Source organism: Algoriella xinjiangensis, assembly GCF_900115015.1.
GTDB classification, from domain to species: domain Bacteria; phylum Bacteroidota; class Bacteroidia; order Flavobacteriales; family Weeksellaceae; genus Empedobacter; species Empedobacter xinjiangensis.
The window spans coordinates 1-115,343 of record NZ_FOUZ01000012.1 but is presented as its reverse complement, the minus strand read 5'-3'; the positions used below and the strand labels follow the sequence as shown (position 1 = coordinate 115,343).

The 115,343-nt window shown below is 30.0% G+C and carries 109 protein-coding genes and 3 tRNA genes (1 of these 112 running past the window's edge); 71 read left to right on the top strand and 41 right to left on the bottom strand.

Annotated features, from left to right (window positions below):
* The 3 genes from BM072_RS12275 to BM072_RS12265 form a co-directional block, all read left to right on the top strand.
* Window positions 1-950 carry the 3' portion of a Na+/H+ antiporter NhaC family protein gene (locus BM072_RS12275; protein ID WP_092908971.1) on the top strand. The gene continues 367 nt to the left of window position 1, outside the view, so the window shows 950 of its 1,317 coding nt (coding positions 368-1,317); the start codon falls outside the window, past its left edge; it ends in the stop codon at window positions 948-950.
* Between the two features lie 64 nt (window positions 951-1,014).
* Window positions 1,015-2,208, top strand: a complete 1,194-nt coding sequence (gene mnmA / locus BM072_RS12270; protein ID WP_092908970.1) for a tRNA 2-thiouridine(34) synthase MnmA — start codon at window positions 1,015-1,017, stop codon at window positions 2,206-2,208.
* A gap of 83 nt (window positions 2,209-2,291) precedes the next feature.
* Window positions 2,292-2,777 carry a GNAT family N-acetyltransferase gene (locus tag BM072_RS12265; RefSeq protein ID WP_092908969.1) on the top strand — a complete coding sequence of 162 codons (486 nt, stop codon included), beginning with the start codon at window positions 2,292-2,294 and terminating at the stop codon, window positions 2,775-2,777.
* Window positions 2,778-2,780: 3 nt separating this feature from the next.
* On the opposite strand, the gene BM072_RS12260 is transcribed toward BM072_RS12265, so the two are convergent.
* On the bottom strand, window positions 2,781-3,503 hold the full coding sequence (locus tag BM072_RS12260; RefSeq protein WP_092908968.1) for a YqjF family protein: 723 nt from the start codon (window positions 3,501-3,503) through the stop codon (window positions 2,781-2,783).
* A 90-nt stretch (window positions 3,504-3,593) separates the two neighbouring features.
* Here BM072_RS12260 and BM072_RS12255 point away from each other — a divergent pair, with 90 nt between their 5' ends.
* The gene (locus tag BM072_RS12255) at window positions 3,594-4,628 is read left to right on the top strand and encodes an alpha/beta hydrolase (protein WP_092908967.1); all 1,035 of its coding nucleotides are present in this window, start codon (window positions 3,594-3,596) and stop codon (window positions 4,626-4,628) included.
* A gap of 5 nt (window positions 4,629-4,633) precedes the next feature.
* On the opposite strand, the gene BM072_RS12250 is transcribed toward BM072_RS12255, so the two are convergent.
* On the bottom strand, window positions 4,634-5,125 hold the full coding sequence (locus BM072_RS12250; RefSeq protein WP_092908966.1) for a metallophosphoesterase family protein: 492 nt from the start codon (window positions 5,123-5,125) through the stop codon (window positions 4,634-4,636).
* 34 nt (window positions 5,126-5,159) lie between these two features.
* Here BM072_RS12250 and truA point away from each other — a divergent pair, with 34 nt between their 5' ends.
* The 4 genes from truA to BM072_RS12230 all read left to right on the top strand — a co-directional run bounded on the left by truA (window position 5,160) and on the right by BM072_RS12230 (window position 9,239).
* The gene (truA, locus tag BM072_RS12245) at window positions 5,160-5,915 is read left to right on the top strand and encodes a tRNA pseudouridine(38-40) synthase TruA (protein ID WP_092908965.1); all 756 of its coding nucleotides are present in this window, start codon (window positions 5,160-5,162) and stop codon (window positions 5,913-5,915) included.
* On the top strand, window positions 5,902-7,662 hold the full coding sequence (locus tag BM072_RS12240) for an ABC transporter ATP-binding protein (RefSeq protein ID WP_245752166.1): 1,761 nt from the start codon (window positions 5,902-5,904) through the stop codon (window positions 7,660-7,662). The genes truA and BM072_RS12240 overlap by 14 nt, the downstream gene beginning before the upstream one ends.
* Window positions 7,663-7,739: 77 nt before the next feature.
* Window positions 7,740-8,156, top strand: a complete 417-nt coding sequence (locus tag BM072_RS12235; protein WP_092908963.1) for a hypothetical protein — start codon at window positions 7,740-7,742, stop codon at window positions 8,154-8,156.
* A gap of 132 nt (window positions 8,157-8,288) precedes the next feature.
* Entirely contained in the window at window positions 8,289-9,239 is a 951-nt protein-coding gene (locus BM072_RS12230; protein ID WP_092908962.1) for a LysR substrate-binding domain-containing protein, read from the top strand.
* Between the two features lie 61 nt (window positions 9,240-9,300).
* Here BM072_RS12230 and BM072_RS12225 read toward each other — a convergent pair whose 3' ends face one another.
* Window positions 9,301-10,419 carry a calcium:cation antiporter gene (locus BM072_RS12225; RefSeq protein ID WP_092908961.1) on the bottom strand — a complete coding sequence of 373 codons (1,119 nt, stop codon included), beginning with the start codon at window positions 10,417-10,419 and terminating at the stop codon, window positions 9,301-9,303.
* A 166-nt stretch (window positions 10,420-10,585) separates the two neighbouring features.
* Here BM072_RS12225 and BM072_RS12220 point away from each other — a divergent pair, with 166 nt between their 5' ends.
* Window positions 10,586-10,903, top strand: a complete 318-nt coding sequence (locus BM072_RS12220; protein WP_092908960.1) for a DUF3817 domain-containing protein — start codon at window positions 10,586-10,588, stop codon at window positions 10,901-10,903.
* Window positions 10,904-10,939: 36 nt separating this feature from the next.
* Here BM072_RS12220 and BM072_RS12215 read toward each other — a convergent pair whose 3' ends face one another.
* Together BM072_RS12215 and BM072_RS12210 are read right to left on the bottom strand one after the other, a co-directional pair.
* Window positions 10,940-11,242 carry a hypothetical protein gene (locus BM072_RS12215; protein ID WP_092908959.1) on the bottom strand — a complete coding sequence of 101 codons (303 nt, stop codon included), beginning with the start codon at window positions 11,240-11,242 and terminating at the stop codon, window positions 10,940-10,942.
* 19 nt (window positions 11,243-11,261) lie between these two features.
* Window positions 11,262-11,681, bottom strand: a complete 420-nt coding sequence (locus BM072_RS12210; RefSeq protein ID WP_092908958.1) for a transposase — start codon at window positions 11,679-11,681, stop codon at window positions 11,262-11,264.
* A gap of 161 nt (window positions 11,682-11,842) precedes the next feature.
* On the opposite strand from BM072_RS12210, the gene fabV reads away from it, so the two are divergent.
* The 5 genes from fabV (at window position 11,843) to msrB (BM072_RS12185) (ending at window position 17,939) form a co-directional block, all read left to right on the top strand.
* On the top strand, window positions 11,843-13,042 hold the full coding sequence (fabV, locus tag BM072_RS12205; protein WP_092908957.1) for an enoyl-ACP reductase FabV: 1,200 nt from the start codon (window positions 11,843-11,845) through the stop codon (window positions 13,040-13,042).
* Between the two features lie 310 nt (window positions 13,043-13,352).
* Window positions 13,353-14,792 carry an amino acid permease gene (locus tag BM072_RS12200; RefSeq protein WP_092908956.1) on the top strand — a complete coding sequence of 480 codons (1,440 nt, stop codon included), beginning with the start codon at window positions 13,353-13,355 and terminating at the stop codon, window positions 14,790-14,792.
* A 134-nt stretch (window positions 14,793-14,926) separates the two neighbouring features.
* On the top strand, window positions 14,927-15,949 hold the full coding sequence (locus BM072_RS12195; RefSeq protein WP_092908955.1) for a hypothetical protein: 1,023 nt from the start codon (window positions 14,927-14,929) through the stop codon (window positions 15,947-15,949).
* A 24-nt stretch (window positions 15,950-15,973) separates the two neighbouring features.
* Window positions 15,974-16,714: a GLPGLI family protein gene (locus BM072_RS12190; RefSeq protein WP_177190316.1), complete on the top strand. Its 741-nt coding sequence runs from the start codon at window positions 15,974-15,976 to the stop codon at window positions 16,712-16,714.
* Between the two features lie 136 nt (window positions 16,715-16,850).
* A complete protein-coding gene (gene msrB / locus BM072_RS12185) occupies window positions 16,851-17,939 on the top strand; it encodes a peptide-methionine (R)-S-oxide reductase MsrB (protein WP_092908953.1) in 1,089 nt (362 codons plus the stop codon).
* A 58-nt stretch (window positions 17,940-17,997) separates the two neighbouring features.
* Here msrB (BM072_RS12185) and BM072_RS12180 read toward each other — a convergent pair whose 3' ends face one another.
* Both BM072_RS12180 and BM072_RS12175 read right to left on the bottom strand, forming a co-directional pair.
* Window positions 17,998-19,173, bottom strand: a complete 1,176-nt coding sequence (locus BM072_RS12180) for an FAD-dependent oxidoreductase (protein ID WP_092908952.1) — start codon at window positions 19,171-19,173, stop codon at window positions 17,998-18,000.
* Between the two features lie 29 nt (window positions 19,174-19,202).
* Window positions 19,203-19,961: a helix-turn-helix domain-containing protein gene (locus BM072_RS12175; protein WP_092908951.1), complete on the bottom strand. Its 759-nt coding sequence runs from the start codon at window positions 19,959-19,961 to the stop codon at window positions 19,203-19,205.
* Window positions 19,962-20,169: 208 nt separating this feature from the next.
* Here BM072_RS12175 and BM072_RS12170 point away from each other — a divergent pair, with 208 nt between their 5' ends.
* Window positions 20,170-21,972, top strand: a complete 1,803-nt coding sequence (locus BM072_RS12170) for an ABC transporter ATP-binding protein (protein ID WP_092908950.1) — start codon at window positions 20,170-20,172, stop codon at window positions 21,970-21,972.
* 1,028 nt (window positions 21,973-23,000) lie between these two features.
* On the opposite strand, the gene BM072_RS15640 is transcribed toward BM072_RS12170, so the two are convergent.
* From BM072_RS15640 to BM072_RS12160, 3 genes are all read right to left on the bottom strand, one after another.
* On the bottom strand, window positions 23,001-23,207 hold the full coding sequence (locus BM072_RS15640) for an IS1/IS1595 family N-terminal zinc-binding domain-containing protein (protein ID WP_420866286.1): 207 nt from the start codon (window positions 23,205-23,207) through the stop codon (window positions 23,001-23,003).
* Window positions 23,208-23,310: 103 nt separating this feature from the next.
* On the bottom strand, window positions 23,311-23,748 hold the full coding sequence (locus BM072_RS12165) for a hypothetical protein (RefSeq protein ID WP_092908949.1): 438 nt from the start codon (window positions 23,746-23,748) through the stop codon (window positions 23,311-23,313).
* A gap of 640 nt (window positions 23,749-24,388) precedes the next feature.
* Window positions 24,389-24,473, bottom strand: a tRNA-Ser gene (locus tag BM072_RS12160).
* A 335-nt stretch (window positions 24,474-24,808) separates the two neighbouring features.
* On the opposite strand from BM072_RS12160, the gene BM072_RS12155 reads away from it, so the two are divergent.
* The 3 genes from BM072_RS12155 to BM072_RS12145 all read left to right on the top strand — a co-directional run bounded on the left by BM072_RS12155 (window position 24,809) and on the right by BM072_RS12145 (window position 28,969).
* Window positions 24,809-26,248 carry a glyceraldehyde-3-phosphate dehydrogenase gene (locus tag BM072_RS12155; RefSeq protein WP_092908948.1) on the top strand — a complete coding sequence of 480 codons (1,440 nt, stop codon included), beginning with the start codon at window positions 24,809-24,811 and terminating at the stop codon, window positions 26,246-26,248.
* A gap of 183 nt (window positions 26,249-26,431) precedes the next feature.
* The gene (locus BM072_RS12150; RefSeq protein ID WP_092908947.1) at window positions 26,432-28,690 is read left to right on the top strand and encodes a T9SS type A sorting domain-containing protein; all 2,259 of its coding nucleotides are present in this window, start codon (window positions 26,432-26,434) and stop codon (window positions 28,688-28,690) included.
* Between the two features lie 24 nt (window positions 28,691-28,714).
* The gene (locus BM072_RS12145; protein ID WP_092908946.1) at window positions 28,715-28,969 is read left to right on the top strand and encodes a hypothetical protein; all 255 of its coding nucleotides are present in this window, start codon (window positions 28,715-28,717) and stop codon (window positions 28,967-28,969) included.
* A 51-nt stretch (window positions 28,970-29,020) separates the two neighbouring features.
* On the opposite strand, the gene BM072_RS12140 is transcribed toward BM072_RS12145, so the two are convergent.
* Window positions 29,021-30,058, bottom strand: a complete 1,038-nt coding sequence (locus tag BM072_RS12140) for a hypothetical protein (protein ID WP_092908945.1) — start codon at window positions 30,056-30,058, stop codon at window positions 29,021-29,023.
* A 110-nt stretch (window positions 30,059-30,168) separates the two neighbouring features.
* On the opposite strand from BM072_RS12140, the gene BM072_RS12135 reads away from it, so the two are divergent.
* Window positions 30,169-31,677 (top strand): carbon-nitrogen hydrolase family protein, encoded by a 1,509-nt coding sequence (locus BM072_RS12135; RefSeq protein WP_092908944.1) that lies wholly within the window; start codon window positions 30,169-30,171, stop codon window positions 31,675-31,677.
* Between the two features lie 187 nt (window positions 31,678-31,864).
* Here the strand turns inward: BM072_RS12135 and BM072_RS12130 are convergent, their stop codons facing one another.
* Window positions 31,865-33,127: a DUF3748 domain-containing protein gene (locus tag BM072_RS12130; protein ID WP_092908943.1), complete on the bottom strand. Its 1,263-nt coding sequence runs from the start codon at window positions 33,125-33,127 to the stop codon at window positions 31,865-31,867.
* Window positions 33,128-33,399: 272 nt separating this feature from the next.
* On the opposite strand from BM072_RS12130, the gene BM072_RS12125 reads away from it, so the two are divergent.
* Window positions 33,400-34,776 (top strand): hypothetical protein, encoded by a 1,377-nt coding sequence (locus BM072_RS12125; RefSeq protein ID WP_092908942.1) that lies wholly within the window; start codon window positions 33,400-33,402, stop codon window positions 34,774-34,776.
* 11 nt (window positions 34,777-34,787) lie between these two features.
* Complete coding sequence (locus BM072_RS12120) at window positions 34,788-35,300, top strand: hypothetical protein (RefSeq protein WP_092908941.1); 513 nt, start codon at window positions 34,788-34,790, stop codon at window positions 35,298-35,300.
* A 70-nt stretch (window positions 35,301-35,370) separates the two neighbouring features.
* On the opposite strand, the gene BM072_RS12115 is transcribed toward BM072_RS12120, so the two are convergent.
* Window positions 35,371-35,455: transfer RNA gene (locus tag BM072_RS12115), tRNA-Ser, on the bottom strand.
* Between the two features lie 180 nt (window positions 35,456-35,635).
* Between BM072_RS12115 and BM072_RS12110 the strand changes: the two genes are divergently transcribed.
* Window positions 35,636-36,802 carry an MFS transporter gene (locus tag BM072_RS12110; RefSeq protein WP_092908940.1) on the top strand — a complete coding sequence of 389 codons (1,167 nt, stop codon included), beginning with the start codon at window positions 35,636-35,638 and terminating at the stop codon, window positions 36,800-36,802.
* Between the two features lie 73 nt (window positions 36,803-36,875).
* The gene (locus BM072_RS12105) at window positions 36,876-37,223 is read left to right on the top strand and encodes a hypothetical protein (RefSeq protein WP_092908939.1); all 348 of its coding nucleotides are present in this window, start codon (window positions 36,876-36,878) and stop codon (window positions 37,221-37,223) included.
* A gap of 55 nt (window positions 37,224-37,278) precedes the next feature.
* On the opposite strand, the gene lysA is transcribed toward BM072_RS12105, so the two are convergent.
* A complete protein-coding gene (lysA, locus tag BM072_RS12100; RefSeq protein WP_092908938.1) occupies window positions 37,279-38,490 on the bottom strand; it encodes a diaminopimelate decarboxylase in 1,212 nt (403 codons plus the stop codon).
* 163 nt (window positions 38,491-38,653) lie between these two features.
* Window positions 38,654-39,787: an MBL fold metallo-hydrolase gene (locus BM072_RS12095; protein WP_092908937.1), complete on the bottom strand. Its 1,134-nt coding sequence runs from the start codon at window positions 39,785-39,787 to the stop codon at window positions 38,654-38,656.
* A gap of 372 nt (window positions 39,788-40,159) precedes the next feature.
* Here BM072_RS12095 and BM072_RS12090 point away from each other — a divergent pair, with 372 nt between their 5' ends.
* The 10 genes from BM072_RS12090 (at window position 40,160) to BM072_RS12045 (ending at window position 47,502) form a co-directional block, all read left to right on the top strand.
* Window positions 40,160-40,708 carry a YeeE/YedE family protein gene (locus BM072_RS12090; protein WP_092908936.1) on the top strand — a complete coding sequence of 183 codons (549 nt, stop codon included), beginning with the start codon at window positions 40,160-40,162 and terminating at the stop codon, window positions 40,706-40,708.
* A gap of 2 nt (window positions 40,709-40,710) precedes the next feature.
* Window positions 40,711-41,124 carry a DUF6691 family protein gene (locus BM072_RS12085; protein WP_092908935.1) on the top strand — a complete coding sequence of 138 codons (414 nt, stop codon included), beginning with the start codon at window positions 40,711-40,713 and terminating at the stop codon, window positions 41,122-41,124.
* Between the two features lie 3 nt (window positions 41,125-41,127).
* Complete coding sequence (locus tag BM072_RS12080) at window positions 41,128-41,757, top strand: Crp/Fnr family transcriptional regulator (RefSeq protein WP_092908934.1); 630 nt, start codon at window positions 41,128-41,130, stop codon at window positions 41,755-41,757.
* A gap of 127 nt (window positions 41,758-41,884) precedes the next feature.
* Window positions 41,885-42,523 carry a hypothetical protein gene (locus BM072_RS12075; protein WP_092908933.1) on the top strand — a complete coding sequence of 213 codons (639 nt, stop codon included), beginning with the start codon at window positions 41,885-41,887 and terminating at the stop codon, window positions 42,521-42,523.
* 142 nt (window positions 42,524-42,665) lie between these two features.
* The gene (locus BM072_RS12070; RefSeq protein WP_092908932.1) at window positions 42,666-43,583 is read left to right on the top strand and encodes a YeiH family protein; all 918 of its coding nucleotides are present in this window, start codon (window positions 42,666-42,668) and stop codon (window positions 43,581-43,583) included.
* 96 nt (window positions 43,584-43,679) lie between these two features.
* Window positions 43,680-45,074, top strand: a complete 1,395-nt coding sequence (locus tag BM072_RS12065) for an MBL fold metallo-hydrolase (protein WP_092908931.1) — start codon at window positions 43,680-43,682, stop codon at window positions 45,072-45,074.
* A gap of 30 nt (window positions 45,075-45,104) precedes the next feature.
* Window positions 45,105-45,374, top strand: coding sequence for a rhodanese-like domain-containing protein (locus BM072_RS12060; protein WP_221405176.1), 270 nt, complete (start codon window positions 45,105-45,107; stop codon window positions 45,372-45,374).
* 179 nt (window positions 45,375-45,553) lie between these two features.
* On the top strand, window positions 45,554-46,348 hold the full coding sequence (locus tag BM072_RS12055; protein WP_092908929.1) for a sulfite exporter TauE/SafE family protein: 795 nt from the start codon (window positions 45,554-45,556) through the stop codon (window positions 46,346-46,348).
* Window positions 46,349-46,350: 2 nt separating this feature from the next.
* Window positions 46,351-46,662: a thioredoxin family protein gene (locus BM072_RS12050; protein WP_092908928.1), complete on the top strand. Its 312-nt coding sequence runs from the start codon at window positions 46,351-46,353 to the stop codon at window positions 46,660-46,662.
* A 69-nt stretch (window positions 46,663-46,731) separates the two neighbouring features.
* Entirely contained in the window at window positions 46,732-47,502 is a 771-nt protein-coding gene (locus BM072_RS12045; RefSeq protein ID WP_092908927.1) for a CDGSH iron-sulfur domain-containing protein, read from the top strand.
* Window positions 47,503-47,575: 73 nt separating this feature from the next.
* Here the strand turns inward: BM072_RS12045 and BM072_RS12040 are convergent, their stop codons facing one another.
* The 4 genes from BM072_RS12040 to BM072_RS12020 all read right to left on the bottom strand — a co-directional run bounded on the left by BM072_RS12040 (window position 47,576) and on the right by BM072_RS12020 (window position 51,277).
* The gene (locus BM072_RS12040; protein ID WP_092908926.1) at window positions 47,576-48,529 is read right to left on the bottom strand and encodes a hypothetical protein; all 954 of its coding nucleotides are present in this window, start codon (window positions 48,527-48,529) and stop codon (window positions 47,576-47,578) included.
* 5 nt (window positions 48,530-48,534) lie between these two features.
* A complete protein-coding gene (locus tag BM072_RS12035) occupies window positions 48,535-49,578 on the bottom strand; it encodes a cytochrome-c peroxidase (protein ID WP_092908925.1) in 1,044 nt (347 codons plus the stop codon).
* A gap of 28 nt (window positions 49,579-49,606) precedes the next feature.
* Window positions 49,607-50,449 (bottom strand): MbnP family protein, encoded by an 843-nt coding sequence (locus BM072_RS12030; RefSeq protein WP_092908924.1) that lies wholly within the window; start codon window positions 50,447-50,449, stop codon window positions 49,607-49,609.
* Window positions 50,450-50,956: 507 nt separating this feature from the next.
* Window positions 50,957-51,277, bottom strand: coding sequence for a hypothetical protein (locus BM072_RS12020; RefSeq protein ID WP_092908922.1), 321 nt, complete (start codon window positions 51,275-51,277; stop codon window positions 50,957-50,959).
* A gap of 489 nt (window positions 51,278-51,766) precedes the next feature.
* Here BM072_RS12020 and BM072_RS12015 point away from each other — a divergent pair, with 489 nt between their 5' ends.
* From BM072_RS12015 to BM072_RS12005, 3 genes are all read left to right on the top strand, one after another.
* Window positions 51,767-52,135, top strand: coding sequence for a GreA/GreB family elongation factor (locus BM072_RS12015; RefSeq protein ID WP_092908921.1), 369 nt, complete (start codon window positions 51,767-51,769; stop codon window positions 52,133-52,135).
* Window positions 52,136-52,463: 328 nt separating this feature from the next.
* Complete coding sequence (locus BM072_RS12010; RefSeq protein ID WP_092908920.1) at window positions 52,464-55,142, top strand: M36 family metallopeptidase; 2,679 nt, start codon at window positions 52,464-52,466, stop codon at window positions 55,140-55,142.
* 14 nt (window positions 55,143-55,156) lie between these two features.
* The gene (locus BM072_RS12005; RefSeq protein ID WP_092908919.1) at window positions 55,157-57,463 is read left to right on the top strand and encodes a GEVED domain-containing protein; all 2,307 of its coding nucleotides are present in this window, start codon (window positions 55,157-55,159) and stop codon (window positions 57,461-57,463) included.
* A 106-nt stretch (window positions 57,464-57,569) separates the two neighbouring features.
* Here BM072_RS12005 and BM072_RS12000 read toward each other — a convergent pair whose 3' ends face one another.
* Together BM072_RS12000 and BM072_RS11995 are read right to left on the bottom strand one after the other, a co-directional pair.
* Window positions 57,570-58,133, bottom strand: a complete 564-nt coding sequence (locus BM072_RS12000) for a DUF4256 domain-containing protein (protein ID WP_092908918.1) — start codon at window positions 58,131-58,133, stop codon at window positions 57,570-57,572.
* A 242-nt stretch (window positions 58,134-58,375) separates the two neighbouring features.
* Complete coding sequence (locus BM072_RS11995) at window positions 58,376-59,011, bottom strand: hypothetical protein (RefSeq protein WP_092908917.1); 636 nt, start codon at window positions 59,009-59,011, stop codon at window positions 58,376-58,378.
* A 709-nt stretch (window positions 59,012-59,720) separates the two neighbouring features.
* On the opposite strand from BM072_RS11995, the gene BM072_RS11990 reads away from it, so the two are divergent.
* The 4 genes from BM072_RS11990 to BM072_RS11975 all read left to right on the top strand — a co-directional run bounded on the left by BM072_RS11990 (window position 59,721) and on the right by BM072_RS11975 (window position 63,929).
* Window positions 59,721-60,293, top strand: a complete 573-nt coding sequence (locus BM072_RS11990; RefSeq protein WP_092908916.1) for a helix-turn-helix domain-containing protein — start codon at window positions 59,721-59,723, stop codon at window positions 60,291-60,293.
* A gap of 11 nt (window positions 60,294-60,304) precedes the next feature.
* A complete protein-coding gene (locus BM072_RS11985; protein WP_092908915.1) occupies window positions 60,305-61,129 on the top strand; it encodes a DUF3347 domain-containing protein in 825 nt (274 codons plus the stop codon).
* A gap of 77 nt (window positions 61,130-61,206) precedes the next feature.
* Window positions 61,207-61,644 (top strand): hypothetical protein, encoded by a 438-nt coding sequence (locus BM072_RS11980; protein ID WP_092908914.1) that lies wholly within the window; start codon window positions 61,207-61,209, stop codon window positions 61,642-61,644.
* Window positions 61,645-61,667: 23 nt separating this feature from the next.
* Window positions 61,668-63,929, top strand: a complete 2,262-nt coding sequence (locus tag BM072_RS11975; RefSeq protein WP_092908913.1) for a multicopper oxidase domain-containing protein — start codon at window positions 61,668-61,670, stop codon at window positions 63,927-63,929.
* 56 nt (window positions 63,930-63,985) lie between these two features.
* On the opposite strand, the gene BM072_RS11970 is transcribed toward BM072_RS11975, so the two are convergent.
* The 5 genes from BM072_RS11970 to BM072_RS11950 form a co-directional block, all read right to left on the bottom strand.
* Window positions 63,986-64,273 carry a hypothetical protein gene (locus BM072_RS11970; protein WP_245752164.1) on the bottom strand — a complete coding sequence of 96 codons (288 nt, stop codon included), beginning with the start codon at window positions 64,271-64,273 and terminating at the stop codon, window positions 63,986-63,988.
* An 83-nt stretch (window positions 64,274-64,356) separates the two neighbouring features.
* Window positions 64,357-65,397, bottom strand: a complete 1,041-nt coding sequence (locus BM072_RS11965; RefSeq protein ID WP_092908912.1) for a T9SS type A sorting domain-containing protein — start codon at window positions 65,395-65,397, stop codon at window positions 64,357-64,359.
* Window positions 65,398-65,512: 115 nt separating this feature from the next.
* Window positions 65,513-66,085, bottom strand: a complete 573-nt coding sequence (locus tag BM072_RS11960; RefSeq protein ID WP_245752163.1) for a TlpA family protein disulfide reductase — start codon at window positions 66,083-66,085, stop codon at window positions 65,513-65,515.
* Window positions 66,086-66,090: 5 nt separating this feature from the next.
* Window positions 66,091-67,062, bottom strand: a complete 972-nt coding sequence (locus BM072_RS11955) for a TQO small subunit DoxD (RefSeq protein ID WP_245752161.1) — start codon at window positions 67,060-67,062, stop codon at window positions 66,091-66,093.
* 70 nt (window positions 67,063-67,132) lie between these two features.
* Window positions 67,133-67,501, bottom strand: coding sequence for a hypothetical protein (locus tag BM072_RS11950; RefSeq protein WP_092908910.1), 369 nt, complete (start codon window positions 67,499-67,501; stop codon window positions 67,133-67,135).
* 85 nt (window positions 67,502-67,586) lie between these two features.
* Between BM072_RS11950 and BM072_RS11945 the strand changes: the two genes are divergently transcribed.
* The 3 genes from BM072_RS11945 to BM072_RS11935 are packed head-to-tail and all read left to right on the top strand — an operon-like array spanning window position 67,587 to window position 70,235.
* Entirely contained in the window at window positions 67,587-68,591 is a 1,005-nt protein-coding gene (locus BM072_RS11945) for a FecCD family ABC transporter permease (RefSeq protein ID WP_092908909.1), read from the top strand.
* The gene (locus BM072_RS11940; RefSeq protein ID WP_092908908.1) at window positions 68,588-69,577 is read left to right on the top strand and encodes an ABC transporter ATP-binding protein; all 990 of its coding nucleotides are present in this window, start codon (window positions 68,588-68,590) and stop codon (window positions 69,575-69,577) included. Before BM072_RS11945 ends, BM072_RS11940 begins: the two co-directional genes overlap by 4 nt.
* Window positions 69,546-70,235 (top strand): SDR family NAD(P)-dependent oxidoreductase, encoded by a 690-nt coding sequence (locus BM072_RS11935; RefSeq protein ID WP_092908907.1) that lies wholly within the window; start codon window positions 69,546-69,548, stop codon window positions 70,233-70,235. The genes BM072_RS11940 and BM072_RS11935 overlap by 32 nt, the downstream gene beginning before the upstream one ends.
* A 226-nt stretch (window positions 70,236-70,461) precedes the next feature.
* Here the strand turns inward: BM072_RS11935 and BM072_RS11930 are convergent, their stop codons facing one another.
* From BM072_RS11930 to aroB, 8 genes are all read right to left on the bottom strand, one after another.
* Entirely contained in the window at window positions 70,462-71,184 is a 723-nt protein-coding gene (locus tag BM072_RS11930; RefSeq protein ID WP_092908906.1) for a hypothetical protein, read from the bottom strand.
* Window positions 71,181-71,972, bottom strand: a complete 792-nt coding sequence (locus tag BM072_RS11925) for a DUF4097 family beta strand repeat-containing protein (protein WP_092908905.1) — start codon at window positions 71,970-71,972, stop codon at window positions 71,181-71,183. Before BM072_RS11925 ends, BM072_RS11930 begins: the two co-directional genes overlap by 4 nt.
* 10 nt (window positions 71,973-71,982) lie before the next feature.
* Window positions 71,983-72,810 carry a hypothetical protein gene (locus tag BM072_RS11920; protein ID WP_092908904.1) on the bottom strand — a complete coding sequence of 276 codons (828 nt, stop codon included), beginning with the start codon at window positions 72,808-72,810 and terminating at the stop codon, window positions 71,983-71,985.
* Entirely contained in the window at window positions 72,803-73,366 is a 564-nt protein-coding gene (locus tag BM072_RS11915) for an RNA polymerase sigma factor (protein ID WP_177190315.1), read from the bottom strand. Before BM072_RS11915 ends, BM072_RS11920 begins: the two co-directional genes overlap by 8 nt.
* 106 nt (window positions 73,367-73,472) lie before the next feature.
* Window positions 73,473-74,807 carry an MATE family efflux transporter gene (locus tag BM072_RS11910; protein WP_420836350.1) on the bottom strand — a complete coding sequence of 445 codons (1,335 nt, stop codon included), beginning with the start codon at window positions 74,805-74,807 and terminating at the stop codon, window positions 73,473-73,475.
* A 10-nt stretch (window positions 74,808-74,817) separates the two neighbouring features.
* Complete coding sequence (locus BM072_RS15415) at window positions 74,818-75,204, bottom strand: hypothetical protein (RefSeq protein WP_125113201.1); 387 nt, start codon at window positions 75,202-75,204, stop codon at window positions 74,818-74,820.
* A 56-nt stretch (window positions 75,205-75,260) separates the two neighbouring features.
* The gene (gene msrB, locus BM072_RS11905) at window positions 75,261-75,797 is read right to left on the bottom strand and encodes a peptide-methionine (R)-S-oxide reductase MsrB (protein WP_092908902.1); all 537 of its coding nucleotides are present in this window, start codon (window positions 75,795-75,797) and stop codon (window positions 75,261-75,263) included.
* On the bottom strand, window positions 75,785-76,837 hold the full coding sequence (gene aroB / locus BM072_RS11900; RefSeq protein ID WP_092908901.1) for a 3-dehydroquinate synthase: 1,053 nt from the start codon (window positions 76,835-76,837) through the stop codon (window positions 75,785-75,787). The genes msrB (BM072_RS11905) and aroB overlap by 13 nt, the downstream gene beginning before the upstream one ends.
* A 161-nt stretch (window positions 76,838-76,998) precedes the next feature.
* Between aroB and BM072_RS11895 the strand changes: the two genes are divergently transcribed.
* From BM072_RS11895 to BM072_RS11865, 7 genes are all read left to right on the top strand, one after another.
* Window positions 76,999-78,153 carry a GlmU family protein gene (locus BM072_RS11895; protein ID WP_092908900.1) on the top strand — a complete coding sequence of 385 codons (1,155 nt, stop codon included), beginning with the start codon at window positions 76,999-77,001 and terminating at the stop codon, window positions 78,151-78,153.
* Window positions 78,154-78,282: 129 nt separating this feature from the next.
* Window positions 78,283-79,317, top strand: coding sequence for a PLP-dependent cysteine synthase family protein (locus tag BM072_RS11890; protein ID WP_092908899.1), 1,035 nt, complete (start codon window positions 78,283-78,285; stop codon window positions 79,315-79,317).
* Window positions 79,318-79,423: 106 nt separating this feature from the next.
* Window positions 79,424-80,683 carry an aminotransferase class I/II-fold pyridoxal phosphate-dependent enzyme gene (locus BM072_RS11885; protein ID WP_092908898.1) on the top strand — a complete coding sequence of 420 codons (1,260 nt, stop codon included), beginning with the start codon at window positions 79,424-79,426 and terminating at the stop codon, window positions 80,681-80,683.
* A 158-nt stretch (window positions 80,684-80,841) separates the two neighbouring features.
* Window positions 80,842-81,912 carry a 3-phosphoserine/phosphohydroxythreonine transaminase gene (serC, locus tag BM072_RS11880; RefSeq protein ID WP_092908897.1) on the top strand — a complete coding sequence of 357 codons (1,071 nt, stop codon included), beginning with the start codon at window positions 80,842-80,844 and terminating at the stop codon, window positions 81,910-81,912.
* Window positions 81,913-81,992: 80 nt separating this feature from the next.
* Window positions 81,993-82,943, top strand: a complete 951-nt coding sequence (locus BM072_RS11875; RefSeq protein WP_092908896.1) for a D-2-hydroxyacid dehydrogenase — start codon at window positions 81,993-81,995, stop codon at window positions 82,941-82,943.
* Between the two features lie 33 nt (window positions 82,944-82,976).
* On the top strand, window positions 82,977-84,224 hold the full coding sequence (locus BM072_RS11870; RefSeq protein ID WP_092908895.1) for a DUF1015 domain-containing protein: 1,248 nt from the start codon (window positions 82,977-82,979) through the stop codon (window positions 84,222-84,224).
* 3 nt (window positions 84,225-84,227) lie between these two features.
* Window positions 84,228-84,887 (top strand): YggS family pyridoxal phosphate-dependent enzyme, encoded by a 660-nt coding sequence (locus BM072_RS11865; RefSeq protein ID WP_092908894.1) that lies wholly within the window; start codon window positions 84,228-84,230, stop codon window positions 84,885-84,887.
* 75 nt (window positions 84,888-84,962) lie between these two features.
* Here the strand turns inward: BM072_RS11865 and BM072_RS11860 are convergent, their stop codons facing one another.
* Window positions 84,963-87,356: a TonB-dependent receptor gene (locus tag BM072_RS11860; protein WP_092908893.1), complete on the bottom strand. Its 2,394-nt coding sequence runs from the start codon at window positions 87,354-87,356 to the stop codon at window positions 84,963-84,965.
* A 78-nt stretch (window positions 87,357-87,434) separates the two neighbouring features.
* Between BM072_RS11860 and BM072_RS11855 the strand changes: the two genes are divergently transcribed.
* The 4 genes from BM072_RS11855 (at window position 87,435) to BM072_RS11840 (ending at window position 90,781) form a co-directional block, all read left to right on the top strand.
* Window positions 87,435-88,004, top strand: coding sequence for a GNAT family N-acetyltransferase (locus BM072_RS11855; protein ID WP_092908892.1), 570 nt, complete (start codon window positions 87,435-87,437; stop codon window positions 88,002-88,004).
* Window positions 88,005-88,096: 92 nt separating this feature from the next.
* On the top strand, window positions 88,097-89,134 hold the full coding sequence (locus tag BM072_RS11850) for an o-succinylbenzoate synthase (protein WP_092908891.1): 1,038 nt from the start codon (window positions 88,097-88,099) through the stop codon (window positions 89,132-89,134).
* Complete coding sequence (locus BM072_RS11845; RefSeq protein ID WP_092908890.1) at window positions 89,131-89,745, top strand: DUF1684 domain-containing protein; 615 nt, start codon at window positions 89,131-89,133, stop codon at window positions 89,743-89,745. The genes BM072_RS11850 and BM072_RS11845 overlap by 4 nt, the downstream gene beginning before the upstream one ends.
* Window position 89,746: 1 nt before the next feature.
* Window positions 89,747-90,781 carry an AMP-binding protein gene (locus tag BM072_RS11840; protein WP_092908889.1) on the top strand — a complete coding sequence of 345 codons (1,035 nt, stop codon included), beginning with the start codon at window positions 89,747-89,749 and terminating at the stop codon, window positions 90,779-90,781.
* 31 nt (window positions 90,782-90,812) lie between these two features.
* Here the strand turns inward: BM072_RS11840 and BM072_RS11835 are convergent, their stop codons facing one another.
* Window positions 90,813-91,616 (bottom strand): T9SS type A sorting domain-containing protein, encoded by an 804-nt coding sequence (locus BM072_RS11835; RefSeq protein ID WP_092908888.1) that lies wholly within the window; start codon window positions 91,614-91,616, stop codon window positions 90,813-90,815.
* A 179-nt stretch (window positions 91,617-91,795) separates the two neighbouring features.
* Here BM072_RS11835 and BM072_RS11830 point away from each other — a divergent pair, with 179 nt between their 5' ends.
* Both BM072_RS11830 and BM072_RS11825 read left to right on the top strand, forming a co-directional pair.
* On the top strand, window positions 91,796-92,668 hold the full coding sequence (locus BM072_RS11830; RefSeq protein WP_125113204.1) for a tetratricopeptide repeat protein: 873 nt from the start codon (window positions 91,796-91,798) through the stop codon (window positions 92,666-92,668).
* A 30-nt stretch (window positions 92,669-92,698) separates the two neighbouring features.
* A complete protein-coding gene (locus BM072_RS11825; protein ID WP_092908886.1) occupies window positions 92,699-93,079 on the top strand; it encodes a hypothetical protein in 381 nt (126 codons plus the stop codon).
* A 70-nt stretch (window positions 93,080-93,149) separates the two neighbouring features.
* On the opposite strand, the gene BM072_RS11820 is transcribed toward BM072_RS11825, so the two are convergent.
* Window positions 93,150-93,488, bottom strand: a complete 339-nt coding sequence (locus tag BM072_RS11820; RefSeq protein ID WP_092908885.1) for a hypothetical protein — start codon at window positions 93,486-93,488, stop codon at window positions 93,150-93,152.
* Window positions 93,489-93,608: 120 nt separating this feature from the next.
* A complete protein-coding gene (locus BM072_RS11815; RefSeq protein ID WP_092908884.1) occupies window positions 93,609-94,364 on the bottom strand; it encodes a tetratricopeptide repeat protein in 756 nt (251 codons plus the stop codon).
* Between the two features lie 75 nt (window positions 94,365-94,439).
* Between BM072_RS11815 and mce the strand changes: the two genes are divergently transcribed.
* From mce to BM072_RS11775, 8 genes are all read left to right on the top strand, one after another.
* Entirely contained in the window at window positions 94,440-94,838 is a 399-nt protein-coding gene (mce, locus tag BM072_RS11810; protein WP_092908883.1) for a methylmalonyl-CoA epimerase, read from the top strand.
* A gap of 89 nt (window positions 94,839-94,927) precedes the next feature.
* Window positions 94,928-95,001: transfer RNA gene (locus BM072_RS11805), tRNA-Ile, on the top strand.
* A 78-nt stretch (window positions 95,002-95,079) separates the two neighbouring features.
* Window positions 95,080-95,931 carry a hypothetical protein gene (locus BM072_RS11800; RefSeq protein ID WP_092908882.1) on the top strand — a complete coding sequence of 284 codons (852 nt, stop codon included), beginning with the start codon at window positions 95,080-95,082 and terminating at the stop codon, window positions 95,929-95,931.
* A gap of 157 nt (window positions 95,932-96,088) precedes the next feature.
* A complete protein-coding gene (locus BM072_RS11795) occupies window positions 96,089-96,319 on the top strand; it encodes a helix-turn-helix domain-containing protein (protein ID WP_092908881.1) in 231 nt (76 codons plus the stop codon).
* Window positions 96,309-97,613 carry a DUF3987 domain-containing protein gene (locus BM072_RS11790; protein ID WP_092908880.1) on the top strand — a complete coding sequence of 435 codons (1,305 nt, stop codon included), beginning with the start codon at window positions 96,309-96,311 and terminating at the stop codon, window positions 97,611-97,613. The genes BM072_RS11795 and BM072_RS11790 overlap by 11 nt, the downstream gene beginning before the upstream one ends.
* 100 nt (window positions 97,614-97,713) lie before the next feature.
* Complete coding sequence (locus tag BM072_RS11785) at window positions 97,714-98,922, top strand: site-specific integrase (protein ID WP_092908879.1); 1,209 nt, start codon at window positions 97,714-97,716, stop codon at window positions 98,920-98,922.
* Window positions 98,923-98,994: 72 nt separating this feature from the next.
* Window positions 98,995-99,867 (top strand): ATP-binding protein, encoded by an 873-nt coding sequence (locus BM072_RS11780; protein WP_092908878.1) that lies wholly within the window; start codon window positions 98,995-98,997, stop codon window positions 99,865-99,867.
* Complete coding sequence (locus BM072_RS11775; protein WP_092908877.1) at window positions 99,845-100,900, top strand: DUF3871 family protein; 1,056 nt, start codon at window positions 99,845-99,847, stop codon at window positions 100,898-100,900. Before BM072_RS11780 ends, BM072_RS11775 begins: the two co-directional genes overlap by 23 nt.
* Window positions 100,901-100,937: 37 nt before the next feature.
* On the opposite strand, the gene BM072_RS11770 is transcribed toward BM072_RS11775, so the two are convergent.
* Both BM072_RS11770 and BM072_RS11765 read right to left on the bottom strand, forming a co-directional pair.
* The gene (locus tag BM072_RS11770; RefSeq protein WP_092908876.1) at window positions 100,938-102,188 is read right to left on the bottom strand and encodes an McrC family protein; all 1,251 of its coding nucleotides are present in this window, start codon (window positions 102,186-102,188) and stop codon (window positions 100,938-100,940) included.
* Window positions 102,163-105,168 carry an McrB family protein gene (locus BM072_RS11765; RefSeq protein WP_092908875.1) on the bottom strand — a complete coding sequence of 1,002 codons (3,006 nt, stop codon included), beginning with the start codon at window positions 105,166-105,168 and terminating at the stop codon, window positions 102,163-102,165. Before BM072_RS11765 ends, BM072_RS11770 begins: the two co-directional genes overlap by 26 nt.
* A 111-nt stretch (window positions 105,169-105,279) precedes the next feature.
* On the opposite strand from BM072_RS11765, the gene BM072_RS11760 reads away from it, so the two are divergent.
* The 4 genes from BM072_RS11760 (at window position 105,280) to BM072_RS11745 (ending at window position 111,941) form a co-directional block, all read left to right on the top strand.
* Window positions 105,280-106,737 carry a type I restriction-modification system subunit M gene (locus BM072_RS11760; protein ID WP_092908874.1) on the top strand — a complete coding sequence of 486 codons (1,458 nt, stop codon included), beginning with the start codon at window positions 105,280-105,282 and terminating at the stop codon, window positions 106,735-106,737.
* Between the two features lies 1 nt (window position 106,738).
* Entirely contained in the window at window positions 106,739-107,908 is a 1,170-nt protein-coding gene (locus BM072_RS11755) for a restriction endonuclease subunit S (protein WP_092908873.1), read from the top strand.
* 60 nt (window positions 107,909-107,968) lie between these two features.
* Window positions 107,969-111,313 (top strand): DEAD/DEAH box helicase family protein, encoded by a 3,345-nt coding sequence (locus BM072_RS11750; protein ID WP_092908872.1) that lies wholly within the window; start codon window positions 107,969-107,971, stop codon window positions 111,311-111,313.
* Window positions 111,314-111,557: 244 nt separating this feature from the next.
* Window positions 111,558-111,941: a hypothetical protein gene (locus tag BM072_RS11745; protein WP_092908871.1), complete on the top strand. Its 384-nt coding sequence runs from the start codon at window positions 111,558-111,560 to the stop codon at window positions 111,939-111,941.
* 131 nt (window positions 111,942-112,072) lie between these two features.
* Here BM072_RS11745 and BM072_RS11740 read toward each other — a convergent pair whose 3' ends face one another.
* Complete coding sequence (locus tag BM072_RS11740; RefSeq protein ID WP_092908870.1) at window positions 112,073-112,297, bottom strand: helix-turn-helix domain-containing protein; 225 nt, start codon at window positions 112,295-112,297, stop codon at window positions 112,073-112,075.
* Between the two features lie 151 nt (window positions 112,298-112,448).
* Between BM072_RS11740 and BM072_RS11735 the strand changes: the two genes are divergently transcribed.
* From BM072_RS11735 to BM072_RS11720, 3 genes are all read left to right on the top strand, one after another.
* Window positions 112,449-112,721 carry a hypothetical protein gene (locus BM072_RS11735; RefSeq protein ID WP_092908869.1) on the top strand — a complete coding sequence of 91 codons (273 nt, stop codon included), beginning with the start codon at window positions 112,449-112,451 and terminating at the stop codon, window positions 112,719-112,721.
* Between the two features lie 1,231 nt (window positions 112,722-113,952).
* Entirely contained in the window at window positions 113,953-114,681 is a 729-nt protein-coding gene (locus BM072_RS11725; RefSeq protein WP_092908867.1) for a hypothetical protein, read from the top strand.
* Window positions 114,682-114,795: 114 nt separating this feature from the next.
* Window positions 114,796-115,095: a helix-turn-helix domain-containing protein gene (locus BM072_RS11720; protein WP_092908866.1), complete on the top strand. Its 300-nt coding sequence runs from the start codon at window positions 114,796-114,798 to the stop codon at window positions 115,093-115,095.
* The last annotated feature ends 248 nt before the right edge of the window (window positions 115,096-115,343 follow it).

Genomic DNA, 115,343 nt, shown 5'->3' with positions numbered 1-115,343 from the left:
CGACCGCTTTGGGAACATCAGTTGGGACTATTGTTACAGTTGCGCCAATTGCGGTACAAATGGATGCTATGATTCCTGGTTCTATGCCAATTTTGTTAGGCGCAGTGGTTGGTGGTGCAATGTTTGGAGATAATTTATCGTTTATTTCTGATACCACAATTGCAGCAACACGTACGCAAGAAATTGATATGAAATCTAAGTTCAAAACAAATGTAGGAATTGTAGTTCCTGCGGCAATTGTTTCGACTTTAATCTATTTTTCTCTTTCTCAAAATTTTGATACAACCAATTTTCAGGGAAAACACTTGGATTATGATTTGATTTTAATTTTACCATATTTGATTGTTTTTGGACTTGCAATTTCCGGAATCAATGTAATTTGGGCTTTAATTGTCGGAATTTTATCTTTCTTAGGAATTGGATTGTTTTATTCAGGTATTCCTTTATTAGAACTGATTTCATCAATCAACGAAGGGTTTAAAGGAATGTATGAATTGAGTATTATTTGTTTGATTATTGGCGGTGTTGTTGGTGTTATTCGATTAAATGGTGGTTTAGATTATATTATTTATCATTTAACACGAAATATCAAAACTAAACGTCAAGCAGAAATGAGTATTGCTTCGCTTACCGCTCTTGCAAACGCTTGTTTGGCTAATAATACAATTACGATTTTGATTTGTGGTAAAATAGCAAAAGATATTTCTGATAATCATAATTTAGAGCCAAAACGTGTTGCAAGTATTTTAGATACAGTTTCGTGTTTTGTACAAGGAATTTTGCCTTATGGCGCACAAGTTTTAGCCGCTGTTGCGGCTGCAAATGCAATATCTGCAACAGTAAAAGTTTCGTCAATAGATGTACTTTCTAATTTATATTATCCATTTTTAACAGGAGTTTCTACGTTAATATTTATCTTATTTCTTCAACCAAAATCATTAAGAAAATAGATTGATTTATGTCAATCCATGATCGGATATTATTTCATAACTTTGTAGACTGAAATTTTTTAAGATGAAAAGAGTTGTCGTAGGACTTTCTGGAGGAGTAGATTCAAGTGTTACAGCCTATTTGCTAAAAGAACAAGGATATGATGTTATCGGTTTATTTATGCGTAATTGGAACGATGCATCTGTAACTTTAGAAGACGAATGTCCATGGATAGAAGATAGCGCTGACGCTTTGTTGGTAGCAAAAAAATTAGAGATACCTTTTCAAGTAATCGATATGTCTGATTCGTACAAAGAACGTATTGTTGATTATATGTTTAATGAGTACGAGCAGGGTAGAACGCCAAATCCTGATGTATTATGTAACCGAGAAATAAAGTTTGATTTGTTTTTAAAAACAGCTTTAGATTTGGGTGCAGATTATGTTGCAACGGGACATTATGCGCGTAAAACATCTACAATTGATGAAAACGGAAAAGAAGTTTTTCAATTATTAAAAGGAACGGATAACAATAAAGATCAATCTTATTTCTTGTGTCAATTGTCGCAAGAACAATTAAGCAAAGCGTTATTTCCGATTGGAGATATCGAAAAGCCTGAAGTGCGTAAAATTGCTTTAGAACAAGATTTGGTTACCGCAAATAAAAAAGATTCGCAAGGATTATGTTTTATTGGTAAAGTAAGTTTGCCAGAATTTTTACAGCAACAATTAAAACCAAAAGAAGGTATAATTGTAGAAGTAGCAAAAGATTGGAAAGGTTATCAACGTGAAGTTCCAATATTTAATAATAAATACGAAGCATTAGATTTCGAAGCAAAAGGTTTTTCTTATACAAAAACAGATGGCGAAGTTGTTGGTCAACATCAAGGTGCGCATTATTTTACACGTGGTCAACGCAAAGGATTGGGTGTAGGAGGTAAGGTAGAACCTTTGTTTATCATTGATACAGATGTTGTCGAAAATATAATTTATGCTGGTCAAGGAGCTGATCATTCAGGTTTATTGAAAAAAGCATTGTTTATAAAAGAAGAAGAAATTCATTGGGTTCGCGAAGATTTAACGTTGAAAGAAGACGAAACAATGGAAGTTTTGGCGCGTATTCGTTACCGTCAACCTTTGCAAAAAGCAATTTTACATAAAGCTAAATCGGGTATGTATGTAGAGTTCGAAAATCAACAAAGTGCAATTACAGAAGGTCAATTTTGTGCATGGTATGTTAACGACGAATTATTAGGTTCTGGCGTTATTAATGGCTAAACAATTTGATAAAATAATACAAACGCTCTAGAGAAATCTTGAGCGTTTTTTTATTATCTTTAATTCTCAAAATAGGAGAGATAATGAGCCAAATTCAATTAAAATTCTACGAACCAACGCATCACGACGAATTGGTAAATTATACATTGCCCAAATATCAAATTAATTTTACAGCTTTACCAGCGCAAACTTTTGAACGTTTAAAAGCGCGAACAGATAATAATGCAAAACCAATTACAATTTTATTAGACGATAAACCAATCGGTTTTTTTGTGTTAGATTATGGCGAAGATAAATATGATTTAACACCAAATGAAAACTCATTATTGCTTCGTTCTTTGTCTATAAATCCCGCTTTTCAAGGGAATAGTTATGGAAAAATAGCAATGAATTTGGTAGATGATTTTGTGAAAATATATTATCCAACAATAGACGAATTGGTGTTGGCGGTTAATTTTAAAAATACGTCAGCTTATCAGTTGTATATAAAAGTTGGTTATACAGATGACGGTTCGCAGCGCGAATGGAACAATGGAATGCAACATTTATTACGCAAAAAATTGAAGTAAATTTTACAATTTTACTTTTTCCCAAGCCACAACTTGCACACCTTCAGAATAATGCATTAAATCTGGTTTTGAGTGTAAATTAATCTCATCAAGGTGATAATTAATGGTTAAATCTGTACAATTCAGCTCATTTATTTTCCAAGGTAAATGTTGAATTTCATAACGAAATAATTCGTCATTTTTATCTAAATACAGACAATAGCGTTCGGTTAAAAAGAGATCCAAAACCGTTTTGTTTTTCACATGATTTCCGATGTTGTAAGTTGCATCTAAAATAAAATCTCGTTTTGGATGATTCGCTTTATATGAATTTTTAGTTCTCTTAATAGTCGATTTTTCGTAAGGTAAATCCGAAAGAGATTTTGCTAAAATTGCCGAGAATAATTTCTCAGCTTCTATCGTTAAAAAGTAAACGCCAGGTTTATTGTATTTTGTAACATAAGTTCTCAAATTGATTTCGCCGAAGTTAGAAATTGGCGGAAAAGCAGGAAGAAATCGAGGTCGAATATTTTCCATTTTAAAAGCAACCAAAGAAATCCACGCATTATTTTCTAAAATATCAAGCTCTAAATTTGCAGGAATAAACGGTTTTAAAAATGCTGGATTTATTTTGTAATGAAAAAACAAAGCATTGTTCCATTCTTGGTAATACATCCAATTATTTGTCGGATAAGACCAACTTCGATGTTTTTTTTCGGCTAAAATCTCTTTAATCGTATATTTCACTTAAAACCTTGTTAAACTTATGGTTGAAGATACAAAACTTGTTGTACAATAGCTAAAATTGTAGTTAATTCGCATACCAATTTTTATCATATGAAAAATCTGTTTTATATTTTTATGATTAGCTTGTTGACTTCGTGTGCGGCAGTTCATAATGTACCAACTTCTCAAGTTCCAAATAATTTTATTCAGCCCAATACAACAAGTTCTTTTGTTGATCAAAACGGAAATTTTTATCCAGATAATTGGTTAAAAAAATTTGGAAATCCTCCTAAAAATGCAAATAGAACAGAATATTCTTTAATGAAAATTGCGGCCGAAGATAATTTTGAAAATGAATTAATTCGCTACGAAGATTTACGTTTAAAAGCAGTTGAAAATCGTATAAAGAACAAAAAACGTGTCATTATTTTTGTTCACGGAATTGATAATGATTATTTATTTAGCCTAAAAAACTACAACAAAGCGCGCGAATACATGAATTTAAATGATTCTCGTGATGAGGTTATGAATTTTTATTGGGATGGTTTAGTTAACGAAAGTCTTTTTGGAGCTGCAAAAGTTTGGGTTGGTGCAACTACAAATAGCCAAATGGCAGGTGTTTTTGCATTAAGAAGAATTCTGAATGTGATACATGATAAAGATGTTTATTTGATTTCGCATAGTCGTGGTGCATCGGTTGTTTTAAGTGCGTTGGTTAATCCTTCGTTAAAAAGTAGCGAGATAAAACGTGCACAAGATGTACATCATGTAGATTTTACAAATGCCGAAGCTCTAAAGGAAAATAACAATAGAATTTACAGTATTATGTTGGCGCCTGCTATTGGAAAAATAGATTTTACGCAGGATAATGACTCGTTAAAAGTTTTTACACCACAGCTAAAACGCATGCATATCACAATAAATAATTCGGATTATGTTTTAGGAAAAGGTAAAATAGGATTTTTATCAAAAAACTTTACTGCGACAGATTTTGGTTATAAAGATGATTTGTACAAGGAATTAAAAAATACTTACAATTTTTTAGAAGAAACAGATTTTACAGGTCAAGATTCTCACGAATTTCGTCGTTATATTACCAATCCAAAATTTGTTTCAATTTTGAAAGAATTTAAGCTAAATAAATAATTTATTTATTTAGCAAATTCAATTACTTCTAAGTTTTCAATTTTACCAGCATTCAATTCAAAACGTAACATTGTTCTCACTTTCTGAAAACCATGTTTCCCAACTGCGCCTGGATTCATGTGGATTAAACCCACTTTTTTATCGGGCATAACTTTTAGAATATGCGAATGTCCGCAGATAAATAATTTTGGAGGATTCGTATAAATTTCATTTCGAATTGCGGGATTATATTTGCCTGGATAACCGCCAATGTGCGTTATCCAAACATCAACACCTTCTAAAATAAAACGATTATTAAGCGGAAATTCACCTCGCACTTTATGATCGTCAATATTACCATAAACAGCACGCAGCGGTTTTATAGCAGCTAATTTATCTGTAACCGAAATATCGCCAATATCACCAGCGTGCCAAATTTCGTCCGCTTGCTGTGCATATTCTAAAATTCTATCATCGATATACGAATGCGTGTCCGAAAGTAAAAGTATTTTCTTCAAAAGGTTGTATTTTTGCTGTTCAAATTTACAACAATTGCGATATTTTTTAGAATTAGCTTATAACGGAAAAAATTATTTTGGTTATCAAATTCAACCAAATCAAATTTCGGTACAAGAAGTAATAGAAGATCGATTATCAAAAATCTTACGAAAAAAGATTTCGATTGTCGGCGCAGGTAGAACAGACGCAGGTGTGCATGCCAAAAAAATGTACATTCATTTTGATTATGAAGAAGAATTGAATGTTGATTTAATTAAAAGATTAAATTCTTTTTTGCCAAAAGATATTGCAGCTTATCGTTTATTTTTGATGGACGATGAAGCGCACGCTCGCTTTGATGCAACATCTCGCTCATACAATTATTTTCTTTCGCCTATAAAAGATCCATTTTCTTTTGATAGCGCTTGGAGTTTTAATCGTTTGTTGGATGTAGAAAAAATGAATAATGCGGCAAAATTGTTAATTAAGAAAGGAGATTTCGGAAGTTTTGCTAAATTACATACCGATGTAAAAACTAATATTTGTGATGTAACAGCCGCTTTTTGGCGAAAAAATGAAAACGGACAATTGGTTTTTGAAATAACTGCCGATCGTTTTCTAAGAAATATGGTTCGTGCAATTGTTGGTACATTAGTAGATATAGGTTTAGGGAAAATTTCTATCGAAGAGTTTTCAGAAATTATTGAACAAAAACAACGTAGTTCAGCCGGCGCTTCGGCACCAGCACACGGATTATATTTGGTTGATGTTCAATATCCAAAAGAATTATTTAAAAATGAGTTCAACTAACGAAAATTCATCGTTTGATATTAATGGATTAAAACGCGTTTTACAAATTGGCGCTCAGAGTAAATATTTATTCTGGTCGGTTGTTTTTATTGCAGTTTTTAGTGCTTGTTTTGCGGTTTATCGTCCGTATTTAACAGGAAATATTATCGATGATTATATTCAAACAAAAGATTTACCAGGATTAAAATATCAAATCATAAAATTAGCTTTAGTCTTAATTTTTGAAGGTATTTTGTCTTTTTTTATGGTTTATTTGGCAAATGTTGTCGCACAGCGAGTTATTCGTTTGTTGCGCGTTCGTTTGTACAATCATCTCATCAAATTTAAACTTGGTTATTTTGATAAAACGCCAAATGGTGTTTTGGTTACGCGTTCGGTTTCGGATATAGAAACTATTGCGGAAGTTTTCAATGATGGAATTCTAGTGATGTTAGGCGATGTTTTAAAAATCGTTTTCATTGTTTTTGTAATGTATTGGATGAATTGGGTTTTGGCAACAGTTGTTATAATTATTCTTCCATTAATGATGATTATTACACGTTTATTTCAAAAAGCGCTGAAAAATGTTTACCAAGAAGAACGTACAATTGTTGCAAAGTTGAACACTTTTATACAAGAGCGTTTAACTGGAATGAATATTATACAAGTATTTAACCGACAAAAAACGGAGTATAATAAATTTGTTACAATTAATAATGATCTTAAAAATAACTATTTAAAAACTGTTTTTTACTTTTCGTTATTATTTCCCGTGGTAGATATTATTTCTGCTTTAGCAACCGGAAGTTTAATTTGGTTTGGAGGTTTGCGAACAGCTGTATATGGTGATGTTTCGGTTGGAGATTTGATTGCTTTTACACAATATGTAACATTATTAACGGCGCCGATGCGTGCAATTGCAGAGCGTTTTAATACCATACAACGTGGTTTGGTTGGAGCAGATCGTGTGTTTAAGATTTTAGATGATGATCAAACTTTGCCAGATAATGGGAAAATAAAGTTGGATAAAGTTGTTGGTAAAATTGATTTTGAAGACGTTAAATTTTCTTACGTTCCAAATAATTTAGTCCTAAAAGGAATTTCATTTTCTACAAAACCAGGCGAAAAAGTAGCAATTGTTGGTGCTACTGGTGCAGGAAAATCTACAATTATTAATCTTTTAAGTCGTTTTTACGATATAGATTCTGGTGTTATAAAAATTGATGATGTCAATATTTATGACATGGATTTGAAAAATTTACGCGAGCATGTTGCGGTGGTTTTACAAGATGTTTTCTTGTTTAATACCACCATTTTTGATAACATCGTTTTAGGAAACAAAGATATTTCGTTAGAAGAAGTTCAGAATGCAGCTAAAATTATTGGTATAGATCATTTTATTTCATCTTTACCAAAAGGTTATTATAGCGAAGTTAGCGAACGTGGAGCGACGCTTTCGGTTGGACAACGTCAATTAATTTCGTTTTTACGAGCGTATATCTATAATCCAGAAATTTTAGTGTTAGATGAAGCTACTTCGTCTATTGATACAGAATCCGAAGAATTGATACAAAAAGCAACCGATAAGTTGACACAAGGACGAACTTCTATAATTATTGCGCATCGTTTGGCGACAATTCAGAATGCAGATAAAATTATTGTAATGGATGATGGAATGATTGTTGAACATGGTACACACAACGAATTGTTGGCGAAACATGGATATTACGCAAATTTATATGAAGTGCAATTCTCGAAAGAAAATTAAAAAAATAATATAAATTAATCAATAGATTTGTTTAACTTGAACTATCAAAAAATATTAACTATAAAACTTTAATTAAAATGAAAAAATTATTTTTAGCCGCTGCAGTATTAGGTGTAGTATCATTATCTTCTTGTAAATCTGAAAAAGAAAAAGTTGCAGATAAAGTAGAAAATACACAAGAAAATGTAGCAAATACAGTAGAAGAGCAGGTTGAAGCTGGTAAAGAAACAATGAATAAAGTTGCTGAAGTAGCAAAAGATTTACCTTCTTTTTCTGATCCTAAAGTGACAGCATTCGTTGCTAAATATAACACTTGGGCTGCTGATATGAAACTTGCAGCAACTGCAGGTGATGCAAATAAGTTAGCTGAGTTAACAAAACAATCTGTAGATTTTGGTAAAGAATTACAAGGTTATACACAATCTTTAACTCCAGAAGATGCTAAAAAATTACAAGATTGGACAGCAGAAATTCAAAAAAATTTAAATAAATAATTATAATTTATTTACAGAAGCTCGGATTTATCCGGGCTTTTTTTATGCAATAAGATATGATTAATAATATAGATTGATCGTATTATATTATGTACCTTTATCACAAAATTTTATAGTTATCAATAGTAATATATGACATTAGTACAATTACAATATGTGTTGGCAGTTGCTGAGCATAAGAACTTTACAGTTGCTGCTGATAAATCATTTGTCACTCAACCTACGTTGAGTATGCAAATTCAGAAATTAGAAAAAGAGTTAAATATTGATATTTTCGATAGAACTTCTCATCCTATCAAAATTACACAAATAGGAGAAAAAATTGTAGGTCAAGCAAAAACAATTTTGATGGAAGCTAACCGAATGAAACATCTTGTTAACGAAGAAAAAGGTTTGTTAGAAGGTGATTTTGTTATTGGTGTAATTCCAACTGTTTTACCATCATTGGTTCCATTATTTTATAAAACTTTTCAAAAAAATAATCCAAAATCAAATCTTATTATTAGAGAATTGCAAACGGATAAAATAATAAAAGGAATAAAAGATGGATCTTTAGATTTTGGAATTGTTGTTTCGCCATTATATGAGGATCAAATTTTAGAAAGACCTTTGTATTACGAACCTTTGGTTGCCTATGTGCCACCAGGACACCGTTTGGCAAGTCATAATAAAATTTTAGAATCTGATTTGGATACAGCTGATTTGTTAATTTTACAAGAAGGACATTGTTTCCGTAACAATGTTTTGGCATTATGCGATGCATCTAAAATGAAACAACGCCCAATTAAATTAGAATCAGGAAGCTTTGAAGCTTTGGTAAAATTATGTAATGATGGTTACGGAATGACATTATTGCCAGCTTTAGTTGCAGATGATTTACCAGAAGACTTGAAGAAAAATGTAAAGAATTTTGAATCGCCTGTACCAACGCGCGAAGTGTCTTTAATCTTTCATCAATCTCAATTAAGAGATTCTTTTGAGAAAGAATTAATGAATACAATTCAAAGTATTTTAAGAGGGAAAATCTTCTTAGAGAAAGATCAGAAATTAGATTCTAACATGGTTTCATTACCAAAAAAGTAGAATCAAAATAGATATAAAAAAAGCGACTTAAATAATTTAAGTCGCTTTTTTTATGGTGTATCTAAGGTACAATTGTCGTAAATAAATAGGTTGCAAATAGCGTAAGTAAAACGATACCTTGCTGAATATTTGTTCGCCCGGAACTTAGTGATAAGTAAACGGTGAATAACGATAAAACCAACAAAACAGATGATTTTGCATCGATACCTAAAGTAACTTCTAATCCTGTAAAGTAACAAACGATGGCAACTGCCGGAATTGTTAATCCAATTGATGCTAAAGCAGATCCTAAGGCAAGATTTAAACTTGTTTGCAAACGATTTTTGCGTGCGGCTTTGTAAGCTGCTAAACCTTCGGGTAATAAAATTACGGTTGCAATTATAATTCCGACCAATGATTTTGGAGCGCCTAAATCCATCACAAATCCTTCTATTGTTGGTGATAATTTTTTAGAAAGTAAAACGACTGCAACTAAAGCAATAATCAATAAAACTAAACTTGATATTGTTGTTAATAAGTTGGGCGGATCTACAATAAGTTCAGAAATTTGGTCACCGTCTTTGTTTTGAGGTAAAAAATAATTTCGGTGTCTAATGGTTTGAACAGAGATAAAACCTCCATATAAAATTAATGAAATTATCGCGACAAATATTAACTGACTTGATGAATAAACTCCTCCAGATTCTGAAGTTGTGTAATTTGGTAAAACCAAGGTTAATATAGAAATAGCGATAAGAGAAATTAAAGCTGTAGAAACACCTTGTTTGATGAAATTTTGTTCTCGAAATCGTACTCCACCAACTAATAAACAGACACCAATTATACCTGTCAAAATAATCATGATGGCAGCGAATACAGTATCTCTAGCCAAAACAGAAGGTCGGCCAGGTTCTTCGGACATCATTAATGATACAATCAACGAAACTTCTATAACCGTAATAGCTAAGGCTAAAATAATTGTTCCGAATGGTTCGCCAACTTTATGGGCAACAACTTCGGCATGATGTACTGCTGCTAAAACTGCTGCAATTAATGTGATACCTAAAAATCCAGAAAACCATAGGTTTTCTTTAAATCCGTCGGCTATTCCTAGCGCGAAAATGGCAAGAAAAGGACAGATGATTGTCCAGTAAGGGAGTGCTAAATTTAATTTTTTTGAAAGAAAATTGTTAACATGCATTGATGATTTGGTTTTTGATTTTTACAAAAATAATAAATTTAATTGATAATTATGTTAACTAATTATCATAAATACTAATAATGTTAGCGATTTTTATTATAAATAAACTTAAAAATTGCTAATTCTTATCATACATATAAATTTAATAAAAAACTAAATTTGTAGCATGATAAATATTTCTGACGAAAAGTTAAAAAAATGGTTTAGTGTAGCTTGTATCTGGGAAACGATAAGTTGTGCTTTGTTATTTTTGGTTGCAATGCCAATAAAATATCAATTTGATTATGTGTTACCAATGCCTTTTGCAGGATGTTTTCATGGTTTTTGGTTTACAGTTTACTTGCTTTTACTTTTTAGAGTTAAGAAAATTTATAAATGGGATGATGAAGATTTTATATTTTACATGATTTACGCATTTATTCCGTTTGCAACTTTGTTGGTGCATAAAGCGATAGAAGAGGATAAAACGAAAGAAAATAAATAATAAAAAAGGCTTAGTTTGTAACTAAGCCTTTTTTATTTATCCGTAAATTTTTTTCCATTTTGCAACCGTGTTTCGGCTAATTCTAAATTTTTCAGAAACTTGTATGTTGGTAAAATTATTTAATTTCTGCACATTCAGAATTTCTAAAATAGAATTTAAATCGTACGATTTGTGTTTCTGATTTTCTGTTGTATCATTTACATTTAAAATTTCCGAAATTTTGATGACATTTAAAGCGGTCATTTCTTTTTTTAATAATTTTTCAGTTTGCTTTTGTTTATCAGGATAATTTCGGTTAATAATGTCTTGATAGATTTTTTGGTAGTTAGGTTTTTCCATTTTTAGGTGTGTTAGGTAGTTAAGTAATGTATTTTTTTATCCAATTATGGATAGTATTTTTAGGTATATTGTATTCATCAGAAATTTCTTGAATTTTTTTATTCTCTTTTGTATATAAATCCAACACATAATCGATGATCTCTTTTGTGTAGACATTTTTTCTGTAATTAGGCAAAGAAGTACTTTTAGGAGAAAGTGTTGAGTCTACTTTTCCTACTGGCGCATAAAGTATAATATGCTGCGTGTAAATTCTAAAAAAGTCATATTCTAAAAGTTTTGACCATTTTAGTAAATCATCCGTTTGGATTGATGAACTCGCATATTGATTCAGTATGTCTTTTTCTGAATAAATTTTGAAAAAAGATATAATCCGTTTTATATCTATATTCAGTTCTTCGACTCTCTTTTTTATCAGAGAACCAATGTGAATTTCTTTCATAGGTGGTTAGGTTTGAGAGTGAAATTAATTCATTTAATGTAAATTTAATCAATATTTATTCTATTTCAAAGAAATATTTTTGAAAAGAAATATGAAGCAAGCCAGAAGTTTAGTTTTAATTAGAAAATTATTTATAATTTTATGCGATTAAATAAAGAAAAATGATTATTCAACCAAGAACAAGAGGGTTTATTTGTATAACGACTCATCCTGAGGGAACTGCAAAAAATGTTCACAATCAAATTGAGTACATAAAATCTAAAAATATAACAGGAGAAGGTCCTAAGAAAGTTTTAGTAATTGGTGCATCGACAGGTTTCGGTCTTTCGTCACGTATTTCTGCGGCTTTTGGATACAACGCTGCAACTGTTGGAGTTTTCTTCGAAAAACCAGCTGCGCCTAACAAACCAGGAACTGCAGGTTGGTATAACACAGCCGCTTTTGAGAAAGAAGCACAAGAAGCTGGGTTATATGCAAAGAGTATTAATGGTGATGCTTTTTCTGACGAAATCAAAAAACAAACAATCGAGTTAATCAAAAAAGACTTAGGTCAAGTAGATTTAGTTGTTTATAGTTTGGCTTCGCCTCGTCGTACTCATCCAAAAACAGGTGTTGTTTATACATCGGTACTTAAGCCTATTGGAGAGCCTTTTACAAATAAAACAGTAGATTTTCATACAGCAAATGTTACAGATATAACAATCAATCCAATCGAATCTCAAGAAGAAATTGATAACACAATTGCAGTAATGGGTGGTGAAGATTGGAAATTTTGGATGGAAGATTTAAAAGAAGCGGGTGTTTTAGCAGAAGGTGTTAAAACGGTTGCTTATTCGTATATCGGACCAGAATTAACACACCGTATTTACAAAGATGGTGCAATTGGTATGGCTAAAATAGATTTAGAGAATACTGTTCCAGTTATCAATAATCTATTAGCAGATTTAAATGGAGTTAGTTATGTTTCGGTAAACAAAGCATTGGTAACGCAGTCTAGCTCTGCAATTCCGGTTGTTCCTTTATATGTTTCGTTATTGTATAAAGTAATGAAAGCAAAAGGAATTCACGAAGGTACGATAGAGCAAATGCAACGTTTATTTACAGATCGTTTATACACAGCTGATGGTAATGTGCCTTTAGATGAAAATGGACGTATTAGAATTGACGATTTAGAAATGCGCGAAGATGTACAAAAAGAAGTGGATGATTTATGGAAAATCGTAACGACAGAAAACATCAACGAAATTTCTGATATCGAAGGTTACCGTAACGAGTTTTTCCAATTATTTGGATTTAACTACGATAACATCGATTACGAAGCTGATACAAACGAATTGGTAACTGTACCAAGTATTTCATAGATTTTTATAAAATCATATAAATTTTAAAACCTCGATTTTTGTCGAGGTTTTTTTGTTTTACATTTTTAATAAGTTGAATAAAATTGTTTTAATAAAGACAACTTAATCAACTTATTTATTGCGTTTATACAATGTGTTTTTTATTTATTCAATAATAATTTTTTCTATTAACAATGATGAAATAGAAGATTCGTAAAGATTTCGGTTTTAATTAAAAAGATATTTAAAATTACACGTTTTTATTTTTTTAATTACATCCAAAAACTTCAAAAGATTATACTTTCAGATATATTTTAATACATACACTTTTATGTCGATTTGGAAGGTTAAGCCATTAGCAAAATTGATGAAAGAATCCGAAGAAACCGAAGGCGGTTTAAAAAGATCTTTGTCATCAGGCGCGTTAGTTGCTTTAGGAATTGGAGCAATTATTGGCGCAGGATTATTTTCATTAACAGGAATTGCTGCAGCAGATCATGCAGGTAATGCGGTAACTTTATCATTTATATTAGCGGCTGTTGGTTGTGCTTTTGCAGGATTATGTTACGCCGAATTTGCATCAATGATACCTGTCGCAGGTAGCGCTTATACCTATTCGTACGCAACAATGGGCGAATTTATTGCTTGGATTATTGGTTGGGATTTGGTGCTAGAATATGCTTTGGCAGCAGCAACCGTAAGTGTAAGTTGGTCGGCATATTTAGATAAATTATTGCAACAATTTAATATTTTTCTGCCTACAGAATTATTACATGCGCCTGCAGATGGCGGTATTGTAAATTTACCCGCAATATTTATTGTTTGCTTATTATCATTAGTTTTAATTAGAGGAACCAAAGAATCAGCCGCAGTTAACAATATTTTAGTTATTCTAAAAGTAAGTGTTGTTATTGTGTTTATCATCATTGGTTGGCAACATATTACGCCAGAAAATCATGTACCATTTATTCCAAAATATATTCCCGAACATACAGATCTTGTAACAGGAGAAAAAATTGCAGAATTTGGAGGAATGTCTGGTATAGCTGCAGGTGCGGCATTGGTCTTTTTTGCATTTGTAGGTTTTGATGCCGTATCAACAGCAGCACAAGAAGCTAAAAATCCACAAAAAGGAATGCCAATTGGTATATTAGGTTCGCTTGTGGTTTGTACCATATTATATGTGCTTTTTTCTTTTGTAATGACGGGTTTAGTGCCTTATTCTATTTTCAAGAATGATGCTTCGCCAGCTGCAACTGCATTTAAAGTCACAGGTTATGATTTTCTACAAACCGGATTGATTATGGCAATTATAGCGGGTTATACATCCGTAATATTAGTCATGTTATTAGGACAAAGTCGTGTTTTTTATACAATGAGCAAAGATGGTTTGTTGCCTTCGTTTTTTTCTGATGTACACAAAAAATTCTTCACACCTTGGAAAACCAATCTGTTTTTTCTTGTTTTTGTAAGCATTTTTGCAGGATTTGTTCCCATCAAAGATTTAGGTCACATGGTAAGCATCGGAACCTTATTTGCTTTTACATTAGTTTGTATTGGAATTATTGTGATGCGTAAAAAAATGCCAAATGCCGAACGTAAATTTAAAGTTCCATTTGTTCCACTTGTTCCAATTTTAGGAGTTATTGTATGTGTTTATTTAATGACATCACTTACAATGGAAAGTTGGTATCGATTAATTATTTGGCTAATAATAGGAGTTTGCATTTACTTTTTCTACGGAAAAAAACATAGTAAAGTTGATGATTGAGAAATCATAATTTTGAGTTTTGAAAATCCTTTGTCTTTGGCAAAGGATTTTTTTTAACTAAAGTTTATAATTTGCTTAAGAACAATAATGTAGGTGATTTTATATATTTAACCATATATAGTATTGTATAAAATATGAATAAACTAATTTACTTCTTTACACTTTTGGTATTTACTGTAAATGCACAAATTATTAATTTAAATATTTCGGATTTCGAAACAAATTTTTCGCTTGATGATGCGGATATTTATTTCAAGAATTCTACAAAAAGCTTTGTTTCAGATAATGAAGGAAAAGCTACGATTGATTTAGAAAATGTGAATTCTACAGATGAATTAATTGTTGCTAAAAAAGATTATCAAAATGCGGTTATTAAAGTTTCTGATTTAAAATCTAATCTCAATATAAAGCTTGAAAAAGTAACTGAAATTGAGTTAAAGGAAGCTTTTGTAACAAACTTAAAAGCTGAAGATATTCTACAAAAAGTAATTGATAATTATGATAAAAACTTCAATACAGAAGAGCATTTTTATAAAGTAAATTTTAAATTAGATGAAATTGTTGATTCAACTAAAAGAGATTTTATTGATCTTGATTTACAGCTAAGGTTCAAAAAAAATAATTTAAAAATACATTCAAATAATACTGTAAATCATAGGATTGTTAATGAACCAAATTATGGTTACTCTATCACTCTAAAGCCGCTTTTAGGAGATATAAGTTTGAAAAATATGATAATTAATTATTTGAAAAATAATAGTTATTATTCTTCTTCAAACGTAAATTTAACAAAGTATGGAAATGAATTGATGTACGAATTTTATTTATTTAATAATGTTTATCATAGGTTTTTAATTGCAAAAGATTCCTATGCTGTAGTTGAATTTATAATTGATGGTGAAAATTTGGAATTTAATAAGGAAAAACAAACAGTAAATTTTGTAAATACTTATTACAAGTATAGACCTTATCAGGGAAAGTATATTTTGAAAGAATTAATGCGAACTTGGAGTACAGATTATAAAGAAAATGATAAAAGTGACCATAATGTTAATGTAAAAATAAATCTCGAAGTAAAAGATTTTAGTCCTCAACCTTTCCCAAAATACAATAAATCCGTAAACGAAAAAATGGATATTCGCAGAAGTTTTAACTAATTAAAAATGAAAAAAATGGATAAAATGAAAAATATAATCTTAATGTTGGCCTTATTTTTAGGAACTAATCTTTCGGCACAATCAGAAAAAGAAAGTATAAGAGCAATTTATAAAGCAGAATTTATTTTTGATTATGAACAATCAAAAGATATGTTTCCGAAAGATTTGCAGCCAATTTTTAAAAGTGCAATTGATAGAGGTGTGTTCGTCGATTTTATTTTAGAAAGTAACAATGTTTTATCAGTTTTTAAGCCTGATGTAAAATTAAATAATGCGCAAGATCAATCAAATATGGTTGTACAAGAAATTTTATCTTCGGAGAAAAATCCATTGTACAAAGATTTTTCGAAAAACGAATATTACAAGCAATTTGATATTAATGTAAAAACTTATTTAGTTAAAGAAAATTTACCAGATTATCAGTGGAAATTAACCAAAGAAAAATCTGTTATTAATGGCTATAATGTTATAAAAGCAATTGGAAAAGATACAGAAGGGAATGAGTTTACAGCTTGGTATTCTCCAGAAATAAAATACAAAGATGGACCTTATAATTTAGCTAATTTACCAGGTTTTATTTTACAAGCAGAAGTAATTACGCCTTATTTTAAAACAATTTTTAAGATAAATCAACTAGAGATTTTGAAAGAAAATCTTCAGATTACTTTACCAACAAAAGGAAAAATTGTCACGTTTAAAGAAATGAGAGCAGAGTTAAATGAAATGAATAAAACAGTGAATGAAGGAGTAGATAAGAATAACTAAAATAACCCAAAAAAATAGTTTTAGAAAAGAAGTTTGTGGTATAATTAATGCGATTGTTATTGAGTAATTTATGTCTAGAAAATTGAAGAGAATATGTTGATTTTAGATTTAAATTATTTCATTAAACTTCATTATCATGAAAAATATTATAATTATTGCAGCTTTGGCTGTTTGTGGTTTACTTTTAGCAAAAATGGATGTTTTTTCAAAAAAAGAGAAACCATTAACGAGTAAAATCACTGAAAATGAAATAAACGACAAACAAAATGTTATTTATTTTGCGGGTGGTTGTTTTTGGGGAACAGAACATTTTTTTAAACAAGTGCGTGGTGTTACTGCGACAGAAGTTGGTTATGCCAACGGAAATTTTGATAATCCAACTTACGAACAAGTTTCTACAGGAAATACGGGTGCTGCAGAAACCGTAAAAGTAACGTATGATCCCGAAATTGTTGACCTTGGTCTTTTGGTTGATCTTTATTTTAAAACAATCGATCCAACAAGTCTTAATCAGCAAGGAAATGATAAAGGAACTCAATACAGATCAGGAATTTTTTATGCAGATAAAAATGATGAAAAACTGATTCGAGAAAAAATAAAAGAACTTTCTAAAAATTATTCACAAAAAATTGTGGTCGAATGCGAGCCGCTTCGTAAATTTTATGATGCCGAAACGTATCATCAAAATTATTTAGATAAAAATCCTGGTGGATATTGTCATATAGAACCAGGTTTATTTGATATGGCAAAAAATGCAAATCCTCCAAAAGCAAATGATTTTAAAAAGAAAGATCAGCAAACATTAAAAAAAGAACTTACCAAAACGCAATATGATGTAACGCAAAATGGCGCAACAGAAAGACCTTATGACAATGAATATGATAAAGAATTTAGAGAAGGTATTTATGTTGATATTACAACTGGAGAACCACTTTTTATTTCGACAGATAAATTTGAAGCAGGTTGTGGTTGGCCAAGTTTTTCTAAACCAATTAGCGAGAAATTAGTGAAAGAAACTACAGATAATTCGCAAGGAATGACTAGAGTAGAGGTAAAAAGTAAAACTGGTGATGCGCATTTGGGACATGTTTTTGATGATGGTCCAAAAGAAAAAGGTGGTTTAAGATATTGTATAAATAGTGCTTCGTTAAAATTTATTCCGAAAGATGAAATGAAAGCAAAAGGCTATGAGAAATATATTTCGTTGTTGAATAAGAAATCATAAAAATTAAATGTGCAACATTCTAGTGTTGCACATTTAATTTTTAGATGAGTTGATAAATTTAGTCTTGTTTAAAATCTATCGTAAACATTTTAATCATATTTTGCAAAGCATCAACAGCATGCATTAATTCACCATTCTGTAAGGACTCCTGCGCGATCACTGCAGTTCGGTGGCGCATATTTATTTCATAAGTCGAAATTGCCTCATATAATGTTACATATTTATCTGAGCATAGATTTTCACTCAATTCTAAAGCATCCAACATAGCCATATTAGCCCCTTCACCTGCAAAAGGAGGCATTGCATGAGCTGCATCTCCTAATAAGGTTAGATTCGATATAGTTTTCCAAGTTTGATCTGTTGGCATACAATAGATTGGACGAGGGATAAATGGAGCTGTTGTATTTTCAAAAAGCTCATACCAAATAGAATTCCATTCAGGATATTTTGTTTTAAACCAATTCAATATTTCTATATTGTCTTTGAAATTCAATCCGCTGTTACTCGCCCAGTTTTCATCAGTTTTAAAGCTTGCATAGAATCCGATTTCTTCATTTTCTTTTTGTCCTAGTAATAAGTTCTTTTCATTTCCGAATGCCATTATTTTTCCGCCATTTAATAATTTAGCAATGATAGGAGCATTATCTTTTGCACCTTTAACATTTCCTTCTAGCATCGTTATGCCTGAATAGAATGCTTTAATATCAGTTAAATAAGGTCTTATTTTAGAGTTAACACCATCAGCCGCAATCACAAGATCGGCATATGCAGTAGTCCCATTTTTGAATTTCAATAACCAACCGTCATTTTGTTTTTCCATGGAGATAAAATGACTGTCCCAAACGACGGTTTCGGTTTGCAATACATCTAAAAACAAGTTTCGGAGCGCTTGACGATCAATTTCTGGACGGAAATGTTCATTTCCGAAATCTTCCTCTGGTTTTGAATCATGATCGCTGTACACGATTTCTGCATGTTCATTCGCGATAACCATTCTATCTGCTCCTGGACGATAGTTTTTTTTGAATGCTTCTAGTAAGTTTGCTGCTCTGATAGCTGCCAATCCTGATTCTTCATGCATATCTAATGGTGAGCCAATAACACGTGAGTTTTTATTGAGATCTCTTTCGTATAATTTTACATTTACACCTTTTAATTGCAAGAGTCTTGCTAATGTTAATCCTCCTGGACCTCCGCCAACGATGGCTATTTGTTTATTTTCGATTATTTTCATTTTATGTTGTTTTTAATAACAGCACAAAATTACTTCTTGGGTAAAATTAAAAATTGTACAAATCGGTCATTTTCATTTTTGTTTAATTCTTTTGGGGTTAAACCTGAATGTTTTTTGACTGCTTTAATGAAATGAGCTTGATCGCTAAAGTTCTGTTCAGGATAAAGTTTTCCTTTTTTAATGTCAGGTAAAGAGGATTGAAAACGTAGGATAGTACAATATTCTTTTAAGGATATACCTATATATTTATGAAAATAACGATTGATTTCACGACTTGACCAATTCGATTTATCGGATAAATCTTTTACTGTCATTGCTCCATTGGAACTGTAGATAAGATCAAAAAGTTTCTTTTTTCTACTTTCTATTTTCTTATGCTGTAGTATGCTTTTAATTTGTTCAGAAATTTTTTTAACAAAGGTTTCGAAAGGATTGAGATCACTTTGTTTAATATCCCAAAAGTTATTTGGCAAGAAAACTGGAAGATTTCCTTGATTAGCAATGGAAGTATCTAAAATGTATTCGACAGCTAAAAGTTTAAAACTGACAGCAAAGCTGAAAGTCCTTGCTGTGAAAATCACGGAAGAACAATTTCGATCTAAATCCATCAACATCGCATTAAATGGTTCCGTATCTGAGTAAGAAAAAATTATATCAACCCTGCCATCTGGTAAAGTAGAAATATCTTTATCTGTATTAGAACTGTTCGCGAGCATCCAAAAACTTTCGACAAAATCTGAAAGATCTTTGTCTGGATAAATGACTTGTATTTGTAAATCTGTGGTCACTTTTTTTTGGTTTTAAAAGCTAAATTAATGATTGTTCAGGTTTAAATTTTATTTTTTATTTCTCGAATTTAATTAAAAATGTAAATTTTCTCAAATTATATATTTGCATTATCTCAGTCAAAATCAAACATAAATCAACTAAAATTAATTTACAACTAACATTCATCGGATATATATCCGTAATTTTGCGTTCGATTATTTCAACAAAATGAAAACATTAATACGTTATTTAAAACCACATAAATGGTTGCTAATTGCTTCTTTAGTTTTGGCAACGATTAACCAAGTATTTTCTCTATTTGCACCAGCAATTACAGGTAATATTTTAGATAAATTGGTTACTCATCCTAATTTTTTTGATGCTGAAAAACTATTACCTCGTAATTTGGATCAGTTTTTCTACGGAAGCGATGATTATCATGGTGCTTTTTTCTTTTTGGGACTATTGATTGGGACAGCCATGGTTAGTAGAATTGCAAAAGCCTTTCAAGATTATGTGGTCAGTGTGATTACTCAAAAATTCGGAGCTAATATTTTTACAGATGGTTTACAACATTCGATGGCACTACCTTATCAAGATTTTGAAGATCAAAGAAGTGGTGAGACACTCTCTATCTTAACTAAAGTAAGAGAAGATTCGGTCAAATTTATTACCAATTTTATCAATATCTTTTTTGGTATTTTGGTAAGTATTATTTTTGTCTCCGTATATGCGATCCGTTTACATTGGTCTATCATGCCTGTTTATGTTGTCGGGATTTTTCTTATTGCATTTATCACCAATTTACTGAGTAAAAGAATCAAAAAAATTCAGAAAACAATCGTTACAGAAACTACCCAATTAGCGGGAAGTACAACTGAAAGTTTAAGAAATATTGAAATTGTAAAAAGTTTAGGTTTAACAAAGCAAGAGGTAAAGAGACTTAATAACAATACGTACAAAATCTTAGGTCTAGAGCTGAAAAAAGTTAAAAGCATCCGTTCTTTAAGTTTCATTCAAGGTACGATGGTCAATTTCCTGCAGCAGCTCATTACCTTAACTTTATTATATTTAATATTTAAAAACATTGTTACTCCAGGACAGTATTTATCCTTAATGTTTTATGGATTTTTTATTTTCGGACCAATGCAAGAGATTGGAAATATAATTATTTCATATAGAGAAGCACAAGCTTCCTTACAGAATTTCGATACTTTAATGAAAAAACCTGTTGAAGAGAAGCCACAAACTCCAAAACAAATTGGAGCTATTGAGCAATTAGCTTTTCATGCTGTTTCTTTCAAACATCAATCTGCTTCTTACAAGGCATTGAATGCGATTACATTTGATGTGAAAAATGGCGAAACTATTGCTTTTGTTGGACCAAGTGGTTCGGGAAAAAGCACATTAGTCAAATTATTAGTTGGATTATACCGTCCACAAGAAGGTGAAATCTTCTACAACCATATCAATGGTAATGAATTTGATTTTGACGAATTAAGAAATCAAATTGGTTTTGTAACACAGGACACTCAGCTATTTGCAGGGACTATAAAAGAAAACTTATTATTTGTAAACCCAAATGCTAGTGAACAAGAATTACAATTAGCCCTAAAAAAATCAAGCTGTACTGCATTAATTGAAAGAGCCGAAAATGGAATTGAAACTGTTATTGGTGAAGGAGGTTTAAAATTAAGCGGAGGGGAAAAACAAAGAATTGCCATAGCAAGAGCATTATTGAGACAACCTAATTTATTAATTTTTGACGAAGCGACTTCAGCTTTAGATAGTATTACTGAAGAAGAAATCACGTCTACTATAAAAGAAATTTCGGAGGATAAAGACCAAATTACGGTTCTTATCGCGCATAGATTAAGTACGATTATGCATGCAGACCGAATCTACGTGCTAGAAAAAGGACAAGTGATAGAAAAAGGTTCGCATGAAAATCTATTGAATGAAAAAGGATTGTATTATGCAATGTGGCGTCAACAAATTGGTGAACGTAAAATGGTAAAACCTACAGTGTAGTTGGAGAATTAATCTAGAAAATTTTAGATAATAATATAGAATAAAATCCCTAAACATAATTGTTTTAGGGATTTTTTTATTGTTTAACTTCTCTAGTTTTTATCCAATGATCAACTTTTTTCGTTTTAATCATATTTCATAATTATTTTCCATAATCAATAGAATACATAATTTTATAACCACTTAAATTATTAATAGATAAAACAATATTAGCAGGAAAAGAAAGCTAACGAAAATTAAATTGCATCGGAATTATATTGTATATATTTTTCGTTCAATTCTTCATTTATAATTTTGAACGATTCATTTTATAAATTTTTTGATTAATATTATATTCATTCCACAAATAATCATTTGAAAATGAAGGAAGAAATCCTATTAATTTATACAAAAAAAAAGAGATTCTAAATGATAGAATCCCTTTCAGCGGGCTAAGAGAAACTTCTGTCGAACACTTGATATTATTTTTGACGTTTTTGGATAAATTGTAATATCAAATTTTAAAAATAATTTACAAGATTTATTTGAAGAAATTTATTAATAGCATTTTCTGGCTTTATTAAGCATTTATTGTTTACAAAATCCTAACTTCAGAAATAAATAGTTAGAATTGCGGATAAAACTTTCATATTTTTAGAAAGCAAATAGTTTTTCGATTTAATTATTTCAAGTGAGTGCGTAAACTGAGATGATTTCTTGCAATATGGTTGGTAGAACGAAATCTGGTTGAATGAAATTCCGAAAGAATAACTTAACTATATGTATTGAGTTTATCAGTATAAATAGTTTTTGGTTTTGTTCGAATTATAGGAAGAAGTAGCTTTTTAAAACTTTCTATTGTTCGATAAACAACATAAAAAGCATGAATTTTTCTAGTTTGAAGTGAAAATGTATAGGAATCCAAATTGGTTTTAGACGTTTCTTATGAAAAGTTCGAAGTTCATCAACTTGAAATTATTTGTCTTGTTCAGTTATTTTCGGTGGAACTATTTTTGAAGCGATTTCTAAAATTCGTTTAAGTAGAGTGGTTATCGAGATTTTAAATATCGAGCTGTACTTCTTATACCCAAACCTTCTTTTGTTAGCTGAACAATATTATGATTTATGGTAGTATGATAAGCGTTGTAACTATACATTTCTACTTTTGTTTTCTGACAATCTTTACATTTGTAACGTTGATTTCCATTCCTCGTTTTACCATATTTTATTAATTTATCAGAACGACTGGAACATATTTTTGTTTGATAATCAATGGTAAAAGTTATTTTTTCATAGATTGTTAGAGATAAATTGTATTAAAATTTTCTGTAACACATCTGTAACACTACCAATATCCACTTATTCTAAATTATTCTTTAAAATGTTCCGTATATATGTACCAGTTTTTCTATCTAATGAAGCTATTACAAAAGATAAAGGACTTTTTTTCGTAAATAATTCGCTGTTATTTTTTATTAAAACAGGAATTCCATAATAGAAATCTTCTTTATCAGTTACGAAAAACCAATTTAAGTTTGATATATTTTTAAAAAATGTTTCACCAACGTACCTTATAAAAAAATCTAAAGCATATTTATTTTTATCGTAATAAATAGTTTCAATAGTAAAGTTTTCTAAAATATATCCTTCCAATACTTCAAGAGAATCAACACTATAATCGAGATTTTTTGAAATTTTATATGGTAATAAACAAGCATAATTTAACACATCTTTCATACAAGTAAGCCACCAAGTATAAGCTTCTTCTTCGTTGTTTAAATCTAATACAGTTATCATTATTTAAAAGTTATTTTAATATTTGCATTTTATAATCTGGTTGTACGTTTCCAAAATAAATGGGACACTAAGTTAAAAAACTAATGGTAGTGTTTCTGTTATAAATTTATTATTTTTTCTTGAAAATATAATTGCGAATATCTTTCACAAATTTTTCTAGGGTTTTCTTCTTCGAATTAGCCATAATTAAAGTTAAAGTTTTTAGAAAAATACTCGCTTAATTTTTAGGCCTTAGTTGTCCACTTTTTGTTGAAGATTTACAGGTAGAAGAAAAATGGATTAAAAACGAAGTAAATAAAGATACTTATCAACGATGGTATTCAATATATAATGATGAAATCGTTAATCTGAAAGATGGTATAGAACGTTACAGTAACGATCAGAATATTACCTTTAAAATATTAGAAAAGAATTTAAATAAACTGACCGACATGAATTTTATTTATGATCAAGCAGATACTATACAAAAACGAGAGTTTGTAAACACGGTGTTCGACAGCAATTTATACTATGAAAATGTTGTTTATCGAACACCTACGATGATCGATTTATTTTCTAGTAACCATTTGAAAATGAAGGAAGAAGTCTAGCTTATTTATACAAAAAAAAAAGAGATTCTAAATAATAGAATCCCTTTCAGCGGAGAGTGAGGGATTCGAACCCCCGGAGGTGTGACCCTCAACAGTTTTCAAGACTGCCGCATTCGACCACTCTGCCAACTCTCCAATAACGCAGTGCGTTATTGCGAGTGCAAATATAGAATGTTTTTTTGTTTCTGCAAATTCTTTTTTAGAATGATAAATTTTACGAAAACGTTGTAGTTGTAGTTTTTTAAATCGAATTGATATTTAATTAATTGATTTATAGTGGTTTGTTTTGTTTTTGAAATATTTAACGAAATTAAATAAAGAGAAATTATCACAATATAAATTGATTTTCGTACGTTTATCTGATTAAATGAATGATAATGGTTAGTATTTGAAAAAAAACTGTACGAAATCGTTATAATTGTTTATTTTTGCCAATAATTAATTATAAACACAATAAAACATTTTCTAAAATGAGTAACTCTTCGTATGATCAGCAACTTGCATCGTTTAATGAGATGAGCAAAAAAGTTGTTGAATTCATTAAAATCGTGTCTGATTTATGGTATGACCAATCAATTGAATTAGTAATTTTCCGTAATCAGTTAGTCGATAGAAATGTTAGTGACATCGTTAATTTGCATCAGTATGCTGAAGAATTTGTAGGTGAAAAAATATCTATTGATGATACTTTAGCAATTGCAAAGGCTATTTCTGTAGCAAATTTACCAGCTTCGAGATTAGATGTAGGTAAATTAGCAAAAGAATATACTTCGGGTAATTATGATTCTGCAACAGCGTTTGTAGAAGAAAAGTTAGGAGGAAGTAGAGAAGCTAAAAATGTAGAACCTAAGGATGTTGTATTGTACGGTTTTGGACGTATTGGACGTTTATTAGCGCGCGAATTAGCATCTCAAATGGGGAAAGGTCAACAAATGAGATTACGTGCTGTTGTAACACGTGATAAACATGATCCAGTTTTATTAGAAAAACGTGCTTCTTTATTACGTCACGATTCTGTTCATGGAGATTTTGATGGTAATGTAATTGCAGATCACGAAAATAATGCGTTAATCGTTAATGGTGTTACCGTAAATATGATTTCTGCTGCTCAGCCAGAAGATATTGATTATACAGCTTATGGTATTGATAATGCTTTGATTATTGATAATACAGGAGTTTTTAAAGATGATGTGGCTTTAGCGCGTCATTTAACTGCAAAAGGAGCAGATAAAGTGTTGTTAACTGCACCTGGAAAAGGTGTTCCGAATATTGTTTATGGTGTAAATCACGAAGAATATAGCCCAAATGAGGTTAATATTTTTTCTGCAGCATCTTGTACAACAAATGCAATTACACCAATTTTAAAAGTTATCGAAGATAATTTAGGTGTTGTAAAAGGACATTTAGAAACGATACATGCGTATACAAACGATCAGAATTTGGTTGATAATATGCATAAAAAATACCGCCGTGGACGTGCAGCTGCACTTAATATGGTAATTACAGAAACTGGTGCTGGTAGCGCTGTTGCAAAAGCTTTACCTAGCTTAGCAGGTAAATTAACATCAAATGCAATTCGTGTTCCTGTTCCTAACGGATCTTTGGTTGTATTGAATTTAGAAGTTAATAAAAATACATCAATAGAAGCGCTTAATGAAATGATGAAAGATGCAGCATTAAACGGTGAATTGGTAGAACAAATTAAATATTCGTTAAACAACGAATTGGTTTCTTCTGATATTGTAGGAACTTCTGCCCCATCTATTTTTGATAGTAATGCAACAATTGTTTCTGCAGATGGTAAAAATGTAGTATTGTACGTTTGGTACGATAATGAATATGGTTATAGCCACCAAGTAATGCGTTTGGCAAAACACATTGCAGGTGTAAGAAGATATACATACTATTAATAGTATTTTTTCCCTTTATTTAAAATTAATCCGCTAGCTTTTTTAAGTTAGCGGATTTTTTATGTAACATATTCGTTTAAAATTAGATATATTAATTTTATATATTAAATTTGTTAATGTTATATTAATCTAATATAAAAAAATTAACATTATTTTTGAATTACAAAAAAAAACTTTTTATTTATGAAGAAATTTTACTTTAAATCATCCTTATTAACATTGTTGTTGTCAGGATTTGCTTTTGGGCAATTAACATTACCTTCTGGTGGTGTTTATACAGAAAATTTTGACTTAATTGGTAATGATTTGCCAATAGGTTGGTCAGTTAAAACAGGAACTAGTGCTACTTCAAATGGAACAGATGGAACATTTACAAAAGCGAAATTTGTTTGGAATAATACTACTGGTGCATATAAAAATTTTGCTTCTGCTGATGGATTAATTGAAACTTCTTTACAAGCTGCTCAAGATAACAGTACAGATAGAGCTTTAGGAATAAGACAGACTGGTAGTTTTGGAACAACAAATGGAACTTCATTTGTTTTTCAAATAGATAATACAACAGGAAAAAGTAATTTTTTATTAGCTTTTAAACTGCAATCATTAGATAAAGGCTCTCCAAGAACGTCTACTTGGAAAGTTGAATATAGTGTAGGTAACTCACTTAATTTTAAATCACTTACAACAACTCCAAGTACACTAACAACAGGAAATTCTAAATTTACAAATCAAGATGTAAACTTAATTTTACCTACAGATTTTGGTAATCAATCAACTAATGTTTGGATAAGAATAACTACAACTGGAGAAGCTGTAGGTTCAGGAAATAGAGCAACAACTGCGATTGATGATTTTAAACTAACATGGGATGAATCTTCTTTATCTGAAACAACTTGGCAAAATGGAGTATGGTCAAACGGTGATCCATCTTTAACAAAAGATGTAATTATAAAAGGTGCTTTAGAAGTAAGTGCGTCTTTAGAAGCTAAAACATTAACAGTTTCTGATGCTGGCGGAATGCTTGCTGTAAAACCAGGAGGTATTTTAACAGTTGATGGAAAAATTGATAATCAAGCTGGTTTAACAGGTTTAGTTGTAGAGAATGGAGGAAACTTAATTCAAAATCAAAATGTAGCAAATTTAGGGGCAATTTCTGTAAATCGTAATAGCCAAGCAATGGTTCGTAATGATATGACATTTTGGTCTTCACCAGTTCAACAAGAAGCTTGGCAACAAACAATTCGTTCGTTTTCTCCAGAAACATTATTTAATCGTTTTTGGACATACAATGAATCAACAAATGAATTTAGTCAAATTTTAACTTCAGATACAGATTCAAAATTATTCGAAGCAGGTAAAGGTGTTTCAATCCGTGTTAAAAATACATTAGCAACAGGAGATAATACAATTCAAAATGGTGAATTCTCAGGAGTTCCTTTTAATGGAGATATTAATGTACCAGTTCAATTTACAGCAAGCGGATATAATCTTGTAGGTAATCCTTATGCATCAAATATTAATGTAGTAAAATTTTTAGTATCAAATACAAGTGTTAATTCATTGTATTTCTGGACACATCAATTTCCTGTTGGTTCTGCGGAATATGCTAATAATTATGCAGCTTTCAATGTTGTAGGATCTGTTATTCCAGGTTTGTCAAATATTTCTGTAGGACAAGGATTTATTGTAGGACTTTCTCAAGCAACACCAACAGTTAATTTTAATAACGCAATGAGAACTGCACAAGATGCATTTTTCTACAAAAACGCAATTGCAGAAAAAAATAGAATTTGGTTAAGTTTATCAAAAGAAAATAAACCTGTTAGTCAAATTTTATTAGCTTACATGGATGGTGCTACAAATGGTATTGACAATCAAATTGATGCAAAAGTTATGCAAAGAGGTTCTTCTGCTATTTACACATTAATTAATGACGAAGCATATGCAATTCAAGGCCGTAGTTTACCATTTGCAACAGATGATGTTGTTAAATTAGGTTTCGAAGCTTTAGAGCAAGGTAATTACTCAATTAATATAGAGCAAGTTGATGGTTTATTTAACGAAAATCAAACTGTTTATTTAAAAGATAAAGAATTAAATAAAATCTATAATTTATCTGAATCTGCTTATCAATTTACGTCTAAAGTAGGTGTGTTTAATGATCGTTTTGAGATTGTGTATGCAGACAAAACTTTGGCTACAGATGATTTAACAAAGAATAATGTGATTGTTTACAATACAAATAATACAATTGTTGTTGACTCTAAACAAAGTAAAATTGTTTCGGTAGAATTGTATGACATTCAAGGAAGAAAAGTAGTTGATAAAAATAAAATTAATGCAAATACTTTTCAAGTTCAATCTTCTGCGAAAGGAGTTTTAGTAATAAAAGTTTTAACTGAAGATGGAAAAGTTAAAACACAAAAAATTATTAACAAATAACTAACTATCTTAAAATAATACAATATGAAAAATATAAAACAAATTTTATTAGTTGTAGGGGCTTTATTGTGCACATTAAATGCATCTGCCCAAGAAAATGAAATTACGTTTTTCGAAACAAGTAATCAAAATACAAGTTCTGCTGGACCAGGAACAGGAGGTGGAGGAACAGGAGATGAGGATCCAGCTCCAGCCCCAATAGACGATTATTTACCTTTATTGGTAATTGGAGCAGGATTAGTTGCTTTACGTTTCAGAAAACAATTACTTAAAAACTAATTATAATAACTTCTAATCATAAAAAAGGCTTCCGATTTCGGAAGCCTTTTTCTATTTTACATGTTCTAAACCATCTACAATTGCTTTTTGTAGAATTTCGCCCATTTTATTAAAATTTTCGTACTCCTTATTTTTATAAAATTTAGAAAATGAAGTTCGTAATTGCACTACATTTTCAGGTTTCGAAATTGTATCTTTTTTCATTATTTTAATCAAATCTTTGTAACGCTTCGTGTTATTTGCGATTCGTTTCGAGATCAATGATTTTTCTTCTTTTCGGTATTGCTCAACCGAGTTTGGTTTTAATCGACCACTAACCATATCCACCATTATTTTATTTTCTTTAAAGTATTGTGGACGATAAATTTTTAAATTTCCTTCATAACATTGTTGATCAAAATCAATAGGTCGAATTCGGTAAATAACTTGATCAAAATCGTGAATCGGAATAACAACATAATTATATGAACGCATATCGCCTAAAAGTCCAATAAAACAACGCTCATTAAATTTTACAAATTCTTTTGCAATTTGATTTTTTTCTAAATCGTTACATTTTTCCATGTAATTTTTAATGAAAACATCGCCTGGAATTCCTAAAATATGTTCTTCAATTAACGTGTTTTTATAAACTAAAAAATTAATCCGATGCGGAGATAAAATTTCTTCCAATTCTAGTCCATAAATACGCGAAGCATCTGCTTTTTTGATATAAAAGTTGGTGTAATTATCATTCAAAATATTACGCACACGGATGCGAAATGGTTTCGAATTTCCGAAAGTGCAATAATCGATAGAATCAACAGTTAAATAAGGCAAAGATTCTTCGTCTCCATCAGAATGTAGATACGTATAAATCCTATTCAAGCTATTTTCTATTTCTCGATGTTCCGAATCAGAGTAATAAACACCCAGCCAATGCGTGTCGTTTCCTTCTTTGTCTTCTAAAGCAATACAATCAGAAAAGCGCAGCAAATCATCATATTCAATACTTGCTGTGGTTGTTCGTTGGTATTTTTCTAAATATTGATTAAGCTCATCATTAATCGGATAAATAGGTTTTCTAAACTCAATTTTTACATCTTTCATTTGACTAGAATTGATAAATGTTTTTACGAATATACTTCTAATTAAATCATAATATAATACTTATTCGATTAATATTTGCTACCTTAGAGAGAACATCTAAACTTATAAAAATGAATATTCAGGTCAGAAATTTGACGCTTGAAGACTACAGTGATTTAACAGAATCTACAAAAGAAGCTTATCACAATCAATTAGGAACTTGGACGGTCGACGAAATCAAAGAATTGTTGGCTATTTTTCCGCAAGGACAGTTATGTGTTGAGGTTGATGGCAAGGTTGTCGCTTCTGCTTTGAGTATTATTATCAACACAAAAAAAACAAATATTGAGTCAAATTACGATACAATTACGTCGAACGGAAAGTTTTTAAAACACGATCCCGATGGTGATGTGATGTATGGTATCGAGGTTTTTGTGCATCCAAATTATCGTCAATTGCGCTTAGGTAGACGTTTGTATGATGTGAGAAAAGAGTTGTGTGAAGAGATGAATATAAAATCTATTGTTGCAGGCGGACGAATTCCAAATTATTATAAATATTCAAAAGAATTGACGCCACGTCAATACATAGAAAAGGTAAAAAGTAAAGAAATTTATGATTCGACTTTGGCTTTTCAACTTTCGAATGATTTTAATGTCAAAAAAATCCTTAAAAATTATTTGAAAGACGATAAAGAATCATTAGAATATGCAACTTTATTAGAATGGAATAATATTTATTATGAACCGGATTTAAAGTCTAATTCGCCCACAAAACGTACAATTCGCCTAGGATTGGTGCAATGGCAAATGCGTTTGTTTGCTGGTTTACAAGATTTTTACGATCAAATCGAATTTTTTGTGAATTCGGTAAGTGATTATGGTGCAGATTTTATTATGTTTCCAGAATTTTTCAATTCTCCGTTGATGAGTCCTTATAATCATTTAAAAGAGATTGAGGCAATGCATCAATTAGCAACAATGACGGACGATATTGTGAAAAAAATTCAGGATTTCGCAATTACATATAATATCAATATTATCAGTGGTTCGATGCCACATTTAAAAGATGGAAAATTGTATAATACTTCTTTTTTATGTCATCGTTCAGGAAAATTAGATTCATATAGTAAAATTCATATCACGCCAAATGAGTTTAAATATTATGCTTTAAATGGTGGTGAAGAAATCAAAGTTTTTGATACAGATTGTGGTAAAGTTGGTTTATTGATTTGTTATGATGTTGAGTTCCCAGAATTGAGTAGAATTTTAGCAGATCAAGGCATGGAAATTTTATTTGTTCCTTTTATGACAGATACACAAAATGGCTATACGCGTGTGCGTTGTTGTGCGCAAGCACGGGCAATAGAAAACGAATGTTACGTTGCAATAGCAGGTTCTGTGGGTAATTTACCTCGTGTTAATAACATGGATATTCAATATTCGCAATCGGCAGTTTTTACGCCTTCGGATTTTTCTTTTCCAAATAATGGTGTAAAAGCAGAGGCAACTCCAAATGCAGAAATGGTTTTGATAGCTGATGTAGATTTGTATTTATTGAAAGAATTGCATGAATATGGAACCGTAAAAACAATGAAAGATAGGCGCAAAGATTTATACGAAGTTAGATTAATGAAATAAAAAAAACCTCCAACTTAGGGAGGTTTTATTTTAGTTCTTATTTCGTTGGTTGGACAAAAATAAGAACAAGCAATCTAAACTTTTTCTGAGTATAGACCTTAGGTTCGGTTAAGTATCTGTACTAAAATTAGAATATTATTTTGTATTAACAAAATAAAAAATGAGAAAAATCACAATTTTAACACAATTATGATGGTGATAAAACGTCTAAACTAAATATTTGAATAAATTCTTTGTTTAATTTATTCGGTACAAATTGATTAAAATAGATTTTTTTTCCGTTATTAGAAAAATGAGGAATTCCCGTCAATATATTATTGAATAATTTAGAATCATATATTAGTTTAGAATTTTTTTCGGAAAGATGTGTCATCATAATTTTTTCATCACTAAAGAACACAGCGTATTTTCCGTCTTTCGAAATATTGAACGGAGAATGTATTGATTTTTCTAAAAAAGTATATTGATTTATATTTAAATCATTCGTATTAACACCAAAAACTTGAGTAACGTTTAGATTGTCTTCCATCAAAAAGTAGATAATTTCTCCATTTGGCGAAGAACGCAACCAATGACGAAAATTACTGATACCTTTTTCTGTAAATGTGATTCTTTTCTGTGTAATACATTTTGGAACTTGAGGCATTTTTGTTTGCGAACCTTTTAAATCATCATTTTCAGAAATTATAATTTCTTCTGGTAATTGTGCAATAAATAGTTCAGTTTTTAATTCTCCATTTTCATCACGTACGTGCCCTTGAAAAGCAAGTTGATTCTTGCCTTTTATCCAACATTCATCAAATGCTTTTTCTATTTCATCACTTCCATTTTTAGCATTTGTAACAACTTCTGAAATAATAATAGCAAACATTTCTCCATTATTATTCTCTAAATTTTCATCCAATGGAACTTTTACTTTTTTCGGAAACATCATTCCAACTACGCGCTGATCTTTTACAGTTGGATTACGCACTGCTTCTTGCTCCAAAACATAATCGTTATAGGTAAAACTAATCCAATTTTTATCTTCTTTCCAAGAATGCGAATGCGTTCCGCCGCGTAAAGCGCCGTTTGTAAATGGTGGATAAATATTACGTGCATCCATGAAAATGGGTTGTTGAGGTTGATTAATTTCTACAGCAACACCAGTTCTTCTAGTTGCAGAATATGGATTTTTTTCGTTAGAATTTTGAATTCCATGAATAAAAATAACTTTATTTTCTAAATAAGAAAAAGATGCCGCACCAACTCCAAGACCATATTTTGTTTGATTTTTGGTCGTATAAATAGTTTTAATTTCTAAAGTTTCGGTGTTTAAAATTTCGATGGAATTTGTTTCTCCAATTTTAGTATCATCATTTCTTGTGTCATAAACAATCCATTTTTCATCATACGATTCTATCTGTGAATGATGTAAAGTATGACCATTATCACTATTTGTAAGTTGCATTTTGTAATCAGTTTTTATTGAATGATTTAATAGTTTTATAATTAGTTAATTATTTTTAACTTAATTGTAATTAGTTGATTTTTAATAATTTTAACATTTCTGATAAAGGAATGTTACAAGAAACAATTTTAATTTTGCGTCGGTTTAGAATAATAGTCGATATATTTTACTTGTAAATACACACATTACTTCACTTTTTGTATTGCATAAAAATATGATTTAAAATTAGAAAAATGATGATGAAAAAAATATGCTTTTTCATAAGCTATTTTATGGGATTAAGTTTGCTTTATAGTCAAACAAATAAAATTATTTATCGAGAAGATTTTGGTAAAACAACAGAGCGTTTAGCTTCGCAATATGTACCACAATCTGGTAAAGATAATGGATTGGGAACTTTTCCTCATGGTTCAAGTTTCTATAATTTAGCAAATACTTATTTTGATGTTAGTCCAAATCCTAGCACTATAACAAGAGAAAAAGCAAATCAAGATATATGGAATATTGATAATGGTAATTATGCTGTAATTGCTCCAAGTTCTATTTACAATTTTACGAAAAATGCACCCGATGGATCAAATTTTTGGCAAGGATCATGGTGGGAAAAAATAACAAATCATACAGATGAATCTCTTGATGGAGCTGTGCTTGCCGTAAATGGAGGACTTGTTCTTAATCAGTATTATCGTCGTGTAGTTGAATTAAAACCGAATAAATCGTACAAAATTTCGGCTTGGTTTTATGGAAATGGAAACAATAATGTAGGAGTTAATTTTGAAGCACAAGATATTTTAACGGAAACGGTTTTAGGTTCTTCAAATAAAGATTTAAATATAACGAATTTTGAAGGATGGTCTAATAATGTTATGCGTCTAGTAAAGGCTAATAATTGGGAGCAGAAATCATGGATTTTTAAAATGCCAGCGAGTGAGTCTTGTACTAATATTGCGATTGCATTACGTAATAATGTAAAAGCTGATGGTGGTAATGATTTTTATGTAGATGATATTATTTTAGAAGAAGTAGTAGATGGTGGTAATGTAATTGATTGCGGATCTACAGAAACCATAGACAATATTATAAAAGCAAACGATGATAACTTTGATTTATCTACAGGAACATCAATTTTTAGTTTACTTACAAACGATACGTACGGAAGTGATGGTAAAACAGTTAATCTGAATGGAGTAAATAAAAATGCAACAATAAGTACAATTGGCGAATGGGCCGAAGGAATTACTCTAAATACAGAAACGGGTGAAATTACGGTTGCGCCAAGTTTTGTTATACCTACAGAACCTTTAAGATATCAAATTTGTAATTTAATTGGTGTGTGTTCTTCAGCGATAATTACTTTTCAAAATAATTCTTCAATATGTACGCAAAATCCAACACTTGGTACGCCAAATGGTTTTACAAATGTTGGAATTTCAACTTACAGCAAAAAAAATGAAGCTTGGCCAAATAATATTCCTAATGGATTTATTTCTTTAGATTCTAGTTCTAAAGGAATGGTAATTAGTCGTACTACAACAGCAAATGTCAAATTTCCTTTAGAAGGAATGATTATTTACGATACCGTAGATAATTGCGTCAAACTATACAACGGTACAACGTGGAATTGTATCAAAAAAGCCTGTAACATTTAAACAAAAAATCAATGAAAAAATATATATACATTTTCTTATTCATTACACTTGTAATGAATGAGGCGAAAGCTCAGTTTATAATCGCAACAGATGAGTCTGCTGTTTTATCTAATCAATCTACACTTATGCAGTTTCAAGATAATGACACGCGAGGTATTATTCTTCCTGCAAATATCAATGCACAAACATCGCCAACTAACGGAACTTTTATCCTTGATCAATCAGATAAAAAAGTCAAAATGTTTGAAAACAATAATTGGGTTAATCTTTCTGAAGAAGGAGAATTATCTTCGTTAATAACAAATAATTCTACCGATAATGGAGATGGTGTAATTGTAGGTGCAGATTCGTCTAATGCCGAAGGCGTACTTGTTTTAGAATCTGATGATAAAGCATTGGTTTTACCTCGTATTAATGATCCAGTAACAAATGTTAATTCACCATATCCAGGTATGATTGCTTACGATACAAAATCTAAAACTATTGCTATTTTTGATGGTAAAGTTTGGAATTTCTGGAAATGAAATAATTTATTTTAATATAAATATATACAATAAAAAAATCCTCGAACAATGTTCGAGGATTTTTATTTAGCGGAGAGTGAGGGATTCGAACCCCCGGAGGTGTGACCCTCAACAGTTTTCAAGACTGCCGCATTCGACCACTCTGCCAACTCTCCAACAACGCAGTGCGTTATTGCGAGTGCAAATATAGAGCGGTTTTTTGTTTTTCCAAACTCTAAAATAGAATATTTTGAAATTATCTTTTAAAAAGATGATAATCAGTAAAATATTTTTCAAATAAATTTACCTTTTAGAATAAATAACCAATTAATTTTGCAAAATAATAAATACAAGCCATGATTTCGACGTCAGAATATACATCAAAACAAAAAAATAGAATACGCTTAGCTGTTTCATTATTTTATTTTTCTCAAGGATTAGCTTTTTCTTCTTGGGCAAGTAGAATTCCAACAATCAAACAAAATTTAGGTATTTCCGAAGGACAATTAGGTACATTATTACTGTTAATGCCAATAGGGCAATTATGCACGATGGCTTTATCAGGAAAATTAGTAGCAAAATACGGAAGTAAAAATGTGCTGAAAATAGTTGTTTTAATATATCCGCTTGTTTTGTGCTGTATTGGTTTAGCGCAAGATTTTTATCAATTAGCAACCGTTTTATTCTTTTTTGGAGTAATTGGAAATATGTGTAATATTTCGGTAAATACACAAGGAGTAGAAGTAGAAAAAGTTTATGGAAAATCAATTATGTCATCATTTCACGGCGCATGGAGTATTGCCGGTTTTACGGGTGCTTTGATAGGTTTATTGATGATGAATTTACATATAAATACATTCTATCATTTTGTGATTATTTATGTGTTAATTGTGATTAATTGGTTTGTGAATAATAAATTTTTGGTTGCATCAACCACAGTTCAATCGAAAGAAAAGAAATCAATTTTTTCTAAACCAGATCCTACATTAATTCAATTAGGTGTAATCGGTTTTTTAAGTATGGCGACAGAAGGCGCAATGTTTGATTGGAGCGGTGTTTATTTTCAGGATATTGTAAAAGCTCCTACAAATTTAGTGGTTGTTGGTTATGCATCTTTTATGATTATGATGGCGACAGGTCGTTTTGTAGGCGATTATTTTGTAGGTAAATATGGCAAGCAACGAGTAATGCAATTTAGTGGACTTTTAATGTTTTCAGGATTGATGTTATCTGTTTTCGTACCACAATTTATGATTTGTACATTGGCGTTTATGATGGTTGGATTAGGCGTTGCGTGTAACGTTCCGATTGTTTATAGTGTTGCAGGAAAAAATAAAAATGTAAATCCAGGTGTTGCTTTAGCAATGGTTTCGAGCATATCTTTCTTAGGATTTTTAATGGGACCACCATTAATTGGATACATTGCCGAAGCTTTCGATTTACGTTATTCTTATGCATTATTTGCATGTTTTGGTTTAATTATGCTTTTGATGGTTGGACGAATGAAAATTTTTAAAGATTAATAGCTAAACGTTTTATTTTTAGATATTTCAGAAATTATTTCGTAAGTTTAAGTTGTTATACTATTACATTAATATGAAGAATTTTCTATTTTTTTTATTTCCTATTTTTCTTTTCTCTCAAACAGAAAAAGAAGTTGTATCAAATGATGTAAAACTAGATGTTGTGAATGATTATTATAAATCTCCTAACTATTTTAAAACATCAAAACAGGATTTATCGTTGGAGAAAAGTAACGAATTAGTAACGAATAATTTAAGTTATTTATCAGCTTTAAAAAGTGCTGTAATAATCTCTCCTTTAAATAAACAAGATGATAGAATTCCGTATAAATATGATGATGATAGAATTTTTAGTGAAAATCTTATTCGAGGAGTCTTACACGAAGTATTTTTAAGTAAGCCAGTTCGTTTATCAAAATAAAAAAACGCTCAATCTGTAGATTGAGCGTTTTTAATTTATATTGTTAAGTGTTTTTTTAAAACTTAATATCTTCTGTTGTTGCTAAAATATCTTGTAAAGTTTCGCGACGACGAATCAAATAATCTTTGTCATCAATCAATAAAACTTCCGCAGGTTTTAGACGAGAATTGTAGTTAGAAGCCATAGAAAAGCAATATGCACCCGCATTATGGAAACATAAAACATCACCTTCGCTAATCTCATTTATTTTACGATTTGAACCAAATGTATCCGTTTCGCAAATATATCCAACAACTGTGTAATAACGAGAACGACCTTCTGGATTCGAAATATTTTCGATTTCGTGATGAGCGCTATAAAACATCGGACGAATTAAATGATTAAAACCAGTGTCAATTCCTGCAAAAACAGTAGATGTTGTTTGTTTAATTACATTTACGGTTGCTAAGAAACTTCCTGCTTCCGAAACCATGTATTTTCCTGGCTCAAACATCAATGTTAATGGTTTTCCGTACGCTTTTTCAAATTCATTGAAACGTGCAGCTAAACGTTCTCCTAAATAATCAAGATCCGTTTCATCAGCTCCAGGATAATAAGGAACTTTAAATCCAGATCCGAAATCGATGTAAGTTAAATTTTTAAATTCTGCCGCAACTTCAAATAAAATTTCTGCTCCTTGTAAAAATACGTCAATATCCAAAATATCAGAACCCGTGTGCATGTGAACACCGTCTAAATGTAAACCTGTATTTTCTACAACACGTTTGATATGTGGTAATTGATGAATAGAAATTCCGAATTTAGAATCGATATGTCCTACCGAAATGTTTGCATTTCCACCTGCCATAATGTGCGGATTAATACGAACACAAACTGGATATTTAGGAAAATCTTGACCAAAAGTTTCTAAAACTGATAAATTATCAATGTTGATACGAACACCTAAAGCAACCACTTTTTTGATTTCTTCGTACGAAACACCATTTGGCGTGTAAATAATTTCTTTTGGTTTAAAACCTGCTAATAATCCTAATTCTACTTCTTGAATAGAAACTGTATCCAATCCTGAACCAAGCGATTTAAAATACTTTAAGATATTTAGATTTGTATTCGATTTGCATGCATAATTTAACTTTAAACGTTTGACTGTAGAAAATGCATTTGTCATCTTATCATACTGCGATTTTATTTTATTCGCATCATATACATACAATGGCGCACCATATTTTTGCACCAATCCTAATAGACGTTCTCTATTCAGTTCCATTTGTTTAAATTTTTTGTTTAAAGTTAAATTTTCAGTTAGCGAAATTACATATTATTATTTGTTTTCTGACGATAATTCATTTTAAACTTATCTTAAATTAATAAATTTGAATATTATTAATTTTTTACAGATTATTATCGAATAATATTCGGAAGTATTGATTTTATTTGTGCCACCATTCTTTAAAACTGAAAACAGAATCTTTCAAAAGTAAAGGTTCGCCAATCATTGGCGTCAAAATATCAAAATTATCCTTCTTTCCGTTCTCTTTAATTTTGATTAATGGCTCGTCCCAAGCATGTCTTGCCAAGGCAAATTTACCCGAATGTACAGGAACAATGTGTTTGGCTTTTAGCTCACTAATAATTTTTGGCATATCTGTTGGCAACGCATGTATATATTTCCAAGCGTCATTATATTGTCCGTTTTCTAAAATTGCAAAATCAAATGGACCATATTTATCACCAATTTCTTTAAAATGTGTGTCGTATCCACTATCACCACCTAAAAATATTTTTTGAGTAGACGATTCTAAAACATAAGAAGTCCAAAGTGTTGTATTTCGTTTAAATTTTCGACCAGAAAAATGTCTTGCTGGCGTATAAATTATTTTCAAACCATTTTTTAGTGCAACTTCTGTGTTCCATTCTTCCTCAATAAGTTGTTCTGGTTTATAATTCCATTTCTCAAAATGTGCACCAACGCCCAAAGGCAAAATAACTTTGTCAACTTTTGTACGCAATTCTTTTACAGTTGGATAATCTAAATGATCGTAATGATCATGCGTAATCACTAAATAATCAATCGCAGGAAAATCTTTTGGTTGATACGTATCTGCACCTTTAAAAGCTTTATTAAAAATTGGTAAAGGCGAACCATATTTACTAAAAACGGGATCAATTAAAAAATTAACACCATCTAATTGAATGTAATAAGATGAATGTCCCAACCAAATAAAAATATTTTCTGACTTCGGAATTTTCTTTAAATCGGTTTGTATATGCGGAATACTATCTTGCGGTTTTAATTTTGGGTCACTTTTACCAAATAAAAATTCCATCGAAACTTTTGTCATCGAATAACCTTCTGTTACAGCAGGCGTGTGATGTATATTCTGAAATTGTCCGTCTTTATAAAGTTTTGATTGTTGCATTCGTTCCAATCTTTTTCCAGATGGTTCGGCTCCAAAATCGTCTTTTTGTAAGACCAAAAATGTAGCAACAGAAAGTATTAATATGATAGTAAGTAAGATGTAAATCATTCGTTTAAGAACTTTTCGTTTATTGATTTTTTTCATTTCAGGTCAAAAGTAATTAAAACGTCGAAGTTCTTGATAGATTATTTTCTTGAATTTTAGTTAAAAAATTAAATGCATATTTATTTTCTAGCATAATTAAAGCTCTGTCATTTCGAGAAGGGAGAAATCTAAAAATAAAACACAGTTAAAATTCTAAATCTAAGAGATTTTTCATTCGGCTTCGCTTTATTCTGAATGACAAATATTATTTACATTTATCTATCATTTCAACAAAATAATTATCTGTAATTCATCAATTTTTAGCTTTATAAATAGAAAATAAATTGATGTGTAACATAAGTAACTTTGCAAATGAAATAGAATGCGCAATTTTGTAACATATTATAAGAAAGAAAATAAAATAAGTATAAAATGGAATTTATAACACAACCTTGGCCTTGGTATATTGGCGGACCAATTATAGCAATTGTAATGCTTTTGTTGATTTATTTCGGAAAAAGTTTTGGTTTTTCGTCTAATTTCAGAACAATTTGTTCGGCTATTGGCGCAGGAAAATCATGCGATTTTTTCGACTTTAATTGGAAGGCTCAAAAATGGAATTTATTATTTTTAGTTGGCGCAGTTTTGGGCGGATATATTTCGGTACATTTTTTATCTGAAAATCAAATTCCCGCAATTTCTGATGCTACAATTGCCAAATTACAAACAATGGGTTTTGAAAGTGCTGGAAAAGCATATTCTCCAACCGAAATTTTTGAAACAATGTCACTTAAAAACATCGTTTTATTACTAGTTGGCGGATTATTAGTTGGTTTCGGAACACGCTACGCAGGCGGTTGTACATCTGGTCATGCAATTTCTGGTTTGAGCGATTTGCAAATGCCATCGTTAATTGCAGTAACCGGTTTTTTTATTGGTGGATTATTAATGGTTCACGTTTTATTCCCTTTAATTTTTTAAAAATGAGAAGTTTAGTTTATATCGTTTTAGGTGTTATATTTGGTGTAACAATGTACAAAGCCGAAACGGCGTCTTGGTTCAGAATTTATGAAATGTTTAATTTTCAATCTTTTCACATGTACGGTTTCATCGGATCTGCATTGGTTGTAGGTTTGATAGGAATACAAATCATGAAAAAGAAAGAAGCAAAAGATGTTGATGGAAAACCAATTGTTATTCAACCAAAAAACAAATCAATTGCACGTTATTTAATTGGCGGAATATTTTTTGGATTAGGTTGGGCGTTAGTTGGCGCATGTCCAGGACCAATTTTTGTCTTATTAGGCGCAGGAGTTTATCCAATTATTATCGTAATTATAGGTGCACTTTTAGGAACATATTTGTACGGAATTATTAAAGATAAAATCCCACATTAACCCATGATAAAAGAGAAAATAGAAGCAACTTATCCGGCTCAATTTGAAGACGAATTGCTAAATGAAATTGAAGAATTAGGCGCTTTAGTCGAATTTAAAAGCAATGATATTTTGATTGATTTGAATCAATACATCAAAGGAATGCCAATTTTATTGAATGGAGCAATCAAGATTATGAGAGAAGATTTTGATGAAGGTGAGTTATTGCTTTATTTTCTTGAAAAAGGTGATACCTGTGCCATGACAATGGCGTGTTGTTTGGGCGATAAACAAAGTAAAATAAAAGCAATTGCCGAAACTAATGGAGAATTAGTGATGATTCCGATTAATAAAATGGACGAATGGTTGGCAAAATATGCTTCGTGGCGAAAGTTTATTTTTGATAGTTATAATAATCGTTTAGACGAAATGTTGGTGGCGATAGATAATCTTGCGTTTAATGATATGAATGCGCGCTTAAAAAAATATTTGTTAGATGTAGCAAGTATCAATAACGGAAATCTTGTCAACAAAACACATCAAGAAATTGCGTACGAATTAAATTCTTCGCGAGTGGTAATTTCGCGATTGTTGAAAGCTTTAGAAAAAGAAGGTTTTTTACAATTAAACCGTAATGTGATTACAATTAATTAAAAATCAAATTAGATTATACAAGAACCTCAATCAGTAATGGTTGAGGTTTTTTTGTGCGAAACCGCTATTTGTAGTGATTTTATTTGGTCGAGATAAATCTAAGTTTGTCTTAACTAAATTTAAATTTATGAAAAAGATATTTTTAACATCAATTACACTTCTTTCAATTGGAATTTTATTTTCTTGTGGAGACAATAAAAAAGACAAAGAATCTTCTGAAAAAGTAGAGAATACAACAAACGATTCTGTAGCAGGAAAAGAAAGTGAAACTACAGAAACAACTGATGCTGGAGCTGAATTAACTACAAATGCTGCGGCACTTGCAAAAGCTGAAACTGCATTGAAGGATTTACCAAAGTTTAAAGGAAAAGAGATTAATGTTTTTCAGAAAATTTATTTCTACGAGGATGGTCGTATCATTGTTTCTTTACAAGATCCAGAAAAGCCACAAAATATTGACGAATATACGTACAAAGACGGAAAATGGTCGGAGCCTGTTGCAATGCAAATTTCTGGTGGTGGAGATATGAAAGATAATGTGTTTCCTTTGAATACAATTAAGTTTGAAACTGTTGCTAAAATTATTGAACAACTAGAGCAAAAAGCAAAAGAAGTTGAAGGTGCAAAAGTTAGTAAAACCGTTTATTACAACTATAATGTAATGAACCAAACGGGACAATGGTTTACAAATATTGATGGAACGCGCGAATCTTTTTCGGGTTATTTTAATGCAGATGGATCATTAAAATCGTTTAATAAAAACTAATAATTATTTTATATTAATAATAACTTTCCAACCGATGAGTGTTAATTTCATTAGTTGGAAAGTTTTTGTATTCAGGTCTTCTGTAACATAAGTTACATATTCATTAAATTATCCATTATATCTTTGTTGTGTATTTTGAATAATGATTGCACGACTATTTTATTTTGGCTTATTGCTACTCACTTTTTTTCCTTTTATTAATTCTTCGATAGCTTTAGTTTTAGGAATTGTTTATGGGTTAATTTTTCAAAATTCGTTCTCATCATTTTCTAAGAAATATTCTAAAAAGCTACTAAATACAGCGATAATTGGTTTGGGTTTAGGATTAAATCTTCACGAAGCTGTTTCGGTAAGTAAAGATGGTTTTCTTCTAACTTTTATCTCTGTAATAAGCGTTTTTACATTAGGTTTTATCTTTTTTAAAATCTTAAAAATCAATAAAAATACATCGTTGTTAATTACTTCGGGAACGGCAATTTGCGGAGGTAGCGCCATTGCTGCAATTTCTTCTGTTTTGAAACCAAAATCAACCGAAATCACCATTGCATTAGCCGCCGTTTTTATTCTAAATGCAATTGCACTTCTTATATTTCCGTATATCGGACATTTTTTTCAATTAAGCCAATATCAATTCGGACTTTGGTCTGCCATTGCAATTCACGATACAAGTTCGGTAGTTGGTGCAGCAAAAATTTATGGAGATGAAGCTTTACATGTTGCAACAACAGTAAAATTAAGCCGAACATTGTGGATTTTTCCTTTGGCAATCATCATTAGTTATTTCAATAAAAACGAAGATTCATCATTCAAATTTCCATATTTTATTTTCGGATTTATTGCAACAATGTTAATCGCAACTTATTTACCGGAAGGAGAAAATCTTTATAAAATATTGCAATCAATCTCAAAACAAGCAATGGTAGTTTCATTATTTATGATTGGTTCTATGATTAATTTAGAAGCTATTAAAAAAGCAGGTTTCAAAACCATCTCTTTTGCAACTATTTTATGGATTTTGATTTCGATTATTTCATTGATTTTAATTCTTCGTTTTTACTAATTTTCTAAGTGTAACACTTGTTACTGTACACTATTTTTTGTGCGACTATCTTTGTAATACAATCATAAAAAAAGGTTTAATCATAAAATATAAAGTATGTTTTTTCAACACATTTTCGAGAAATCTCTAGCGCATTCAAGTTACATAATAGGCTGTCAAGTTGCGGGAGAAGCTATTGTTATCGATCCTAAAAGAGATATTGATACGTATTTACAAATCGCAGAAGAAAACAATTTAAAAATTACACATATCGCCGAAACGCATATTCATGCAGATTATCTTTCGGGTAGTCAAGAATTGGCGTATGTAACGGGCGCAAAAATGTATCTTTCTAATGAAGGAGGCAAAAATTGGCAGTATGATTTTGAACATATTGGTTTGCGTGATGGCGATAAAATAACGGTCGGTAATTTAATTTTCGAAGTTCTTCACACGCCAGGTCATACACCAGAAAGTATCAGTTTTTTACTAACAGATACACCTGCAACAAAAGAACCTGTTATGATTTTTACGGGAGATTTTGTATTTGTTGGCGATATTGGTCGACCAGATTTATTAGAAGAAGCTGCGGGTTTAATTGGTACAAAAGAAATTGGCGCACAACAAATGTTTCAATCGCTTAAAAAGTTTCATGCTTTGCCAGATTATCTTCAGGTTTGGCCAGCGCATGGTGCAGGATCGGCTTGTGGAAAATCTTTGGGTGCAGTTGCAAGTTCTACGGTTGGTTATGAAAAAATAAGAAACTGGGCGTTGCAATTTGAAGAGAACGAGAAAGATTTTACAACTTATTTATTGGCAGATCAACCAGAAGCGCCGTCTTATTTTGCAATGATGAAAAAGTTGAATAAAACAAAACGTCCGCTTTTAATTGAAGTTCCAAAATTGAGTAATTTATCATTAATTGAATTCGAAAAAGCAAAAAACTTTGGAATGAAAGTGATTGATACTCGTCTTAAAACTGAGTTTGCAAATGCACATATTCCTCAAACATTAAATATTCAGAATAATAAATCATTTAATACATGGATGGGTTGGATGTTAACGTACGAAGTTCCTATTGTTTTGATTGTTGATGAAAAAAATGTGGACGATGTTACGCGAAAATTAATGCGAATTGGTTTAGATAATATTTACGGTTATATCACACCTTCAGCATTGTTTTCTGGTGATTTAGAAACTCAGAAATCTACAATTATTGATGCGGAAATCATGCAAAAATCTATTGATAATGATGAGGTTCAGATTTTAGATGTTCGTGCTGAAACCGAATTTAAAGAAGGTCATATAAAAGGAGCAAAACATATTTTTGTTGGTCATTTAAAAAATAATTGGAGCAAATTAGATGCAACTAAAAAAATAGCATTGCATTGTCAAGCTGGTGATAGAGCAACTATTGCTCAAAGTTTTTTAGAATCAAAAGGTTTTCAGGTCGAAAATTATAGTGCGGGAATGGCAGATTGGAAAATGAAACAAAAACCATTGGTAAAATAAATTTAGATGTTTTTTAAAAAGATAATTAAAATGATGATGTCAAATTCTAATACAGAAGAATATTTAAATAACGGTGCAATTTTATTGGATGTCCGCACCGAAGCCGAATTTTCGGATAGTCATCATCCAAAATCGGTAAATATTCCATTGCAGGTTTTGAAAAGTAGATTGAACGAATTAGACAATCAAAAAGCAATTGTAACTGTTTGTAGAAGCGGTGCAAGAAGTGGACAAGCAGCGATTATTTTAAGAGAAAAAGGTTTTGATACCATCAACGGTGGTCCTTGGAATCTGATATAAATTTTTAAAAATAAATAATATAATAATTTGGTTTACAAAATGGGTTTCGAGTTTTTCGAAACTCATTTTTTTATGAATTAAGAGTAAAATATTGCTTCAATTTAGTTGTCTTGTGTAACAAATGTAACTGCCAAATAGTGTATCTATTCCGACATTTGAAGTAGAAAATAGAACAAATAATGTTACAAATTTTAGGATATTTTGTTACACTAATAGTTGGTGTAACATTGGGAATGATAGGAAGTGGAGGATCTATTTTAACTGTACCAAATTTGGTTTATTTATTTGGGATTGACGCTGTGCATGCAACAAGTTATTCGCTATTTATTATCGGAATAACTTCGTTAATAGGAAGTGTTTCGAAGATAAAAGAAGGTTTTGTTAATTTTAAATTAGTTATTCTTTTTGGTGTTCCATCTGTTATTTCAATGGTTTTGACCCGACAATTTTTAATGCCTCAAATTCCGACCGAAATAAGTTTATCATTTGGTGTTTTTCATAAAGATTTTATGCTAATGATGGTCTTTGCAATCATCATGATTCTTGCCGCATTTAGCATGATTACCAATAAACAACAAGACTGTATAGATTGTGGTAAAAAGATGGAGAAAAACATTTTATTATTGGTTTTTCAAGGTTTAATTATAGGTTTTGTGTCAGGAATTTTGGGCGCAGGTGGTGGATTTTTAATTATTCCAGGTTTAGTTATTTTTGCCAAAGTTCCGATGAAAAATGCAGTTGCAACCTCATTATTTATTGTTGCAATTAACTCGATAATGGGATTTGGAAGTGATTATGAACAATTTTATCAATTAAATTGGAGTTTATTAATCGGAATGACAATTTTATCTGTAATCGGAATAATTATCGGAAATAAACTTGTAAAACGAATTGATGCAAAACGTTTAAAACCAATTTTTGGTTATTTTATTTTAGTTGTTGCAGGATTTATATTAATTAAAGAAATGTTATAAAAATGGATTTATTAGAGAAAATACAAAGCGATAAATTTTACTTAATTGATTTTTATGCCGCTTGGTGTGCGCCATGTAAAATGCAAGTTGAGATTTTAGATGATTTACAAACAAAATTGCCAAATCATGTCGAAATTATAAAAATAGATGTTGATTTAGATAAATTGAATACCATACAATTTGATGCGATGTATCAAGTGCAAGGCGTTCCGACATTAATGCTTTTTCATCAAGGAAAATTACTTTGGAAACATTACGGAGTAAAGTTTGGCGATGATTTGTTAACGATTATAAATCAACACGTAAATAACTAAATTTATACTCATTCTAATAACAAGAAGTTTTAAATTAAGGTTGTCAAAATCAATCTTAAAACTATTATTATGGATGACAATACAAAATTAAATATCCAAATTGGCACAACCCTTAATCCAGACAATATTTATGTTGAAATTGTCGAAAATGGACCATATATTTTACATGGAAAATCTAAATTAGTTCAGCAATTTATTGTGCCAAATTCGAAAGGAATTTCTGTTAATTATAAAGAAGGCGAAGAATTCGAAACGAAGGATAAAACGTATTTGTGTAGATGTGGTTTGTCTGCAAATAAACCTTATTGTGATGGTGCGCATAAAAAAGCAGCAGAAAATGGTGTCGATTTAACAGAATATGCAACATTTAACCCAGAATTAGCATCTTCGGAAGTGATAGAAGGACCAGCAGTTTCTTTAACAGATGATGAAAAATTATGTGCATTTGCGCGTTTTTGTGACAATGGAAAACGAGTTTGGAATCAAATAGAAGATGATAACCAAGAATCTGTGAATTTGAGTGTCGAAATGGCGCATCATTGCCCAAGTGGACGATTAATTGTTTGGGATAAAAACAATCAACCGATTGAATCTGAAAAGCAAGAAGTTGTTTTAGGATTGATAGAAGATATCGGAAATAAGTTGGCTGGACCAATTGCTTTGTGGGGCGGAATTCCACTGAAAAGTGCAAAAGGAGAGTTTTATGAAGTAAGAAATCGCCAAACAATTTGCCGCTGTGGACAGTCATCCAATAAACCTTTTTGCGACGGTACGCATGCGTCAATGCAGTTTCAAGACGGTTTACCAAATCAACCAAAACAAGACGGAAAAGTATTTTAACGAATTAATTTTAATAATATAAAAAAGGTTGAGCAACGCTCAACCTTTTTGTTTTTACTTTTTTTTCGTCTGATTATTTACTTAAATTATAGTTTAAAAAGACACCAAATCGATTTTTAATTTCGACTTCGCCAGAGTTTAAATTTGATTTTATGGGTTGATAATATTCAATTCCATAATTAAAACGATTACTTGCGCCTTCAACTCCAAATTTCAAAAATTGCGCATCACCTTTTGATTTCGGGATTTTCTCATTAAATTGTTCATTAGCATAATAAAGTTCATTCTGAAAACCAATTTTACCTAATAATTTGACGTTTTTCTGAACAAATAAATGCTGAATTTGAACCAATTGATTCCATTGATTTCCAAATTTATATTGCTTTTTATTTTCTCCTTTCAAATTATAATCTGTCACAAATTGCACAGAAGAATTAGAATACGTTAATTGATAATTTAAGGCAAACTGTGTGTCCCAACTTCCAGTTCCTAATTGAAAACTAGGGTTTGTTGTTTCTGCATTTTGTTGATTAAATTTAGCAATCGGAATTTTAACTCCAACCGCTGTTGATAAGGATTGTTTAATTGATTGAGTTGTTTCTTTTGGTTGAATAATCTTAATAATTCCCATCACATTTAAATCTCCAATTCCTGAAATTGATGTTTTATTTTGCCCATTTTTCTCATGAAAATGATAAGGCAAACTTACGCTAACATCAATTTTTTTATGAATAGGAATTCTCGCCCATAATTGAATGGTATTGAAACTCTGTTTTTGAGAAAGTTGATTAGAAAATACATTTTCTTTGGCTTTGTAGAATTGATGAAAATATCGAACACCTATAAAATTAGATGCCATCAAATTTTCGATTCCATTTGAAGCCGAAGTTGCAGCGCATCCGCAAGCATCACAATCTAACTCGGTATCTGTAAAATAGAATGGTAAAATTGAATCATTATCCGTTTTTGCCCAACCAAATGTTGAGAAAAATAGCAATAGAATGAAGTTGAAATATCTTGTTGACATAATTTTTAATTGAACTCTGCAAAAGCAGGATTAGTAATAAATTTTTGATCAGTTAATGTTTTTAGAAAAGTAATAATTGCTTTCTTTTCATTTTCGGTCATCGGAATTCCGATTCGTCCATTTTGTTTTAAAATTGGATCAAGATTTTTTTGATTTTCTACATTTTGATCATAAAAATTAAGAACAGCCTCTAAACTATAAAATCGACCATCGTGCATATATGGTTTTGTTAACTCAATATTGCGTAAACTCGGAACACGAAATTTCATAAAATCTACAGAATCTAAAGTCACTCGAAAACGCCCGCCATCTTTGTATTGTGCATCATAATATTGCCCCGTATTTCGAAAAGTTTCATCGGTAAATAATGCACCATTATGGCAAGAAGAACATTTTTGCTGAAATAAATTCATTCCATATTTTTCCTCATCAGTTAAATTTCCTTCCTTTTTTAGAAAAGCATCGTAGCGCGAATTTGAAGAAATCATTGCTGCCATAAATTGCCCAAGTGCATTCAAAATTCGTTCGCCATTTATGTTTTCATCTCCAAAAACACTTTTAAATAAAGTACGATAATTGGTGTCATTTTTAAGTTTAGACACAATTTCTTCAATAGACGAATCCATCTCATCTTCGTTAGAAATTGGCGAGATAGATTGTTGCGCCAAATCATGAATTACGCCGTCCCACATAAAGCGATTTAGAAACGCTAAATTCTGAATTGCAGGCGCATTTCGAATCCCTAAACGATCATCAATTCCGTGGCTAACATTGTGTCCGTGATGCGTAAATGCATTTTCTTGAATGTGACAAAATCCACATGAAATCGTATTATTACGGGATAAACGACCATCATAAAATAATTTTCGACCCAACTCAATTCCATTTTTAGAAAGTGGATAACGAATTGTATCAAAAGTTAACGAAGGAAAATAGGACGGATATTTTAACTCATATTTTTCATTAATAGGAATTCCTCTGTCAATATCATTGTTTGTACAACTTATAAAATTGAGTGTAAAACAGACTAATAAAACAATATTTTTCATTTGTTTTTTTGTTTTAAAATGATGAGATTTAGTTCGATTCGTTGTTATGAACGTGATCTACTCTAAACATTTTTGTTAGATTATCTGTTAGATTTATAAGATGTTGTGAAGAACCCATTGCGTTTTCGGTACTTGTATTTAAAGTCAAGTTTTTTTCGCCACTCAAAAATTGATTTAAATCTGCCATAATATGAATTGCAGGTTTTATTTTTGATGTTACACGCGCTGTAGTTGGTAGATTTAGAGTGATTTCTCGGTATAAATCTGCCGTATTATTTGCAACAACATTTCCCATATTTCCGGTATGGTTTTTATACGGTTTTGTAGCTTCAGTTGTTCCGTATAAACCTTCTAGTTTTACAAAAACATAACCAGCAGCCCACGACCACGTCATGCCATTTTCTTTTGCTTTATCCCAAAATTGAGCTTGTCCGTCATAACCCAATAAATACGCATTTTGATGAATTCCTAAACCAAATTTTACTTTTGTATACTTATTTTGAGGAATATCTTTTAAGTCTACATAAATTATATTTGCAACTGCTTTCTCTTGATCGATGATAAATGCGCCTTTGTCTGCATCATTTTTATGGTAAACATATTCGTTCCCCGTTTCATCAATTAGTGTGATGTTACTAATGATATATTTAAGCGTCGTAAAATTATATTTCTGACCATTTGCAGAAGTTTGTGTGGTTTTATTAAGCACAATTCCACCAAGATTTTCGAAACCATTCTCAAATTTTAGTTGAATATTTCCTGTTTTATCTGCATCAATTGTAGAAAAATCGTCATCGTTTGTAGAACATGACATAAAAATTGTAAGGATTATTAGAAGTGTAGAAGTGTATATTTTATTTAAATTTTTCATTTTATTAATTGTTTAATTTTTAAGCATAATGAGCTTGTTCGAATAAATTTTTAGTTTATTCAAACAATTATTTTAGTCTAAAAATTAAACAATAGGTGGTTTTAACAGTGAAATTTTCCACTGAAAAAAGTAATTATTTCTCCAAAAAGTGAACTGTTTTTTCGCAATAAATTTACATTGTTCGAGTGTAGAAAAATCAATCTCATCCGAAATAAAAACATCACTAAACTGAATGTTTTTTTGAATATTTGATGAATGTTGAAGATCATCTACTTGATTTAATTGCTTTGCCAAAAAGCATTTTCCGTTGCACATTATCTCAGGTTTATCGAGATTAATACACAGCGTTTCCTTAATCTTTTCCTGAAAAGTAAAATAGATTGTAAAAGGAATTAATGCGCGAAAAGCAAGTAAAAAAATTAACGTAAAAATAGGTGCGTTATAACATTTCGTGTAAATTATTTTCAGCACAAAAGGTTAAGCATAAATGATACATAAATTAAAAAATTAACTAAAATATGTAGCTTTAATTGGCGGCTGAATTGTTTTTTGTAAATAAAATAGAGAAGAATAATCTAAAAAAGTATCTTTTATTTGATTCTTGTTTTTAGAAAAATTGGTTGAAGGAACTTCTAAAACAGTGGTTTCTACAAATAAATCTAAGCTTTTAAAAGCGGTAGGTAATTTATCTTTTGATTGTTGGTCTTTTGCACTTTTCGCAATTTCGTCTTTTAAATAACAAATTCCATTACATGTAAGTTCTGGACGATTGCGATTGATACAAAGTTCGGTTACAATTTTTTCATAATTTACGGCATAATCTATCACTGCAAAAAGTGGTCTGCAGCTTATAATTACAACGGTTACTATGAATAAAAAATTTTTCAGTTTATATTTTTTGTAAAAGTAGAAAGTCTTTGCACGTAGAACAATGAAAAATATCAGCGAATGGTTGAAAAACCTTTATTTGACTGTTAAAGATTGTTTTATCTAAAACATTGTTGTAAATTTGATTTTAACATCATATAAGATTAATGACAACAAAATTATATATCATATTAGCCTTTAGTTTATCAAGCTTACAGTTGTCGTTGGCTTATTTACATGATGATACTTTCTTACGAGGCTCTAAAGAGTTTATAAACTAATCCCTGTTACGATCCAAAACAGGGAACCTCCATTTACTTTTATATTTATTAATCGTTCAAATTTTTTGAAACAAGTTTTACATTAAAATACGTGTGATTTAATTTCACCTATTTTTATGTTTGGGTCTGCGCTAAACTTTTTTAAAGAATGGACTAAGAATTTATCATTATGACAACAAATATTTTATTGACAACAGGCGTTTACGATTTAGTAAAAGATCATTTAAGAAGAAAAAAAGTAACTCAAACTCAAGAGGAAGTTTTATTAGCAGAATTAAAAAATGCAAAACAAGTTTTGCGCAAAGATTTACCAAACGAAATAGTAACAATTGGTAAAAAAGTAACGATTAAGGATTTATCTACCAACCAAGAAATGGAATATAATTTTGTAGGACCAGATGAAGCCAAACCAAAAAAGAAGAGACATTCTATTTTAATGGACGAAGGTTTAGCAACGGTTGGTTACAAAACAGGAGATATTATTAATTGGCCAACTGCAGATGGTGATAAGAAATACCAAATTCTAAACGTAGAATAATCTTAAAAACTCAAAATAGACTTTATAAACCTAAGCTTTTGCTTAGGTTTTTTTAATTAAATAGATTATTTTTCTTATTTATGGATAATGTAGACACTTAGTAAGTGTCTACAATTAGTCTACAATAAATATTCGCCATTTTGTATCTTTTTGAATATCATTAGTATAGTTATTTAAATAAACAACCATTAGTCTACAAAATGACTATAGGCATAGTTAGGAGGGTTTGATAATGATTTTCGTTTGATTTTTATGTTAATTTTATTGAAAGTAAATGTTAAGAAAACATCTCGCTTCATTTAATCTTATTCAATAAAACTCCAAAAAAATGAGAAAAAATTACTTTCTATTAATCCTCTTAAGTATGACATCTGGAACCATGTTTGCGCAGAGTTCTACACAAATTGTGGATGATTATTTAAACCAAGCTCAAAGTAAGGGTGAGTTAAAAACTCAAATTACATACAATGTTGTTACTGAAAATGTTATTGGTAACGAAGTTGGTGATTATGTTAAAATAGAACAAACAGTTAATGGTATTCCAGTTTATCATACGTTTGGGACATTTCAAATTAAAGACAAAAAAGTTTTAAACTTTAATAACAATTTTGTTTCGGTAAATACAAATAATAATTTAACTGTTTCTCCAAAATTATTGGCAGAAAATGCAGTACAAAAATTTGCTGCTAGTATAGGAAAAGAATTTGTAGTTTTTAATGATGCGAAGAATTCTTCTAAAGAGCAATTAATAAGTAAAACAAATAAGGATAATCAACTTATTTTTTCGAATGATAATCCAAAGATTTTAACTTATTATAATACAGCAGATGGATTAAAATTAGGTTGGTTAGTTTTAGCATCAATAAAAGAGGCTAATGATGAACCTACCTTAAATCTACCATTATATGAATTAGTGATTGATGCAAATACAGGAGAATTATTAAGTAAAAATTCAATAATAAACAGCTGTACATTCGATCATAATTTTTCAGTGAATAATGTATATCATAATAACGAAAAAGATTATAATTGGATAAAAGAGGAATTTACAACTAAAAAAGTTGATGCAAATACCGGTACTTACCGTGTGATACCTGCAAATTTTGAAAGCCCATTAAAACACGATTTTGTATTAATAAGTAATGCAAGCGATCCTATAGCGTCTAAAGAAGGTTGGCATAAGTTATTGCCAGTTGGTGGGCTTAATAATCCAGAACTTTCTAAGTATCATACAATTGGTAATAATGCACATGTTAGTTACGATATTGATGGTGTTGTTTCTGATTTGATTCTTGATTCTGGTGGACTTTTGGCAAGCCTAGCGGAAGTTTATATGAGCCAAGAAGCATATGGTGGAGAAGAACTTTTATTTGATTTTCCTAATCCAGGTAAATCAACTAATTATAATCCGTTAGACTATACAGAGGCTGCAACTACGCAGATGTTTTACTCAATCAATTCAATTCATGATATTTTATACTACCATGGGTTTAATCCTAAATCTGGTAGTTTTCAAGCAAACGTAGGAGAAGGTGCTCATACTGTAGGTTTAACAACTGGTGGTTTAGGAAAAACAAGAACTGTTAACAATGCATTTATGGTATATAGTTCTTCATTGTCTCCAAATCCAACAACAGTGTTTTTTACATTTGAAACACCAACGGCAGCAGGAGTTTTACAAATTAAGGATGGTGTTTTAAAAGGAGATTATCAAGGAGGTGTAGGAAATAATTCAGGCTTTAAATATGGTGTATCTCCTGCAGTATCTGGTAATTTTGTTTTAATTAATGATAATATAGGAACAGATAGTAATGATGGTTGTGAGCCAATTATTAATGGTGATAAATTAAAAGGAAATATTGCGGTAGTAAATCGTGGGACATGTAGTTTTGAGATAAAAATATCAGAAATTAAAAAATATAATCCTTCAGGAATTTTAATTCTAAATAACTCTTCAAGTAGTTTAGTTGGTTTTGGAGTTGGAAACCCTAATATTGATATTAATTATCCTATAGTTGGAGTTAATTTAGAAATTTCAGATAAATTACGTCAAACATTAGGTACAGGTACTGCAGTAAGTGGAACAATACCTTCAGCAGATTTTAAGTTAACTAAACGTGACAGTAGTTTTGATAGCGAGGTTATTTTACACGAGTATACTCACGCAGTTTCTGGTAGATTATCTGGTGGAAGTATAGGTGGAGAAGAAGGAATGGGTGAAGGTTGGAGTGATTATGTTGCAATTAATTTAACACAACAACCAAATCAGATAGGTAAAGACCAAATTAATATGGGATCTTATGCTTTTGGTGGAGGCGGATTACGTCGATTACCTTATACAACAGATATGTCTGTTAATCCAGATACATACGATTATTTAAAAGTAATAGGACCAGGAAGCCAACCACATGCTACGGGATATGTGTGGGCAACAATGTTATGGGAGATGCATTGGAAATTTGTAGATAAATATGGATTTAATCCAGATTTCAAATCAAATACAGGTGGTAATAACATGGCATTAGATTTAGTATTAGAAGGAATTAAAATGCAAAAAGCAAACCCTGGATTTGTTGATGGTCGTGATGCTATTTTACAAGCTGATGTCGTGATGAATAGAGGAGCTAATCAATGTATGATTTGGGAGGCGTTTGCAAAAAGAGGTTTAGGATATACAGCTAATCAAGGTGATCCAGCAATTAGAACTGATGGAAAACAAGCATTTGATTTACCACCAAGCTGCGAAGAATTAGGTACTGATGATTTAGCTTCAACAGAGACATCAATCTATCCAAATCCTGCAAAAGATGTGGTATATATAATGTCTAAAGAAGGTATTTCTAAAGCTGAATTAATTGATATGACAGGTCGTGTTATTTCAACACAAGCCATCAAAATGAATCAATCAAAAGGCAGTGTAGATACTTCAAACCTTTCTAAAGGCATCTATATTTTAAAGTTATACACAAAAGATGGTGTTGTAACTAAAAAAGTAATTAAAAACTAAAAACCGCAAATCTCATGAAAAAATATATATTAAGTATGCTGTTATTAGGAACAGCTTCTCTATCATTGGCGAATACATTTCCATTTAGAATGGATGTGTTAGAAAATAATAGATTGAATACTCCTTTTGATCAATTTCAGAATAAAGGAACAGTAATAGATTATTGTATACCTGTTGTACAAGACCCAGAAGCAATAACGTTAGTTTCTTTAGGTACAATTAACAATGAAAGTTCAGCAACTACTACATCAGGATATGAAGATTTTACAGCGTTTTCTACAAATTTAGGAACATATCGTACCTACGAAATTAAGTTGAAAGGTAATACTGCAGGTAATTATGTAGCAAGTTATACATTGTATATTGACTTTGATCAAGATGGTATTTTTGGACGAGTTGATAATAATGATACTGAAGGAGAAAATGAGAGAATTGAGTTAGGTTATATCGAAAACTCTACTGGAGTTGATAATAAAGTTTTAACAGCTAGTTTTACTATACCTGGAAATGCAACACTTGGAAAAACAAGAATGCGTGTTATGAAAAGACAAACGACTTTCAAACCAATCGTATATGCTAAAAACGGATGCTTACTTGGTAATTCGTATGGACAAGTAGAAGATTATTCCGTAAATATTATTTCTCCAAAAGGGTGTAATACAAGTGTAAATGGAGTAAATACAGCTAGTCCATTTATTCCAAAGAAAACAGTTTTTGACCAAGTAGTTACAGATAAAGCCAAAACAGGTGCTTATTCTGAGATTATGGTATACGAAGGAAATAAATATACATTTAAAAATAGTATCCCTTCACTTTTTACTACTTTAACAGATGATACAGGAAAAACAACCTTAGCAAGTAATAATTTAGAAATCACGTGGACAGCTACCTATACAGGAATCTTAAGATGGTATACACACACTAATGAGGACACTTGTTCGTCTGATACAACACTTTTTACGCAGAAACTGAGTGTAGAAACTGCAGTAAATCCTTTATTAAATCCTTGTGGTTCGGGAGTACCTACTTCTAAGTTAAAGTTAAATGTTCCTATTAATGGTAGTAACAAACAAGAAGTAGCATTTGATATAGTTTCTTTTCCAGGTAAAAAATCAATAATAACAGGAATCAAAGTTAATTTAATTGGAGATACTTCTAACTTAAGCTTTGAAGAATATGATGATGCAAGTGGAATTCCAGGTGCTTTATTATCAAAGGTAACAGGAAAAATTGTTACTAAAACAGAGATAGGTACAGTTAATTCGGTAAAAGCTTTCACATATGAATTTAGTTTTGATAAACCAGTTATAATAGAAGGAAATAAAAATCTACGTAAATGGTTAAAAGTAGTAACAGATGCAACTGCAATAGAAACTAATACTAATTATGTGACAAGTAATGAAATTGCATATAAAAATACAACAAATAATAAATGGGAACTTTCTGCTGATCACGAAGCTGTTTATGAGTTAATAGCTACATGTACACAAGATATGTGTACACAAGAAGTAATAGCTGAAGATGCAAACGATGGGCAATTACCTAGTAAGCTTGAAGTATTTCCAACAACTTTTGATGGTTTAAAAGGAGCAATTGATTTATTAGTAAATCAAGACAAAATTCTTAAAGTAAATGGTATAGATTTAGAAATGATAACAGTTCATAATGTTGGAAAAGAAACAGATGATCAGATTATTGAGTTTTCATTGTTTACAAATGATCCTGATAAAGATGAACCAAAAGAAGTTATCTTAGATAAGATAGCAAATAAGGTAACTGAGCGTAAATTATTAAATCAATATCTAATGGATGGTGGAGATGGTACAATGTTAATTTTTAGAAAATTCCTAGTGAAAGTACAATTTGATGAGCCATTAACTTTAGATGGTACAAAGTCTATAAAATATTGGCTTAAACTAAATTCATCTTATTACGCTGTTAATGGTGTTGCGAATGCAAGTGCAGTTGTGGGATCAGGTTATAAAATAGATTTATTTGGTATTGCGTATGTTCCTTATTTAAATAGTGAAGCTGTTTATAAATTACATACAGATTGTTCAGATTTAGGAGTGGATGATATACAAAAAGTAACAAAATTATCAGTTTATCCTAACCCATTTACAAACGAAATAACAGTAGTATCTCTAACTAATCTTACTCAAATTGAAGTTTTCAATATGGCAGGTTTAAAAGTAAATTCTAAAACTGTTAACGATAAAAAAGTAAATATAAACTTAGGTAATTTACCAGCAGGTGTTTATTTATTACGTTCTCTTGACGAAAACGGAAAAACAAATGTCCAAAAGTTGATTAAGAAATAGTCTTAAGTTCATAATTCATGTTAATTAATTGAAGAGAAGCGGTTCTATAACCGCTTCTTTTTTTATGCTCAAAAAACTAAATTAGTGTAGTAGATGTAATTTAGAATTACACTTTTATGATTCCTCTAAAACCACGCGCCGCATAATACGATTGCGCACCATTGTGATAAATAAAAACAGTACCATAACGATAATCGCCAAATATAGCACCGCCTAAATCTCTTATAGGTTGAGGTGTTTTTAACCAACTCGACGTTTTTTGATCAAAATTCCCAACACTTTGCAACAAACGATATTCAGCTTCGGTTAACAAATCAATCTGCATTTGTACAGCAACATCTAGTGCATTATTTTTTGGTTGATGTTCTTTGCGCGATGTTTGTCCATCATAATCATACGCCAAACTTCTTCTATCTTTCGGACTTTCCGCAGCACAATCTACAAACCAAATTTGGTTTGTGTTTTCATCAAAATAAATAACATCAGGTTCGCCTCCCGTTTTTTCCATTTCGTTGATTGACCAGATTTTTGAAGGAAATAGTATTAATTTTTCTTCAATCACTTTCCAATCCAATTCTTGATGACGCTTCATATTTTTATGAAATCGACTTTTCAAAATTTCAAGAAGTTCAGTTTGTTCTTCAGGTAAAAGAATAGTATTTGTAACCATGATAAGGATGTTTAACCATAAAATTAATCATTTATTTTTTAAGATTTAGTCATTCTGAATTCGTTTCAGAATCACACCATTAATATGTAAAGTTCTGATGAGAAGCTTAACTAAATTCAGCTTGACAAGCAGTAATTAATATGATTTGTCATTCCGAGATTAATTGTCATTCCGAGCTTGCCGAGGAATCTAAAAATAACAAATTCTTCATTTCATTCAGAATGACAGCAGAGTTATAATTTTTACTTTGTTATTTCTTTTTGTAGAATTTGTATTGAGCCACCAGCGCTATTTCCAGAAAGTTGTATATAAATATCATCACCATCTGTTCTTCTAATCACATAAACTTGGACAGGATCATTCCAATAATCCAACGAGCCTTCTTCGCCCAAATACCTTGCATTATTTTTTAAATAATTGGTTTGTTGATCCGTTAATTTTTTATCCAAAAGCATAACGCCTCCTAATTTTTTTATTGCATCATCATAAGTTTTTAGAAAATACGGAAAAGACCAATCTGTTGTTGCATCATCACTTTTTACGACATAAGTTTTAAAAACTTTACCAGATAATTTCTCAAAATCACCATTTTTTCCAATTGGAAAATACAAATCATCGTAATCTCTATTTATCGGTTTATTTTGATATTGAATATTTTTAGGTAACTCCAAATAAGGAAATTCACCTAATTCAAATGTAGAAACAGTAATCGTATTTATATCAAATAGTTGAATCGTTTTTGCAGTGTCTTTCGCAGAAATTGTATCATTTTTTTGTAGAATAACTTCAGATATTTCTTCGTTATTTTTTTCTTTTTTAGAACAAGAAGATAGAATAATAGAACTACCTAAAAGTAAATAAAATGGAATTTTTTTCATTTTGTTGAGGTTTTATTGAGTGAATAATAAAGGTAGTGTTTTGTCTATTAAACTTGTAATCAGTAATATATATTTAATGATTTGATAAAATGAGATCTTGTTTTATCGTTCTGTCATTCTGAATTCTTTTCAGAATCACATCATCAATATGTAAATTTTGATGAGAAGCTGAACTAAATTCAGCTTGACAAGAAGCATTTAATATGAGTTGTCATCCCGAGATTAATTGTCATTCCGAGCTAGCCGAGGAATCTAAAAATAATAGATTCTTCATTCCATTCAGAATGACAGTAGATTTTTATAATATTCATTATTTATCATTCATAAATATTTTAAGGTTTTAGTCATTCTGAACTCGTTTCAGAACCACATCATCAATATTTAGATTTTTGACGAGAAACTGAACTAAATTCAGCTTGACAAGCATTTAATATGATTTGTCATCCGAAGATTATTTGTCATTCCGAGCTTGTCGAGGAATCTAAAAATCACAAATTCTTTATTTCATTTAGAATGATAGCAGAGTCTTGTAATAATTCATCATTCATAATTTATAATTAAAAAGACCGATTTACTTCTCAAATCTGTAAATTATAACAAACAATTTACTAATTGTATAACCAATTTTTGGAGACATTTCAGAAATTTGTAACCAATAGAAAGCATCCGAATATTAAATTCGTAACTTACATTCACTCATTCAAAAAATATGGAAAAAATAGATAAATTATTCATCAAAAACATGGTTTGTCACCGTTGCAAAATTATGGTTGGTCGAATTTTAAAAATGAATAATATCGAAGCAACTCAAATTGATTTGGGCGAAGTTGAACTTAAAAATCCAATTAACGAAGAACAATTATTGGTTATAAAAAGTGAATTAGAAGAAGTAGGTTTTGAGTTGATTGATGACAAGAGAAGTAAATTAATAGAACAAATAAAAACGCTTATTATTCAGTTAGTTCACCAAGAAAATAACGAGTTAAAAGTAAATCTTTCGGATTATTTAAGTGCAGAAACAAAGTTGGATTATAAATATATTTCGAATCTTTTTTCGGAGATGGAAGGGCAAACAATCGAGAAATATTTTATTCAACAAAAGATAGAAAAAGTAAAAGAATTGATGGTTTATGATGAGTTATCGTTGAGCGAAATTGCGTATCAATTAAACTATTCGAGTGTGGCGCATCTAAGTGCACAATTCAAAAAAGTAACAGGTTTTACACCAACAATTTTTAAACAATTGAATCGTAATTTGAGAAAATCAATTGATAAAATTTAAATTTTAAACAGATGAAAAAATATAATTTATTCGCAATTACTTCTTTTTTGGCGTTGAGTTTATCCGCACAAATAAAAAATGCAGAAACGCATCAATTTTCGGTAAAAGGAAATTGTTCTGATGCAAAAGAATTGATTGAAAAAGCAGGAAATCAAAAGAAAATAGCTTCGGTTGTTTATGATGCAACTACTCAAACTGTAGAAATTACGGTAGATAAAACGAAAACAAATGCTTCGGAAGTTTTAAAGAAAATTGCGTTAGCAGGTTTTGATAATACCGAATATTTTGCGCCGGATGAAGCGTATACAAAGCTGAAAAAAGATTGCCAATATCCACGAGACAAACAAATGATGACAGATCATTCGGGAATGAATCATTCGACACATCAGCAAACAAATTCTTCGCAAGAATCAAATCAATTGAGCAATGTTTTTGAACATTATTTTAAATTAAAAGATGCTTTTGTTGCAACCAATGAAACTGAAGTTAAAAACCAAATTGCGGCTTTTACTAAAAGTATAAAAGCAGTAGAAATGGGTAAATTATCACATAATGTACACATGGTTTGGATGGAAGAATTGAATAATTTAGAAACGAATTCAGCGTCAATTTCAACAGAAAAAGACATTGAAAAACAACGAAAATTATTTTCTAAAGTTTCTGAAAGTCTTTACAAATTATCAAAAGTAGCAAAATTAGATTATACAGTTTATTACCAAAATTGTCCAATGTTTAACGGCGGTTCTAATTGGTTAAGTAAAGAAGAGAATATCAAAAATCCATATTACGGAAGTAAAATGTTAACATGTGGTAGCACTGTAGAAATATTAAAATAATAAAGTTGAAAAGAGCGTTTTTTCGGGATAAAAAAAATATTTGCCTCGATAAGTTATGCTGAAAAAGTAAGATAGACATGAAAAAGATTAAAGTGAAAGTAGTAGGCGTAGCAGTTTTATCAGCAATGTTATTTGTTTCTTGCCAAGAGAAATCAGAACAAAAAGAAGTTGTAACAGAAACAGTTCATCATGAAAATGAGTTGGCTGTTGCAACTACTTCATCAAGTTATAAAATAGGTGATAAAGTGCCTAATAAGCAGGTTTGTATGGTGAATAACGCATACATGGGCAAGGATCAATTTGAAGTTCCTTATGATGGAAAAACGTATTATGGATGTTGTAATATGTGTGTAGAACGTATCCCAAATGATGAAACTTCTCGTCAAGCAACAGATCCATTTACGGGTAAAATTATAGATAAAGCCAACGCGTATATTGTTTTGAAAGATGAGGTTGGAAATGTAGATTATTTTGAGAACGAAGATAATTATAAGAAATACAGTCAATTAAATTAAAATAAATTAAAACGAAAAATAGTATGAAAAGATTTTTTTGTTTAACATTTATCGTCTTAACGTTTACGGGATATGCGCAAAAACGTGTCGAATATGATTTATTTATTCGTGATACAATTGTTAATTATTCGGGTAAAGAAAAACGTGCAATTGCGGTAAATGGTCAAATTCCGATGCCAACTTTAGAGTTTACAGAAGGCGATACAGCCGTAATTCGTGTACACAATGAGTTAAAAGAAGATACGTCTTTGCATTGGCATGGCTTGTGGTTGCCAAATAAGGAAGATGGCGTACCAATGTTAACGCAAATGGGTATAAAACCAGGCACAACGCACACGTATACTTTTCCAATTATACAAAGTGGGACGCATTGGTACCACAGTCATTCTGGTTATCAGGAGCAAATTGGAATGTATGGTTCGTTGATTTTACATAAGAAAAAAGATGATCCAAAATTTAGAAAAGGAATAGATGATTTGCCTATGGTTCCTATTATTTTGAGTGATTGGACAGATTTGAAACCAGAAAACGTGCAACGTATGTTGCAAAATGCAAATGATTGGTTTGGAATTAAAAAAGGATCAGTTCAAAGTTATGCAGAAGCAATTAGAGAAGGACATTTTAAAACAAAATTAACCAACGAATGGAAACGTATGTTGGCAATGGATGTGAGTGATGTGTACTACGAAAAATTTACTTTGAATGGTAAAAATGAAAGTCAATTAAAACAATTTAAACCAGGCGAGAAAGTACGTTTACGAATTTCTAACGGTTCTAATTCAACTTATTTTTGGTTGCGTTATGCGGGCGGAAAAGTAACAGTTATTGCAAATGATGGTCAAGATGTTGAGCCAATTGATGTTGATAGATTGATAGTTGGTGTTTCCGAAACTTATGATGTGATTGTCACAGTTCCAAAAGATGGTTTGTCATACGAGTTTCAGGCAACTTCGGAAGACAGAACGGCTTCTACATCGGTATTTATAGGCGAAGGTAAAAAGCAATTGATTGAACCGCTTCCAAAATTGAATTATTTTGAAGGAATGAAGATGATGAACGACATGATGAAAATGGACGGTTCTATGAATGATATGGGCATGCAAATGAGCTTGCAACAAATGGATATGAATACGGTAATGTATCCAGAAATTGTAGGCGAAAAAAATAAAAAGTCAACTAAAAAAGAGAAAAAGAAGTCATCTAAATCTGAAGAAAATAAGATGGAAAAGATGGACGAAATGGATCATTCTTCTCATCAAAATTCAACTTCGGATATTGTTACTTTAAATTACGGGATGCTAAAAGCGCCTTTTAATACCGAATTGCCAAAAGATGCAACGGTAAAAGAATTGCGTTTTGAGTTAACAGGAAATATGAACCGTTATGTGTGGAGCATGGACAATAAAGTATTGTCAGAGGTTGATAAAATTCCAGTTAAAAAAGGTGAAATTCTTCGCATTACGTTATACAACAATTCGATGATGCGTCATCCGATGCATTTACATGGTTTTGATTTTCGCGTAATCAATAAAAATGGAGAATATTCGCCACTAAAAAATGTGTTGGACATTATGCCAATGGAAACTGATGTTATCGAATTTCAAGCAAATACAGAAGGTGATTGGTTTTTTCATTGTCATATTTTATATCACATGATGGCTGGTATGAACCGTGTTTTTGAAGTTGGAGATTATCAAAATCCATTAATTCACGATAAAAAACACGCGTATAAAATGTTGCAAATGGACAGTAATATGAAACATTTTATGATTGAGAATGATTTCGCAACCAACGGAAATGATGGTATGTTTAGACTCCAAAATGCACGTTGGGAATTAACTTCTGAATGGGGTTTAGGTTACACAAAAGAAGATGGTTACGAGGTTGAAACGCATTTAGGAAGATATATCGATAAAAATCAATTTTTTCAGGTATTTGTAGGTTTTGATTGGAATCAACACAATACGAAAGGAAATCATAGTATCGAGAAAAATGTTTTTGGACAAAATACTGAGCGCAACAAAGGTTTGTTTAGTACTGGTTTTATTTACAAATTACCAATGTTGATTGATTTTCAGACAGAAATTTATCACACAGGTAAAGTTCGTTTACAATTTATGCGCGAAGATATTCCGATTTCTAAACGTGTACGAGCTGGTTTTATGTGGAATACCGACAAAGAATACATGGGCGAATTAAGTTATATTTTGAATCGTAACATGAGTATTCGTTCGCATTATGACAGTGATATGGGATTTGGTTTAGGTTTAAAATTGAATTATTAATAAGTAGAGATATAAAAAAACGGATAAAATTTTATCCGTTTTTTTGTGCTTTATATTTATTCTTGTATTGTGTCTTCCTCTTTATTTTCTACTTTATTCTCTTCGTTGTCTTCTTCAATAACTTCGTCTACAATTAATGTAAATTTCATCGATTTTTTAGGATATTGTGTTAAACTAATATCACTTCGGTTATTAATTACAGTATTAATAAGAACTGTATCACCAAGTTTAAATTTAGCCACAGTCAATTTATAATCTAATAAATATGGTCCACAGAAGTAGTTACCATTTTCATCTTTCTCAATAATACCTTTATAAATTCCTTCTTTCGTTTCTTTCGACATAAAATTTTATTTAATGGCAAAAGGTACAAATAGAAATTGCAATAATGTTTGACTTTGTCTAAAAAGATTAAACTAGATATAAATTATTTCTTGATAAATTTTAAAGTTGTTGTAGAATCATCATTTGATAGTATTATAGCAAAATAAATTCCATGATTTAATTTTGATATATTTATATTATCGTTGAATGATGATAGTATAAGTTGTCCATTTGTATTGTAAAGTTTTAGATTCTTTATTTTTGATCCAGAAACAATTTTTAAGACATCATTTTGTACAACGGCATAAATTTTATTTTTGTTTAACTGTTGATCTGTTATAGTTAAATTTGAAGATTTATTGACACAACGAACAGTATATCCATGACTTTTAGCATCACCTCCAAATCCAGCAATTGCTCCACTTAAATATACGTATCTATAAAAATTTGGATTGGCACTTGCAGATTTTGTCCAAATATATGCGCGTTGTCCAACAAAAGCAAAACTATTATCTTTTCTTGCACCAGCACCTACAATTTTTAAATTACTTTCAAAAGCACGTGTAATTCCATTTCTCGAATCTGAATCATCTTTTGGATTGATTTTTTCTTTTTCCATTAAATTTGTCCAATCAGCTTCGGTTGGTATTTCCCATGTTTCGCCAATAGCTTTACAAGGATCCATTCCATTATTTGCAGTTATTTCAGCTATATTCTTAGCATTCCAGCTATCATCTTGATTAGGATTTGCAAACCAACCATCATAATTACTACTCCATGGTGAACCTCCATTTATAAAAAATAAAGGATTGCCTTTTTCTAAACCCAAGGGGTTATTAGGTGTTGGATAATCTTCGCTTGTTTCCGAGTTTTTTAATTGATGTCCATCATCCCATCTTCCCCATTGAAAATAATCACCATAAGCAGCTTCATCATTTATAGTTGTTGCAATTTGTTTACTACCCAAGTTTTGTTGTAACCATTCGTAACCATCAGCAGCTCGTACCGTTTTATAGTTTACTGTCTCATCTTGATATATTAATTCGGTTTGACCTGTATCACCAACATTATTTCCCGCTGTTATATTTTGAGCATTAGTTAAAGTTGTCATTAAGACCGAAAAAAGTAAATATTTTTTAATCATAAAAGTTAAAATTTATGAAGCAAATATATTTATTTAGACTTAATAAGAATAATAAAATGATTTAAAACATGATTAAATAAAAAGCGCATTTCAAATAGAAATGCGCTTTTATTAATTATTTACTTGTTTTCAATTCGTTTAAAAAATCTTCAACATCTGTTCCAGAATAATCTGCCATACCAATTGTTGTATGCGCAATATTTCCTTGTTTATCTAAAATAACAGTTGTAGGTAAAGAACCGTTAAAAAAATCTGTCGGAATTGCCGAAGTAGGATAAACAACTGGTAAAGTTAATTTTTTACGCGCCATAAATTTTGCAACTTTATCACGTTTTCCTTCAACTTCTACCGTTAAAATAACAACATCTTTATCGTCTTTAAATTTATCGTATAACGTTTGTATTGTTGGCATTTCTGCAATACAAGGCGGACACCAAGTTGCCCAAAAATTAAGAAAAACTACTTTGCCTTTCAAATCTTCTAAAGTTGTTGCTTTTCCATTAGCATCAACCATTTCAAATTTATAATTTGCTTCTGTTTTAGTTGTCGTTTCAACTTTTTCTAACTTAGGCTGAAATAAACCTAATTTCATGAAACCTTGTTGTACAACTGCTTTTGCTTCTGGTACAAAAAGTAAAACCAAAACCAATGCACCTATAATTATTGTTGAATAATTTCTTTTTATCATTTCTATTAATTTGTTATTGTTTGTTCCCATTGTAAGCCGCTTATATCGGTTAAAATTACTTTGTGAATTTGTTCTTCTAGTTCAAAATTTAAATTAGCTTTCGCACCCAAAGGTAACACTAAACTGTGTTTGTGCGGTGTAACTTTTGCTACATAATAATTAGAAATTTGATGTTTTGGCAACTTCGATAATTCATTCATATCCAATGTTTCGATTGTTTTATTTTGATGATTTATAAAATCAATTTGAATTAAAAAAGAGCCATAAACATCGGCGCCTTCTACGCGCATAACATCAAATGAAACTTGATTTTTTTGTTGTTTAAGATTCGTGATTTCTAGTTTCGGTTTAACAGATTTATTGTGTAAAGTTCCGTAAACACCACCATGAAAAACTTGATTAGTGTACAATGTTGCAAAAAGTAAAAAGAAACTAAACGCAACAAAATAAGGCGTGAATTTAGATTGAGAAGTTTTATTCCATTTTTCTTCTTGTCTGATAAAATTATTTTTATTGATAAAATAATCCAGCGAAAATTGCCCGCTACCAGCCTGAAAAAGCGTAAAACCTCCTGCCAAACCTAAAACACCAATTTGCCATTCGTCCAAGCAAGTTGTTCCAATCCAACCAGAACCCAAAAGAATTCCCATTGCCAAGAAAAAAACAACAATACTAATTAAACGTGTTTTGAAACCAATCATCAGAAATAATCCAACAAAACCTTCTACAAGTGTAAAAATCCACATTTTGTAAAGTAAAACTTCAGGATTTTCGACTAAATATTGAATAAGTGGTTTGATGAAAAGTGCATTTGGTAAAAAATGATTGAATTTTTCGCCAATATAGCCAGCAGCTTCGGGATCAAGTTTATTTTCTAAAATTAAACGCCTCCAAAAAGCCGAAAAGTACGTCCAACCAATGATTAAACGTAATGCCAAAACAGCATTACCCATTGATAAAACAGATTTATTTTGCATGTAATAAGTGTATAAGTGTTTGAATATTTATTGTTTATGTAGTAAATTATAACCTCAAAAAAAGGTTAGATTAAAACAACAACGAATATTTCAATTGCTTATATAAAAGGTAAAAAGGTATTTTTGGTGAAGAGATTTCAACTTCTTTAGAAAAATTTTCATCAGGTAATGATGAACGCGCAAGTTGAATAAAATTGAAAATAGTTGGAGTAAAATCAACGTGATAAAAATCTACTTTTTGAATTGATTTTTTTATCGCTTCAAATTTTATAACCGAGCACGAAATTGATTTTGCTTGAAGTGTCTTTGTTTGAGAAGTTTTTGTTGCATGTTGAGCCGATTCTATCTCAAAAATGGTATGGATAGACGCTTTGATGCTACATGGTGTAATAAGTAGCAACGCAGAACAAACAATTAATATAAAACTCTTCAAATTCATTTCAGCGAAACTAATGATAAAAACTATATCAATACAAACGTTTTTTAAACCTTAACAAATTATTAGAATTTCTATATTTGTCTAGATGAAAGAAAAACCACTATTTTTTGCCTTTTTATTTTTTACGCTAATCTTGTTTATAGCAAGTTTGAGTGTCGGGAAAGTATCGATTTCTTTCAACGAAATTTACCACGTATTTTTCGGAACATCGGACGAAATGATAAATAATTTGGTACTCAATTTCCGATTACCAAAATCTATTACAGCTTTGTTGGTTGGTATTTCGTTGCCAATTTCAGGATTTTTGATGCAAGAGCTTTTTAAAAATCCGTTGGCAGATCCGTCTGTTTTAGGAATTACATCTATGGCAAGTTTGGGTGTTGGTGTGGTTATTTTTCTTTTTTCAATAATAGGATTAGATCAATATCTAAATAATCCTTGGATTACAATTATCGCTTCTTTTTTGGGTGCAATAACGGCTTTATTAATTGTTATTGTATTTTCGTTTCGCGTAAAATCGGCAGCATCATTGGTTATTTTAGGATTTATGATTTCGGGTTTATCGGGCGCATTAATTGGTATGATGCAATATTTTGCACCATCAGATAAAATCAAAGCTTTTTTGATTTGGGGATTTGGCTCATTAAGCGGATTATCGTGGCAGCAAATTAGTATTTTTGCTTTGTTTGTACTTTCTGGTATCATTGTTTCATTATTTTCTTTACGCGGAATTACAGCTTTACTTTTAGGCGAACGATATGCACAATCGTTGGGAATAAATATTAAAAAATTACGCTTTATAATTTTAATTGCAACCGCATTGCTAACAGCTTCTGCAACGGCTTTTGCAGGACCAATTGGTTTTATAGGATTAGCAATTCCACATATTTGTCGTACACTTTTAAAAACCGGAGATATGCGTGTTTTGTACCGGTGGATTTTTGTTTCGGGAATATTTTTTATGCTTTTATTCTCGATATTGACAGAAATTTTTCCGTTCGGAACTTTACCAATTAACATTATTACCGCGTTATTTGGTGCGCCAATTGTGATTAGTATTTTGTTGAATAATAAAAACGAAGTTCGATGAATACAGAGATTTTACGTTTAGAGAATGTAACGGTTGGTTATGGTTCTCAAAAAATTGTTTCGTCTATTAATGCTTCAATTTCTGAAAATGAATTGGTTGCTGTTTTAGGAAAAAATGGAGTGGGAAAATCAACGTTGATTAATTCTATTTTAGGTTTTCAGAAAATATTAAATGGTTCAATTTTAATCGAAAATCAATCTATTCAAAAGTTATCTGCTCAAGAAATTGCTCAGGAAATTGCGGTTGTTTTGCCTCGACTTTCTATCGTTCCGAAAATTAAAGTTTCAGAATTGGTTGCTATGGGGCGTTTGCCTTATCATAAAGTGTTAAAAAAGATTTCGAATGAAGAACTTTCTTTGGTTGATGAAGTTTTAGAAATGGTTGGTATTTATGATTTGAAAACGCATTATGCAAATCAAATTAGCGAAGGACAATTGCAGTTGGTGATGATTGCGCGTGCATTGTGTCAAGATTCAAAATTGGTGATTTTAGACGAACCAACATCAAATTTGGATTTAGCAAATCAATATAAAATTTTTAATTTATTGAATGAGATTAAATCAAAAACAAATAAATCTTTTTTGATGATTACGCATAACGTGGATTTTGCAATTGAAAAATCGGACAAAATTTGGTGGATAGAAAACAACGAGTTAAAGGAAAATATACCCGAACAAGCTGCTTTTGAATTTCAGATTATGCAGAAATTATCCAATCAAAATTTAAGTTATGATTCGGATACAAATCGTTTTTTAACGAAGAAGAATTTTAGAAAATCAATTGGAGTTAAAGGTAACTCTGAATTGGCTTTTTGGGTAAAAAATGCGTTGATGAGAAATGGAATTCAGGTAGAAAATAATGCGGAAAATCATATTGAAATAACAGAAAATAATATCATCTTTGGCAATCAAAAGTTTGAAAATATTCAAGCAATCATAAACTTTATACAGCAAAATGAAAAATATAATCATAACAGGAGCGAGTAGAGGAATTGGGTATGAATTGGCAAAACAACATTTGCAATTAGGAAACCGCGTTTTGACAATTTCTCGTAATGTAGATAAATTAAAGGAGTTAGAGGTTTTTGCTAAAGAAGGACAATTTACGTTTATCGGAATTGATTTGTCTAATTTTGATGAAATTTCGAACGTTTTAACAGCGATTGAAAATTGGGATAAAGTAGATATTTTGTACAATAATGCAGGTTTGTGTATTAATAAACCTTTCGCAGAAATTACTGAAGAAGACCTAATCATGTCTTGGAAAGTTAATTTTATGGCGCCTTATCGTTTGGTTCAAGTTTTATTGAATAAATTCACGATTTCGTCGCATGTAGTTAATGTTTCGACGATGGGAGCGGTGCAAGGATCAGTTAAATTTCCTGGTTTATCTGTTTATTCTTCCTCAAAATCTGCAACAGTTAATTTGACTGAATTGTTAGCCGAAGAATTAAAAGATCACGGACCAAGAATTAATGCAGTTGCTTTAGGAGCGGTGCAAACAGAAATGTTAGAAGAGGCTTTTCCTGGATATATTGCCCCAACACAACCACACGAAATGGCAGAATATTTAGTTGATTTTGGGTTGAATGGTTGGAAATATTTTAACGGAAAAGTACAACAAGCTTCAATTTCTACACCTTAGTAAGAAACAATTAAATTTTAGATTTAATTTAAAAAATAATTCAACATAAATAATCCCGTTCATAAGTTGGACGGGATTATTTTGTTATAAAAATGATTCATATTTAGCATCAAAAAAAGACAAAGCAGTAGCTAAATCTACAATTTTAGACCATTGTAAATTGTTTTATTTTACGCTTTAAAAATATGATTTTGAAGAACGAGAATTATTTAGAACTGAAGAAAAATTATTTTCTCAAGTAAATATTTCCGTATTGAGAGGAAAATTCTTGACGAGGTTCTTTTCCAGAAAAAGCCGTCATAATAGTATGAAAATCTTCAGATTTTATGGTTTTAATTGGTAAATTAAGATTAGTATAAATTTTTCCGTAAAAATATTCAATCAAAATTTCGCCAACTTTTTTTTCATCCAAAGTAGCATCTACACTACCATAAGTTGATTTTGCAATAATTGGTGCATCAAATTTTTTAACTTCAACTGTTCCATAAATCGATTCAATTTTAGTTTTCATGTGACGCGGAACTTTTATCTCTAATTCGATTTCTAGTTTAGCATTGTATGATTTTATTTTAAACTTTACATTTTTGTCTTTTTCATATTGAAGAAGTTCTTTTTCGGTATTAAATTCCATTTTTTCTTTTCCAAGATAAGCTGTAAGCTGTTGTGGAAGATTTTTATAATTAGGAATTTTGCCTTCGATTACTTTTTCGTTATTTAAGACACGTTCTGTAATTTCGAAAAACGAATTATTTTCGCCATTATTTATGTTTACTTTTCCAGTAATTTCTACTTCGTTTTTATCCCAAGTACTAATTTTAATGAGTTGAGGATAATCAAATTTCAAGACCAATTCTTTTCCTTGTGGAACAGAAAATTGCTTTTGTAAATTAGTTTGCGCAAATGTGATGACTGCGAATAAACTTATTGCTAAAGAGAAGATTGTTTTCATAAAGCTCTTAAATATACTTTTCCATAATCAGATCTAAAATTATAAGTATTTCCACCGCCGTTTAACGTTGCATTTAATTGATCGTTAAACATTTCTTCGCTCAATTTTTTCTCAATTTTTAAAGGTAATTCTGGCGCAACTAAAATTTCACCATAATTGGTCGTCACTTTTACATTCGCTTTTGCCGTTTTTGGCAAGCTTACATCAACATTTCCGTAAATAGAAACCACAGACAACGGACTTTTGATATTTGTACTAAATTTTGCATCAATACTACCATAAACGCTGCTGATTGTTGTAGGACCAGTTACATTTTCGAACACCATGTTGTTGTATGTTGTAGAAGCATCAATTTCGCTTTCAATATTTTTGAAAGTTACAGTTCCACCATATTGAGATTGATGATTAAAAGACACAAGCATATTTTTTGGAACAAGAATTTTTATATTTGGCGGACTAATTCTTTTTAGTTGATTAACCTCTACAGTTCCATTTTTTTCGATAACATTAATTCCTAAACCAGTGTTGTCTTCTAGTCCCATTGCATTTACAGCACGTAAACCTTTTGCGCGTTCATCTACATTTTTAGACGAATTATCTTTCGAAAAAACGATTTCTTTTCCATCATAACCTTCAATTGTTGCTTTTCCAAGATTAATCAGAATTTTACCCTTATTTACCGAAACTTGATAGGTTTGTTTATCATTCTCATTTGATTCGGATTGAGTTTGTCCGTAAAGTGACATCATTACTAATGAAGTCACAATTAGCATAGTTTTTTTCATCATAATATAAAATTTATTGATTATTTTCTTTTTTAAGAAGCACCGCATACGCTTCATCTTTTACAAAAGGCATCGTTTTAGGATCTAAAACAATTTCTTGTAATTTTTTTATCAATTGTTGATCTAAAGTATCGTTGTTTAAGTGCGCAATAATTCCGATTAATTCCATTTGAACCATAGGATTATCTTGCTCCATAAAAATTTTAGTCATTTCATCAGAAGCTGTTGTCTTAGCTAGTTTAGATGATAAAACTTCGATTGCATTTAGACGAACAATTGTATTTTGATCTTTTAAAGCAAGTGCTGTCAACCATTCTTTTTCTTCCGAATTCAAGGTAGAAAATTCCCCTAATTTTGCAATTCCATTAATACGATTACTTGTTGATTGTTGATCGCTCAAAAGACTTAAAATTTCTGAGTTATCTGTATGTTCAACAATTGTCTTTTCTTCTTTTATTGGTAAAACAGTTTCTTTTATTTCTATTTTTTTATTGTGAGTTACAACTTCAATTTGGTTTGATTTTTTATTTTCTAACTTTTCAAGAACTGAATTAATTTGTTCTTTTTGCTTTACTTTTTCTGTTTTTTGTTTGACAACAATTTGTTCTTTTGTTACCGAAACAGAATGATCATTTTGCATAAAATAAAGACCAATACTTACCAAAATAAGCGCACTTGCAGCGATGCTCCAATAGCCAATATTCCATTTTTTTTGCGGAACCAAAACTTTTGGTTGTTGCGGAATATTTGTTTGAATTCTTTTCCAGAGCTCTGCTGATGGTTCTTTGTTATCAAAATCAGCTCTATTTTTATCTATATATTTTTTTAATTTATCATCCATAAGACATCGTTTGTTCTAATGATTGTAAGATTTTCTTTTTTGCGCGGTGATATTTGCTTCTTACCGTTGTGTTACTTATTCCGAGCATATTTGCAATTTCTTCTTGCGGAATATTTTCGAATAAATATAGGTTAACAATTGTTTTTGTATCGATTGGTAAAGTTTCAATTGCTTTCAGAATTTCTTCAATTTTATTGTCCCAATTTTGTTTTTCTAGTAATTGTTCTTCGCTTTCATCAATAATATTTGAGTTTTCTACATCAGAAAAATAAACCTTCTTTTTTCTTAAATGAGAAATTGATTTATTAATCGAAACACGTTTTAACCAAGCACCTAAATTGTCGATATCCATTAATTTTTGAATATCAGAAAAGATTGACACAAAAATATCTTGCGTTAAATCTTCTGCTTCAGAAACTTCTGTCACCAATCGAAAAACGGTATTAAACACCGATTTTGAGTACCGATGATACAATTGAGAGTAACCCAATTCTGTACCCGATTTGCATAAAATCAGTAATTCTTTATCGGTATATGGAGTATTTTCTACTTTCAAAATTCTCAAGGTTACATTACGTTTCTTATAAACTAGACGTAGGAAGTTGAAAGATGTTGCATTCTTTTTTGAAAAATTTTTAAAAAAGATGAAAACTGCAGCATTTTTAGCTGTTTTGAAGGATTCTTTTTCTGAAAATATACATCAACGGAAAACTACGAATTAGCATCCAAATTCCGAAAGCTAACCAAATTCCATAAATGTTTAATCCAACATAATCGCTAATAATTAAAGTTGGTAAAAAGCCGCAAAAAGTTGCGATAATTAGATTGTTTCGGAGCAGTTTTGCATCACCCATTCCTTTAAAAAATCCATCAAAAATATATGCCAATGTATTGATTGGTTGCATTAATAATATCATCCAAAATACAGAATTGAAAATGGTTAATACTTGAGAATTCTTGTTGAATAATTCGCCAATTTGAGTATAAAAAGTAAAACAAATAACAATTAAAATGATAGATATTAGCACCGAATATTTAGAAATATCTTTACTCAAAATCCATAATTTCGGATAGTTTTTTTCGCCTAATAATCGTCCTGCCATTGCATTTCCTGCACCTGCATAACCATCAATAAAAAAGGAAAAGAATAACCAAATATTCATTAAAATACTTTGAGCCGCAATATAATTTTTACCATAACCAGTTGCGTAAGAATTCGCCAAAAAGAAAGCAATATTGAGCGAAGCCGTTCTGAGAATAAAATTGAAACTGAGGTAAACGTACTTTTTAAAATAAGGATGAATTGATTTTCCGGGATTTAATCGGAAAGGAGTTTTGGTAAAATAATAATAAAAAGCCATAATTACCATAATCAATTGCGCAATTAGACTTGCATAAGCCGCGCCTTTGATATGATAAGCAGGAATAAAATTATCAATTCCGAAGATTAAAATATAATCTAAAAACACATGAATAAATGCGGCTGTAAGACTACATTTCATCGCCCAAATTGTATTTTGTATTCCTCTAAATGAACCGAAAATAGTTAATGAAATTAAGGTTAATGGAAAACCAAATGCTCGGATTTTGTAATAATCAACAGAGAAATCCAAAACCAAATCTTTTGCATTATATAATTTAAACAATTGTTCTGCAAAAAAGTAGGTCGGAATTAGAATAAGTAAACTTAAAAATACATTAAAATAAAGCGCTTGCGGAACCAAATATTTTACTTCGTTTAGTTTATTTGCTCCAAAATTTTGAGAAACAAGAGAAGAAATTGATGTTTTGGTTTGCGCTACAATCCAAATTATTCCTGATAAAAAACTACCAACTAAACCCGCTGCAGCTAATGCTTCTACAGAATTATCGGGAACATGACCAATCATTGCAATATCGGTTAATGTAATTAATGATTCGGCAATTCCAGAAAATATAGCTGGAATTGCCAATTGATTAATTTGCTTGAATGTAATTCTATCCGAAATCGAATTCATTTCGAAGATTTTATTTTTTTACGCGCTTATAAACGGGTTTGTTTTTTAGCATCAAGCTTATCATAAAAATAGTGATTGCAACTAAAGTAAAATAACCTAATAAAGGTAATCCTGGAATTTCGTAATCGTTGTATTTAAACATAAATATGCAGAATAAATAGAAGGCAAAAACCAAGTAATAGAATGCTTTTTTGAATGATCCGTAGTTGAATTTATTGCGAATAAATTCGTTTAAATTTAATATTATCAAAAAGAAATAGCCAATGAAAAACGCATAACGTAATGGATTAACAGGGCGATCTGTAATACTAAAATTAACCATGAGATTGTAGTTATAAACTCCGTTAACGATAAGTAATAATAAAATTAATATGATGGTAATTCGTAATGCTTTCATAATGTTGTGTACTATTTTGAAGTAAAAAAAGCTGTTGATATAACAGCTTTTAAAAATTATTTTTCAGATTTAAAATCGAGTGATAAAGAATTTACGCAATAACGTAAACCTGTTTCTGTTGGCCCATCGTCAAAAACATGCCCTAAATGACTTCCACAATTACCACATAAAATTTCTTTGCGAACCATTCCGTGTGTATTGTCAATGTGTTCTACGATTTTACCTTCTTTTATTTCTTCATCAAAACTTGGCCAACCGCAATGTCCGTCAAATTTAGATGAAGAAGAAAATAATTCTTCGCCACATGCACCGCACGTGTAAACACCTTGTTCAAAATGCATGTTAAATTTTCCTGTAAAAGGACGTTCGGTACCAGCTTCTCTCATTACATAATATTGTTCTGGAGAAAGCTCTTTTTGCCACTCTTCGTCGCTTTTGTTTATGTTAAATTCAGGTTTATTATTCATTGCAATTGTGTTTGTTGTTGCTTTTATAGGTTCATCTTTTTTAAAAAGTGATGTACATGCGCTAAGAAAAAAACTTACTAGTAAACCAATTATTAAAAAAGAAGACTTTTTTGTTACCCAATCCATTGGTTATATTTTTCAAAAGCTTGTCTAATTTCGTCTTCAGTACAAACTACATCGTAACGACAAGATCCAATTTTGTTGATCAAACTAAAGTTAATCGAATTGTTTTGGTTCTTTTTGTCGTGTTTCATCCATTCCATTAAGTTAGGAAAAATTTGCATATCAATAGTATTTAAAGCATACATAGAAGCAAAACTTTCGCAAACTTCTTCTACATCAGCTTTCGAAATTAACTCTTGATCATAGCTCAAAAAAGTTTCGATAATCATTCCAATCACAATTGCTTCACCATGCAAAAGCGGAAAATCAGTTTCTAACGATTCACTTTCTATAGCATGACCAATTGTATGACCAAAATTTAAGATTTTACGTTCACCTTTTTCGTATTGATCATTTTCGACCACATTTTCTTTTAGATGGATAGAATCCATAATAAACGGAGCCAATGCTTCGGCATCATGCGAAGGTAATTGAACCAAATTATCCCAATGATCACGATTTTTGATTAAACCATGTTTCAACATTTCTGCTAAACCAGATTTTACTTGGCGTTGTTCTAAGGTTAATAAAAATTTTGGATCGACTAAAACCATCTCGGGTTGATTAAATGTACCAACCATATTTTTCATTCCTTCTAAATCAATTCCATTTTTTCCACCAGCAGATGCATCAACCATAGATAATAAAGTTGTCGGAATGTTGATAAACTTAATACCACGCTTAAAAGTAGAGGCCATAAAACCGCCCATATCTGTTAAAACGCCACCACCAACATTTATTACTAAAGCATGTCTATCGGCACCCAAATCACTCAAGGCAAGCCAAAGATTTGTTACCGTATCGATGTTTTTATTGTCTTCGCCCGAGTCAATTTCTAAGATTTCGTACGCAGAAAGATTGTCTAAATCGGCTAAAAGTAGAGGTAAACAGTGCACATGCGTGTTTTCGTCTACCAAAAAAAAGATAGTCGAAAATGAATTATTAGCTAGGTAATCGTCTAAAATATACGCGATTGACCCGAAATGAATTGGAGCTGATTTCAAAGTAGAAATGTTTTATTAAAATGTGCCTAAAATTACGCAGACCTTTTTATATCAACCAAATATTTTGAATGATTTATTTTAGGCTATGCAAATAACAGAATATAGACCGATCTTAGGGCTTATAAAATATAATTTTCTAAATTTGCACAAATTCTTAAAAGATGAATATAGTTCTTTTTGACGGTGAGGAAAGGGAAAACCTTTTGCCACTTACGTTTACAAAGCCAGTGGCTTCATTACGAATGGGTGTTTTAACCTTTACCGAACGTTGGGAAAGATTATTAAATACGACCGTTTCTTACAAAACGGTACCTTATTTAGTAGATAAATTTCCAATAAACCTTCAATCAGAAAATATATTTATCAATCCTTCATTTTTTCCTTCAAAGAAATTAGTCGAAACAATAAATTCATTAATTATAGGACAATCAATTGTCTATAATAACGAATTGGTTGCGGTAAAAACAGTAGAAAATGAACCAACAATTACGGTTGATTCAATCATTTTTGAAGAAGAATTAATTCATATTAAACATTCTTGGGATTTGTTTTCGTACAATTTTCAAGCAATCGAATTTGATTTTGAATTATTAACTGCAGGTAAAACATCTCAACCAATCTCATCAACTAACCGAGTTTTACATTCAGAAAAAATATTTTTAGAAGAAGGTGCAAAAGTAGAATTTGCAATTCTTAATGCTTCCGAAGGTCCAATTTATATAGGTAAAGATGCCGAAATAATGGAAGGATCGATGATTAGAGGAGGTTTAGCTTTATGCGAACATGCGAAGATTAATATGGGCGCAAAAATTTATGCGGGTTGTACGATTGGACCATATTGTAAAGTTGGTGGAGAGTTGAATAATGCTATTTTAATGGCTTATTCTAACAAAGGACACGATGGGTTTTTAGGAAATGCAGTAATTGGTGAATGGTGTAATTTGGGTGCGGATACAAATAACTCTAACCTAAAAAATAATTATGCCGAAGTAAAATTATGGAGCTACAAAGAAGGTAGATTTGTGAAAACGGGTTTACAATTTTGTGGTTTAATAATGGGCGATTATGCAAAATCTGCAATTAATACGCAATTTAATACTGGTACGGTTGTTGGAGTTTGCGCCAATGTTTTTCAATCAGGGTTTCCTCCAAACTTAATAAAACACTATAGTTGGGGCGGAAATTCCGATGCACCGATTTTTAGTTTTGACCGTGCTTGTGAGGCTGCAGAAAAGATGATGGAGAGAAGAAAAGTAGATTTAACAGCTACTGATAGAAAGATCTTAGAACATATTTTTAATTTAAATAATAAGTAATTTAACAACGTGAAATTGATGATAATTTTTTAAAAATATTGCAATATGATTAATTTAATACGTTAATCTTTTAACAATTAATTAAAAAATCCTTAATTTTGCTTTTTGTTAGAAAAGAATATTTGTGAAATGACTGGTAAATATAAAAACGTTTTAGAGTTAATTGGAGAAACTCCATTAGTTCAGTTAAACAGAATTAACCAAGACATTCCGGGCGAAGTTTATGCAAAGTTAGAGTGTTACAATCCTGGACACTCAACAAAAGACAGAATAGCTTTACATATTATAGAAGAGGCTGAAGAAAAAGGTTTGTTACAACCAGGTGCTACAATTGTAGAAACAACATCGGGTAATACTGGATTTGCTGTTGCAATGGTTGCTATCGTAAAAGGTTACAAATGTATCTTAGCGGTATCGGATAAAACTAAAGCTGAGAAAATCTCGTTTTTGAAAGCAATGGGTGCAAAAGTATTTTTGTGTCCTGCTAATGTAGCTGCAGATGATCCAAGATCATACTACGAAGTTGCAAAGCGTATTGCTGCCGAAACACCTAATTCTCTATATATTAATCAATATTTTAATCAAGGGAATACAGAAGCTCACTATTTAACAACAGGTCCTGAAATCTGGAATCAAACGGAAGGTAAAATAACACACCTAATCGGTTGTACAGGTACAGGCGGAACTTTAACTGGTAGTGCACGTTTTATTAAAGAATTAAATCCAGATGTAAAAATCATTGGAGTTGATGCATATGGATCAATCTTAAAATCTTACCACGAAACGGGAGAAGTAGATCCAAACGAAATTTATCCTTATAGAATTGAAGGAATGGGAAAAAATTTAGTTCCCGGCGCTTTAGATTTTAGTATGGTTGATAAATTTATAAAAGTAACAGACGAAGAAGCTGCTTACCGTACCAGAGAAATTGCTTTGAAAGAAGGAATTATGGCGGGATACACTTCTGGTGCTGCAACACAAGCTTATAAGCAATTAGCAGCACAAGGAGAATTTGACGAAAATTCTTTAGCAGTTATTTTGTTCCCTGATCACGGATCACGTTATATGACAAAAGTCTTTAGCGATGATTGGATGGCAGAACAAGGCTTTACAAACAGTAGATTAAACGGTTTAGAATCAAGAGCTACCGTAGAGCGCGTGTAATAATAATGATTATATTTGTAAAAAAATAGTAACAAAGTAGAGTGATGAAATGTAATGTTTCATTTTTCTACTTTTTTTCAATTAATAAAAAAATAAACAAAATAAAATGGACATTTTTGAACGTTTAAAACAAAACCCTGGACCATTAGGTCAATTTGCTGATTACGGTGAAGGATATTATGTTTTTCCTCAACTAAAAGGAGAAATTGGTCCTGTAATGGAATTTCAAGGTAAAAAAGTTATCACTTGGTCAATTAATAACTATTTAGGTTTAGCTAATCACCCAGAAGTTCGTAAAGCTGATGCTGATGCAGCAGCAGAATATGGTATGGCTTACCCAATGGGTGCTCGTGCAATGTCTGGACAAACAGATTATCATGCACAATTAGAGCAAGAATTGGCAGATTTTGTTCAAAAAGAATCATCATATTTATTGAATTTCGGATACCAAGGTATGGTGTCTACAATTGATGCTTTGGTGTCTAAACATGATGTTATCGTTTATGATGCAGAATGTCACGCTTGTATCGTTGATGGAGTTCGTTTACATTTCGGAAAAAGATTTATTTATCAACATAACGATATTGAAAGTTTTGATAAAACAATCAAACGTGCACGTAAATTAGCTGATAAAACAGGAGGAGGAATCTTAGTAATTACAGAAGGTGTTTTCGGAATGACTGGTAAGCAAGGTATCTTAAAAGAAATCGTAGCTTACAAAGACGAATATAAATTCCGTTTATTAGTAGATGATGCTCACGGTTTTGGTACATTAGGAAAAACAGGTGCAGGTGCAGGAGAAGAGCAAGAATGTCAAGATGCAATTGATATTTATTTCTCAACTTTCGCAAAATCTATGGCTGGTTTTGGTGCTTTTATTGCTGGAGATAAAGATATTATTCGTATTTTAAAATATAACTTACGTTCTCAGATTTTTGCTAAATCGTTAACAATGCCAATGGTAATTGGAGGTTTAAAACGTTTAGAATTATTGAGAAATCACCCAGAATTAAAAGATAAATTGTGGAGTAATGTAGAAAAAATTCAGAAAGGTTTACAAGAACGTGGATTTGATATTGGAGGATCTAACACATGTGTAGCACCAATCGTTTTACAAGGTTCTACTATTGAAGCAACTATTTTAGCGAAAGAAATGCGCGAAGAATATGGTATTTTTGTTTCTGTAGTTATTTATCCAGTAATTCCAAAAGGAATGATTATTTTCCGTATAATTCCTACAGCAGCTCACGAAGATGAACATATCGAGTACACATTAAACTCATTTGCAGAGATTAAAGAAAAACTTGAGGATGGTTATTATAAAAGAAAAGCAGAAGAAATGAATGTAGATTTCATTCAATACTAAAATAATATTTTATAAAAATACATTAAACCCTAAACAAATTCTGTTTAGGGTTTTTTGTTTGAATTGTGTTCAAAAGTCAATTATTTAATCGCCTATTTGAGCATTTGATTTAGTATATTTGTTACAGTAAAAACAAACACAACACACAACAATTAATTATGAAAATTCACAATTTTAGTGCAGGACCATGCATTTTACCACAAGTCGTTTTCGATAAAATGGCTGAAGCGTGTATTAATTTCAACAATTCAGGAACTTCTATTTTAGAGATTTCTCACCGTCGCAAAGATGCTGTAGAGGTTATTGATACGGCAAGAGCTTTAGTAAAAGAGTTAATGAATGTACCAGAATCGCATGATGTTATTTTTATGCAAGGAGGTGCTTCGTTACAATTTCCTATTATTGCGTCAAATTTATTAAAAGAAGGCGGAAAAGCTGCTTATATGCAAACAGGTAAATGGGCCGAAAATGCAATAAAAGAAGCAAAACGTTTCGGAGAAATTGATGTAATTGCTTCTTCTAAAGATAAAAATTACACTTATATCCCAAAAGATTATACAATACCAACTGATGCAGATTATTTTCACTGCACATCAAACAATACAATTTTTGGTACACAGATGAAACAATTCCCAAATTCGCCTGTACCAATGGTTTGTGATATGTCTTCGGATATTTTATCGCGCAAAGTAGATGTTTCTAAATTTGGAGTGATTTATGCCGGAGCACAAAAAAATATGGGACCAGCAGGTTCTACAATGGCAATTGTACAACGAGATTTATTAGGTAAAACGGGACGTAATATTCCAGATTATTTAAATTATGCAACGCATATCAAGAACGAATCATCTTTCAATACTTGGCCAGTTATTGCGATTTACGGTGTAATGTTAAACTTACAATGGTTAAAAGAGCAAGGTGGTGTAGATGCAATTGCTAAAATAAATACAGAAAAAGCGAACACAATGTATACTGAAATTGACCGTAATGGTTTATTTACAGGAACAGCAAACGTAGAAGATCGTTCGCAAATGAATGCTACTTTTGTTTTGAATAACGAAGAATTAAAAGCCGAATTTGAAGCTTTGTTGAAACAAGCTGGTGTAGATTCGTTAACTGGACATCGTGATGTTGGTGGTTACCGCGCTTCTATGTACAACGCTTTACCATTAGAATCAGTACAAGTATTGGTTGAAGTAATGAAACAATTAGAGCAAAAATTCGGATAAATCTATATTGTATTAAGTAGCCATGTACAATGTGCAAAAAATACTTAATACTTTTTACAATTTACTTTTACAAAATAATCATGAAAATATTAGCAAACGACGGAATTTCTAAAGCAGGGCAAGAAGCCTTAGAAGCAAAAGGATTCGAAGTGATAACTGCTCATGTAGCACAAGAACAACTAGAAAATTATATCAACGATAAAGGTGTAGAAGTACTTTTGGTGCGTTCTGCAACCAAAGTTCGTCAAGTATTAATCGATGCAACAAATCTTAAGATTATTGGTCGTGGAGGTGTTGGTATGGACAATATCGATGTAGATTATGCGCGTGGTAAAGGAATTCAAGTAATTAATACGCCTGCTTCATCATCACAATCGGTGGCAGAATTTGTAATGGCGCATTTGTTTTCTATCGTTCGTAATTTGCATCAAGCCAATCGCAGTATGCCTTTAGAAGGAGATTCTAACTTTAATGGACTTAAAAAAGCGTATGCAAAAGCAACAGAGTTAAGAGGAAAAACTTTAGGAGTGATTGGTTTTGGACGAATTGGAGTAGAAGTTATTCGCGAAGCAATTGGTTTGGGAATGAATATCTTGGTTTATGATAAATTTCCTGCAACGCGCGAAATCGAATTAGACTTTTTTGATGGTCAAAAACTAACTTTCACAATTACTTCTGTAGGTTTTGATGAAGTAATTTCAAATGCAGATTTTATTACGCTACATGTGCCATCGCAAGACGGTTATATTTTAGGCGAAAAAGAATTTGCGAAGATGAAAGATGGTGTTATTGTAATTAACACAGCTCGTGGAGGTGTTGTTGATGAGAAAGCTTTGGTTGATGCAATTGAAGACGGAAAAGTAGCTGGTGCAGCTTTAGATGTTTTTGAGAACGAACCATCGCCAGAAATGGGATTGTTAATGAACGAATCTTTGTCATTATCTCCTCATATCGCAGGTTCTACAAATGAAGCACAGGATAGAATTGGAACAGAATTGGCCGCTCAAATCGTAGAGATTTACGGAAAATAATTTTGTTTTTAATCTATCTAAAAATCATTAAAAATGCCTCAATTTAAACCATTCAAAGGAATTCGTCCTACAGAAGCAACATCTCAGGATTTTGTAACACTTGCAGTTAATCAATATTCGAAAGATGAATTGGAAAAATATATCAGCACAAGAGAAAACTCTTTTTTGCACATTATTTTACCAACATGGGACGATACTATAAAAGATTCGAAAGAAAAATTTAGACAAGTACGTGCTAATCTTGAAGATTTTATCGCAAGAAAAATTTTAGTACAAGATCACTCGTCGTTTTATATTTATCAAGTTATTCAGCCAAATGGTCGACAAACCAAAGGTTTATTAGGCTTGGTAAACATTGATGATTATCGACAAAATAAGATTAAAAAACACGAAGAAACAATTGATCGTCGTGTAGAGTTATTTGCAGATTATTTAAAAGAATCTCATTTTCATGCAGAGCCAGTTTTGTTAACTTACAAACCTTCTCAGCGCGTAGATTTGTTGGTTGATACAGAAATGAAACGTAAGCCAATTCTTAAAATTGAAGAAGGAAATGGAACGCAACATTTATTGTGGCGAGTAGAAAATCGTTTAAATTTAAAGCAATTTAAAGATTCGATAGAGAAGCTTGACGAATTGTATATTGCAGACGGTCATCATCGCATGGAAAGTTCGGAGCGTTATACCAAACATGCTGTAGAAACGGCAGAAGAAGATGTGTATGGCGACGAATCTTTTAATTACACATTAGCACTTTTAGTTTCGGATGAAGATTTAATTATAAATGACTATAATCGTTTAATTAGCGATTTAAATGGTTTATCAACAGAAGAATTTATTAAAGAATTAGAAAATTATTTTGATATAATTCCGAAAGGAGAAGAATTAATTGTTCCGACTAAAAAACACCACATTGTGATGTATTTAGAAGATAAATTTTATAGTCTTTATGTTAAAAATAATTCGTGTACAATAAAAGGATTGTGCGAATTGGATACCTATATTTTTGAAGAAACTGTATTGAAACCAATTCTTAATATACACGATACCAAAAAGGATAAACGTGTGCATTACGAATGCGGAACACGAAGTAAAGAAGGTGTAGAAGCATTAAAAAATAAAGTTGATCACCACGATTATGTTGCAGCATTTGCATTTTATCCAGTTGACGTAAAAGATTTGCAATTAATTTCGGATTTAGGCCTAAAAATGCCTCCAAAAAGTACATACATCGAACCAAAACCATTAAGCGGTTTTGCTGTATTTGATTTGAAAGAATAAAAAATGAGTATTCAAGAAAATTTAAAAGTAATCCAATCGAGAATTCCAGAACATGTAACGCTTGTTGCGGTGTCTAAAACTAAACCAGCTGAAGATTTACAAGAAGCTTATGATGCTGGTATTAGAGATTTTGGAGAGAATAAAATTCAAGAAATGTGCGATAAATACGAGGTTCTTCCAAAGGATATTCGTTGGCACATGATTGGTCATGTACAAACCAATAAGGTAAAATATATGGCGCCTTTTGTTTATCTGATACATGGTGTTGATAGCTTGAAATTGTTGAAAGAAATTAACAAACAAGCTGAAAAAAATAACCGTGTAATTGATGTTTTATTGCAACAATTTATAGCAGACGAAGAAACAAAATTTGGTTTAGATGAAGAAGAAATTCGTCAAATAATGACAGAAGAAATTCAGAGTTTACCAAATATTCGTGTGGTTGGATTGATGGGAATGGCAACATTTACAGATAACGAAAATCAAGTCAGAAATGAATTTAAAACCTTAAAATCTAACTTCGATTTGTTGAAAAAAAATCATTCAGATGTTTCTATTTTATCAATGGGAATGAGTGGTGATTATGAAATGGCAATTGAAGAAGGAAGCACAATGGTGCGTATAGGAAGTTCTATTTTTGGAAACAGAAATTATCCGATTTAATTTGTATTGAATTCATAAAAAAACAAAAACCTGAACAAATTAATGTTCAGGTTTTTTGCTTTTCAGGAATAAATTTTAACCTTTTCCGCCGCCACCTTCTTGGTTAGATTTCGATTTTTCGATATTAAATTGTTTTCCGAAATTATAGGTAATTCCGAAACGAAATGATCGAAATGCTTCGTACGTACTTTGGCTAATAATATTGTTAGATTGTACAGAAAAATCTGCATTTTTATTTTCGAAAATATTATTTACATTAAAAGATAATTGTAATTTTTTCTGAAATAACATTGCTCTAATACCCGCATTATGGCGCATATAGTCGCTGTATTTTTCTAAACCATCATTACTTTTTGTATAATAAGAATAAGTATAATTGGCAAATAATGTCTTTTTCTTGTTCAAATCAAGATTATTTGTAATTCGAAATTCTCCATTTAAACCATCAATACTATAGTTTAATTCAGGAATTTTACCCGTCGTTTTACGGTAAAAAACATCGGCTGTAGCATTTACTTTCCAATATTTTAGAGGTTTAAAGTTTAAGTTTTCGCTAAAACCATAACTAAATGTTTCTCCAAAATTGAAAGGTTTACTTGTTGTAATTTTTGTAACTGGATCAAATAATTGCACTTGTGTAAAAACATCATTCGCATAACGATAATAAATACTCGAAACCGATAAATCTTTGTAGGCGTATTCTAATTCAAAATTTGAAGAATTAGAAGGCGATAAAGTTGGATTTCCTTGCGAGTAACTATAGTCATTTATCTTAACTACGGTCGGATTTAGATACCAAATATAGGGACGATCTACGCGACGACTATAGTTTAATGTAAACGAATGATTTTCGGAAGGTTGATACATAATATAAGCCGTTGGGTATAAACCATCGTATTTGCGTTTGTAATCAGCTTTCGGATTATCAATCAAGCCTTTTACTTCTGCATGTTCGTAGCGTAAACCAGCTTTTGCAGTCCATTTATCATTAATTTTCTTTTCGACAGAGTAATAAAGTGCATAAATATTTTCGTTGTATTGGTAAATATTTGCAAGATCAGTTAACTCACTATAATCTCCTGTTGTTTTATATAAACGTTTGTTATCAGTTTCGTCTTGTGCCCATCTCAATCGCGTTCCGTAATTCATTTTCCACGAATCTAGCGGTTGCTCCATATCAATACTAACATTGTAACGGTTAGAGAAAGATTTTGTACGACCAATATTTCCTTGGTATTTATTTGGAATTTCTACTCCATTTCCGTCAAATTCATTACTAACAGTTACATCATCTCCGCCATAAGAGTTGCGCGAATAATCAAAATCAAAAGTTAACTTTTTACCTTCTTTGTTAAATTTATTGATTACGTGATAATTTAATCCAAAATAATTCCAATCCCACGTTGTGCCATCAAAATCTGATGTTATTTGTTTAGTGATTTTGTTTTGATTAAAATCAAAAACATTCATAATAGAATTACTATCACTTGTTCCATTTCCATCTGAAATATCAATGTTGAAACCCGTAATTAATTTATCATTTATTTCGTAATCAACCCCAATTTTTCCACCAATATATTTATTTATATTATTACCACTACCAGTAGTTGTCCATTCCGAATCTGGATAAGTTATTTTGTTTGTATAGTTATTATACCACTTTCCGTTTCCGTTATAAATATTAGAAGTTAACGTCCATTTTCCTTTTCTGAAATTTACATTTCCATTTAAATTGTAACCGCCATATTTTTGTTTATTATAAGACGAAGAAACAGAACCGTTAACACTTTCGCTTTTTGCATTTTTCAGCACAATATTGATAATTCCACTATTTCCCGAAGCATCATATTTTGCAGGAGGATTTGTAATTACCTCAATTTTATCAATATCTTCTGTTCTAATTGTTTTCAGATAATTTGCCAACTGCGTTGCATCCATTTGCATCAATCGGTCGTTTATCATCACACTAATAGAGCCTTTTCCGATAATAGAAATTGCATCTGTACTTTCGTCAACTTTAATTCTTGGTGCTAATTTCAGTGCATCCAAAGCATTTCCGCCTTTTGCACCTTCTGCCTGATCTACATTAAAAACCAATCGATCAACTTTCTTTTCAATTAATTTTTTCTGACCAGTAACAGCAACTTCGGTTAAGGTTACATTTTCAGTTTTAGGAACTATAATTACACCAATATCTTTATTTTGTACCACAACAACTTCTTGTGTATAAATTAAAGTTCCGGCTTCTTCAATTCTAAATGTATAGGTTCCTGCTTCTAAAATAACAGTAAAATTTCCGTTTTCATCTGTCGAAATTTCATCAATAATTTTTTCACCATTCGAGATAATAATATCTGATAAAGAAACTGGCGTTTGATTAGTATAAGTTAATACACCTTTTTGCTCTTGTTGTGCGGCGACATTAATCGCAGCAATACAGCAAAATAGAGGAATGTAGAATTTTATCATGTGTTGATTTTACAATAAGACGCAAATAAGCCTAAAAGGTTACATTGCTAATTGTGAAAGTTTTCATAAATTTAATTCATGATTTTAGAAAATGATTTTGTTCGATTAGAAGTATTAAACGCTGCACATTTTAAGTATTTAAAAGAATTTGTTCATCAGGTTGAGAGTTGGAAATTGTCTACAATACAAGTGGAGACAGAAAAAGATATGGAAGATTATATCAATATTGCAATTCAAAATTATCATGAGAAAACTCAAATTCCGTTTGTTGTTTTTGATAAAATAACTCAAAAATTTGTTGGTTCTACACGTTTGTACGAGATAAATTCTAAAAATAAAACTGCAAAATTAGGATATACTTGGTACGCAAAAGAAGCGCAAGGAACAAAGGTGAATAAGAGTTGTAAATTTTTGATTTTAGATTATGCATTTGATAAACTAGATGTTCAACGAATCGAATTTAATGCAGATACTCGTAACGAAAAAAGTATAAATGCAATGAAATCTATTGGAGCAGAAATTGAAGGTGTTTTGAGAGATCATACCGTTTTGCCAGATGGTTATCGCAGAGATACAATTGTTTTAAGCATTCTGAAAAATGATTGGAAAAATGGCTTGAAAAAGAAATTAGAAGACAAGTTGAAGTAAGAAAATGAAGCAATTAAAATTGTATTTTACTTTATCAAGAATAACTATAATTGTCCGCTACAATTCTAAAATTGATTGCCTAAATTTGAACTATGAAAGCAAGTTTTGAACCTTATATATTAAAATTTAAAAACCCAAGCGGAACATCGCGCGGAGTTTTAACAGAGAAGTTGACGTATCTTTTTACGATTGAAGAAGATGGAAAAGAATATGTAGGCGAATGTGGATTGTTTAAGGGATTAAGTGTTGATGATCGCCCTGAATATGAAGAAAAATTGCAATGGGTTTGTGATCATATTGAATTAGGAATTGATGATTTATGGAATCAATTGCGCGAATGGCCTTCGATTCAATTTGGAATTGAACAAGCTTTTCAAGCAATGCAATTTAACCGATACAACGATAATTATACAGATAAATTAAATCCAGATTTATACGAATCTGCTTTTAGAACTGGCGATGCAGGAATAAAAACAAATGGATTAATTTGGATGGGTTCGGTAGATTTTATGCGCGAACAAATTCAAGAAAAATTAGCCAAAGGTTTTAAATGCATTAAAATTAAAATTGGTGTTGATTGGGAAAATGAACATAAAATATTACAACAATTACGTGCTGAATTTTCTCCAGAACAATTAGAATTACGTGTTGATGCAAATGGAGGTTTTACGTTTGAAGAAGCTAAAGTTGTTTTACAACAATTGGCAGATCTTAAAATTCATTCGATAGAACAACCGATAAAAGCTGGACAAGTTGAGTTGATGACAATATTGTGCGCAACAACGCCAACGCCAATTGCATTAGACGAGGAATTAATCGGAGTTATAAATCAAGAAGATAAATTCAACTTATTAGAAAAAATAAAACCGCAATATATTATCTTAAAACCAAGTTTGGTTGGTGGTATTCGTGGCTCTTTAGAATGGATAAATGCTGCGGATACTTACGAAATAGATTTTTGGATAACATCTGCATTAGAAAGTAACATTGGTTTATCGGCAATAGCACAATGGACGGCAATTTTATATCCAGAAATGCCACAAGGTCTAGGAACTGGCGGATTATTTACAAACAATTTTCCAAGTCGATTAGAATTGAGAGGAGAAAATTTATTCAGAAACAAATTATGATCAATAGAATTTTATTACTTATCGCAACATCGCTTATTTTATTGAGTTGTAGTACAAGCAAAACTGTAAGTAAAGTTGCAGCAATAGAAACTTATCAAAAAGAATTGGCTTCGTATTATATGGATCCAAAAACAACACCTTTGGTTGATGATGAAAAAACAAATTTCAAAGGAATTACGTTTTTTCCAATCAATAAAAAATATACTGTAAAAGCTAAATTTACACCGATAGAAAACGGAAAAATTATTCCATTTCCTACATCAGCCAAAAAGATTAAGAAGTACAAAGAATACGCAACAGTTACTTTTACATTAGATAATCAGCAACAAACATTGACGATTTATCAATCTTTTCCGATAATGGAGAAATATGAAGACAGCTTGTTTTTACCTTTTATGGACGAAACAAATGGCGTTACATCGTATGGTGGTGGGCGTTATTTAGATTTGAATACAAAGGATTTTACAACAAAATCGAATGAAATTGTGTTAGATTTTAATCAAGCTTATAATCCATATTGTGCTTATAGCAAACACTACAATTGTCCAATTCCGCCCGCAAACAACGTTTTAGATGTTGAAATAAATGCAGGTGTAAGTTATCATAAATAAAATGTTGTATTTAGATTTTTCTCAAGATCAATTTGATGTAAATACAATACAACCTCAAAATGATTTTGAACAAACCGTAAAAGACTTTTTGGTTGATTGGTTTTCAGATTCGGATGTTATGATTGCGCATACTTCGGGGTCGACAGGAACACCAAAAGAAATTATTTTAACTAAAAATAATATGCGAAAAAGTGCGAATATGACAGCAAAGTATTTGCAGCTTAAAAACGGTGATACCGCATTACTAGCAATGCCAGTTTCGTATATTGCCGGAAAATTAATGTTGGTTAGAGCGATAGAAATTGGCTTGAAATTGATTTGTATTCAACCAACTTCGCATATTTTATTGGAAGATATTAACCAAGAAATTCAGCAAAATTTTAGTTCAATTAATTTTGTTGCATTAACACCAATGCAAGTAGAAAAATCATTGGATTTTGTATCAAAATGTGATAAATTAATAATTGGTGGAGCACCTTTGTCAGACAAAGTAAAAGCTGATTTATCTGCTTTTGATAACGAAGTTTATGAAACGTATGCAATGACGGAAACAATCACGCATATAGCTTTTAAGCAAGTTACGAATCAAAAATATAATGCTGTAGAAAACTGTTTTGAAGCATTCGAAGAAGTTTCAATTTCGGTAGATAATCGCGGTTGTTTGGTTATTGATACGCCTTATGACGGTTTACAAGTTGTGACAAATGATTTGGTAGAATTACTAGATTCGCGAAAATTTAATTGGATTGGACGTGTTGATAATATCATTAATTCGGGCGGAATAAAATTATTTCCAGAGCAAATAGAAGAGAAGTTGAAACCGTATATTTCTTCGGATTTTTTTATAACATCTAAAAATGATGAATTATTAGGGCAAAAATTAGTTGTAGTAATTGAAGGTGAAAAAGGTGAAATAGATTTTTCTAAAGCTGATTTAACTAAATATCAACAACCTAAAGAAGTTATTTTTGTTAACCAATTTCCACGTACCGAAAGTGGTAAAATTTTACGAAATAAGATAATTAAAAAGTCCTGATTAATTATCAGGACTTTTATTTTTTTAAACTTTATTTGATGATTATTTTTTGAGAAAAAGATTTTCCATTTTCCTCTATTCTTACTAAATAAACACCTTTATGCAGCTTGCCAACGTTAATTATCTTATGAGTTTCTTTTGTAAAAATTAATTTTCCATTTATATCATACAAAGCAACTTTTTTAGTTTGATTTGTATCACTAACGATATTAAAAATTCCATCTGTAATAATTGTCGGATAAATTTTTAATTCATTTTTAGTTAAATCTGTTAGTCCTAATGTACTTTCACCGCTCAATAAAATATCATCAATTCTAAAACCTACATTAGAATTGATAGTATTTGTAAATTTTATTTTTAAATTATTTGTCGTCGGAATTATACCTTCAGGTTTTATTAAAAGCCATGTAGAAGTTCCAGTTCCGATTGGTCTTGTATAGTTTAATTGAATCCAATTCGTTCCATTTTCGCTCACTTCAATTTTTAACTCATTATTACCAGTATTAGTTCCTTTGTAATGACCAATGGCAAGAGTTATATTTTTAAAATTAGTAGTATTAATTCCTTCAATTAGGAGATATTTTTCTGGATTTGTAGTTACAGCACCAATAAATACACATCCTGAACCACTAGCGTTTGTATATCCTTCAGAAGGTGTTGTAGTTCTGATGTCTGCATTTCCAGAATAAGTTATATTTGTATTTTGATAGCCATTGTATACGTTTACTAATGGATTATTAGCTTGTCCTACTCCAAAATTTTCAGAGTAAATAGTTGTTTGTGCAGTTAAAGTTCCTGCAATAATAACTGAAGTAAAAAGTAGTAATTTTTTCATATATTTTGATTTAAATTTTTTAAATATATTATAAATGATTTAGATTAAAACGCTATTAATTAATTAACTAATAGTATAATTTTCTTTTAAATGAATTAATATTGATTATTATTTTTATAATATGATCAAGTTATATATGTAGAAATGTATTAATTTTAGCACTAATAAAACAAAACACTGTGGATTATAATCGATTATTTAACGACATTTTTTTCTTAATTCTCGACGAGAAGGTAGATGAAAATATGTATCCTGTTTGGGAAAGTTTTTCGATTATCCACAATCCAATTCAGCAATTAATTAAAGCGCAAGATTTATTAAATCAGCTGTTGCACGAATTTCCAAATGATAAAAAAGCACTTTTTTTGAAAGGTGTTGTTCAGCGCAATTTAAACTTTAACGAAGAATCAATTCTTTATCTTATCGAAGCCAAAAAACAAGACCATTATTTGTTTGCGGCTAACTTTTATATTGCCGAATATTATATTCATAAACTTAAATTTGAAGAAGCACAAAAGTATTTACAAGAGATAGAAATTGTGTATCCAACCAACAAACGGTTTTTGTTTTTATCGGTTTTAGTAAATTTGGAATTGTTTAATTTTGAGGAAGCTAAACGATATTTAAATAATTTGTATCAGTTAGAAGATGATAAAAAATTGCTTGAATTATTAAGTCATAATTTGCAAATAACAGAGCAAATAGTACTGAATACAACCAATCGTTTGGTGTTGAAAAACTTCAAATTAAAAAGTTTTAATTACAATCTTCAACTCAAAACAAATTTGATTGCTTTTTATAAAAATTTCGCTGATATCGGTGTTAATTTTAATGGAATAAATTGCTTTATTTTTGCTCTAACTTTAAAACAAATTACACTTTATCCAACTTTTGAACAAGTGGATAATTATAATGTACAAACAGTTTTAGATTTGATAGATGTAGATAAACAGACAGTTGAAATGCGTTTGGATGAAATTGATTTTGACCACGATTTTGTAAAATCGTACAAAGCTTATTTAGAAGTCGAAGAATTATTGAAAGAAGACTAATTTTTTTCTAATTTTGCAAAAAATTACGGGATGGAATTGGTAAAAGATAAGGAAGAGATTTTAGATAATGTTGAGCTTTTTTTAGAAGGTTTAGAACTTGGAACTGAACAAGAAATAAAAAAATCGATTCAATTAATTAAAAAATCAACAACTTTTTTGGTTGTAATAACAGATGAGGTTACTTTTTTTGTACCAAGTACATTTATTGGTTTTCAGGAAAATAATATTTCAAATTTTTCGGGTAAATTAATGGAGAACCAAACAAATACTGTAATTAGTCAATTGTTGGGTTCTACGCCAAAAATTGATAAAACATTGGACGAATTGTTTCTAGATTTTTGTGATGAAGTAGAAATTAACCGCAGCGATGTCGGAATTTCTCGTGATTATTGGATTCTAAAAAATATATAAATCAAAAAAAAATCCTTTCCAAACAAGCTTTGGTAAAGGATTTTTCACTTACTAATACTACTTATTTTCCCTAACTAATTTCGTTGAATAATGGTTTGCAAATTGGTTTTATTCCTGCCAATGCACTGTTTATTTCGCATTGCAATAAACCACTTCCTCCACCAAAATGTTGAATTTGAATAATTGTCGGAAAAAATCTTTTCAGCCAATTTTCTATATTTTCTAATTCTTGTTCGCCAATTCCGCTGCTGTACAACACAATATTTATTGAGTTTTCGTAAACAATTTGCTTCAAATTCTCTTGCGTACAAGCGCAGAAAGCCATCCAATCATCATTCTTGTTAATCACTCGCTCCAAAGTGTCAACAATTTCTTTATTCTTTCCAAAAACGGCAATCTGAACCTGCATTATACTTTTGTTTACAATGCAAAGTAACGTGCAAACAAAATAGTGTACATTGATTTAAGTTAAGAAATGCGTGTATTTAGAAATCTGAATAAAAAAAACCGTTTCTAAAAGAAACGGTTTCTATGAATTTTGTTGTTGATAATATTCTAATCTTTCTGCAGCTAAATGAAACTCTGGATTTAACTGTAAAGCTTTCTTAAATTCTTCGATTGCTTCGTCTTGTTTCTCCATTTTTTCGAGAATTGCACCCTTGTTGTAATATGATAAGAAATGATTTGGATTTAATTCGATTGATTGATTAAAATCGTCCAAAGCTTTTTCTAAATCTTGTAAAATGAAATACGTATTTCCGCGATTATAATACGATAAGAAATGTGGTTTTAAAGCAATAACTTTCGAATAATCTTCGATTGCTTTATCAAATTCTTGTAATTGATCGTAGCAAAATGCACGATTGTGGTAACATGATTCGTAATCAGGATTAATTTCTAACGATTTATTAAAACACTGAATTGCTTCGTCATATTTATTCAAATTCATTAAAACATATCCTTTTTGATGATACGCCACAAAATGATTTGGATCGATTGCAATTACTTGATCAAAATTTTCGGATGCTTTTGTCGGATTAAATTGATTGAAATTTGCCATACCTCTATAAAAATAGAAATTAGGATTTTTAGCATCTAATTCAATTGCCTTATCAAAATCTTTGATAGCATCTGTATTTTGCTTCATATAATATTGGCTTAATCCACGTCCGAAATATGAATTTGCCACTTCAATTTGACGCTTAATCGATAATGTAAAATAATCGATAGCCTTTCTGTATTGACCTTTGTGGAGATATTGACTCCCTTCTTCATAAAAACTCATAGTTCAATATTACAACAAACTCTCGAAATTTTAAATAAAATTTTAAGAAAACTCTATCTTTACAAAAACAGACACATGAAAATAGAACATATAGGTATTGCGGTAAAAGATTTAGGAATTTCGAATGATTTGTTTGAGAAATTATTAGGCGCTGCACCTTATAAAGAGGAGCAAGTAGAGTCGGAAGGAGTTAAAACTTCTTTTTTTGCAGTTGGTGATTCGAAGATAGAATTAGTTGGTTCTGAAAAAAAAGATAGTGCAATTGAAAAATATTTAGAAAAAAATAGAGAAGGTATTCACCACATTGCTTTTGGTGTAGAAAATATTGAATTTGAAATAGAGCGTCTTAAAAATCAAGGTTTTACTTTTATAAATGAAACGCCAAAATTAGGCGCAGATAATAAGCGTGTTGTTTTTTTACACCCCAAAACAACGAATGGTGTGCTAGTAGAGCTTTGCGAAGATGTAAAATAATTTTGTTATTTAAAAAATAAGCATTAATATTGCACTCGAATTAAGCAGTAAACCTCAGCTTTGAGGAACAATTTAAAGCTATAAATTCTGGTCCTATAACTCAGCTGGTTAGAGTAGCTGACTCATAATCAGCAAGTCCTTGGTTCGAGCCCAAGTGGGACCACTTTATTACAAAGCACTTACAGAAATGTAGGTGCTTTTTTTGTACTTTCACTGAAACAATACTGAAACAAAATTTAAAATGGATAAAATCTTTAGGTTTTATAAAACTATAAACTCTAATTCAGAACTTGAATTTTTGATTGTTGATTTATATATTAGTTATTTCCAATATCTTAAATCAGAAAGAATAGAATATAGTTATACGTTTGAAGATAATTTTTTTAAAATTTTAAAAGGAAATGATAAACCATTATTTAAAAGTTATGAAGAAATACTCAAAGAATATATTGATGAAGAGAATAATAGATTAAAGGATTTTTTATCTAAAACAAGTTTATCAGTAGAAATAGATAATGAAAACTTTATTAATAGACTTGAAAGAGAATTTCAAAAATTGATCAATGATAATTACTTATTTTATAATGAATATCCATTTATATATGAAAGTTTAAATAAAATAATTTCCTATGTTAATGAATTTCTAATACCAATAGGGAGAGATAAATTATGTATAGATGCTTCACGAATAATTTATAATCAGAAGTTAGACTCTCATAAATTAGTAAGAGATATTTTTAGTTACTTAAATTCTAATAATGAGCAAGGAAATCTAATCTTACATAAAGAAGACTATGAATATCTTTTAGAAAAAATAGATTATTTAATAATAGAAGATAAAGTACCTTCAATTGAAAGAAAATTAAACCCTGATATTTCACTTGATACAATTAGTTTTACATTTTGGGTATTACATAAAGAATTATTCACTACGAAAATAATAAGAAAGTCTTTTATAGAAACTCTTCAATTGCTTTTTATAAATTTTGAAAATCAAGAACTTGGTTCAATAAAAAAACAATTTGGTTCTAAAACAAGAGTTACTAATAGAAAAATACTACCACAAATAATAACAAACCACCTTCCTATATAAAGGTGGTTTTTTCATGTCTACAAGTCTTCTACAATAAATACTATAATATCTACAAAATCTACACTTGGTCTGTATTACTTCTTCATAAATCTTTGCATCATTATTAATCAGCTCATATTATTAAGTGCGCACGGTGAGCTTTTAAAATAGAAAAATTATGACATATTTTTTAAGCCTCAATGAGGCTTTAGAATACTTAAAGGTTAGCAAGGCTACACTTTATAAGTTGACATCCAATAGAGAAATTAAATTTTATAAACCGAATGGAGGTAAAATTTATTTTAAAGTTGAGGATTTAGAGAACTGGATCAGTTCAGGAGAGAAGTTATGTAAACATGCGGTTTTTCAAGAGAGTTTAGATTTTAAAAGTAGAAAAAATGGAGAATAACAGTAGTATATTGAGCCAAGGTATTTATGAAGAATTACCACGTTTTATAAAAGAGTTAACAGATGAGTATGAAGGAAGAGAACGAGATATGATTCTATTATCAACTCTAGGGGTTTTAAGTGATTGTTTCCCAAACTATTATTCTGAATACGATGGTAGAAAAGTTTATCCACATTTATATTTGGCAATTTTAGCAAATGCAGCCTCTGGAAAAGGAGTTATTAATATAAGTAGAAAACTGCTGGAACCTATTCATAAATATGTTCAAAAAGATAATAATCTTTTTGAAGTATCTGATGAAGATTTGATTCCTGAAAGTAAAGAAGAATCAAAGAAAAATAAAAAACCATCAGAATCAAATAGTGTGAAAGAGATAAAAATTTTACCAGGAAATATTTCATCAGCCGAAATGCACTCTTATTTTAATAAATCTAAGCATGGGATGCTAATAATGGAAAGTGAAGCTGATACAGTAGGGGCTATGTTAAAGAATGATTGGGCAAATTACTCAGATGTATTAAGAAAAGTATTTCATAATGAGCCAATATCTATAAGTAGGAGCACTGATGGGAGATTTTTTGAAATAAATAATCCTATGTTATCTATTGTACTTTCGGGAACACCCAACCAATTGAGTCCAATAATAAGTTCAGTTGAAAATGGATTATTTTCTAGATTTATATATTATTATTTTGATGAGCCTCAGAAGTTTAAAAATGTATTTCAAAAGACATCATTAATAGCAAATACTTATTTTGAAAAAAAAGGAAGCATATTACTAGATGTTTATAAAATGTTAGAAAAAGTTAATATTGAATTTAAACTTACTTGTAATCAACAAGAAAAATTTTTAGAGTTTTTTACTGAAACTACTGAGCTTATACAAGAATCAGATTGTAATGGATTAGATGCTAATGTTAAAAGATTAGGAAATATCCTTTTAAAGATTTTACAAATATTTTCAATTTGTAGAAGGATTGATGACATCAATCGAAATAATTTAGAGGAAATTATTTGTGATGATATAGATTTTAAAATAGGGATACTTCTAGTTAAAGAATTGTTTGAACATACAAAAAATGTCTTCATTAATAATACGAAAGCACTTATTTTATCAGACTTTGATAAGAGCATATTAGATAATCTTGTAAATGAGTTTTCAAGACAAGATGCAGTTAATATTGGTAAAGAAATGAATATTACTATTCGTACTATTGATGATAAGCTAAGTCAATGGTGCAATAAGAAAATTATTATCAGAGTTTTTCAAGGTAAATATAAAAAGGTAATATAACCTTATGTAAAACATGTAAAACATGTAAAACATGTAAAGTTAAATTTTAGTAGACTCTTTTCTGAGTCTACTTTTTCATTAATCTTTAAAATTTAAGAAAATGAGCAATACAACACTTAAAGTTGTCATTGGCAATAAACTATTGTCTGATGGTAAAGTTGGCATATACCTTAGAATATCTAAAAACAGAAAGAAAAAAGAATTTCACTTAGGTAAAAGATGTTTTAAAGATAACTTTCAAAATGGAGCAGTAACTAAAAAAGAAAAAGATTATAAAGTTTTAAATCATTTAATAAATCTAAAATTAAATGAAGCTTACGACATTATTACCTCTTTTGAATTAAAAGGGATAAATTTTTCGCTTGAAGATTTTGAAAAAGCTTTTAGAAGAATAGAACCTGTCTCAATTGATGTCTATCAGTTCTTAGATGAGTATGAGAATGAATTAAAGGTATCTAAGAGATTAGGAACAGCAAGAACTATAAAGGATTTACATAGGACATTAAAGAAATTTCATATAGATGTTCTTCAATTTGAAAAAATTACACCTGGTTTTCTTGAAAAGTTTGAAGTATTTATGAGAGCGAGAGGTAATACAGATGGTGGAATAGCAGTCCGTATGAGAGAACTAAGGTCTATTGTCAATACAGCAATTAGAAGGGAAATTTTGGAAGAACAATATTATCCATTTAAGAAGTATAAAATCTCAAAACTAAAATCTAGTGGGAATAAAAGAGCATTAAGTGAAGATGAATATATAAAATTTAAAGGTGCGAATTTAACTGAAAGACCAGACTTAATTGAAGCTTATGATTATTTTATGTTCTCTTTTTATGCTCGAGGTATGAACTTTATAGATATGATGAAATTAAAATGGACAGATATTAATGAAGATAGATTTTACTATAGAAGATCTAAAACGAAAAAGGATTTTAGTATTAAGATTACTCCACAACTTAAAATAATTATAGATAAATACAGGTATAGAGAAGATGACTCTATTTATGTATTCCCAATACTATTAAAAGATGGTTTAACAGATGAGCAAATAGCTTACAGGAAACAAAAAGTAATTACAAGATGTAATGAAAAGTTAAAATCTATTGGTGAATTGGTAGGTATTAAGCAGACAATTACTACTTATGTAGCTCGTCATACTTATGCTACTATAATGAAGAATAGAGGTGCTAAAACAGAAATAATTTCCGAATCTATGGGGCATAGTAGTATAAATGTTACAATGTCTTACTTGAAGGATTTTGATAATCAAACATTAGATGTCGGCAATGAAATAATATCCGATTTATAAACTTAAAAGAGTTATTCATATAAATGATTAACTCTTTTTCATTTCAAAATTAACCAATTAATATTTACAATTATGCAATTAAGAAAATCAGAAAGAAAAAAAGCCAAAATTAAAATGGCATTACAAGGAAGTGCAGGTTCAGGAAAAACTTATAGTAGTTTACTTCTTGCACAAGGTATAACGAATAAAGATTTCAGTAAAATAGCTATTATTGATACTGAAAATGGAAGTGCAGATTTGTATGCACACTTAGGAGATTATAATGTACTTACTCTTCAACCTCCTTATACTCCTGAAAAATATATTGAAGCAATAGAGCTGTGTGAGAAGGAAGGGATGGAGGTGATTGTAATTGATAGTATTTCTCATGCATGGGATGAATTATTGGATTTTCATTCTAAGCTAGCTGGAAATAGCTTTGCTAATTGGTCAAAAGTAACTCCTAGACAGAAAGCTTTTACTGATAAAATACTTCAATGTAAAGCTCATGTAATAGCTACTATGAGAACTAAACAAGATTATGTACTAAATCAGAAAGATGGAAAATATGTTCCTGAGAAAGTAGGGTTAAAAGCAGTTCAAAGAGATGGACTTGATTATGAATTTACTTTAGTATTTGATATTGATATCAAACATTTTGCAGTATCAAGTAAAGATAGAACAGGTTTGTTCATGGGTAGACCTGAGTTTATTATCAATTCTAGTACAGGTAGAAGAATTTTAGAATGGTGTAATAGTGGAGTAAATGATGATTCAATTTCAGAGAAAGATGTATTAAGTAAAATTTCTATATGTCAAAGTATTAATGAGTTGTCTAAAATATACCAAGAATTTCCACAATTTCAACAGAATCTAAATTCATCTTTTATAAACAAAAAGAATGAATTAACCCTTTTAATTAACCAACAAAATTTACAACAAAATGGAACTTTTAAACATTACTAATTCAAACCCTATTATTCCTATTAATACAGGAAGTTCAAATTTTGAGCAATCTAGTTCTTTTACATTTCCTGGTATAAGTGAAATTAGAAATTTACCAGGAAGTTATAAAGCATATCAGCCTAAACCTTTCATAGAAGCAAACACAATAGAAGTGGATTTTAATCATTTGCAAACAGAATGTATAATCCCTGTTTTTAGCAAAGATAATGAGAAGACAATAGCTCATCAAGAATTTATAGAGATTGCACAAGAAGGTTTATTTGGTGCTTTTAGAAATGAAAATTTTGAGTTGCCTGAGATTAGAGTAAGCCATCAAATAAAAGGTAGAATTCCTGAAGCTATACATAAAAATGTAGCAGAGCTTTTAGACCACGAAAAAACTATTTATTATGAAAGAATGGCTTTTATCATCAGAATACCTACAATAACAGATGTTATAAATGGGAATGAACTTTCTTTAACTATTGGAGGAGTGAGAGCTTATAACCAAGAGAATTTATATAGCAAGAAAAGCTTTGAAAAATTCAAGTTTTTTATTGGATTTCAAAATAAAGTTTGTTGTAATCTTTGTGTTTCTACAGATGGATTCAGTTCAGAAATGAAAGTAACTTCTTATGTTGAGTTAAAGAATAAAATATCAGACTTAATCAAAAATTACAATGCTCAGAGGCATTTAGAGCAATTAAAAGAATTTTCTGAATACTCATTGACTGAGCATCAATTTGCTCAATTAATAGGTAAATCTAGACTTTATAATCATTTACCTAAGAAAGTAAAATCTTTTATTCCTGAGTTAAATTTTAATGATGGTCAATTTAATACTATTGCTAAAGACTATTACAATGATGAAAGCTTTAGCAAAGATGAAGTAGGAAATATAAATCTATGGAATGTTTACAATCTATTCACCCAAGCAAGTAAAAGCAGTTATATAGATACATTCCTAGAAAGAAACTTGAATGCCTTTGAATTTAATAAAGGTATTCAGCAGGCACTAAATGGTAATTCCAATTATCATTGGTTTTTGAGTTAATTAGACCACCCTATTAATAGGGTGGTTTTATACAATGTTATCCAATTTTCATAAAAATCTCATTAGCTATTTCTTCAGATTTTCTATAAATATTATTTTCTATTAAACTAACAAAACCTATTTTACATTGATTTAAAGAGTCTTCTATGTGCTTATAATGATAATTACCAAATTCACTATCTTTTTGATAAACTTTTGGATAAAGCAGAATACTTTTAGACGATTTCCAATGAAGATTATATACAAACATTTGTTTTAAATCATTATCCGATGGGTTGTTAGCTTCAATTATTTTCCACTTTGTATCAATGATGTAATTAGTTTTACTATCTGATATAACAATGTCAGGTCTTATTGATTTTGATTCCCAAAATTTGTCAGAATTTTGATAAGAAATAGAGAAATCAATAGGTTTATGCTTACTAAGTACTCTAAATATGTATTCTTCCCAAAGTTTATTCATATCAAATAAAAGTGCAATCATATTATCGTTACCAACATTTAAATTTGGAGAATAATTAAGTATAATCATTTTAGCTATATCAATAGCTTTTCTATAACTATCATTTTTTCTATTTAAGATTAACTTTTCAAAATGTGTTGCATTTATATTAATAACTTTAATATCTTCAAATTCACATATTATTCGGTTTAATTTGTCAGCTAAAGAATCACTAATTAATTTTTTTAAGATTATTAATCCTCTATAAATAATTTGGTGAATTAAGTGGTCTTTATCATAAACTTGATTTTCACAATAAAACTTTTCTTTATGAATTAAGTTGTGTTGAATATTCTTAGAAAATAAAAGTTTTCCTTTTAATGCATTTTCGTTATTTTCAATTCTTCGATATTTTTTTATAAGCCCAATCTTTATCAAATATTCTACTTCATTTAGAAACATTTCATAATATATATCTAAAATAGAATTGTACTTTTTGTTTAATGAAGTCTCAGAAACACTATCTACTTCTATATGTTTACAAGTATTCAACATATTAAGTAATACACTTTGCCATAGTTTTTTATCTGGAGTACTTTCCTTATCTGCTTTAGGCAATATTTCTATTGTTAATCCTCCAATCTGTATAACTCCAACATAATTATTGAATTGTACTCCTTTATGAATAACCGTAAAATATTTATTTTGGTTTTTTTCATTAAATAAAACCATAGCATCAAAATGAGATCTATTGAATTCATTGGACTCATCAAATCTTAGTTTTTGAAATTCAAATACTTGAATAAAGTTTTTTCTTGAACTAGATACTTCCAAAATCGTCTGCATTTAGTTTAAAAGGATCTTTTAATTGATAAACTTTCTTTTCAGTTAGAAATGAACGTTCTTCATATTCAAATTTTGCAAAAATATCTTTATTGCTATGTATTTCCTCAATAAAATTTTCACCCAATACTAATCCAATTTTAGCAAAGTTTCCATAGAAATATTCTTCTAACAAAGGATTGATTTTATTTTTGAATACTACTCTTAAATCATTTAAACTATTAACATTAATAAAAAAAGAATGTCCAATTTGATGGTCTTTATCAATTAATACTTCAATTCTTTCATTTATTTTTTTAAGTATATCAATTAAGTAAATAGTTACTCCTTCATTTGTCGTAATAATACCTTTACTTTTATGACAACTTTCTAAGATATCAGGATTAGATTTCATTTCTACAAAAGAAAAGCGTCTTCTTAATGCAGTATCTAAGGCTTCAACACTTCTATCTGCAGTATTCATAGTTCCTATAATAAATAAGTTATCAGGAACTGAAAATTTTTCTTTAGAGTAAGGTAATTCTACTTCAATAGCTTCGTTATTTACAGTAGTAGTTCCTCTTCTTTTAGTGTCCTCTATTAAGGTAATTAGTTCTCCAAAAATAGCAGAAACATTTCCTCTATTTATTTCATCAATAATAATTACATGAGGTAAATATTTTTTTGAAGATACTGGTTTAGCATTTTCTTTAATTTTAGTATTGATATAGTTTAATACAGACCAATATGCAGTTGCGTTTGAACCTCCAATTACTTGTCTAAATTCTTTATCAATATTTTTTATTACACTTAAATCAGAGAAGACATTTTGAAGTTTTTTAGCTCTATCGAATGAAACTATATACTCTTTAGCGTTTTCAGAGTAAATAGGTTTCAATATTAAATTACCTTTTTCAGATATATCTATTACATTTAAACCTAGATTTGGAGTTAATATTTTAAGTGTTAAAAAATCATTTTTTTCTAAATGAGCATTAACCTCTTCTAATAAATCATTCCATGCATCTTCAAAAACATAAGTGTTTGAATGTTCATTTTCGTTAAATGCAAGACTTGATTTATTACACATTTTCTTAAAAATTCCATCTTCTACATCATATACTACAGTTTTATTTTCATTTTCGTCTGTAAAAATCTGAGGCTTAATCCCTTCAATGAAATCTTCGTAGCTGATACTCTGATGGAATGTTGTAAAGTTTATTTGACCATTCGCATAATATTTATCGTATAATACAGTAATTTCTTCTCTTGAAAAGGAATCTAATTTTCTGTTTTCAATGACTTCTACAGCAAGTTTTTTAGTTTCATGTGTTTTTCCTGTACCAGGAGCGCCAAATAGGATTTGATTTAAAGGGTGTATATTTTTCATAGATTTGTTAGCTAATTCATATTCATTTATATCTTCATTTACATCATTATCGTCTAAATTCTCCAAATCATAAGTTTGGGTAGTATAATGCCAAAAGAAAATTTGAGCTTTATAGATATCATCAAACTCAATTAGATTGATGATTTGTTCATTTAAATCAATTTGATTTTTAGTTTCAAATTCAATCTCTAATTCATCTTTAAGTTTTTTGACTAATAGATTAAAAAACTTATATGAATCAATAGATGTAAAATCAAAAGGAAATAATGCTCTAGTAAAGCGAGTGATTACAGTCCATTTATTTGTATCTATTAAATGATGTATTTTTTGATATGTTTCTCTTTTATCTGAACTTATTAATATTTCATTAATTAGTGAATATTCAGAGTTAATCTTATCCCTTATTAGTTTTCTATTAGTATTTTCAATCAATTGATTTCTAATTTTTGAAAATCCATTATCTGACTCAAATAAATATCGTTGTAAAAAATCTTCATTTTCATCTTGACAAAGTGATTTAAAATCTTGATTTAATTCATCATAATTTTTGTATTTATTCTCTTTGCTATTAGATTTTAAAATTTGAGCGATTTCAGAATACTTTTTTAGTAGGTTATACCAATTGTCATTTTCGAAATCAAAAGTGTATAAAAACTTTTCATAAGTATCTTGAAGAGTTTCTTTCATCATAATTTTGTTAGCAATGAAAAAAAGAAAGTCTTGAGTAATGAAATTCCAATGTAATTCATTTAATTCATCCACTTCTAAAAGAGATTTAAACACATCAGTATTTAAATGGCTATCTTTTAAATATTTTTTTATGTTTTTATAGTAAATCTGATTGAATTGAAATGCTTTAAAATCAATTTTAGGATAATTTTTAGAGTCTGCTAAAAATTCATAAGAAGGAGAAGATTTAGAGTCATAAAAGGTGAATTCATCAGGTTTAAAGAGATTTAAATAGACACTAGTTTTTGGTAATAAATTAAAGGATAAAGTAAGGTTCTCTTTAGTTACAGGTATCTCCTTATTTATGATTTTTCTAATTTTGATTAAGTCTTCTATTGTAACATAATCATCGTTATACCTTTTTATAGACTTTATAAAATTAACCCCTTTTTCTTTGGAGTTTGGTTGAAAGTACAAGTCTTGCGATTCATTTATCTTAGCTATGATTTCATCATTAGTTTGTGTTTCAATATCTATATTCTTTTCAAACCATTTGATAAAGTTAAATTTATAACCTTCATTTTTACTTAACCATTCTGTATTATCAATTGTATCTTGATATTTTCTAATTTGAGGGGATAATTTATTACCATTAAAGACAGGATATTTTTTTTTGTCGATTACTTCAAATCCTAAGTTCTCGAATGGTTTATTTGCTTGTCCTCCATTCAATGAACCTTCATTTAAATCATAATTGTTAAGAATTGCAATAATCCTAATTATTTCTTTGGGAGGATATTGTTCATTGTTTATAATAACAATATACTTAGTAGATTCTTTTAATTTTATCTTATCATGCTCTATTTTATTAATTGCTTGATAAACCATTTCTTTAGTGATAAGCTTATATAGTGCACCTGCGTTAATTTTTATTTTTTCATCCATTTTATAGGCAGTTATTTTTTTTCTAATTTAATATAATTTTCAATTATGATGTATATATTTTCTAAATAATTAAATTTCTAATTCACTATCTTTACCCTTCATACTTTAAACATGTTCACACAAGAATTACAATCTAAGATTGACCAAGTTTGGTTAGCTTTTCACAGTGGAGGATTATCAAATCCTTTATCTGTTATTGAGCAAATCACTTTTTTACTTTTTATCAAACAATTAGATGAGTTACAGAATAGAGCCGAACAACAAGCTATTATTACAGGTAATACATCAAACTACATATACACAGAAGAAAACCAGGATTTAAGATGGAGTAACTTTAAGAATGTTTCTCCTGAAGAAATGTATAAACTTTTCCAAAAAGAGAATGGAGTTTTTGACTTTATGAAAAACTTTGGTGGGAAAAGTACTGCCTTTTCTAAGTTTATGAAGAATGCCAATTTTATGATTCCTACTTCTCGATTATTAGCACAGGTAGTTGAGATGTTAGATAAAATAGACATGGATGATAAAGATACCAAAGGTGATGTCTATGAGTATATGTTAGGTAAAATTGCTTCAGCAGGTAGCAATGGTCAATTCCGTACTCCTAGACATATCATCAAAATGATGGTAGAAATGATGAAGCCTACTCCCGAAGATACTATTTGTGATCCATCATCAGGGAGTTGTGGATTTTTGGTAGGTGCAGCCGAATATCTTCAAACAAATTACAAGGAAGAACTGCTAAAACCAGGAGTACAAAATCATTACTTAAATGAAATGTTTACAGGAATGGAGTTTGACCCAACTATGATTAGAATTGGAGCAATGAACTTAATTCTTCATGGTATTGAAAATCCTCAATTAAAAGATGTAGATTCTTTATCACAGGCTAATGCAGACTTTGAAGAGAAGGTATCTTTAATCTTGGCTAATCCTCCATTTAAAGGAAGTTTAGATAAAGATGCTGTAGATGAAAAAGTAATTGCGTTGGTTGATTCTAAGAAGACTGAATTACTCTTTCTTGGTCTAATGCTAAAAGGACTGAAAGTAGGGGGTAGATGTGCCGTTATTATTCCAGATGGTGTGTTATTTGGAGCTTCTAAAGCGCATGTAAAAATTAGAAAAGAAATTGTAGAAAACCAAGCTTTAGAAGCCGTTATTTCTATGCCAAGTGGTGTGTTTAAACCGTATGCAGGAGTTTCTACAGCTATTTTAGTGTTTACAAAAACCAATGCAGGCGGTACAGAAAATGTATGGTTTTATGACATGAAAGCCGATGGTTTTAGTTTAGACGACAAACGTGCACCTGTTAAAGAAAACGATATTACCGATATTATTACACGTTTCCATAACATAGAAAATGAAACGGATAGAGCAAGAACCGACCAAAGTTTCTTTGTACCAAAAGAAGAAATAGCAAATAATGCGTATGACTTAAGTATTAACAAATACAAAGAAGTTTTCTACGAACAAAAGGTATATGCAAAACCTGCGGATATTATTACTTCTATACAGCAATTGGATAAAGAGAGAAATGATTTGATGAATTACTTAATGAATTTAATTTAATATGAAATATTTAAAATTAAATGATTTGTGTAATGTAATTACATGTGGAGTAGCTAAAAGACCTGATTATGTAGATGAAGGAATCCCTTTTTTATCTTCTCTTAATGTTAAAGAAAATAGATTAATACTTAATAAATATAATTTTATTAAAGAGGAAGATCATAATACACTTACCAAATATAACAAGCCAGAAATAAATGATATTTTATATACAAGGGTGGGGTCTTATGGTGAAGCTGCAGTTGTAAATATAGATTTTGAATTTTCTGTATTTGTCAGTCTTACATTAATAAAGCCAAAGCATAATCTTATTAATTCAAGATATTTGATGTGGTATTTGAATTCTCCTAAAGTTAGAGATTTTGCAAAAAATAATACTACAGGAGTAGGAGTTAAAAATCTAAATGTTTCTGTTGTTAGAGAATATGATGTCCCCCTTCTCCCAATAGAAACTCAAAAAGCAATTGCAGAGAAGTTAGATAAGGCAGATGCTTTACGCAAAAAAGACCAAGAACTTTTAAAGCAATATGATGAGTTAGCTCAATCTATTTTTATAGAGATGTTTGGTGACCCTGTACAAAATGAGAAAGGGTGGGAAATCAATGAACTTAATAATGTTTCAACTAAAATCACTGATGGTACACATGATACTCCTGAAAGATTAAGTGAAGGAATTAAATTTATTACAGGAAAACACATTCGACCATTTTATATTGATTATAAAAATTCGGATTATGTAACAGAAGATGTACATAAAGAAATATATAAAAGATGTAATCCTGAATATGAAGATATTTTATATACTAACATTGGGGTTAATTATGCAACAGCAGCAATGAATATAGTTAATTATGAATTTAGTATGAAGAATGTTGCGTTGATTAAGTATAATAGAAATGTATTCAATGGTAGATATTTAGAATATCTATTAAATGATGAAAATTTTAAAGATAGATTAAAAAATAAATTTGGGGTAGGTGGAGCTCAGCAATTTTTAAGTTTAAAACAAATCAAGAGTATAGAAGTTTATCTACCACCATTAGAACTCCAAAACCAATTTGCTGACAAAATTAAAAATATAGAAGCACAAAAAGAATTGGTGAAGAAACAAGCAGAAGAATCAGAAAACTTATTCCAAGCCTTGTTACAAGAAAGTTTTAATTTCAGCTAAATACAACTAAATAGAGAAAATTACTTATTTTTATCAACTAAACTATATAGGTAAATAAAAATGAGTAATTTTTATAATTATCCTGCTCAATTCGAATTTGTTATTTCATCTGCTAAAGAAGCAGAGAAATACATCTACGAGAATTTAGATATTGCAGGTTTATATTTGAGGAAAACATTAGAAAATTGGGTAAACTTTATCTACGAGAGTGAGCCTTCTTTGCGTTTGCCTTATGACACTTCCATCAATTCTTTGATGAAAGAACCTGCCTTTATAGAAATTATAGAAAGTCCAGAACTGTTATCTATGATGCACGCTATTCGTCAATTGGGGAATAAAGCAGTGCATAATACCGGTAAAACCAAGATAACAGAAGACCAAGCATTACATGTTTTGCAACTTTTACATTCGGTTAGTTATTATTTAATGACCTTGTATAGTGGTAATCCTGTAAGCAAACCTCTTTTTCAAGAAGATTTAATTCCACAATCTTTTTCTTCTCAGGTAAATGAGCAAAAAAAGATGATTCAACAACTTCAAGAAGAATTAAATGCAAAGACAGAATTAGAGAAAAAACAAAAAGAAGAACAAGAAGCTTTAGAAGCCAACAGAAAAGAAACTCAGCAACAAATATTACCACCTTCAGACCCTAATGAAGCAAAAACAAGAGAACTTCTAATTGATTATATGTTAGAAGAAATGGGTTGGGATTTATCTCAAGACAATGTCAAAGAGTTTAGGGTAGAAGGAATGCCAAACAACAAAGAAGAGGGTTTTGCAGATTATGTCCTTTGGGGAGATAACGGAAAGCCTTTAGCCGTTGTAGAAGCAAAAAGAACTTCAAGAGATTTAAATTCAGGCAGACATCAAGCCGAATTATATGCCAAATGTTTAGAAAAAAACTTTGGTCAATTACCAAATATCTTCCTAACTAATGGGTACGAAATTTCTTTTTATGATTGGTTTTATCCAATGAGAGAGGTACAAGGTTATTATACTAAAGATGAGTTACAACTTAACATACAAAGAAGAACCAATAAGCGAAATCTAAATGAGATGCCTATTGATGAAGATATTACCAATCGTTATTATCAGATAGAAGCCATAAAAGCTGTAGCAGAAAGATTTGAAGATAGGCACAGAGGTGCTTTATTGGTAATGGCAACAGGTACAGGTAAAACAAGAACTTCTGCTTCTTTGGTAGATGTGTTATCAAAAGCCAATTGGGCAAAGAAAATTTTATTTTTAGCAGATAGAACAGCTTTAGTTACACAAGCCAAGAATAACTTAAATGATTATTTGCCTAATCTTCCTTCTGTAGATTTACGAGAAGAAAAAGAAGATGTAGGAAGTAGAATTGTATTTTCAACCTATCAAACTTTAATCAATTTAATAGATGAAGATAAAACTGGAGATACTCGCACTTATGGAGTAGGACATTTTGATGTCATTATTTTTGATGAAATTCATCGTTCTATTTATAATAAATACAAAGCAATCTTTAATTATTTTGATGGGTTAAAGATTGGTTTAACTGCTACACCTGTTGATTTTTCAGAAAGAAATACCTATGAATTGTTTGGATTAAATGTAGGTAATCCAACTTATAATTATGACTTAGATAAAGCAATTAATGATGGATTTTTAGTTCCATATAAGTCTTTTTCTGTTCAGACTAAATTTCAAAGAGAAGGTATAAAGTATAGTGAGTTAACACCAGAAGAACAGAAAGAATACGAAGAAGAATTTGCAGATCCTATCACAGGAGAATTTCCTGAAGAAATAGAATCTACTGCTTTAGACCAATGGATTTATAACACCAATACTGCTGATGCTATTTTAGAGTATCTGATGGAACACGGAATAAAAGTAGATGGTGGAAATAAACTAGGGAAGACTATCATTTTTGCTAAGAAAAATAAACACGCAGAATTTTTAAGACAAAGATTCAATGCTACTTATCCTGAATATGGAGATCAATTCTTAAAAGTAATTGATTATACAGTAGAATACAGACACGACTTATTAAATGATTTCAAGATTAAATACAAAAATCCTCAAATAGCTTGTTCAGTAGATATGCTAGATACAGGAATTGATGTACCTGAAATTGTAAATTTAGTGTTTCTAAAACCTGTAAAAAGTAGGGTTAAATTCTGGCAAATGATTGGTAGAGGAACTCGTTTATGTGAAAATCTATTTGGGTTTGGAGAAGATAAAAAGGATTTCTTAATCTTAGATTTCTGTCAAAATTTTGAATTCTTCGAGGAGAATCCAAAAGGAATAGAACCTATTAAACAGATGTCTTTAGCTGAACGTATTTTCAGAATAAGACTGAATCTTGCTCAAGTTTTATTAATTCAAGAAGAAGAAGAATTAAAAGCTTTAGGAGAAGACTTATTAACTTATGTTCATCAACAAGTTGTAAATATCAACAATGAAAAGAGAACAAGCTTTGTTGTAAAACCTTATTTGAAAATATTAGATAATTACCAGGAAAAAGAAAAATGGTATAATCTCTCTAAATCTGAAACTTATGAGTTGTTAAATGGTTTAGCACCTTTAGTTTATGAAAAGAGTCAAGATACTGCTGCATTAACATTTGACTTTATGATGTTAGATTTTATGACAGCAAATATTAATGGAGATAAAAGACAAGTTTATTTAACTGAGAAAGTTATAGGAATATCAAATAGATTAAAGAAGCAAACTTCTGTTCCACAAGTAAAAGCAAAGTTGAATACCTTAAATCATATTACACAAGATAATTATTGGAGTGATATGAGTGTATTAGGTTTAGAACATATAAGAGTTGAACTAAGAGAACTAATAAAGTTTTTGACTGAAGAAGCTAAGAAAATAGTTACTACAAGTTTTGAAGATAATATTACATCTGTTAAAGCATCTCCTGAACTTCAAGAATCTCATAGTTTTGATAAAGAAGCTTATAAAGAAAAGATTGAAAGATACATCAAAGAAAATCAGTTTGACTTAACCATAGATAAAATAAGAAAGAATATAAAGATTACACCTGCTGACTTAAGCTATATAGAAAGCTTCTTATTTGATAAAGGATCTTTAGGGTCTAAGTCTTTATTCCAAGAAGTCTATGGAGATAAGCCATTAGGTGAGTTTATACGTTCAGTTGTTGGATTAGATAAGTTAGAAGCAAAGAATGCATTTACTAAAATGGTCAACTTTGCCAACCTAAATACTCAGCAGATTCAGTTTATGGACTTAGTGATAGATTACTTTGCAGTAAATGGAGTGATGGATTTGAATCAGTTATTCAACCCTCCATTTTCAGATTTATATTCAGGAGGTATGATAAATTTATTTGGACAAGAAGTATCAACGAAGATAGCAGGAACAATAAGAAATATAAACGATAATTGTGTAGCTTAATTTAAAAGATATTAGTAAGTATATAGTGATGAATTTTCATCACTATTTTTTTTAAAAAATTTTTTAAGAGCTCAACCTCCCCCATATAAATACCACCACTTCTTTTCAGAAGGGAATCTCCCCTCCGTACTTTATCAGGTAAAAAAAAAATATGTCCATTTATTATATTCAAGGTGATAGCTGAGTGAAATGGTTATTTTTACTTTCCTGGTAAGTATCAATTTTACTCAAAAAAAATAAACCAATGGTAACAGTTATCAATTTTATTGAAAGAACAAGAAAAGATGGTTCTTCATTCTTTGTACTAGAAGTACAAGGAGGGTTAGAAATGGTTAAAAGTGAAAAAACGGCAAGTTTTTATGCTACCATTAAAAAAGCCTTTATTCCATCTACATTTGACGAGAATACTTGTCAAGCAATTATAGGAACACAGATACCAGGAAGTATAGAAAAGGTAGAAACAGAGCCTTATGAATATACAATCAAGGAAACAGGTGAAGTAATCAAAATTAAACATAAGTTTGAGTACAATCCTGAAGAAAGTTTAGCTATTATACCTTCTCAAAGTGAATTATTAGTTTCAGGAAGAAACATGTTTACAGGTAATGCTAATATGGCTTATGCTTAAGTAGAATAAAAGACTTTGAGTTCTAAATCAAAGTCTTTTTATTTAATCGATTACAGTTTGCAAGTTAATTTTCAATGTTTAATATTTAAATTTAAAAATGAAAAATAATACATATAAGTATTAATAGCTTTTTAGTTAATATTAACTATATCAGTTAAAGGTACTTCTAGAGCATTAGCAATTCTGTACAAAGTAAATATAGTAGGGTTTGTTCTTCCAGCTTCAATCCTTGAAATATTTGTAGTATCAATCTCACCTTCTATTTTACCAACTAAATCCACTTGAGTAAGGTTTTTTGAAATCCTTATCTCTTGAATTCTTTTACCTATAGATACTAATAATTTTTGTTTATCCATACTTGACATATTTGGCAAGTCAAGGAAAGATTATTATGTTTGCATGTTAATGTCATATATGGCAAGTTGTCTAAAATATTAATATTTACGGTTTCACGTAAGTTTAAAATAACAATGATATTTACTTTTAAAAGTTAAAATTTAATAATTTATGAATGATAGAAAATTATCCATTTTAGGTAAGTCTACTTTTTATTTCACTCAATTTTACAGATATGTTTTAATAGCTTTTGTTCTAGCTATAATAGGTGTGGGGTCTTTAGGTATTGGGGGTCTTTGGGGGCGTTTAATATATAAGTATATTAAAAATGATATAGTAAAATTTGATTTGTCAATTTATAAAAACTTTGAAGGTTATATTAACAGAAAAGTTAAGTTTAAAAATTTTATTAAATTTTATCTTTTGAAGTTATTTTATAATTGAATATTTATTGCTATAATAATATTTTCAACAGTTGAATTTTTTAGTACATGGGATAAAAACAATCTTGAAGATTGGATAACTTTAGGTGCTTTAAGTGTATTCTATTTCTATTTTTTTATACAATTCCTCTATTTTTACTTAGTAAGTAAATATATTAGAGAGGATTTAAAAGAAAATCAAACACTTAAAAATAACCCAATTCACATAAATAGTTTAAGAGAAACAATATTTAATACATTCAAATCATTTAATTTCATAAAATGGTTAAGTGGATTGCAACTTATTGAAGTATTATTGTTTTCGATTATTGTTGGAACTATATCATTTATTATGTTAGGTTATTTATTTGGTGATATAGAGTATTATAATAATTTAGGTCAAAGGGTTAAAGAAGGATATGGAAATGTTAAAAAAATTAAGACTAATTATACTATAGGTATTATTGGATTTATTTTAAGTACTTGTATAAGTTTTTATTATTTAAAATCTATAAATAAAACAAAGTAGATTTTATGAAGAAAATTCAATCCTAGTTTGTTTTAGGTATGCACAATGAAGAAATTGAATTTGAGATATTAGACGATAAAATAATTGGGTATGATAGTTACTATTATATTGAAAAAAGTATTAAGGATATCGAAATAGGGTTAATTTTTCATTGGGATATATTGGCAGGTATTTTAATTCTAGTTAGTAATAATCTTGAACAATATAAATTCTATGAATATTTTAAGATATATAACTATTACATAAAGTCAAAAACATTTATTATTCAATTAATACTTGATCCAGTTATTTCAATGTGTTTATAACTTTCCTGGTATTTCATCTTACAATATTTTACATGTTTTACATGAATTACATACTATTATAAGACTGAAACAATACTGAAACATTTAAACCAAATAAATAATATTCTTTATAAAAAAAAAAACAACAACATTTTATTAATCAATTGAAAATCAGTTAAATATAAAATAATCTAACAAATTATAAAGAAATTGGAATTGACTCATAATCAGCAAGTCCTTGGTTCGAGCCCAAGTGGGACCACTTTATTGATAATCAGACGTTTACAGTAATGTAAGCGTCTTTTTTTTGACTTCATTTTAATCTATCAGTACAACATTAGTACAACAAATTATCTGATTCAAAGATAGTTATAATTTTCATGATAGTATATTCTAGTTCATTTTTTACTATATTTAAGGATATCAAAATTTACTGAACAATGGAAAGTTTACTAAATAATTATTTTACTATAATTGAAAATCTTTATAGAATAAAGATATTGTCTCAAAATAATATTCGAAGAGTCTTAATGTTGCTGTATTTTCCAATTATGATTTCATCATTAATTTACACCAATTCAGGTATATTATCATCAATACTTATATTTAGTATGGTGATATTATCTCCTATTTTAATTCTACCTGCTATTCTTAATAAAATATTCATTGTCTTTAGAAATCTTAATTATAATATAAATAGATTTCAATTTGAATATGAAGTTGATAATTCATTTACAGCAACTAATATTGATTATCACTTTTCAAAAACTAATGATATTGAGAATACATTTATTTTTAAATTATTTGATAAAAATTTTATCAGCTATGAACCTAGAAAAATTAAAAGTAAAAAAGTAATTAATAAATTAAGAATTTTTTATAATGAAAAATCAAATGAATATTTTGAAAAATTGGACTATGAACGTGATTTTTTTATTGACTTAATTTTTAAAAACAAAACATTAAGTCTCAATGAACGTATAAAGTTGGATTCAGACCTTAAAGGGGCTTCAATTAAACTATTATTAAAAGAATTAAAACAAATAACAGGAATTTATGAGAAAGAATTAGCTAAGCTATTTTATATTGAAACAAATTCTGATAGATTGAAAAATATTAATATAAAATCTATAAATTCTGCTTATTCTCAGTTAGATACAAATGAATAAGGTTAATTAATTTTTTAATTATAGATATTAACATTTAATAATATAGGTTAATTTTTCACTTTCATTCGCTTTCATAACTACTAATTTCGGCATAATAATTCAAACAAATTAATTATGTCAGAAGTAAAATTATTACAAGAGCTTCATGAGATGAAGACTCTTATCAAACAAAACTACATCAACGAAAAACCAATCCTTACTTCTAAGGAGTTAGAATTGTATTTAAATTTTTCTGAAAGCACCATTGCGAAGTTGGCAGCATCCAAACTAATTCCTTTTAGTAAACCTACTAATGGTGCAAGATTTTTCATCAAACAAAAAATCCATGAATGGATAGAAATGCATTCTATATCATGTGAAGATGATGCTGAAAAATTATATCAATCATATAATAAAAAAAGAAAAAGCAGATAAACCACTCACCTGCTTTCTTAATTAGAATTTATCAATCTAATAGATTAAAGCACTAATTTAATGCTTTTTTCTATTAAAAAATCAATATTATATGAATTTAGATATAGAAAAAAAATTAATACCAATAAATGAATCAGTTTTAAACATTAGAACTGGATATGCAAACAAAAATAGGAGTATTAGTTAAGCTACATTTTTATAACTAATTTTTTGTTGATTAAATTCTTCAATCGTTTTATAATTTAAGG

Bases quoted from the DNA above. Each gene is read 5' to 3' on its own strand.
- mnmA (WP_092908970.1), top strand. From the start codon at position 1,015: ATGAAAAGAGTTGTCGTAGGACTTTCTGGAGGAGTAGATTCAAGTGTT.
- BM072_RS12265 (WP_092908969.1), top strand. From the start codon at position 2,292: ATGAGCCAAATTCAATTAAAATTCTACGAACCAACGCATCACGACGAA.
- BM072_RS12255 (WP_092908967.1), top strand. From the start codon at position 3,594: ATGAAAAATCTGTTTTATATTTTTATGATTAGCTTGTTGACTTCGTGT.
- BM072_RS12240 (WP_245752166.1), top strand. From the start codon at position 5,902: ATGAGTTCAACTAACGAAAATTCATCGTTTGATATTAATGGATTAAAA.
- BM072_RS12235 (WP_092908963.1), top strand. From the start codon at position 7,740: ATGAAAAAATTATTTTTAGCCGCTGCAGTATTAGGTGTAGTATCATTA.
- BM072_RS12230 (WP_092908962.1), top strand. From the start codon at position 8,289: ATGACATTAGTACAATTACAATATGTGTTGGCAGTTGCTGAGCATAAG.
- BM072_RS12225 (WP_092908961.1), bottom strand. From the start codon at position 10,419: ATGCATGTTAACAATTTTCTTTCAAAAAAATTAAATTTAGCACTCCCT.
- BM072_RS12220 (WP_092908960.1), top strand. From the start codon at position 10,586: ATGATAAATATTTCTGACGAAAAGTTAAAAAAATGGTTTAGTGTAGCT.
- BM072_RS12215 (WP_092908959.1), bottom strand. From the start codon at position 11,242: ATGGAAAAACCTAACTACCAAAAAATCTATCAAGACATTATTAACCGA.
- BM072_RS12210 (WP_092908958.1), bottom strand. From the start codon at position 11,681: ATGAAAGAAATTCACATTGGTTCTCTGATAAAAAAGAGAGTCGAAGAA.
- fabV (WP_092908957.1), top strand. From the start codon at position 11,843: ATGATTATTCAACCAAGAACAAGAGGGTTTATTTGTATAACGACTCAT.
- BM072_RS12200 (WP_092908956.1), top strand. From the start codon at position 13,353: ATGTCGATTTGGAAGGTTAAGCCATTAGCAAAATTGATGAAAGAATCC.
- BM072_RS12195 (WP_092908955.1), top strand. From the start codon at position 14,927: ATGAATAAACTAATTTACTTCTTTACACTTTTGGTATTTACTGTAAAT.
- BM072_RS12190 (WP_177190316.1), top strand. From the start codon at position 15,974: ATGAAAAATATAATCTTAATGTTGGCCTTATTTTTAGGAACTAATCTT.
- msrB (WP_092908953.1), top strand. From the start codon at position 16,851: ATGAAAAATATTATAATTATTGCAGCTTTGGCTGTTTGTGGTTTACTT.
- BM072_RS12180 (WP_092908952.1), bottom strand. From the start codon at position 19,173: ATGAAAATAATCGAAAATAAACAAATAGCCATCGTTGGCGGAGGTCCA.
- BM072_RS12170 (WP_092908950.1), top strand. From the start codon at position 20,170: ATGAAAACATTAATACGTTATTTAAAACCACATAAATGGTTGCTAATT.
- BM072_RS12165 (WP_092908949.1), bottom strand. From the start codon at position 23,748: ATGATAACTGTATTAGATTTAAACAACGAAGAAGAAGCTTATACTTGG.
- BM072_RS12155 (WP_092908948.1), top strand. From the start codon at position 24,809: ATGAGTAACTCTTCGTATGATCAGCAACTTGCATCGTTTAATGAGATG.
- BM072_RS12150 (WP_092908947.1), top strand. From the start codon at position 26,432: ATGAAGAAATTTTACTTTAAATCATCCTTATTAACATTGTTGTTGTCA.
- BM072_RS12145 (WP_092908946.1), top strand. From the start codon at position 28,715: ATGAAAAATATAAAACAAATTTTATTAGTTGTAGGGGCTTTATTGTGC.
- BM072_RS12140 (WP_092908945.1), bottom strand. From the start codon at position 30,058: ATGAAAGATGTAAAAATTGAGTTTAGAAAACCTATTTATCCGATTAAT.
- BM072_RS12135 (WP_092908944.1), top strand. From the start codon at position 30,169: ATGAATATTCAGGTCAGAAATTTGACGCTTGAAGACTACAGTGATTTA.
- BM072_RS12130 (WP_092908943.1), bottom strand. From the start codon at position 33,127: ATGCAACTTACAAATAGTGATAATGGTCATACTTTACATCATTCACAG.
- BM072_RS12125 (WP_092908942.1), top strand. From the start codon at position 33,400: ATGGGATTAAGTTTGCTTTATAGTCAAACAAATAAAATTATTTATCGA.
- BM072_RS12120 (WP_092908941.1), top strand. From the start codon at position 34,788: ATGAAAAAATATATATACATTTTCTTATTCATTACACTTGTAATGAAT.
- BM072_RS12110 (WP_092908940.1), top strand. From the start codon at position 35,636: ATGATTTCGACGTCAGAATATACATCAAAACAAAAAAATAGAATACGC.
- BM072_RS12105 (WP_092908939.1), top strand. From the start codon at position 36,876: ATGAAGAATTTTCTATTTTTTTTATTTCCTATTTTTCTTTTCTCTCAA.
- lysA (WP_092908938.1), bottom strand. From the start codon at position 38,490: ATGGAACTGAATAGAGAACGTCTATTAGGATTGGTGCAAAAATATGGT.
- BM072_RS12095 (WP_092908937.1), bottom strand. From the start codon at position 39,787: ATGAAAAAAATCAATAAACGAAAAGTTCTTAAACGAATGATTTACATC.
- BM072_RS12090 (WP_092908936.1), top strand. From the start codon at position 40,160: ATGGAATTTATAACACAACCTTGGCCTTGGTATATTGGCGGACCAATT.
- BM072_RS12085 (WP_092908935.1), top strand. From the start codon at position 40,711: ATGAGAAGTTTAGTTTATATCGTTTTAGGTGTTATATTTGGTGTAACA.
- BM072_RS12080 (WP_092908934.1), top strand. From the start codon at position 41,128: ATGATAAAAGAGAAAATAGAAGCAACTTATCCGGCTCAATTTGAAGAC.
- BM072_RS12075 (WP_092908933.1), top strand. From the start codon at position 41,885: ATGAAAAAGATATTTTTAACATCAATTACACTTCTTTCAATTGGAATT.
- BM072_RS12070 (WP_092908932.1), top strand. From the start codon at position 42,666: ATGATTGCACGACTATTTTATTTTGGCTTATTGCTACTCACTTTTTTT.
- BM072_RS12065 (WP_092908931.1), top strand. From the start codon at position 43,680: ATGTTTTTTCAACACATTTTCGAGAAATCTCTAGCGCATTCAAGTTAC.
- BM072_RS12060 (WP_221405176.1), top strand. From the start codon at position 45,105: ATGATGATGTCAAATTCTAATACAGAAGAATATTTAAATAACGGTGCA.
- BM072_RS12055 (WP_092908929.1), top strand. From the start codon at position 45,554: ATGTTACAAATTTTAGGATATTTTGTTACACTAATAGTTGGTGTAACA.
- BM072_RS12050 (WP_092908928.1), top strand. From the start codon at position 46,351: ATGGATTTATTAGAGAAAATACAAAGCGATAAATTTTACTTAATTGAT.
- BM072_RS12045 (WP_092908927.1), top strand. From the start codon at position 46,732: ATGGATGACAATACAAAATTAAATATCCAAATTGGCACAACCCTTAAT.
- BM072_RS12040 (WP_092908926.1), bottom strand. From the start codon at position 48,529: ATGTCAACAAGATATTTCAACTTCATTCTATTGCTATTTTTCTCAACA.
- BM072_RS12035 (WP_092908925.1), bottom strand. From the start codon at position 49,578: ATGAAAAATATTGTTTTATTAGTCTGTTTTACACTCAATTTTATAAGT.
- BM072_RS12030 (WP_092908924.1), bottom strand. From the start codon at position 50,449: ATGAAAAATTTAAATAAAATATACACTTCTACACTTCTAATAATCCTT.
- BM072_RS12015 (WP_092908921.1), top strand. From the start codon at position 51,767: ATGACAACAAATATTTTATTGACAACAGGCGTTTACGATTTAGTAAAA.
- BM072_RS12010 (WP_092908920.1), top strand. From the start codon at position 52,464: ATGAGAAAAAATTACTTTCTATTAATCCTCTTAAGTATGACATCTGGA.
- BM072_RS12005 (WP_092908919.1), top strand. From the start codon at position 55,157: ATGAAAAAATATATATTAAGTATGCTGTTATTAGGAACAGCTTCTCTA.
- BM072_RS12000 (WP_092908918.1), bottom strand. From the start codon at position 58,133: ATGGTTACAAATACTATTCTTTTACCTGAAGAACAAACTGAACTTCTT.
- BM072_RS11995 (WP_092908917.1), bottom strand. From the start codon at position 59,011: ATGAAAAAAATTCCATTTTATTTACTTTTAGGTAGTTCTATTATTCTA.
- BM072_RS11990 (WP_092908916.1), top strand. From the start codon at position 59,721: ATGGAAAAAATAGATAAATTATTCATCAAAAACATGGTTTGTCACCGT.
- BM072_RS11985 (WP_092908915.1), top strand. From the start codon at position 60,305: ATGAAAAAATATAATTTATTCGCAATTACTTCTTTTTTGGCGTTGAGT.
- BM072_RS11980 (WP_092908914.1), top strand. From the start codon at position 61,207: ATGAAAAAGATTAAAGTGAAAGTAGTAGGCGTAGCAGTTTTATCAGCA.
- BM072_RS11975 (WP_092908913.1), top strand. From the start codon at position 61,668: ATGAAAAGATTTTTTTGTTTAACATTTATCGTCTTAACGTTTACGGGA.
- BM072_RS11970 (WP_245752164.1), bottom strand. From the start codon at position 64,273: ATGTCGAAAGAAACGAAAGAAGGAATTTATAAAGGTATTATTGAGAAA.
- BM072_RS11965 (WP_092908912.1), bottom strand. From the start codon at position 65,397: ATGATTAAAAAATATTTACTTTTTTCGGTCTTAATGACAACTTTAACT.
- BM072_RS11960 (WP_245752163.1), bottom strand. From the start codon at position 66,085: ATGATAAAAAGAAATTATTCAACAATAATTATAGGTGCATTGGTTTTG.
- BM072_RS11955 (WP_245752161.1), bottom strand. From the start codon at position 67,062: ATGCAAAATAAATCTGTTTTATCAATGGGTAATGCTGTTTTGGCATTA.
- BM072_RS11950 (WP_092908910.1), bottom strand. From the start codon at position 67,501: ATGAATTTGAAGAGTTTTATATTAATTGTTTGTTCTGCGTTGCTACTT.
- BM072_RS11945 (WP_092908909.1), top strand. From the start codon at position 67,587: ATGAAAGAAAAACCACTATTTTTTGCCTTTTTATTTTTTACGCTAATC.
- BM072_RS11940 (WP_092908908.1), top strand. From the start codon at position 68,588: ATGAATACAGAGATTTTACGTTTAGAGAATGTAACGGTTGGTTATGGT.
- BM072_RS11935 (WP_092908907.1), top strand. From the start codon at position 69,546: ATGAAAAATATAATCATAACAGGAGCGAGTAGAGGAATTGGGTATGAA.
- BM072_RS11930 (WP_092908906.1), bottom strand. From the start codon at position 71,184: ATGAAAACAATCTTCTCTTTAGCAATAAGTTTATTCGCAGTCATCACA.
- BM072_RS11925 (WP_092908905.1), bottom strand. From the start codon at position 71,972: ATGATGAAAAAAACTATGCTAATTGTGACTTCATTAGTAATGATGTCA.
- BM072_RS11920 (WP_092908904.1), bottom strand. From the start codon at position 72,810: ATGGATGATAAATTAAAAAAATATATAGATAAAAATAGAGCTGATTTT.
- BM072_RS11910 (WP_420836350.1), bottom strand. From the start codon at position 74,807: ATGAATTCGATTTCGGATAGAATTACATTCAAGCAAATTAATCAATTG.
- BM072_RS15415 (WP_125113201.1), bottom strand. From the start codon at position 75,204: ATGAAAGCATTACGAATTACCATCATATTAATTTTATTATTACTTATC.
- msrB (WP_092908902.1), bottom strand. From the start codon at position 75,797: ATGGATTGGGTAACAAAAAAGTCTTCTTTTTTAATAATTGGTTTACTA.
- BM072_RS11895 (WP_092908900.1), top strand. From the start codon at position 76,999: ATGAATATAGTTCTTTTTGACGGTGAGGAAAGGGAAAACCTTTTGCCA.
- BM072_RS11890 (WP_092908899.1), top strand. From the start codon at position 78,283: ATGACTGGTAAATATAAAAACGTTTTAGAGTTAATTGGAGAAACTCCA.
- BM072_RS11885 (WP_092908898.1), top strand. From the start codon at position 79,424: ATGGACATTTTTGAACGTTTAAAACAAAACCCTGGACCATTAGGTCAA.
- serC (WP_092908897.1), top strand. From the start codon at position 80,842: ATGAAAATTCACAATTTTAGTGCAGGACCATGCATTTTACCACAAGTC.
- BM072_RS11875 (WP_092908896.1), top strand. From the start codon at position 81,993: ATGAAAATATTAGCAAACGACGGAATTTCTAAAGCAGGGCAAGAAGCC.
- BM072_RS11870 (WP_092908895.1), top strand. From the start codon at position 82,977: ATGCCTCAATTTAAACCATTCAAAGGAATTCGTCCTACAGAAGCAACA.
- BM072_RS11865 (WP_092908894.1), top strand. From the start codon at position 84,228: ATGAGTATTCAAGAAAATTTAAAAGTAATCCAATCGAGAATTCCAGAA.
- BM072_RS11860 (WP_092908893.1), bottom strand. From the start codon at position 87,356: ATGATAAAATTCTACATTCCTCTATTTTGCTGTATTGCTGCGATTAAT.
- BM072_RS11855 (WP_092908892.1), top strand. From the start codon at position 87,435: ATGATTTTAGAAAATGATTTTGTTCGATTAGAAGTATTAAACGCTGCA.
- BM072_RS11850 (WP_092908891.1), top strand. From the start codon at position 88,097: ATGAAAGCAAGTTTTGAACCTTATATATTAAAATTTAAAAACCCAAGC.
- BM072_RS11845 (WP_092908890.1), top strand. From the start codon at position 89,131: ATGATCAATAGAATTTTATTACTTATCGCAACATCGCTTATTTTATTG.
- BM072_RS11840 (WP_092908889.1), top strand. From the start codon at position 89,747: ATGTTGTATTTAGATTTTTCTCAAGATCAATTTGATGTAAATACAATA.
- BM072_RS11835 (WP_092908888.1), bottom strand. From the start codon at position 91,616: ATGAAAAAATTACTACTTTTTACTTCAGTTATTATTGCAGGAACTTTA.
- BM072_RS11825 (WP_092908886.1), top strand. From the start codon at position 92,699: ATGGAATTGGTAAAAGATAAGGAAGAGATTTTAGATAATGTTGAGCTT.
- BM072_RS11820 (WP_092908885.1), bottom strand. From the start codon at position 93,488: ATGCAGGTTCAGATTGCCGTTTTTGGAAAGAATAAAGAAATTGTTGAC.
- BM072_RS11815 (WP_092908884.1), bottom strand. From the start codon at position 94,364: ATGAGTTTTTATGAAGAAGGGAGTCAATATCTCCACAAAGGTCAATAC.
- mce (WP_092908883.1), top strand. From the start codon at position 94,440: ATGAAAATAGAACATATAGGTATTGCGGTAAAAGATTTAGGAATTTCG.
- BM072_RS11800 (WP_092908882.1), top strand. From the start codon at position 95,080: ATGGATAAAATCTTTAGGTTTTATAAAACTATAAACTCTAATTCAGAA.
- BM072_RS11795 (WP_092908881.1), top strand. From the start codon at position 96,089: ATGACATATTTTTTAAGCCTCAATGAGGCTTTAGAATACTTAAAGGTT.
- BM072_RS11790 (WP_092908880.1), top strand. From the start codon at position 96,309: ATGGAGAATAACAGTAGTATATTGAGCCAAGGTATTTATGAAGAATTA.
- BM072_RS11785 (WP_092908879.1), top strand. From the start codon at position 97,714: ATGAGCAATACAACACTTAAAGTTGTCATTGGCAATAAACTATTGTCT.
- BM072_RS11780 (WP_092908878.1), top strand. From the start codon at position 98,995: ATGCAATTAAGAAAATCAGAAAGAAAAAAAGCCAAAATTAAAATGGCA.
- BM072_RS11775 (WP_092908877.1), top strand. From the start codon at position 99,845: ATGGAACTTTTAAACATTACTAATTCAAACCCTATTATTCCTATTAAT.
- BM072_RS11770 (WP_092908876.1), bottom strand. From the start codon at position 102,188: ATGCAGACGATTTTGGAAGTATCTAGTTCAAGAAAAAACTTTATTCAA.
- BM072_RS11765 (WP_092908875.1), bottom strand. From the start codon at position 105,168: ATGGATGAAAAAATAAAAATTAACGCAGGTGCACTATATAAGCTTATC.
- BM072_RS11760 (WP_092908874.1), top strand. From the start codon at position 105,280: ATGTTCACACAAGAATTACAATCTAAGATTGACCAAGTTTGGTTAGCT.
- BM072_RS11755 (WP_092908873.1), top strand. From the start codon at position 106,739: ATGAAATATTTAAAATTAAATGATTTGTGTAATGTAATTACATGTGGA.
- BM072_RS11750 (WP_092908872.1), top strand. From the start codon at position 107,969: ATGAGTAATTTTTATAATTATCCTGCTCAATTCGAATTTGTTATTTCA.
- BM072_RS11745 (WP_092908871.1), top strand. From the start codon at position 111,558: ATGGTAACAGTTATCAATTTTATTGAAAGAACAAGAAAAGATGGTTCT.
- BM072_RS11740 (WP_092908870.1), bottom strand. From the start codon at position 112,297: ATGGATAAACAAAAATTATTAGTATCTATAGGTAAAAGAATTCAAGAG.
- BM072_RS11735 (WP_092908869.1), top strand. From the start codon at position 112,449: ATGAATGATAGAAAATTATCCATTTTAGGTAAGTCTACTTTTTATTTC.
- BM072_RS11725 (WP_092908867.1), top strand. From the start codon at position 113,953: ATGGAAAGTTTACTAAATAATTATTTTACTATAATTGAAAATCTTTAT.
- BM072_RS11720 (WP_092908866.1), top strand. From the start codon at position 114,796: ATGTCAGAAGTAAAATTATTACAAGAGCTTCATGAGATGAAGACTCTT.